We start from the raw sequence: 113,933 nt of genomic DNA, 5'->3' as shown, positions 1-113,933 counted from the left end.
GGCCCGCGGACTTCAGCACGACCTCGAACGGACGGCCGCGGCCCTCCCAGTCGACGAACGTGCCGGCCTTCTCAGGGACGGTCGCGACCGGCAGGATCACGTCGGCCCGGTCGGTGACGGCGCTCGGCCGCTGCTCCAGGCTGACGATGAACGGGGTCGCGTCGAGCGCCCGCAGTACGGCGCCCGGATCGGGCAGGTCGTAGGGGTCGACACCGCCGATGAGCAGCGCGCCGATCCGGTTCGCCTCGGCGGCCGCGAGGATGCCGGCCGTGTCGAGCCCAGGCGTCGCGGGGATCTCCGCGACGCCCCACGTCCGGGCGACGTCGGCCCGCGCCTGCGGGTCGGCGACCGGGCGGCCGATCGGCAGCAGGCCGGGCAGCGCCCCGGCCTCGATCGCGCCGCGCTCACCGGCCCGGCGCGGCACCCAGGCGAGCCGGGCGCCGGTGACCTGCGCGAGCCGGACGACCGCCGACAGCGCGCCGGGGCTGGTCGCGAGCCGCTCGCCCACCATGATCACGGCACCGGGGGACTCCAGCAGCGTCCGGACGTCCGCGCGCGCGGCGTCGCCGATCAGCGAGCCGAGCACCTCCGCCTCGGCGCCCGGCAGCGCCGGCAGCAGCGTCCCGCCGGTCTTCGCCAGCCCCCGCGTCGCGAACGGCGCGACCGAGTACACCTTCAGCCCGTTCTTGCGGAACGCCTTGCGGAGCCGCAGGAAGACGATCGGCGACTCCTCCTCCGGCTCGAACCCGGCGAGCAGCACCACCGGCGCGCTCTCCAGATCGGTGTAGGAGACCTCGATGGAGCGCCCGGCGACGGACGAGGCGAGGAACTCCGCCTCCTCCTGCGACAGGGGCCGGGCGCGGAAGTCGATGTCGTTGGTGGCGAGCGCCGTCCGCGCGAACTTCGCGTACGCGTAGGCGTCCTCCAGCGTGAGCCGCCCGCCGGGCAGCACGCCGACCGCGCCACGCACGGCGGCCAGCCCGGCCGCCGCGACGGTCAGCGCCTCCGGCCACGACGCCGGCTCCAGCTCGCCGTCCTCGCCGCGGATCAGCGGGTGCGTGAACCGCTCGGGCCGGGTGCCGTAGGTGAACGCCCACCGGCCCTTGTCGCAGTTCCACTCCTCGTTGACCTGCGGGTCGTCGCCGGCCAGCCGGCGGGTGATCTTGCCGCGCCGGTGGTCGGTGCGCAGCGCGCAGCCGGACGCGCAGTGCTCGCAGACGCTCGGCCGCGACACCAGGTCGAACGGCCGCGACCGGAACCGGTACGCCGAGCCGGTCAGCGCCCCCACCGGGCAGATCTGCACGGTGTTGCCGGAGAAGTAGGACTGGAACGGCCGGTCCTGCGCGGTGCCGATCGCCTCCTTGGCGCCCCGCTCGAACAGCTCGATGAACGGGTCGCCCGCGATCTGCTCGGAGAACCGGGTGCAGCGGGTGCACTGGATGCACCGCTCCCGGTCGAGCAGCACCTGGCTGGACAGCGGCAGCGGCTTCGGCCACGTCCGCTTCTTCTCCTGGAAGCGGGTCTCGCCGCGCCCGTTGGACATCGCCTGGTTCTGCAGCGGGCACTCGCCGCCCTTGTCGCAGATCGGGCAGTCCAGCGGGTGGTTGATGAGCAGGAACTCCATCACGCCGTGCTGGGCCTTGTCGGCCTGCGGCGAGGTGAGCTGCGTCTTCACGACCATGCCCGGCATCACCGTGGTGGTGCACGACGCCTGCGGCTTCGGCATGCCGCGGCCGTTGCCCGCGTCCGGGATCTCCACCAGGCACTGCCGGCACGCGCCGACCGGGTCGAGCAGCGGATGCTCGCAGAACCGCGGGATCTGGATGCCGATCAGCTCCGCGGCCCGGATGATCAGCGTGCCCTTCGGCACCTCGATCTCGAAGCCGTCGATGGTGCACGACACCATCTCGACCGACTTCTCGACCGCCGCCTCGTCGTCGGTGACGGTCACTTGGCACCTCCCCAGAGGGTCGACTTGGCGGGGTCGAACGGGCAGCGGCCCAGCTCGAAGTGCCGCAGGTACTCGTCCCGGAACAGCTTGATGGACGACACGACGGGGCTCGTGGCGCCGTCGCCGAGCGCGCAGAACGAACGGCCGAGGATGTTGTCGGAGATGTCCAGCAGGGTCTCGAGGTCCTCCTCGGTGCCCTGGCCGGCCTCCAGCCGCTTCATCATCTGCTTGTACCAGTAGGTGCCCTCGCGGCACGGCGTGCACTTGCCGCACGACTCGTGCGCGTAGAACTCCGACCAGCGCAGCACCGCACGGACGACGCAGGTCGTCTCGTCGAAGATCTGCAGGGCCCGGGTGCCGAGCATCGACCCGGCCGCGCCGACGGACTCGAAGTCCAGCGGGACGTCCAGGTGCTCGTCGGTGAAGATCGGCGTGGACGACCCGCCGGGCGTCCAGAACTTCAGCCGGTGCCCGGCGCGGACGCCGCCGGCCATGTCGAGCAGTTCCCGCAGCGTGATGCCGAGCGGGGCCTCGTACTGGCCGGGCTTCGTGACGTGCCCCGACAGCGAGAAGATCCCGTAGCCCTGGGACTTCTCCGTGCCCATCGAGGCGAACCAGTCGGCGCCGTGCTCCACGATCGAGGGAACCGACGAGATCGACTCGACGTTGTTGATGACGGTGGGCCCGCCGTACAGGCCCGCGACCGCCGGGAAGGGGGGCTTGAGCCTGGGCTGACCGCGGAACCCCTCGAGGGAGTCCAGCAGCGCCGTCTCCTCGCCGCAGATGTAGGCCCCGGCGCCGCTGTGCACGACCACGTCCAGGTCGTAGCCGGAGCCGAGGATGTCCTTGCCGAGGTAGCCCGCCTCGTACGCCTCCTCCACGGCCCGCTGGACGCGCCGGATGACGTGGAGCACCTCGCCCCGGATGTAGATGAACGCGTGGTTCGACCTGATCGCGTAGGAGCTGATGATGACGCCCTCCACGAGGACGTGCGGGTTCGCCAGCATCAGCGGGATGTCCTTGCAGGTCCCCGGCTCGGACTCGTCCGCGTTCACGACCAGGTAGCGCGGGTTCGGGCTGCTCGGAGGCAGGAACCCCCACTTCATGCCGGTCGGGAAGCCCGCGCCGCCGCGACCGCGCAGGCCCGAGTCCTTGACGGCCTGGACGATCTCGTCCGGCGCCATCGTGAACGCCTTGCGCAGCGCGCGGTACCCGCCCTCGCGCTCGTAGCCCGCGCGGGTGAAGGAGTCGGCCTGGTCCCAGTTCCTCGTGAGGACCGGTGTCAGTGTCGTCACTGGTTGCGCCCCTCCTGGCTGCCGGGCTTCACATCGCCGCCGATCGGCTCGCCCGGCTCGTTCGGCGGCGGATCGGTGATCTCCCCCGCCCCCACCGGCTCATGCGGCTGCTCGCGGTCCTCGTCGGGGGACGGGGCCGTCCAGCCGCGCTCCCTGGCGAGCTCCAGACCGCGCAGCGACTCCGGTCCGGCCGGGACGCCCTCGTGCGCCCGCCCGTCCGGGAACCCGGCCAGCACCCGCGCCGCCTGCTTCCACGAGCAGAGCGATCCGGCGCCGCGCGAGGGCGCGACGTCCTTGCCGGCGCGCAGGTCGTCGACCAGCCGCTTCGCCTTCTCGGGAGTCATGTTGTCGAAGAACTCCCAGTTGACCATCATCACCGGCGCGAAGTCGCAGGCCGCGTTGCACTCCAGCCGCTCCAGGCTGATCTTGCCGTCCGGCATCGCCTCGTCGTGGCCGACGCCGGTGTGCGCGGTCAGCTCGTCCCAGATCTGGTCGCCGCCCATGATCGCGCACAGCGTGTTCGTGCAGACGCCGACGTGGAACTCGCCCATCGGCGCGCGCTTGTACTGCGAGTAGAACGTCGACACGCCGGTGACCTGCGCCGGGGTGATGCCGAGCGTCTCGGCGCAGAACTCGATGCCGTCCTGCGTGATGTGCCCGTCCACCGACTGCACCAGGTGGAGCATCGGCAGCAGCGCCGACCGCGGCCGCGGATACCGTCCGATGATCTCCTTGGCGTCGCGTTCGAGCCGTTCGCGGACCTCGGGTTCGTACGTCATCGGTCCACTCCCCCCATGACCGGGTCGATGCTGGCGACCGCGGCGATCACGTCGGCGATCATGCCGCCCTCCGCCATCGCGGGCGCCGCCTGCAGGTTGACGAAGGACGGCTCCCGGAAGTGCACCCGGTACGGGCGCGTCCCGCCGTCGCTGACCACGTGCGCGCCGAGCTCGCCGCGCGGCGACTCGACCGGCGCGTACGCCTGCCCCGCCGGGACGCGGAAGCCCTCCGTCACCAGCTTGAAGTGATGGATCAGCGCCTCCATGGAGGTGCCCATGATGTGCGCGATGTGGCGGGGCGAGTTGCCCATGCCGTCCGCGCCGATCGCGAGCTGCGCCGGCCATCCGATCTTCTTGTCCTCGATCATCACGGGGCCCTTGACCGTCTGCAGCCGGTCCAGGCACTGCTCGACGATCTTCAGGGACTCCTCCATCTCGGCCATCCGGACGAGGTAGCGGCCGTACACGTCGCAGGTGTCCTGCGTCGGGACGTCGAAGTCGTAGGTCTCGTACCCGGAGTACGGCTGCGACTTGCGCAGGTCCCACGGCAGCCCGGTGGCGCGCAGGACGGGCCCGGTGACGCCGAGCGCCATGCAGCCGGTCAGGTCGAGGTAGGCGATGTTCTTCGTCCGCGCCAGGTAGACGGGGTTCTCGTCCATCAGCTTGCGGAGCGCCTGGATGCGCTTCGGCATGCGGTCGAGGTAGTCGCGGATCTTGGTGAGCGCGCCGCTCGGCAGGTCCTGCGCGACACCGCCCGGCCGGATGTAGGCGTGGTTCATCCGCAGGCCGGAGACCTCCTCGAACAGGTCGAGGGTGTACTCGCGCTCGATGAAGCCGTTCAGCATCACGGTCGTCGCGCCGAGCTCCAGCCCGAACGTGGCGATCGCGACCAGATGCGAGGAGATCCGGTTCAGCTCCATCATCATCACGCGGATGATCTGGGCGCGCTCCGGGATCTGGTCGGTGACGCCGAGGAGCTTCTCGACACCGAGGCAGTACGTCGCCTCGTTGAAGAACGGGGCGAGGTAGTCCATCCGGGTGCAGAACGTGGGGCCCTGCGCCCAGGTGCGGAACTCCATGTTCTTCTCGATGCCGGTGTGCAGGTAGCCGATGCCCACCCGGCACTCGTTCACCGTCTCGCCGTCGAGGGTGAGGATCAGTCGCAGCACCCCGTGCGTCGACGGGTGCTGCGGGCCCATGTTGACGACGAGTCGCTCGTCGCCGGACTCCTCGGCCCCGGCCACGACCTGGTCCCAGTCCTGGCCGCTGACGTCGTAGACGCGCCCCTCCGCGGCCTCTTCGGCGGCGTAGGCGTCGTACTCCGTGTACTTCGCGCTGGTCATACGTACGACCTCCGCTCGTCCGGCGGCGGGATCTCCGCTCCGCGGTACTCGACGGGGATGCCGCCGAGGGGGTAGTCCTTGCGCTGCGGGTGGCCGACCCAGTCGTCGGGCATCTCGATCCGCGTCAGCGCCGGATGGCCGTCGTAGACGATCCCGAAGAAGTCGTAGGTCTCCCGCTCGTGCCAGTCGGCCGTCGGGTAGACCGGGACGAGCGACGGCATGTGCGGGTCGGCGTCCGGGCACGACACCTCGAGCCGGACCCGCCGGTTGTGCGTGATCGACAACAGGTGGACGACCGAGTGCAGCTCGGCGCCCTCGTCCTTCGGGTAGTGGACGCCGGACACGCCGGAGCACATCTCGAAGCGCAGGGACGGCTCGTCCCGCATCTTCCTCGCGACGTCGAGCAGCCGCTCGCGCTTCACGTGGAAGGTCAGCTCGCCCCGGTGGACGACGACCCGCTCGACCGCGTCGCCGAAGTCGGGCAGGACGCGCTCCAGCTCGTCGGCGATGTCGTCGAACTCGCCGGCCTCGGCCGTCCCGCCGGGGCCGCCGTAGGGGCGCGGCGCCGACACCTTCGGGCTCTGCCGGACGACGAGCCCGCCGTAGCCGGAGGTGTCGCCGGTCGTCTTCGCGCCGAACATCCCCATCCGGGCGACGGGCTGCTCGCGCCGCTCCTCCTCGGTGTGCGCGGGCAGCCGGTCGGCGGCCTGCTCGGCCTGCTGCTCGGGGTTCTGCGAACTCACTGCTGCGCCCCCTGTCCGAGCAGCGGCAGCTGGCGGCGCTTCGCCTCTTCCAGCTCCTGGATCTGCTTCACGCGCTGCGCGCCGAGCTTGGTGTTCTGGATCTTGTCGTGCAGCTTGACGATCGCGTCGAGCAGCATCTCCGGCCGCGGCGGGCAGCCCGGCAGGTAGATGTCGACCGGGACGATGTGGTCCACGCCCTGCACGATCGCGTAGTTGTTGAACATGCCGCCGGACGACGCGCACACGCCCATCGCGATGACCCACTTCGGCTCGGTCATCTGGTCGTAGATCTGCCGCAGGACCGGCGCCATCTTCTGGCTCACCCGTCCGGCCACGATCATCAGGTCGGCCTGCCGCGGCGTCGCGGACGCGCGCTCCATCCCCCACCGGGAGAAGTCGTGCCGGGGGTCGCCCGACGCCATCATCTCGATCGCGCAGCAGGCGAGGCCGAACGTCGCCGGCCACACCGAGGCCTTCCGGCCCCAGCCCGCGAGCTGCTCGACCGTGGTCAGCAGGAACCCGCTGGGGAGTTTCTCCTCTAGACCCATGTCAGTCCCACTCCAGACCACCGCGCCGCCAGATGTAGGCGTACGCCACCAGCACGGTGAGGATGAAAAGGACCATCTCCACAAGACCGAAAATCCCCAGCCGGTCGAAGGCGACCGCCCAGGGATAAAGGAAGATGATCTCGATGTCGAAGACGATGAAGAGCATCGCCGTCAGGTAGTACTTGATGGGGAAACGCCCGCCGCCCACCGGCTGCGGCGTCGGCTCGATACCGCACTCGTAGGCCTCGAGCTTGGCCCTGTTCCACCGTTTCGGCCCGGTGACCGCGGCCATCGCCACCGATCCGGCGGCGAAGGCGAAGGCCAGCACGCCGAGAACGATGATCGGAACATAGAGATCCATGCCTCTACAGCCCCTCCTCGGTACGTACGACGTTGTACGGGGCGGGCCCTCCGTGGCCGGGGGCCGCGCTCGGCGCGCCACCCGGAGGACGCGCCACGGTGGCTTCACCTGTGCCACTCACGTGACATGCGCCACGGACACAGGTGACCACCCTAGCCAAGGTGACCAATAGCACTCCCCTCAGGGGGTCGTTTCATGGCCCCCCACCTCTGAATTCATGAGGCGCGCCGTACCCAGCTCATGCTGACGGAGCCACCTTCTGCATCGCGTTGATGATGCGGTCCATCGCGTCGCCGCCCTTGGGGTCGGTGAGGTTCGCGAGGAGCTTCAGGGTGAAGCGCATCAACGTCGGGTGGGGCAGGCCGTGCGAGGTGAGGAACTTCATCACCCGCGGGTCGCCGATGGCCTGGACGAACACGCGGGCCAGCGTGAAGTAGCCGCCGTGCTCGTCCTTGAGGATCCGGGGGTACTCGTACAGTGTCCGCTCGCGCTGCGCGGGGGTGCGGCGGCCGAGCGCCTGCACCATGATGTCGGCGGCCAGCCGGCCCGACTCCAACGCGTAGTCGATGCCCTCGCCGTTGAACGGGTTGATCATCCCGCCGGCGTCGCCGACGAGCAGCAGCCCGCGCGCGTAGTGCGGCTGCCGGTTGAATCCCATCGGGAGCGCCGCGCCGCCGACCTTGCCGGCCGCGTGCTCCTCGTCGAACCGCCATTCCGGCGGCATCTGCGCCGTCCAGCGCTTCAGCATGCCGCGGTAGTCGACGTTCTGGAACGACTTGCTGGTGTTGAGGAGGCCGAGCCCGACGTTGGACGTGCCGTCCCCGACGCCGAACACCCAGCCGTAGCCGGGCAGGAGGCGCTCGCCGTCCCAGAGCTCGAGCCACGCCTCCATGTAGTCGTCGTCGTGGCGGGGGCTCTCGTAGTAGCGGCGGACGGCGACGCCCATCGGCCGGTCCTCGCGCCGCCGCACGCCCATGGCCAGGGACAGCCGGGTGGAGTTGCCGTCGGCCGCGACGACGAGCGGCGCGCGGAACTCGACCTCCTCGCCCTCGTACCGGGCGGTGACGCCGATGATGCGGTCGGTCCGCTCGTCCAGGATCGGGCCGGTCACGTTGCAGCCCTGCAGCAGCTGCGCGCCGGCCTTCGCGGCGTGCTCGGCGAGCAGCTGGTCGAGGTCCGTCCGCTTGCGGACGAGACCGAAGTCGGGGAAGGACGCCAGCTCGGGCCAGGGCAGCTCGATCTTCACGCCGCCGCCGTAGATGCGCAGGCCCTTATTGCGTCCCCAGCCGGGGTCGTTGACGTCGACGCCCATGGAGATGAGGGCGCGGACGGCGCGGGGGGTGAGCCCGTCGCCGCAGATCTTGTCGCGGGGGAACGTCGCCTTCTCCAGCAGCAGCACATCGAGACCTGCCTGGGCGAGCCAGTAGGCGGTCGACGACCCTGCGGGGCCGGCCCCGACGACGATGACATCGGCGTGTCGGGTGGAGTCGGTCACGGTGTTCCTCGTTCGCTCGTGAGCTTGTGAAGTGCTTCACAAGCCGCCGGTGGGGAGTCTATTCCTATATCGCGGCCCGTGGGTACACCTCCCCCGCCCTGGGTTGGAGCGGTCCGTAGGCGACCAGGCGTCCGGATTACCCCGGATTGACCGCGTGATGCATCGCCGCGACCCCGAACGTGAGATCGCGCCAGCGCACCTTCGTCCAGCCCGCCTCCTGGATCAGCCGGGACAGCCCCGCCTGGTCGGGCCACGCGAGCGTCGACTCGGCGAGGTACCGGTAGGAGTCGGGATTCGAGCTGACCCGCGCCAGCAGCGGCAGGCCGTACTTCAGATGCGCCTTGTGGCCGAGCGCGAGGACGGGGTTGCGGGGGTGGCTCACCTCGCAGACCAGCAGCCGGCCGCCCGGCTTCGCGACGCGCCGCAGCTCGCTCAGCGCCCGCACGGTGTCGGCGACGTTGCGGAGCCCGAAGGAGATGGTGACGGCGTCGAACGAGGCGTCCGCGAAGGGCAGCCGCAGCGCGTCGCCGGCGACGAAGCTCAACCGGTGGACGCCCGCCTGCCGGCGCACCCCGACGCGCAGCATGCCGAGGGAGAAGTCGCAGGCCACGGTGTCGGCGCCGGCTTCGGCGAAGGGCACGGAGGACGTCCCGGTGCCGGCCGCGAGGTCGAGGATCCGCTCCCCGGGCCGCGCGTGCACCGCCCGGACCACCTCCCGCCGCCACCGCCGGTCCTGGCCGCCGGTCATCAGCGTGTTCAGCAGGTCGTACCGCTCGGCGGTGCCGTCGAACATCGCCGCGACGTCGGCGGGCTTCTTGTCGAGAGAGGCGCGGGTCATGGCACCCACCATAGGAGCAACCCGGCGCGGCACGGGGCACCGGGGCGGCGGCGGTCAGGCGCCTCGCGTCAGGCGTCTTCCTTGGTGCGCGCCTCCTGGAAGCGGCGGCGCCGCTCGCCGATGCCGCCGGCGACCGCCGCGGACATCCGGTCCCGCTGCCCCGACAGCAGGACGAAGCTCACCACGCCGCTGATCAGCAGGGACAGCAGCAGCAGCAGGTACCCGCGGGCGCCGAACAGCGCCAGCACGCCGGCGGTCGCGGCGAGGATGCCGAGCCGGGCGAGGGTGTAGAAGAGAACGGAACTCATGGCCCTCCGAGCGTACCGGCCCCTCCGCGCGGCGCTGCAGCGGCCTCAGCGGAGGACCTCCTGGAAGAGGGCCGGGTCGACGTTCCCGCCCGACAGGACGGCCACGTACGTCCGTCCAGGAGGGAGTTCCTTCTTACGGAAGAGATAGGCGGCCGTGGCCGTCGCGCCACCCGGCTCCGCGATCAGCCGCGCGTCCCGGGCGAGCCGGCGCATCGCCAGCCTGATCTCATCCTCGGTGACCGTGACGATGCCGTCCACGTGCGCCCGCATGTGCGCGAAGGGGAGGTCGCCGACCCGCTGGACGCGCAGCGCGTCCGCGATGGTCCTGCCGGTCTCCTCGGCCGGCCACGTCACCGGGTGCCCGAGCCGCAGCGACTCCCGGGCGTCCGCGGCGAGCTCCGGCTCCACACCGATGACCTTCGCCTCCGGGCGCAGCGCCTTCACCGCCGCCGCGACGCCGGCGATCAGCCCGCCGCCCGACACCGGGACCAGCACCACGTCCGCGTCCGGCCGGTCCCGGACGATCTCCAAGCCGACCGTGCCCTGCCCCGCGATCACATCGGGGTCGTCGAACGGCGGGATCAGCGCCAGCCCGTGCGCGGCGGCGAGCCGTTCGGCCGTCTCCAGCCGGGCCACCGGGTCCACGTAGACGATCTCGGCACCGAGCGCGATGCAGGCGTCCACCTTCACAGCGGGCGTGGTGTGCGGCATGACGAGCACCGCCGGGATCCCGAGCGCGCGCGCCGTCCACGCGACGGCCTGCGCGTGGTTGCCGCTGGAGTGCGTCACGACGCCGCGCTCGCGCTCGCGCCGGCCCAGCCGGGAGATGGCGTTGTACGCGCCGCGCAGCTTGAACGCGCCGACCGGCTGGAGCGACTCGGGCTTCACGAGCAGCCCGCCGTCCCCGGGGAACGGCACGAGGGGCGTCCGCACCGCGACACCCGCGAGCCGCTCGGCGGCACGTTCCACTTCCGGCAGGCCAACGAGATCGGGCATGTTTCGCAGACTATTGGTTGGCCGGGCGCCGCTGTTAACGAGCATGTGAACGCTGCGTACCGGGCGGTACACGACGCGTCCATCGTGATCAGGGTGACATGTGCGTCCAATGCCCTGTTCACATGCCGTCATACGAGCAGGTCACACAATTACGGACCGTGATCTTTTCCGAAAACAAGGGAGAAATCGGTCTTGACCCGCCACACTGTAAACCAGTCCACCCGCATCCAGAGCGGGACAAAGGGGGAGAGAGAACGTGGAGAGCACGAGCGAGCGCCTGCTCACACCAGGAGAGGTCGCCGCCCTCTTCCGGGTCGACCCGAAGACGGTGACCCGCTGGGCCGCGGCGGGCCGGATCAGCAGCATCCGCACTCCGGGGGGCCACCGCCGCTTCCGCGAGTCCGAGGTCCACGCGCTGCTGCGCGGCGAGGAGCCGATGGCGGAACCGGCCCGCTGACCGCTACGGCCGGTCCTGGTCCTTCCACTCCTCGAAGCGACGGAGCAGATCCGCGTCCTCGTCCCGCCAGCGACGCCGCCTCTCCGCCATCTCCTCCTCGGTCAGCGACTGGCCGAGGAGCCGGTCATAGTCGGGATCGCCGGGGGCGACCTCGACATACGCGTCCGCGATGAGCCGCCCCTCGTCCTCGCCGGACTCGGTGAGGACGCTGTGGGGCACCCGCAGGGTGCCGTCGGGGAGCCGGATCACGTACATCGTCGAACCACCCTCGTCAGATCCCGTATCTGCGGTTGAAGAACAGCATGACCTCCAGGGCCGCCCGGATGTTGCCCGCGAGCATATCCACGAGCGCGGGCCGCTGCCGGGACGAGATCGCGGCGAACGCGTCGGCGAAGAACTCCCGCCGCCCGAGCGCTTCGGGCTGTTTGTGGAAGTCGCTCGACAGATACGGCAGGCACTGCTCGTACAGTTCCCGGAAGGCCGCGCTGTCGGACGTCCACTGCCCGTCCCCGCCGTCGATGTCGTCGAGCGCGTGGCCCACCTCGTGCAGCATCACGTCCGGGGTGGGCGACGGGCGGTCCCCGACGACGATCTTCCGGTCGCCATAGGCTCCGGCGCAGATGTCCCAGGTGGCCCGTCCACTGGGCAGCGGACGGCCGCGCAGATGGCCCATGTCGTCGAGGTGGGGAACCCCGCCGGGCCCGACGTAGATGCCGTCCAGCCCGCCGGCGAGCTTCTCCTTCAAGGGCTCCGGCAGCCCCGCGAGGCTGTCGACCGCGCGGATCACCTCGGGTGTCGGCGGCCCCTGCCGCGCGTCCCACTGCCGGTAGAGGATGTCCTCGAGGACCCCGCAATTGCGCCGCCCGTCGGCGGCGTGCGGCGTTCCCGGCGGATAGGGCTCCACCCGCGGCGGCCCGTCGTCGAGTTCGAAGTCCCGCCAGGAATAGTCCGGCGCCCTGCGCGGCCGGGGCACCCCTTCGAGGGCGGCGACGCCGTCCACCAGGGCGAACGCGTCGTCCCGTCCGGCCTTGCGGAACCGCCCGAACCGGTCGCGCGGCTGACCGCCGCGCGGCCGCACGGCCTCGGGCGGCGACGACGCGTACTCGCCGCCCCGGACCTTCCGGGACTCCCGGGTCTTGCGGTGGACGCCCTTGAACCGCATCAGGCTCCTCAGTCGACGGACCCCCCGAACGCCGGGCCCCCGGAGGCAGGGTAAACCTCAACCCGACACGCCGTCATCCCCGCAAGTCACCCGACGGTCAGAGCCCGGGGCACGCGCTGGTCAGGCACCGGTCGTCGAGCCCGGACGGACGATCATGAGGACGGTCACCACGGCCCAGAGGACGTTGAAGGCGCCGGCCGCCATCGCGAGCCGTGCCGTGGCCGAGCGGTCCACGGCCTCGGCCGCCTCCAGGCGGGTGAGGACGGTGTACTGGCCGGGCAGGACGCGGAAGGCGAGTACGGCGGCCGCGGCGGCCGTCAGGAGGATCGAGACGATCAGCCACGTGTCCGTCAGGACGCCGAGGCTGCTCGCGGTCGCGAAGCCGAAGACGGGCACCGCGATGCCGATCAGCGCGTAGACGCGGCAGATGCGGTGCAGGAGCCGGACGGTGCCGACGTCGCCGCCAGGCTCCTGAGCGCCGCGCGCCGCCGGGGGGAACATGCTGGCCGCCACGGTCACCGGGCCGATCGCGATGATCGCCACGAGCACGTGGACGGCGAGGAGGAACTTGGTCACGGCGCCAGGCTAAGGATCACGCCGGGCGTGCCCCATGGCCTGGAGAGCCAAGCATCACTCGATTCCGGCCACCCGCACGACGAGGCCCCGCGCACGGCGAGGCCCCCCGCGCGATGCGGGGGGCCTTCCGTCGAGCCGCCTCAGGCGTACGAGTGCATGCCCTGGAAGATGTAGTTGACGCCGAAGAAGTTGAAGAGGAGGGCGGCGAAGGCGATCAGGCAGAGGATCGCGGCCTTCCGGCCCTTCCAGCCCGCCGTGGCGCGGGCGTGCAGGTACGCCGCGTAGATCACCCAGGTGATGAAGGACCAGATCTCCTTGGGGTCCCAGCCCCAGTAGCGGCCCCACGCCTCGTCGGCCCAGACGGCGCCCATGATGATGGCGGCCGTCCAGATCGGGAACGCGAACGTGGTGACGCGCATCGCGAGGGTGTCGAGGGCCTGCGCGGACGGCAGGTGCGCCAGGGCGCCCCCGCCCGCGGCGGCCCTCGCCTCGGTGCGGATCTTCACGAGGTAGAGGATCGTCGCGACGCCGGAGACGGTGAACGCGCCGGTCGCGACGATCGCGGCGGTGACGTGGAGGGCGATCCAGTACGAGTTCAGGGCCGCCGTGACGGGGCCGACGGAGTCGTACAGCCAGATGTTGGCGACGCCGAGCGCGATGACGGCGGCGAGCATGACGAACGCGCCCAGGAAGCGCGCGCCGAAGCGCCACATCACGATGACGAAGGCGGTGACGGCGGCGAACGCGATCGCCGTGAGGAACTCGTACATGTTGCCCCACGGCCAGCGGTCCGCCGCCAGGCCGCGGGTCACGATGACGCCGAGGTGCGCGGCCCAGCCGAGGACGCTCACCAGGACGGCCAGGCGCGCCCAGTCGACGCGGCGCGGCGCGTCGGCGGAGGGCTCGTGGTCCTCGGCGGCCTCCTCGACGTCGGGGCCGCCGGCGCCGGCGAGGACCTTCGACCGCTCCTGGACGGCGGCCCTGCGGCGGCCGAAGCCGAGGTCGGCCGCGTAGGCGTACAGGGCGACGATGTAGAGGACCACCGTCGTCAGCATGAGCTTGTCGCTCAGGTTCGCGAGGTCGGCGTTGCCCACGCTCGTCACTCCTTGTTCTGCGTTGCGGGGTGCTCGTCCCGGAGCGCGGTCACGATGTCGTCGAACTCCGTGGTCGGGTTGCCGAGCGTGAGACCGCCGACCTCCACTACGGTACGCCCGGCCTCTCCGGCGCCCGCACGGACCCACACCCTGCGGCGCCGCACCATGAAGGACGTGGCGACGCCGGCGACGGCGAGGATCGCCGCGATGAGCGCGGGGATGCGCCCGGGGTCGTCGTTGACGGACAGGCTCGTCCACTCCTTGAGGCCCTCGAAGGTGATCGATCCGGCGCCGTCGGGCAGCGTGAGGGTCTCGCCGGGTTCGAGCAGCTTGGAGCCGCCCTTGACGGGCTGGAGGGTCTTGCCGATGCCCTCCAGCTTGTAGACCGACTGGGGGGTGCCCGAGTCGAGGCCGATGTCGCCCTTGAACGAGGAGATGGTGACGACGGGACGGACCGGGGCGGGGAATCCGGAGACGATCTGCTTGCCGTCCTCGGACGCGACGGCGGTGGGCCACAGGATCCCGTAGAAGGCGAGCTGGTCGGGCCGCGCGTCGGGGGCCTTGATGACGCCCTCGGACGTGAGGTTGCGGTTCTCCATCGGCAGGAACGGCACCGCGTCCCGGTAGGCGATGTCGCCCTTGGCGTCCCGGACGGTGAAGACGGGCGCGTAGCCGTGGCCGAGCAGGTAGATCTTGGCGCCGCCGAGCTTCAGCGGATGGTTGATGCGCAGGTCGTGGCGCTTCTCGGCGGCGCCGGGCGTGGCCCGGTAGCGCACGTCGGCGCTGAAGTGGGTGGCCTGGCCGCGCTTGTCGCCCTTCAGCTCGTACGTCGCCTTGAAGTCGTCGAGCGTGATGGCGAAGGGGTCGAGGTCGTCGGCGCCGAACAGGCGTCCGGGCGTGAACTCGTCGTACTGGTTGAGGGAGTTCGCGAACGACCTGCCCTCGGTCAGGACGATGTTGCCCCGGTAGCCGAGCAGGTTGCCGACGCCGAGCGCGAACAGGAGCCCGAGCAGGGCGAGGTGGAACAGCAGGTTGCCGGTCTCGCCGAGGTAGCCCTTCTCGGACGCGGCGGAGCCGTCCGCGACGTCGACCCGGAAGCGGCGGCCCTTGAGCACGGCGCGCGCGGTGGCGAGCACCTCGTCGGGGGACGCGTCGGTCTCGAACGTCGCGGACTGCGGCAGCCGCGACAGGTTGCGGGGCGCGGCGGGCGGGCGCGCCCGCATCGACCGGTAGTGCACGCCCGCGCGCGGGATGACGCATCCGGCGAGGGACACGAAGAGGAGGAGGTAGATCGCGGCGAACCAGGGCGCGGCGAACACGTCGAACAGCGAGAGCCTGTCGAGGACGGGCGCGAGGTCCTCGTGCTCCTTGAAGTACAGGGCGACCTTTTCGGGCGCCTGCCCGCGCTGCGGCAGGATCGAGCCGGGCACGGAGCCGAGCGCGACGAGGAACAGCAGGATGAGCGCGGTGCGCATGGTGGTGAGCTGCCGCCACGCCCAGCGCAGCCAGCCGAGGGGCCCGAGGCCGGACGGGCGCGGCGCCTCCGGCGGGGGCCGCCGTTCGGCGACCGCCTCGCTGCCGGTGTCGGCGTCCGTTTCGAAGTCGGTGATGTCGCTCATATCAGATAACCGGTTCGAAGCCGCTGATCCACGACTTCAGCTCGATGGTCAGGTCGCCCCACAGCCCGCTCACGAGCAGGACGCCGAGGAGGACCAGCATGCCGCCGCCGATCCGCATGACGAGGGGGTAGTGCCGTTTCACGGCTCCGAACGCGCCGAGCGCCCGGCGGTAGGCGATCGCGGCGGCGACGAACGGCAGCCCGAGCCCCACACAGTACGCCAGGGACAGCAGCGCGCCCCGTCCGGCGCTCGCCTCGGTGACGGCGAGGGTCTGGACGGCGCCGAGCGTGGGGCCGATGCAGGGCGTCCAGCCGACGCCGAACAGGACGCCGAGGACGGGGGCGCCCGCGAGTCCGGCGGCGGGCAGCCGGTCGGCCTTCAGCGTGCGCTGCAGGCCGGGGATGAAGCCCATGAACGCGAGACCGAACACGATCGTCACGGCGCCGAGGACGCGGGTGATCGGGTCCTGGTACTCCAGCAGCCAGCGGCCGAGCCCGCCGAACAGCACGCCGTAGCTGACGAACACGACGGTGAAGCCGGCGACGAACAGCGACGCCCCGGCGAGCAGCCGGCCCCGCTTCTGCTCGGCGAGGTCGGCGCCCGTCATGCCCGTCACGTACGACAGGTAGCCGGGAACGAGCGGCAGGACGCACGGGGACGCGAACGAGACGAGCCCGGCGAGGGCCGCGAGCGGCGCCGCCGCCAGCAGCGACCCGCTGGTCACGGTCTCGCTGAGGCCGCTCACTTTTCCGCGCGGACCTTGGCGACGAGCGGGCCGAGCTTGGAGTACGTCGTCGCGCCGATGATGCGGGCGGCGACCCGGCCGTCCCGGTCCAGGACGAGGGTGCTCGGGATCGCGCTGGGCGGCACGGCCCGGAACGCGAGCGTGACGCGGCCGTCGGCGTCGAACAGGCTCGGGTACGTCACCTTGAAGCTGCGCTCGAACGCCTTCGCGTTGTCCTTGGAGTCCTTGAAGTTGACGCCGAGGAACTCGACGCCGTGCGCCTTGTTGTCCTGGTGGACCTGCTCCAGGGACGGGGCCTCGCCGCGGCAGGGCGCGCACCAGGACGCCCAGAAGTTCACGACGGTGACCTTGCCCCTGTAGTCGGCGAGCCTGATCCGCCCGCCGCCGAGGGCCTCGCCGGTGACGTCCTGGACGGACTTGCGGTCGCCCGGCCCGTACTCGGTGACGTTGCCGTCGCCCGCGATGAAGCGGTCGCCGTCGCCGTCCGGGCCGCCCGCGGCGTTCGTCCCGGCGCAGCCCGCCAGGAGGCCGCACAGCGCGGCGGCCGCCAGGACCGAGCGGGTACGGGTGATTCGGGGGCTCAACGGACCCTCCAACTACTACAGGACGTAGTACACAACGTAGCGCTCCGGTCAGGCGCCCGCGACACTGGGACCCTTGGCGATCCCGGCGGCGGGCTCGGCGTAGGCGACCTCGACGAGCCGGCTGCCCTCGAACGTCAGGCTGGTGACGCTCGCGAGGCCGCATTCGCGGCGGGCCGGATGGTGCCAGAGCCGGCGCCGCTCGGCGTGCAGCCGCAGGATCCAGATCGGCAGCTGGTGGCTGACGCACACCGCCTCGTGCCCGCGCGCCGTCTCCCGCGCCCGGATCACCGCGCGGCGCATCCGGGCCGCGAGCTCGTCGTACGGCTCGCCCCAGGACGGCTTGAACGGGTTGACGAGGTGCCGCCAGTGCTCGGGCCGGCGCAGCGACCCGGCGCCCACGCCGAACGTCAGGCCCTCGAACCGGTTCCCGGCCTCGATCAGCCGATCCTCCACCGTCACGGGCACGTCGAACGTGTCCGCGAGCGGCGCGGCCGTCTCCAGCGCCCGCTGCATCGGCGAGGAGAACAGCGCGGTGACGTCCCGTGTGGAGAACCATTTCGCGGCGGCCTTGGCCATGAGGACGCCGTCCTCGCTGAGCCGGTAGCCGGGCAGCCGCCCGTACAGGATGCCCTCGGGGTTGTGCACCTCACCGTGCCGCAGCAGGTGAACGATCGTCTTGTCACTCATGGCCTGGTCAGATTACCCGCGCCACCGGGCGTCCCCGTCCGCCGGGCGGGGGCTCAGGCCGTCCAGGAGTGGCGCTCCAGGAATCGGCGGTCGCCGGACGCGTACTCCTGGAAGGCCCGCCGCATCTCCTCCAGGTCGCCCAGGCGGGTGCGGTAGAGGCGGCCCTGGACGCGCGCGTGGCGCGAACCCGGCGCCGTCACGTCCGCACCGGGGCGGACGCGGCGGAGCTCCTCGGCGAAGGCGGCCACGCCCGGATGCGGCTCCACGGCCTCCACATCGGTCGCGGCGGCCCGCTCCACCGTGACGGGCGCGGGCTCGTACCAGACGACCAGCTCGAACATCATCCCCCCATGATCCCAGCCGATCAGGCCGGGACGGCGGCGCGGAGGGCGGTGACCGCGGCGCGGATGGCGGGGCGGCGGGCCGCCTCCTCGCGCCACACGACGAAGATGCGGCGGGTCAGCGGGGCCGACAGCGGGACGATCGCGACGCCGGGCGGGACGTCGCAGCGGCCGAGCCGGGGCAGGATCGCGTTGCCCGCTCCGGCGGCGACCAGCGCGAGCTGCGACGGGAACTCGTACGCCATGTGGTCGATGCTCGGCTCGGCCTCGACGGCGCGAAGCGTCTTCAGCAGCCAGTCGTGGCAGATGCTGCCGATCGAGGACGCGATCCACGGGTCGCCGGCGAGCTCCTTCAGCGCGACCGCGTCCCGCCCGGCGAGGGGATGCCCGGCGGGCAGCGCCGCGTCCGCGACGTCGTCGCAGACGAAGCCCCTGCACAGGCCCTCGGGGACGGGCATCGGGTCGTTGTTCCAGTCCTGGACGACGGCCACGTCCAGGTCGCCGCGCGCCACGAGGCCCATGCTCTGGGCGGGGTCCTCCTCGCGGACGACGACGCGCAGGTCGGGATGGTCGGCGCGGAGCCGGCGCAGCGCGCCCGGCATGAGGCCGCGCATCGCGGTCGCGAACGTGGCGACGGTGAGCTGCCCGACGACGGAGCCGCGGTGCGCCTCCAGGTCGGCCTGGGCCTGCTCGACGAGGGAGAGGATCCGGTCGGCGTGGGTGACCAGCAGCTCGGCGGCGTCGGTGAGCCGGACGCCCCGGCCGTTGCGTTCGAGGAGCTTCTGCCCGGTCTCGCGCTCCAGCTTGGCGAGCTGCTGGGACACCGCCGAGGTGGTCACGTGGAGCACGTCGGCGGCGGCGCTGACCGAGCCGTAGGTCGCGACGGAGTGCAGGGCGCGCAGCCGTTCCAGATCCAGCATGAAGCAACCCTAAATCGACTCATCAAGAAGTTCTACCTTGTTCTAAAACAAGGGGCGGGCCAGGATCCTCGCATGGACGGAATCCACGCATCGCTCGTCACACCGTTCACGCCCGCCGGCGAGGTCGACACGGCGTCGCTCGAACGGCTGGCGTCGCACGCGCTCCGGGGCGGCGCGTCCGGGCTCGTCGCGCTCGGCACGACCGGCGAGCCCGCCACCCTGGACCCGGAAGAGCGCCGGACCGTCCTGGAGGTGTGCCGCGCGGTGTCGGCCGAGCACGGCGCGCCGCTGATCGTCGGCGCCGGGACGGCGGGCACCGCCGCCTCGGTCCGGGACGCCCGCGAGGCCGCCGCGTACGCCGACGCGCTGCTGGTCGTCGTCCCGTACCACCTGCGCCCGTCGGACGACGGCGTCATCGACCACTTCGCCGCCATCGGCGCCGCCGTGGACGTGCCGCTCCTCCCGTACAACATCCCGTACCGGACGGGGAAGCACCTGTCCGGCGACGCCCTCGTCCGCCTGCTGGGGCTCGACCGCGTCGCGGGCCTGAAGCACTGCCCCGGCGCCATCGACGACGACACGCTGACGCTGCTGGCGGCCCGCACGGGCAAGGCCGTCCTGTGCGGGGACGACGCGTACCTGTACCCGATGCTGCGGCTCGGCGCGTCCGGCGGGATCACCGCGTCGGCCTGCCTCGCCCCGGAGACCTACGCGGCCCTGGACGAGGCGGCCCGGAGCGGGGACTCCAGCCGGGCCCTCGCCCTGCACGACGCCCTGCTGCCCCTCGTCCGCGCGCTGTTCGCCGAGCCGTCGCCGTCGGTGTTGAAGGCATGCCTGGCGGAGGCCGGACTGATCGACGACCCGTCCGTGCGGATGCCGATGAAGGCGCCCCGCGAGGAGTCCGTCGCGGCGGCCATGGCGGCGCTGCGGACGCTCTGAGCCGCCGCGACGTGTGCCCTACGCCGCCGCGGCGGCCCGAGCGGCGTGCGGCAGAGCGTCCAGGATCCGGTTCAGCGCCTCGTCGTCGTGGGCCGCCGACAGGAACCACACCTCGTACGCGGACGGCGGCAGGTACACGCCGCGCTCCAGTGCCGCGTGGAAGAACGCCGCGTACGCCCGCGAGTCCTGCACCTGCGCGGCCGCGAAGTCGTCGACCCGGCCCTCGGTGAAGAAGATCGAGAAAAGGTTGCCCGCGTTCTGCAGCCGGTGGGGGACGCCCTCCTTCGCGAGGGCGTCGGACGCGGCGCGCGCCACGATCCCGGCCGACCGGTCGATCGCCGCGTACACGTCGGGGGTGGCGTTGCGCAGCGTCGCCAGCCCGGCCGCGGTGGCGAGCGGGTTCCCCGACAGGGTTCCCGCCTGGTAGACGGGGCCGGCGGGGGCGAGCCGGTCCATGAGGTCGGCGCGGCCGCCGAACGCGGCGGCGGGCAGCCCGCCGCCCATCACCTTCCCGAACGTCGTCAGGTCGCCCGCGACGCCCTCGATCCCGTACCAGCCGGAGGCGGACGCCCGGAAGCCCGTCAGGACCTCGTCCAGGACGAGCAGGGCCCCGGCGCGCTCGCACAGGCGCTTCAGCAGCGCGTTGAAGCCCTCCAGCGGCGGGACGACCCCCATGTTGCACGGCACCGCCTCGCTGATCACGCAGGCGATGTCCTGGCCGTGCTCGTCGAACGCCTGCTCCACGGCGACGACGTCGTTGTACGGCAGGACGATCGTGTCCGCCGTGGTGGCGCCCGTGACGCCCGGCGTGTCCGGCAGCCCGAACGTGGCGACGCCCGAACCCGCCGCGGCCAGCAGGGAGTCGACGTGGCCGTGGTAGCAGCCCGCGAACTTCACGACCTTCGCCCGCCCGGTGCAGCCGCGCGCGAGCCGGATCGCCGACATCGTCGCCTCGGTGCCCGAGTTGACCAGCCGCACCTTCTCGACCGCGGTGCGCTCCACGATCTCCTCGGCGAGCTCCACCTCGCCCTGCGTCGGCGCCCCGTAGGACGTGCCGCGCCCGGCGGCGTCCCGCACCGCCTCGACGACGGCCGGGTGGGCGTGCCCGAGGATCATCGGGCCCCACGAGCAGACGAGGTCGACGTACTCGTTGCCGTCGGCGTCGGTCAGGTACGGGCCGCGCGCGGACGCCATGAAGCGGGGCGTCCCGCCGACGGCGCCGAAGGCCCGGACCGGTGAGTTCACGCCGCCCGGGACGACCCGGCCGGCACGGTCGAACAGCTGCTGGGAGCGATCGTGTCCAGTCACGAACGCAGTCTCTCAGTTGCAGTTCGGCGACTGTGCTTGACCTCGCCGGGTACGGGCCGATATCCACCAAGTACGACATCGGCCCGCCGGTCTGGCGGTGCCTCTTCACCCACACCGGCGTCAGCCGTATCGGAGGGATGGCTTTCACCGTGGTCGACGGCTGGACGGTCCCGGGCTTCACCCACGAACGGGAACTGGGCACGGGGGCCCTGGGCCGGGTGGTGCTGGCGGTCGACGACCAGACCAGCACCAAGGTCGCCATCAACTACCTGCACGCCGGCCCGGCGGCCGACGAGGCGTTCATGGCGGCGTACCGCGCGGCCGCGCGGTCCCTGTCCCACCTCGAGGACCCCAACGTGGTCGATCTCTTCGACTTCGTGGAGGGCGCCGACGGCGCCGCGATCATCATGGGGCGGGTCGACGGGGTCTCGCTGCGGCGCGTCCTCGGCGTGCAACGTTCCACCGGGCCGCTCGCCGCGCTGTCGATGTTCGGCGGGATGCTGCTCGGCCTCGCCGCCGCGCACGGCCACGGCATCGTGCACGGCTCGCTCCGCCCGTCCAGCGTCTTCGTGGACGGCCAGGGCAACTGCCTGCTGTCGGACTTCGCGACCGCCCCGGCGGGCACCGAGGCGCAGCACGGCCCGCAGTACGCGGCCCCGGAGCTGTGGGACGGCGCGCCCGCGACCGTCGCCACCGACCTGTACGCCGCGACCGCGCTGTTCTACGAGTGCCTCACCGGGCGGCCGCCCTACACGGGCCGGAACCTGGCGAAGCAGCACCGGGAGGGGCCGATCCCGGCGGAGGAGGTGCCGGGCCCGCTCCGCACCCTCGTCATCGAGGGGCTCGCGAAGGACCCGGCGGACCGCCCGAAGACGGCCGCCGATCTGCTCGGCGCGCTGGAGGACGCCGCGGTGGCGGCGTACGGGCCGTCCTGGGAGGCGCAGGGCCGCGGCCGGCTCGCCGAGCTGTCCGCGCAGGCGGCCGCGCTGCCGGAGCCGAAACCGGCGCGCAGCAGCGGCCGGCACCCGGTCGTCGGCGCCGCCCAGGGGACCGGCGGCGGCCGGACCCGCTGGATCGCCGCGGCCGTGGCCGCCGCCCTCCTCGCGGCGGGCGGCATCGCCGGCGGGATGACGCTGCTGAAGGACGATGACACGCCGCCGCCCCCGACGCCCGCGCAGAGCAGCACCCCGCAGCCGACGCTGCCGGAGGGCGGGGTGAACCCGGGTCCGCTGGTCGCGCGGCTCGCGGCGGCGACCGCCCGGACCCCGTCCGCGACGTTCTCCTACCGCCGGGCGGGTCTCGCGCCCGCCACCGCCAAGGGCACGTTCACGCTGGTCCAGGGCGGCGCGCCGGCCCACTCCATGACGATCACCGGCTCGGGCGACACCCGCAAGGCGGCCCGGACGGTCGTACTGCCCGACGGCGTGCACGTCCAGTCCGGCAAGAAGTGGCGGAAGGCGCCTCTGAACGGCCAGGGCTACCCGGCGCTGGCCGACCAGATCCGCTGGAGCGGTTCGATCGCCGCGATCACGTCGCTGCTGGAGTCGGCGACGTCGCTGCGGCGGTCGGGAACGGTCTACCGGGGCGAGGCGCCGCTGGGCGAGCTCACCGGCGGCGGCGGAACCGGGCCCGTGTTCGCCGAGATGGCGCGTCTCACCGGCGCGGAGAAGATCGGGTTCGCGGTGCGGTTCGACCGGTCGGACCGCCCGGTCCAGCTGTGGATGCGCGCGCTGGGCCCGGCGAAGAACCGGCAGCAGACGGTCAACGCCTGGTACTCCGGCTGGGGCACCAAGCCGCCCATCACCGCCCCGCGCTGAACGGGGGCGAACGCGGCTACGCCGCGGCGTCGCAGCTCTCGGCCAGGACGGTGAGCAGGCGCAGCGGGTCGGGCAGCGGGCCGCCGTCCGGCGGCCGCAGCCAGCCGACCTCACGCCCGTAGGGCAGGACGGACGGCGGCGCGACGACGTAGCTGTCGCGGCAGTGCCAGCGCATGCCGGGCGTCTCCGTGACGGTCTCCGGCGAGCAGTCGAGGTGGCAGGACCACCACTCGTCCTCGTCGGCGGGGGCGCCGCGCGTCGCGACGAAGAACAGGTACCGGTCGTCGCCGACGGACGCGACCGGCCCGACCGGCAGGCCGTCCCGCTCGATCCGCGCGAGGGCGATCGCGCCCGCTCCGGCGGGGATGTCGAACACGTCGAAGACGCGCCCGGTCGGCAGGATGACGTTGGCGTGCGGCCGCTCGGTCCACCACCGCCCGATGACCTCGGCGTCGGTGGTCGCCTGCGGCGCCCACGCCGCCGACACCGGGTGCGCGGCCGGGTCGGGACACCCGATGCGGTCGCACGAGCAGGCCCGGTCGCCGCCGGGATCGGGGGACGCCCCGGGATGGACCGGCCAGCCGAGGGCGGCGTAGTCGAGGGCCGCCGCGGCCATCCGGTCGCGTGCCGCCTTCTGCCGTCTGCTCCCCGAGACCGCCAGCATCCTCGCCCCCCATATCCCAAGGTCGCGCGTGGGTTCCCTGGTACCGATGATGCCGGGCGTCCCGGACCCGGCGTACGGCGACCCCGGGAATACGGCCCGAAGTGACTACCGGTCCCGGATCAGTGGGCGCCGCGCGCCAGCCGCCGGGCGGCCTCGGTCGCGTAGTAGGTCAGCACCAGGTTCGCGCCGGCCCGCCGGATCGACAGGAGCGACTCCATCATCGTGCGGTCGCGGTCCACCCAGCCGTTCCGGGCCGCGGCCTCGATCATGGCGTACTCGCCGCTGACCTGGTACGCGACGACCGGCACGTCCACCTCGTCCCGGACGCGGCGGACGATGTCGAGGTAGGCGCCCGCGGGCTTCACCATGACCATGTCGGCGCCCTCGGCCAGGTCGAGGAAGACCTCGCGGAGCGACTCGTCCGCGTTGGCGGGGTCCTGCTGGTGGGTGGCGCGGTCGCCGAACTGGGGCGCGCACTCGGCGGCCTCGCGGAACGGCCCGTAGTACGCGGAGGCGTACTTCGCCGAGTAGGACATGATCGCGATGTCCTGGTAGCCGGCCCCGTCCAGCGCGGAGCGGATCGCGGCGACCTGGCCGTCCATCATCCCGGACGGGCCGAGGACCGCCGAGCCGGCGGACGCCTGCGCGATCGCGATCGAGGCGTACCGCTCCAGCGTCGCGTCGTTGTCGATCTCGCCGGCGGCGGTCAGGACGCCGCAGTGCCCGTGGTCGGTGTACTCGTCCAGGCACAGATCCGTCATGATCACCGCGGCGTCGCCGAGGTCGGCGGTCAGGTCGCGCAGCGCGAGCTGGACGATCCCGGCCGGGTCGTCGGCGGCGGACCCGTCGCCGTCCTTCACCGCCGGGATCCCGAACAGGATGATGCCGCCGACCCCCGCCTCGACCGCCTCGTGCGCGGCCTTGCGGAGGCTGTCGCGGGTGTGCTGCACCACGCCCGGCATGGACGAGATCGGGTGCGGCTCGGTGATGCCCTCCTTGACGAACATCGGCAGCACCAGCTCGGCCGGGGCGAGGCGGGTCTCGGCGACCAGCCGGCGCAGCGCCGGGGTGCGCCGCAGCCGCCGCGGCCGCGCGACGGGGAACTGAGCAGACATGATCCTTCTTCCCTGGGCCGGGCGGCCCCGGTGGCATGGGCTACTTGCGGCGGCGGGCGCCCCGGCGCATCTGGCTCGGCTTGCGCAGCGGATCCCCGGCCTCGACCTGGGCCGCGCGCCGCCTCGCGCCGTACTCCGCGAGCGCCTCCGCCAGGGCGGGCGCCGACGGCGTCTCCGCCATGACGTCGACCCGCAGGCCGTATTCTTCCGCCGTCTTCGCCGTCTGCGGGCCGATACAGGCGATGACGGTGACGTTGTGCGGCTTTCCGGCGATCCCGATGAGGTTCTTCACCGTGGACGACGACGTGAACAGCACCGCGTCGAACCCGCCGCCCTTGATCGCCTCGCGGATCGGGGCGGGCGGCGGCGCGGCCCGGACCGTCCGGTAGGCGGTGACGTCCTCGCACTCCCAGCCGAGGTCGGTGAGCCGGGCGATGAGGGTGTCGGTGGCGATGTCGGCGCGCGGCAGCAGCACGCGGTTGATCGGGTCGAGGTCCTCGTCGTAGGGCGGCCAGACCTCCGCCAGCCCCTCGCTGGACTGCTGGCCGGAGGGGGTCAGGTCCGGGTGGATGCCGAACTCGACGAGCGCGGCGGCGGTCTGCTCGCCGACGGCGGCGACCTTCAGCCCGGCGAACGCGCGGGCGTCCAGGCCGTAGTCGACGAACTTCTCCCGGACGGCCTTCACCGCGTTCGTGGACGTGAACACGACCCACTCGTAGCGTCCGGTGACGAGGCCCTTGACGGCCCGGTCCATCTGCTGGGGGGTGCGGGGCGGCTCGACGGAGATCGTGGGGACCTCGTCCGGGACGGCGCCGTACTCGCGGAGCTGGTCCGACAGCGACGCCGCCTGCTCCTTCGTGCGCGGGACGAGCACCCGCCAGCCGAACAGCGGCTTCGTCTCGAACCAGGACAGCTGGTCGCGGCGGCGCACCACGTCGCCGACGATGATCAGCGCCGGGGCCTCCATGCCCTTGGTGTCGGCCGCCAGCCGGTTCAGCGTGGAGACGACGGTCTCCTGCTCGGTGGTGGTGCCGAGGCTGGTCATGGCGGCGGGGGTGGCGTCCGGCCGGCCGGACGCGATCAGGCCCTTGGCCGTCTCGGCGACCGCGCCCTCCACGCCCAGGATCACGAGGGTGGCGTCCGAGTCGGCGAACCGCTCCCAGTCGACCCCGCCCCCGGACGCGTCGATGACGCGCACCTCCCGGTGCCCGGCGTCCGTCAGGGGGATGCCCGCGTAGCCGGGCACACCCGTCACGGCCGACACCCCCGGGACGACCTCGAACGGGACGCCGGCCTTGGCGAGCGCACCGCCCTCGGCGGCGAACGCGCACGCAAGCCCGGGATCGCCCTGGAACAGCCGGGCGACCCGGCGGCCCGCCCGCGCGGCCTTCACGGCCAGCTTGGCCGCGTCGCCCGACGCCGAGTCGAGGATCTCCGCGTCCGGGCGGCAGTGCGCGAGGATCTCGGCGGGACACGCGGCACGGTCCACCACGACCGTGTCGGCACGGCCCAGCTCGCTCGCGGCGCGCAGCGTCAGCAGGCCCGGATCACCCGGGCCCATGCCGATCAGGACGACCGTTCCGGGGCCGGTCGCCGTGCCGTCACCAACGGGGCTCAATCGCGCTCCCCCATCAACTGGTCGGCCCCCTGGGCGAGCATCCGGTCCGCGAGTTCGCGCCCGATCCGCTCCGCCCGATCCGGGTGGCCGCTTGCGGACAGCCGTATCTGCCGGCTCCCATCGACCGACGCGGCGGTCGCCGTCAGATGCAGCTTCTCTTCTTCTACAACGGCAAAGGTGCCGAGCGGCGCCGAGCAGCCCGCCCCGAGGACGGCCAGCACGGTGCGCTCGGCCGTGACCGCCGCCCGGGTCACAGCATCGTCGACCGCGCCGAGCACGGCACGCAGGTCGTCCCGCTCAGCGGCACACTCGAGCGCGAGCGAGCCCTGGCCCGGCGCGGGCAGCATCTGGTCGGTCTCGAAGACCTCCGCGACCGCGTCCAGCCGCCCGATGCGGTTCAGCCCGGCGTACGCGAGCACGATCGCGTCCAGCTCGCCGTCGGTGACCTTCCGCAGCCGCGTGTCGGCGTTCCCGCGGATCGGCACGACGTCCAGGTCGGGGCGCAGCGCGAGGAGCTGCGCGATGCGGCGCGGCGAACCGGTGCCGACGCGGGCGCCGCGCGGCAGATCCGCGAGCTTGGACGGCCCGCACAGGGCGTCGCGGGCGTCGTCGCGGGCGGGCGTCGCGGCGAGCACGACACCCGGGGTCTCCGCGGTCGGCAGGTCCTTCAGCGAGTGGACGGCGAAGTCGACCTCGCCGCTCAGGATCTTGTCGCGGAGCGCGTTCACGAACACGCCCGTGCCGCCGATCTGGGCGAGCAGCGCCTTGGAGACGTCGCCCTCGGTCGTCACGCCGACGAGCTCGACCGCGCGACCGGTGCGCCGGGTCAGCTCGTCCGCGACCATCTGGGACTGGGTCGTCGCCATCAGGCTCTTGCGGGTGCCGAGCCGCAGCGGACCCGTACCTGAACTGCTCATCGCCTCGCTCCGCTCGGCTCGGTCGTCCGGTCCGTGTCGCCCGCCGTCTCGCGGGCGCTGACCGCCCGGACGTTCGCGGCGTGCGCGTTGACGGCGTCCACGTTCATGGTGTTCACCGCGGCCGGGTCGGCGGCGAGCCCCCCGTCGGTCGCGACGCAGTCGGCTTCCGCGCACTCGGCCGGCACGGCGTCCCGGACGGGTGAGGTATCCACCGTACGGGCAGCGCGCGAGGAACGCGCGGCTTCTCCCCACGGCGTGGCGGCGGCCGGGGGCCCGTCCGGCTCGATCTCGGGCCGCGTCACCGCCTCGGGCGCCTTCGGGTCCAGGTCGAACAGCTCCCGCAGCGCCTCGGCGTAGGTGTCGCCGCCCGGCGCCGCCGCGAGCTCCTTCACCCGGACGGTCGGCGCGTGCAGCAGCTTGTCGGCGACGCGGCGCACCGCCTGCTCGATCTCCTTGCGGGACCGGTCGTCGAGGTCGGGCAGCCGGCCGGTCAGCCGCTCAAGCTCGGACCGGACGACGTCCGCGGCCTTCGTCCGCAGCGCCACCACGGTCGGCGCGACGGCGGCGGCGCGGGCGGCGCTGACGAACGCGTCGACCTCCGCGCACACGATCCGGCGGACCGCCTCGACCGCCTTCGGCCCGATCGCCTCCGCCGCCTCCTGCGCGGCGCCGAGGTCGTCGAGCCCGGCGAGGGCGACGCCCGGCAGGCCGCGAACGGCGCGTTCCACATCGTGCGGCAGCGCGAGGTCGAGGAAGAACCGGCGGCGCCCGTCGGCGCCGACGCCCGCCGCGGCGAGCCGCTCCGCGGTGATCACGAGCCCGGCCGCGCCCGTACAGGACACGACGAGGTCGGCCTGGGCGATCGCCGTGTCCAGCAGGCCGAGCTCGATCGCGCGGGACGGGACGTCCAGCGAGGCGGCGAGCCGCACCGCGCGCTCGTGGGTGCGGTTCGCGACCACGACCTCGCGGGCCCCGGCGCGGCTCAGCGTGGCGGCCGCCAGCGAGCTCATCGACCCGGCGCCGACGACGAGGGCGCGCACGCCCTCCAGCGGCCCGAGATGCCGGACGGCGACCTCGAGGCCCACGCTGACCAGCGACGCGCCGGCCCGGTCGATACCGGTCTCGTGGTGGGCGCGCTTGCCGACCCGGAGCGCCTGCTGCAGGACCTCGTGCAGGTCGCGGCCCAGCGTCTCCTGCTCCTGCGCGAGCCGGAACGCCTGCCGGATCTGGCCGAGGATCTGCCCCTCACCGACGACCATGGACTCCAGCCCGCACGCCACCGCGAACGCGTGCTGGACGGCCCGCTCCTCGTAGTGGACGTACAGGTGCCGGGACAGCTCCTCCAGCGGGACGCCGGAGTGCACGGACAGCAGCTCCGAGACCGTGGAAACGCCGCCGTGGAACTTGTCGACGACCGCGTAGACCTCGACGCGGTTGCAGGTGGACAGGATCGCGGTCTCGGCCACGTACGGGGAGTCGTTGATGTCGTTCAGCATCTTGACCAGGGCGTCCCCGCCCACCGCGGTGCGCTCGAGCAGCGACACGGGGGCACTGCGGTGGCTCAGCCCGACGACCAGAACGCTCATGTCGCACTCTCCGTAAACTCCGCCGCTCGCGTCATACCGTTCCCGTTCCCGGGTCGCGCGTCTCTCCGCACCGTCTCCACGTAATGCCCGGCGTCCTGGCCCGGCCGCGGACCGTACTCGTCCGGCCCGCCGGCCTTGCGCTGCTCGTGGAACGCCAGGATCTGCAGCTCGATGGACAGGTCGACCTTCCGCACGTCCACCCCGTCCGGTACCTGGAGCACGACGGGCGCGAAGTTCAGGACGCTCGTGACGCCGGACGCCACGACCCGGTCGCACAGGCCCTGCGCCGCGGCCGCGGGCGTCGCGATCACGGCGATGGACACACCGTGATCGGCGATGACGTCCTCCAGCCGGTCGATGTGCCGCACGGTCATCCCGCCGATCTCCTCGCCGACGATCGACTCGTCCGCGTCGAGGAGGGCCGCCACCCGGAAGCCGCGGGACGCGAAGCCACCGTAGCCCGCGAGCGCCCGGCCCAGGTTACCGACACCGATGATGGCCACGACCCAGTCCTGGGTGAGGCCGAGTTCACGGGAGATCTGGTACACGAGGTACTCGACCTCGTAGCCGACGCCGCGCGTCCCGTAGGAGCCGAGATGCGACAGGTCCTTGCGGAGCTTCGCCGAGTTCACCCCGGCCGCCGCCGCGAGCTCCTCCGACGACACGGTCGCGACGCCCCGCTCCTGCAGACCGGTCAGGGCGCGCAGGTACACCGGCAGGCGCGCGACGGTCGCTTCGGGGATGCCGCGGTCCGACCGGTCGCGGCGGTTCTGGCGAGATGTCACGGCCTGCTCTTCGGGGCTCGACGCTGGGGGCGGGGTTGCGGCCCCTCGCCCCGGCCCCCGGCCGGGCCGCACGGCCGCGGCCCGGCATCCCAGGGCTGTCCTCCAGATTAACCCTTGTGAACACGTGCACAATGTCGCCCCCCGCTCACCGGCCGGAGCCCGCCTCCGGTCCGATCACCGGAAACCCGTTTCACCAGGGATTTTGCACCTCGACCCGGGGGCGGGGCGAGCCCCCCGCTGGCCGGATATGTGACTGATGAGACACGATCACCGGGAGCCCTGGGCCGCGTTCACCGCCGCACGCAGCCGGTTCTCGTCCACGCGCCAGAAGTCGTGCTGGACGCCGTTGACGAACGTGACCGGGATCTCCTCCCGGTAGCGCCGCTCGTCCTCCTCGGAGAGCGTGATGTCGCGCTCCTCCCACGGCACGCCCAGCTCGCCCGCGACCCGCTCGATCACGGCGCGCGCGTCGTCGCACAGATGGCAGCCCGGCCTGCCGAGCAGCGTGATGAGGACGTCGCCGCCCCGCCGCGCCTGCGTCACGGTCACCGCCTCGGGAACTCGGGCGCGGGCAGCGGCACCTTCGCCTGCCCGAGCTTCAGCTCGATCACGTTCGTGGACCGGACGTGCGGCCGCGACTCGGTCAGGAACCGCTGCAGATGCGGCTGCCGCCGGTGCGCCGAGAACGCCGCCTCGTCCCGGAAGAGCATGTAGAAGATCCGCTGCGCGGGCGCGCCCACCACCTCGTGGCAGGCGAAGATCAGCGTGTCCGGCTCGCCGGCCCTGGCCGCCTTGATCAGCTCGCCCGCCAGCCGGTCGAACGCGTCCACCCGCCCGTCCAGCAGCGTGTAGACGGTGATCTGGCCGCACCCGGCGGGCAGCTCGCCGCCCGGCGACGGGACGACCGGCGGCCGGATCGTGTCGACGGTCGTCGGCGGGGCCCCGGCGAGCCCGTCCGGCGCCGGCTCGGGGAACCGCAGCTCCCGGCGGCGGCGCCCCGGCTGGGGCTCGCGCACCGGCGGGGCCTGCCGCGCAGGCGGCTCGGCGACCTGGGGGCGGGCGTCGTAGCCGGTGGCGGGCTCGTCGTCGTAGTCGCCGGCGTAGTCCTCGTCGTCGTACACCGGGATCGTGCGCATCGCCCCGTACCAGACCAGTCCGGCGGCGGCGCCGAGCGCGATCACCACGAGCGGAGCGGGCAGGAACCCGCGGACGCCGCTGACCACCAGCACCCCGGCGAGCGCCACCAGCGCCACCGGGATCAGCAGCTCGGCGGCCTCCCGGTCGCGCTTGCTCGCCAGCCAGGCCGTCACGCCGGTGCACGCCGCCAGCGAGATCACCGCGACCACGTGGGCGCCGTCGAGCAGCAGCAGCGGGAGCGCGTCGTAGGTGTCGCCGGGCTTCGGCAGGCTCTTGCCCAGCGACCCCTTGAGCGGGTCGAGCACCAGGATGACGACCGCGACCACCGTGTACGACACGGTGAACAGCCAGGCCCCGAACCGCACCTGGACGTACCGCGCGATCAGTTCGATCATGCCGAGCGCCAGCCACAGCGGCGCGACCAGCGCGGCGCCGAGCTCCATCACCCGGAACATCGGCCCGGCGAACCCGGCCATCAGGCCGATGGTCATGCACAGCAGCGCGAGCGACAGCCCGACCTGCGTCGCGGACCACGCGATCAGGTAGAGCAGCCGGTCCTTGGAGGCGCGCGAGACCAGCAACCCGGTGACGCCCATGGCGCCGAGGGTCGCGAGGAGCGCGAGAAGAGCAGTGACCATCGCGCCCCCAATGGTGCCCGATGCGCGGCGGAGACGGGTAACCGGCCCGGAGACCCGGCAGCGCCCTGCCTACCGATCGGTATCCGGAGTGGCGGCAGCCGACGAGCGGGCGAACCCCCGCTGAGGTCCAGGTGACGACTCTCGTAAAAGCACCCGGCGCTCCGCCGTGCGCGGGGACGTTGATTAGGCTCGGAGCATGCGGCGATTCTGGCAGCGCGGGAAGTACCACGATCACGTGAAGGCCGGCGAGGCGGCCGCCGCGGCGGCGGCCGAACCCGAGCCGCTCCCGGACCCCGATCCGGCCGCGGCGGCCTTCTTCGACGTCGACAACACGATGATGCGCGGCGCGTCCATCTACTACTTCGCGCGGGGGCTCGCCGCCCGCAAGCTGTTCACGATGCGCGACCTGGCCGGGTTCGCCTGGGGGCAGGCCGCGTTCCGGCTGCGCGGCACCGAGAACGCCGAGCACATCGGCACCGCCAAGGAGGCCGCCCTCGCGTTCGTCGCGGGCCAGGAGGTGGACGGGATCGTCCGGCTCAGCGAGGAGATCTACGACGAGGTGATGGCCGACCGGATCTGGTCCGGCACCCGCACCCTCGCCCTCCAGCACCTGGACGCGGGCCAGCAGGTCTGGCTCGTCACCGCGACCCCCGTCGAGGTCGCCCGCACGATCGCGCACCGCCTCGGGCTGACCGGCGCCCTCGGCACGGTCGCCGAGACCCGCGACGGCGTCTACACCGGACGGCTCGTCGGCAACCTGCTGCACGGCCCGGCCAAGGCGGAGGCGGTCCGCGCCCTCGCCGCCCGCGAGGGCCTCGACCTGGCGCGCTGCTCCGCCTACAGCGACTCGATGAACGACCTGCCGATGCTGACCGCGGTCGGCCACCCGCACGCCGTGAACCCCGACGCCGGGCTCCGCGCCCACGCGAAGGAGAACGGCTGGCCCGTCCACGACTTCCGCACGGGCCGCAAGGTCACGATGGTGGCGCTGCCGGCCGCCGCGGGCGCGGGCGCCATCGCCGGCGGCGTGGCCGCGGGCATCGCCCTGCGCCGGCACTACTCCCGCGCCCACTGAGGGACCGAGCCCCTGTGGGAGGGCGGCCTCAGTGGAAGGCGGGTCAGAGGAAGGCGGGCCCGCGCCGCAGCAGGGTGTCGTAGAGCATCTGCTGGACGTTCTCGCGGACGTGGTCGGTGATGTTGAAGACCGTCATCGGGTCGTCCGCGGCGTCCGCGCCGTACTCGTCCAGGGTCATCGGCTCACCGAACTGGATCATCCACTTGGACGGCAGCGGGATCAGCCCCGCCGGGCCGAGCAGCGGGAACGTCGGGGTGATCGGGAAGTACGGCAGGCCGAGCAGCCGGGCCAGCGGGCGCAGGTCGGCGATCTTGGGGTAGATCTCCTCGGCGCCGACGATCGCGGCCGGGACGATCGGGACGTTCGCGCGCAGCGCCGTCTCGACGAACCCGCCGCGGCCGAAGCGCTGCAGCTTGTACCGGTCGGCGAACGGCTTGCCGACGCCCTTGAACCCCTCGGGGAACACGCCGACGAGCTCGCCCTTGCCGAGCAGGCGCGCGGCGTCGGCGTGGCAGGCGAGGGTGTGGCCCGCCTTGCGGGACAGGTGGCCGAGCACCGGCACCTGGTACACGAGGTCGGCGCCCAGCAGCCGGACGTGCCGTCCGGCGTGGTCGTTGAGGGCCACCGACAGCATGATGCCGTCGATGGGCAGGGTGCCCGAGTGGTTCGCGACGATGAGGGCGCCGCCGTCCTTCGGGACGTTGTCGACGCCGGCGAGCTCCACCCGGAACCAGTGCTCGTAGAGGGCGCGCGCGGCGGGCAGGAGGACGGCCTCGTTCAGCTCGGGGTCGAAGCCGAACTCGTCCACCTCGTAGTCGCCCGCGAGGCGGCGGCGCAGGAAGGCGAGCCCCTCGGCGATCCTGCGCTCGAGCGGACCGCGCTCGGGCTCGCGCCGCCGCGCGGAGTCGAGCGGGATGACCTGTGCGCCGTCCTCGGCGGCGTCGCGGTGGGCGTTGATCATCGCCGGTCTCCCTGGAACAGTCCGGTCAGGCGGTCGAGCACCTGGAGCGGCGCGCCGCGGCCGAGACCCTGGCCGGTGACGAAGTCGGCGAACGCCGACTCGGACGAGTGCTTGGGACGCCAGTCGAGCGCGCGCTCGAGGGCGGAGGTGTCGATGACGCGGCCGTGGGTCAGCCAGCGCAGCAGTTCGGGCGAGAAGCCGGACATGCCCGCGAAGCGGCGCCCGACGTCGCCCACCGTCGAGAAGGACGGGGCGGGGACGGGCACGGAGACCCGCCCGGCGCGCCGCAGCGCCTGGGACAGCAGCAGGACCCCGTCGCCCGCGACGTTGAAGAGGCCCGAGTGCTCCTCGAGCGTCATGCGCCGCAGCACCTCGACGCCGTCGTCCTCGTGGACGAACTGCAGGCGCGGGTCGAAGCCGAGCACCGTCGGGACGACCGGCATCCGGAGGTAGCGAGTGAACGGCGAGTCGACGGACGGGCCGAGGAAGTTCGCGAAGCGCAGCACGGCGACGCTCAGGTCGGAGCGGCGCCGCAGCAGCCCGCGCACATAGCCCTCGATCTCGACGGCGTCCTTGCCGTAGCCGCTCGCGGGGCTCTCGACGGGTTCATCCTGCTCGGTGAAGACGGCCGGGTCCTTCGCGGACGAGCCGTACACCGCGGCGGAGGAGCGCACGACGAGCCGCCGCATGTCGGGCGAGCGCTGGCACGCCGCGAGCAGCTGCATCGTCCCGATGACGTTGAGTTCCTTCGCCTTCGCGCGCGGTGCGGACGGCGACGTCACCAGGCTGAGATGCACCACGGTGTCCACCCGCGCGGACGCGATGACCTTCGCGATCCCGGGCGTGCGGATGTCGACCCGGACGAACTCCGTCCGGCCCAGCGGCGCGGTGGGCGGCACCGTGTCCACGCCGATGACCCGGTCGATGCCCGGGTCGGCTTGGAGGGTGTTCGCGACCCGCGCGCCCAGGAAACGGGAGACGCCCGTGACGAGGACGACACGGGCCGCGGCAGCGGGCATGGAGGACACTGTGCGCCCCACCCCTTACGGCTGAGTGGCCGGCGGGTTACTTCTTGTTACGGCGCTGGATGCGCGTCTTCTTCAGCAGCTTGCGGTGCTTCTTCTTGGCCATCCGCTTGCGGCGCTTCTTGATGACAGAGCCCACGAGACCTCGCTAGGCGTGTTGGGTATCGAGCAGGAGTCGGGCGTCCCGCGGGCGAGCGTCGTTCGTGACGCGCGCACGGTCCGCCGCCCAAGGGTACCGCTGTACCGGCCGAGGTCATGACGCGGCATGAACGGGTGGCGGGCTCGCCGTGTCCCGATCGGGGTGCCGCGCGGTGTTCCGGTGCGGTGTTCCGGTGCGGCGCGTCTCCGGTCCCGGTGCCCGGGACATCGCGGGCACGGCCCCCGATACCCCGGGCACCGGATCCGGCGGCCGACGGGCCGCCGGCCGGTCCTGGTCCATTTCCCCCAGCTTCGGGACATGGCGTCCCGATGCCCCCTGCACGGCCGGGTGAGGAGTTCGCGACGAGGTCCACGACCCCGCCACTACCCCGTTATCCGGCTTCGATGAACGCTTCGCGCAGGTAATCGTGAACGGCCTGCTCGGGGACCCTGAACGAGCGGCCCACGCGGATGGCGGGCAGCTCTCCAGAGTGGACGAGGCGGTAGACGGTCATCTTGGACACCCGCATCACCGCCGCCACTTCGGCCACCGTCAGGAACCTGACCTCGCTGAGAGGTCGCTCGCCTGAGCTCATCGGACGCCCTCTTCCACACGTGCCGCGCACCGGCCCTCCGGGTGACTTTGATCACGCACGTGTACTTCTCCAGCGTAAATCGCGCATCGGCAGTCGCAAGAGGGGAGTTCCACTCATTTCTGCATCCGAGGCTGGCCTCGCGGCCACAGTGGTAATTCCACACGGAGCGTGAATATGGCGGGACAACGCGTGGCGACGCCACCGGATGTTATTCGGAACAGCGCGTTGACCTGCGACTCCGGCATTCTCAGTCGCTTTTCGCGAGCTCAATGACCTCGTTAGGGCCGTTGCGTCACACGCCGTGACGCTGACCGGTGCCGGACAGCCCCGAGCGCGCGCTCAGGCGGGCAGCGGCAGCCCGGCCCGATCGAGCAGGAACGCCGTCAAAGGCGCGTAATGGTGCGCGGATATGCCGTCGTCGAGCGGCACGGCGACCTCGATCCGGCCTTCGGCGGCGCCCGCGAACAGCGCCGGGTCGTTACAGTCCGCGAATCCGACGGTGGGAATGCCGGCCTGGCCGGCCGCCCCGGCCCAGCCATGGTCGGCAATGGCCAGATCCGGCCAAAACCCGGATTCTTCTCCCGCCGTGTCCTCTGAAGCGCTATCTAGCGCGTCCAGCATCGCCTCCATCGGCGCGGCGTCGTGCGTATGGTGCGTGCGGCCGTCGTCGCCCTCCAGCATCGCCACGCCGCCGTCCGCGTAGACGATGCGGCGCGTCTCCGCGCCGCCGTAGCCGGTGTCGATCTCGTACGTCCAGCCCGCCGCGGGTGCCAGCACCCTGCACCCGGCCGCGGTGAGCGCCCGCGCGAGGCCCTGGTAGAGCGGCGTGAGGGTGGCGGGATGGCCCGTGGCGAGCACGACGTTCGCCCGCCGGCGCGCGGCCGCGCCGATCCGGTCGCCCATCGCCTCCAAGGCGGCGATGGTGATGTCGGGGTCGATGGTGTCGTCGCCGTACAGGTGGTACGGGTCGGGGTGGACGCCGCAGCGCTCGACCATCATTTCCAGGACGGTCCGCTCCGTCCACTCCCGCTTCAGCTCCAGGCCGAACTGGTAGTACGGGTGGCCCGCCGCCATCCGGCGGTAGTGCAGCAGGTTGTTCTGCCGCGGCGTGGCGACATCGCCCGCGATCATCGTGCGGACCAGGTGCGCGCGCAGCCCGTCCCGGGTCGGAACCGTCATCATGCCGCCATCACTCGTCCGTCAGGGGGTCGATGCCGTGCTCGGGGAAGACCGCGCGACGGGTCGCCAGCACGGCCTGGTCGACCGGGTTGCCCGGATCGTGGCCCTCGCCCCACGCGGCGACCTCGACCACGTCCGTACCGTCCGTCATCCGGCGCGGCGCGATCTCGCCGGTGCGCTCCCGGACGAACGCGCGCCAGCCGTCCGGTGTCGCGGTGTCGGGCGCGATGGGGCCGCCGGCCGCCTCGGCGAGCAGGTGCGCCCAGGCCCGCGGAACGACCTGGACCAGCTCGTAGCCGCCGCCGCCGGTCGCGATCCAGCGGCCGTCCGCCACCTCGTGCGCGAGGCGGTGCAGCGCCGCGTACGCGGTGCGCTGGCCGTCCACACTGAGGGTCAGGTGGGCGAGCGGGTCGAGCGCGTGGGCGTCGGCGCCGTGCTGGGTGAGCAGGACCTGCGGGCGGAACCGGCGCAGCAGCTGCGGGACGACGGCGTGGAACGCGCGCAGCCAGGCCGCGTCGCCGGTGCCGGGCGGGAGCGCCACGTTCACCGCGCTGCCCTCGGCGCCCTTGCCGCCGGTCTCGCTCGGGAAGCCCGTGCCCGGGAAGAGGGTGCGGGGCGTCTCGTGCAGGCTGATGGTCAGGACGCGGGGGTCGTCGTAGAAGGCGGCCTGGACGCCGTCGCCGTGGTGGACGTCGATGTCGACGTAGGCGACGCGTTCGGCGCCGTTCTCCAGGAGCCACGCGATCGCGATGGCGGGGTCGTTGTAGACGCAGAAGCCGCTGGCGGCGCCGCGCAGGGCGTGGTGGAGGCCGCCGGAGATGTTCGCGGCGTGCTCGGCGCGGCCGGTCCAGACGGCCTGGGCGGCGGCGACGGACGCGCCCGCCACCAGCGCGGCCGCGTCGTGCATGCCGAAGAAGACCGGGTTGTCGTCGCTGCCGAGGCCGTACCGCGCCTCCGCCAGGCCCGTCGCGCCGACGTACTTGACGGCCGCGATGTACGCCTCGTCGTGGACGAGCCGCAGCAGCTCGTCGTCGGCGATCTCGAACGGCGCCATGGTGACGTTCGGACGGTCGGCGACGCCGAGGTCGCGGGCGAGCGCCATCGTCAGCTCGACGCGGACCGGGTCGAGGGGGTGGCCCTGCCCGAAGTCGTAGGAGATGAGCCGGTCGTCCCAGAAGATCGTGAGCCCGCAGTCCTGCGGTCCGGCGGACGGGGAGGGGGTGGAACGGCTCATGACGTCACGGTATCGCGACGGATGAGTGGCCTGGATCACACCTGCGGCCGTCATCCGGGGCGGTCACCGCTACGAAGTTGTGACGTGAACAACACTCGGTCTTTGGGCATCTAAGTAATACGTCCGAAATAGCGACAAATGGGGTGCACATGGCATCACCCGACCCCTCTCGGCCCCCGGCGGAGGTCACCCCTCTGCCGGGCATCACCGAAGGCACCGACCACGGCGCGACGACGAACCCCGCACCCCCCGTACCGCGCCACGCCCTCCGCCCGAGCTTGCGCAGCCTCGCGCTGACCAGCGCGGTGCGGCTCGGCACCCGGGCTTTCATCCACCGCGTCCCCGGCCACGCCCGGGGCATCCGAACCGCCCGCTCCACCGTCGACGCCGCGTCCCTCCTGCTGCGGCCCGGCGGGCGCGCCCGCGTCCTGCCGCTGCACGACCCCCGCGTCGAGGCCGGGCCGGACGAGCTCCCGGTCCGAGGCGAGTGGGTCGTCCCCCGCAACGTCGACGGACCCGGCGCCGGAGAGGCGACCGGCGCCGTCCTCTACCTGCACGGCGGCGGCTACGTGGTCTGCTCGCCGCGCACCCACCGCCCGATCACCTCGCGCCTCGCCGTCGAGACGGGCCTGCCCGTGCTGGTCCCCCGCTACCGGCTCGCGCCCGAGCACCCGTTCCCGGCGCCGCTGGAGGACGCCGTCGCCGCCTACCGGTGGCTGCTCGACCGCGGCGTCCCCCCGTCCGGGATCGTCCTTGCCGGCGACTCCGCCGGTGGCCACCTCGCGGCCGCGCTGACCGGGGAGATCTGCCGGACGGGCCTGCCCGCCCCCGCCGGGACCGTACTGTTCTCCCCCTGGATCGACCTGTCCTGCGAACTCGCCGTCCAAGCGCAGCGCAGCGCACGCGACCCCTACATCAGCGCCTACTCGGCGCGGCGGGTCGCCCGCCTCGTGGTGGGGCCGGCCGGATTCGACGACCCGCGGCTGGCCCTGCTCACCTGCGCCTGGACGGACGGCACCCCGCGCGTCCTCATCCAGGTCGGCGGCGCCGAGGTGCTGCGCCCCGAAGCCGAGGCGTTCAGCGACGCGTTGAACCGGGCAGGGGTGGAGTGCGAACTCCAGGTATGGGAAGGCCAGATGCACGTCTTCCAGATCCTGAACCGGGTCCTGCCGGAGGCGAGCGCCGCGATGAGCGAGACCGCGCGGTTCATCCGCGAGGTCACGGCCGGCGCGGCGCGGAACGTCCCCGACGAGGCCGTCGCCTGACCTGAGGTGACCTCCGCACGGCCGCAGGCGCCGGAGGCCGCGGCCGTGCGGAGGTGCCTCGCCAGCCCGCAGCGCGCCATCACTCCGCGCGCAGCGCGCCATCACTCCGCGCGCAGCGCGATCACCGGGTCCAGCCGGCCCGCCCGGCGCGCGGGGACGACCCCGAAGAACACCCCGACCGCCGCCGACACCGCGAACGCGAGCGCCGGCGACCACCACGTCACCGCGGCCGGCACCGGCGACAGCTCCGCGATCGCGAGCGCCGCGCCGGTCCCGAGGGCGATCCCCGCCGTCCCGCCGAGCGTCGTGAGCAGCACCGCCTCCATCAGGAACTGGGCGAGGACGTCCCGCTGCCGCGCGCCGAGCGCCTTGCGCAGCCCGATCTCCCGCGTCCGCTCCCGCACGCCGACGAGCATGATGTTGGAGACGCCGACGCCGCCGACCAGCAGCGAGATCGCGGCGATCGCGGCCAGCACCCCGGTCAGCGCGCCGAGCACCGTGCCGATCGTGCCGAGCAGCTGCGTCTGCGTGATGGCGGAGAACCGCTCGCCCCGGTACTTGCGCTCCAGCGCGTCCACGACCTCGGCCTGAAGGCGCGGGACGGCGTCCTTGGTGGGGGCGCGGATCGCGAGGTAGTCCACGCGGTCGACGCCGAACATGCGCTGCGCCGTCGTGACCGGGACGTGGACCTCGCCGTCGCGGGTCTGCCCGAACGTCTGCCCCACCTCCGCCAGCACCCCCACGACGCGGAACCGGGTGCCGCCCGCCACGGAGATCTGCCGCCCGACGGGATCGGCGTCGCCGAACAGGCGCCGCGCGACGTCGGAGCCGAGCACCACGACCCGCCGCCGGGTCTCCACGTCCGCCTCGCTGAGGTACCGGCCGCGGCGCAGCGGCCGGTCGAAGACGTTCCGGAGGTTCTGGTTGGCCCCGACGATGCCCGCGAACGTCTCCGCGCGCCCGGCCCGGACGGTCTCCCCGGAGTTCAGCGCGACCGCGATCGCGTCCTCGTCCCCGGTGACGCGGCCGAGGTAGGTGACGTCGTCCAGGGTCATCCGGCTGATCGTGGGCGCCGAGCCGAGCGTGAACTCCCCCGGCGCCACGAAGACGATGTTGGATCCGAGCCCCTCGATCTCGCTGCGCACGAGATCCCGCGCCCCCGTCCCGATCGCCACCAGCACGACCACCGCCGCGACCCCGACCACCACCCCGAACATCGTCAGGACGCTGCGCAACCGGTTGACCCGCAGCGCGTCAAGCGCCACCCGGAACGACTCGGCGAACCTCATCGCTCGCCGCGCTCCGGGGGATCGTCGCGCTCGTCGCTTTCCATCCGGCCGTCCCGGAGATGGACGCGGCGCCGGGCGCGCTCGGCGATGTCGGGTTCATGGGTGACGAGGACGATCGCGACGCCGCGGTCGCGGTTGAGGCGTTCGAGGAGGTCCATGACGTCGTGGCCGGTGCGGGTGTCGAGGTTGCCGGTCGGCTCGTCCGCGAGGACGACGCCCGGGTCGCCGACGAGGGCTCGGGCGATCGCGACGCGCTGCTGCTCCCCGCCCGACAGCTGACCCGGCCGGTGCGCGAGGCGGTGCGCGAGCCCGACGGCGGCGAGGGCGTCGGCGGCGCGGCGGTGGCGCTCCTTCCGGGACGCGCCCCGGTAGACGAGCGGGAGCGCCACGTTGTCGCGCGCGCTCGTCCGGGCGAGGAGGTGGAACGACTGGAACACGAAGCCGACGCGGGCGTTGCGGAGTTCGGCGAGCGCCGCGTCCGACAGGCCGGCGACGTCCCGGCCGCCGATCCGCAGGACTCCGGTGGTGGGCCGGTCGAGGCAGCCGAGCAGGTGCATGAGCGTCGACTTCCCCGAGCCGGACGGGCCGAGGATCGCGACGAACTCGCCCTCGTCGATGCGCAGGCTGACGCCGTGCAGGGCGGTGACGTCGACGCCCTCCATCCGATAGGTGCGGGTGACGTCCACGGCCTCCAGCGCGGGCGTGCTCACGCGTCGATCTCCTGGCCCTGGCGGACGGCGTCGGCGCCGCGCACCACGACCGTCTCGCCCTCCCGCACACCCCGCGTGACCTGGACGGACTCGTCGCCCTGCGCACCCAGCCGGACGACCCGCCGCTGCGCCCGCCCACCGGCGACCACCCACACGACCGACTCGCGGCCGCTGCTGACGATCGCGGCGGACGGCACCGAAAGCACTCCCCGCACCTCCCGGACCCGCAGGTTCACGAGCGCGCTCATGCCGGGCTTCGGCCGGGGCGCGGCCCCGCCGCCCGCGTACGCCCCGCGCCCGAGCGCGAGGGTGACCCGGTAGGTGACGCCGCCGCCGGTGGACTCCTTCGGCGTCGCGCCGACCCCGGTGACCTCGGCGGGGTAGGACGCGCCGGGCACGGCGTCGAACTCGACGTCGGCCCGCACCCCCTCCTCGACCTGGAGGATGTCGGTCTCGTCCACCTCGGCGGCAAGGGACAGCTTCGAGACGTCGGTGACCGTGACGACCGCCTCGCCGTTGCCGATGGGGGCGCCGGACGCGATGGACGCGGGGTCCTTGGCGGTTCCGCCCGCCGGGAGGCCGCCCGCGAGCGCGCCCACCTGGGCTCCGGCCTGGGCGGGCAGGCGGCCCAGCAGATCGCCGATGCCCGCGCCGCCCGCCGGGCCGCCGAGCCCGGCGACCCCGTCGAACGGCGCCTTGATCGTCAGTGCCCGGACGGTCCGCTCCGCCGCGCGGACCGCCGCCCGGGTCTGCACCCGCTGCGCCGCCGTGATCGAGGCGAGTGTGTCCCCGACCCCGCCGAGCCCGGCGTCGAGCCTGGCCACGGCCGCGCGGGCGGCGGCGGACGCGGTCCGGTACTCGCCCTCCGCCCTGGTGATCCCGGCGAGGACGAGCGCCCGCCGCTTCGGGTCGGGGATCTCGTGGGCGGCCTTGCGGGCGGCGGCGAAGCCGTCGCGGGCCGTCCGGTCGGTTCTGCGCTGGAAGGCGCGCAGGTCGAGGCCGGCGGGCACGTTCGCGCCGCCGCCGGCCAGCGAGCCGTCCGCCTCCCTGGCCTGGGCGAGCCGTTCCTCCGCCGCCGGCGAGTCGATCGTGGCGAGGACCTCGCCCTCCTTGACGCGGTCGCCGTCCCCCACGTAGAGGCGCTCGATACTGCCCTCGGCGGGCGCGCGGAGCGTGGCCGTCGCCCGCGCCGACATGGTGGCGGGAGCCTCCACCACCTCGGACACATCGGCCCGGACGACCTTCCCGAGCCGGACGTCCGTGCCCTCGCCGCCACCCGTGCACGCGCTGACCTGCGCCGCGAGCAGCGCGACGGCCAGCGTCGCGGGAACGTACCGCCGGGAGGCCACGTCGGCATGCTAGGAGCGATCTACGTCGTACCCGGATGATCGGCCGGTTGAGGCCAATCTAGGCGGCGGGTTCGCGCGTCCGGTCCGGAACGCGGCGGGTGCCGGAGAGCGCGAATCCGGCGAGCGCCGCCAAGGCGGCGGCACCCTCACCGACCAGGCTGAGCGTCTTGTCGCCGTACCAGGCGGGGTCGTACATGTTCGGCAGCGGCCCGAGCGCCCCCACGTCCACGTAGTGGTAGAGCAGCAGCGCGCCGATCGCGTTGCCCGCGACGAGGAACGCGAGCGCGTACGTCCAGCGCCGCGCGTACGCGAGGGAGAGCAGCCCCACGGCGGCGGCCAGCACCGCCTGGGCGCGGAACAGCGCGTCCCCGCCGATGGAGCCGCCCTCCACGTAGGCCATGTCCGGTGCGAAGCGCCAGTGGACGACCGCGTCCACGGCGAGCCCGGCGGCGACGATCAGGCGAAGGAGGAGTCTCATGTCCCTAACACGAGCAGGAAGCCGGCTCCGGCTCAATGTTCAAGGTTGAACTTTCAGCCTTCTGCCAGCTCCGCGCCCCGGTCACGGGCCGCCTCGATCGCCTCCAGCACCGCCGCCCGGACGCCATGGCGCTCCAGCTCCCGGATCGCGGCGATCGTCGTCCCGCCCGGGGACGTCACGGCCTCGCGCAGCAGCACCGGGTGCTCGCCCGAGTCGCGCAGCATGACGGCGGCGCCGACGGCCGACTGGATCACCATCTCCAGCGCGGCGGCGCGCGGCATGCCGAGCAGGATGCCGGCGTCCACCATCGCCTCGACGAGGTAGTAGAAGTACGCGGGGCCGCTGCCCGACAGGGCGGTCGCGCCGTCCTGGAGCGCCTCCGGGATGCGGAGCACCTTCCCGACCGGCGACAGCAGCTCCTCGGCGAGCCTCAGGTGCTCCTCGCCCGCGTGCGACCCGGCGGAGATGACGCTCATCGCCTCGTCCACGTGCACCGGGGTGTTCGACATGACCCGGACGACCGGGACGCCCTCGGGGAGCCGCTGCTCGATGAACGCGGTGGTGATGCCCGCCGCCATCGAGATCACCAGCCGGCCGGGCGGGACCAGCGGGCCGACCTCGTCCAGCAGCGAGCCCATGTCCTGCGGCTTGACGGCGAGGACGAGCGTGGTCGCCTTGACGGCCGCGTCGTGGTTCGACACGACCTCGATGCCGTACCGCTCCCGCAGCAGCGCGCGGCGCTCCTCGCGGCGCGCGGTCGCCATCAGCTCGGACGGACGTCGGCCGGCCCGGAGCACGCCCGACAGCAGCGCCTCGCCCATCTTCCCGGCACCCAGAATCGCAATCACCGGCCCAGTTTATTGCCGGTGCCGTCACCTCCTCGTCGCGACCGCCCTGAGGAAGAACGCCAGATTGGCGGGCTTCTCGGCGAGGCGGCGCATGAAGTAGCCGTACCACTCGCCGCCGAACGCCACATAGACGCGGACCTGCCGCCCCTGGGCGGCCAGCCGCCGCTGCTCCTGCGGGCGGATGCCGTAGAGCATCTGGTACTCGAACGTCTTGGGATCGCGGTCGTGCAGGACGGCCAGTGCCGCCCCGATGTCGATGAGCCTGGGGTCGTGGGTGGCGAGCATCGGGTAGCCGTCGCCCGCCAGCAGGACCTTCATGCAGCGGACATAGGAGCGGTCTATGTCCGCACGCCTGGTGAAGGCGACCGCCTCCGGCGCGGCATAGGCGCCCTTGCACAGCCGGACGCGCGAACCCTCGTAGGCGAGGTCTTCGCAGTAGTCCTCGGCGTCCCGCAGGTAGGACTGGATGACGGCGCCCACGTCCGGGAAGTCGCGGCGGAGTTCGTGGACGATCCCCAGGGTGGAGCGGACGGTCGTGTGGTCCTCCATGTCGAGGGTGACCGTCGTCCCGGCGGCGCGCGCGGCGAGGCAGACGCGGCGTGCGTTCCGCAGCGCGATCTCCTCGCCGAGGGCCTGGCCCACGGCCGACAGCTTGAGCGACACCTCCACGCGGGTGCCGAGCCCGGCGGACCGGAGCCGTTCCAGGAGCGCCTCGTACCGCCGGACGGTCGCGTCCGCCTGCGCGGCGTCGTGGACGTCCTCGCCGAGGACGTCGAGCGAGACGAGCAGCCCGTCCCCGGTGAGCTCGCGGGTGACGCGCGCCGCGTCCTCGACCGTCTCCCCGGCGACGAACCGGCGGACGACGTCGCGGCCGACCGGCGCGGTCTCCACGAGCCGGCGCGCGCCGCTCCGGCGCGACGCGAACAGCAACGCCTGACGAAGCACGGTCGCAACCCCTTGTCCCGGGGGACGGCATCGGCCCCCCGCGACCGGGTTATGCCCGGCTCAGCGTCAGATCATGAGACCGTGCCGAGGTTCGTCCCGCCGCCGTACCGCTGCACGTACGCGGGCATCTCGGCCTGCTTGACCGCGTCGAACAGCGCCTGCGACCGGGCCTGGTCGAGGAACACGACGCTCTGCTTCGCGCGCATCCCGGTGCCCTTGTGCGGGGCGGTGATGAAGGACACGTCGGCGGGCCGCAGGCGCCGCAGCGACAGCGCGAGCGACCGCAGGTCGCCGCCGGACACCCCGTCGTCCACGCTGATCGACTTGGTGAACGCGGACAGGAACCGGTCGAGCTTCAGCGGGTTGCTCAGCGTGCCCTTGTCGGCGGCCTGCCTGGCGAGCGCGCTCATGAACTGCTGCTGCCGCTTGATCCGGTCGAAGTCGCCGTTCGGCAGGTTGTAGCGCTGCCGGACGAACAGCAGCGCCTTCTCGCCGTCCAGCTTCTGCCGCCCGGCGTTCCAGTGCTGCCTGCGCGCCGGGTCGTACACGCTCTGCTTGATGTTGACGGTGACGCCGCCGAGCGCGTCCGTCATGGACTTGAAGCCGTTGAAGTCGATCGCGCCGTAGTGGTCGACGCGGACGCCGGTCAGGTTCTCGACGGTCTGGACGAGCAGTTTCGGCCCGCCGAACGAGAACGCCGCGTTGATCTTCTGGTTGCCGTAGCCGGGGATCTCCACCCAGGAGTCGCGCGGGAACGAGATCATGTACGCCTTGCGGCGGTCCGCGGGCAGGTGCAGCAGCATGATCGTGTCGGTGCGCTGCCGGCCCGGCTTCCACACCTCGTTGCCGTCGCCGGTCGTCCCGTTGCCGGCGCGGCTGTCGGATCCGACGAGCAGCCAGTTCTCGGTGCCGCTCGCGTTGGCCTCCGGCCGGTTCGACTCGGGCAGCGCGTCCGGCACGCGCCCGACGTTGCCGTTGTAGGACGACTGCCGCTGCCAGGCCAGCCCGGCGAGGCCCGCCGTGATCAGCGCGACGAACACGCCGAGCGCGATGAGGACGCGAGGCCAGCGCCGCCTGCGGCGGCCCTCCGGGGGAGCGTCCGCGGGGGCGTCCGCGCCGAGGGTGCCGAGCCCGCCGAGACCACCGGACGGCGCGGGCGCCGCCGGGGCCTCGGGAGCCGCGCCGGGGCGCCGGGGCGCCGGGGCGCCGGGGTGGTCTCCGGGGGTCATGGCGCAGAAGCTACCAGGACGAACAGGGCGTTCAATCCATATTCCGTCAAGCCGTGCGGCGGCGGAGGGTAGCGGCGCCCAGCAGGAGCGCCACCGCCACGAATCCCGCGATCACCGCGACGTCGAGCAGCAGCCTGCCGGTGACGTCCGGGTTCGCCGCGATCTCCCGCATCCCGTCGACCGCGTACGTCAGCGGCAGGACGTCCGAGACCGCCTCCAGCCAGGACGCCATCCGCTCGCGCGGGATGATCAGCCCGCACAGCAGCAGCTGCGGCAGGACGAAGGCCGGCATGAACTGGACGGCCTGGAACTCCGTCCGGGCGAACGCGCTCGCGAGCAGGCCGAGCGCCATGCCGAGCAGGGCGTCCAGCACCGCCACGACGACCAGCGACGCGAGCGAGCCGCTCAGGTCGAGGTCGAGCCAGGTCAGCGCGATCACCAGGACGACCCCGACCTGGACGAGGGTGAGCAGCCCGAACGCCAGCGAGTAGCCGAGCAGCAGGTCCAGCCTGCCGGTCGGCATCGACATCAGCCGCTCGAGGGTGCCGCCCGTCCGCTCCCGGAGGGTCGCCACGCTCGTCACGACGAACATGATCAGGAAGGGGAACAGGCCGAGCAGCATCGGCCCGATCCGGTCGAACAGCACCGGCTCGTCGAACACGTACCGCAGCAGGATCATCAGCAGGCTCGGCACGCCGATCAGCATTCCGAGCGTCCGGTGGTCGTGCTTGAGCTGCGCCAGGATCCGGCGCGTCGTGGCCAGGATGATCGGGACGCTCATGGCGCGCTCTCCTCGTGTTCGGCGATGAGGCGGAGGAAGGCGTCCTCCAGGTCGTCGGCCCCGGTCCGGGCCCTGAGGTCGTCCGGCGTGCCGTCGGCGAGGAGGCGCCCCTCGCGCATCAGCAGCAGCCGGTCGGTGCGGCGCGCCTCGTCCATCACGTGGCTCGACACCACGAGCGTCACCCCGCGGTCGGCGAGCCGGCGGAACAGGTCCCAGAGCTCGTTGCGGAGCACCGGGTCGAGGCCCACGGTCGGCTCGTCCAGGACGAGCAGTTCCGGCGCGCCGAGCAGCGCGACGGCCAGGTTCGCGCGGCTGAGCTGCCCGCCCGACAGCGTCGAGACGATCTGGTCGCGGTGGTCGCCGAGCCCGACCTCGCCGATGACGCGCTCCACGTCGGAGCGCGGCGCGCGCAGCACCGACGCGAAGTAGGCGAGGTTCTCGGCGACGGTCAGGTCGGCGTAGACGGCGGGGTTCTGCGTCGCGTACCCGACGCGGCGCCGCACGCCTGGCGACCCGGCCTCCGCGTCGAGGACGGCCACGGTCCCGCCCTCGACGATCTGGACGCCGACGAGCGCGCGCATCAGCGTCGTCTTCCCGCAGCCGCTCGGCCCGAGCAGGCCGACGACGGCGCCGCGCGGCACGTCGAAGGTGAGCCCGTGCAGGACCGCGCGGCCGCCGCGCATGACGCGCAGGTCCCGCACGCTCACCGCCGGCTTATAACTCATCATGTGTTGAATTCAAGCCCGTGCGCGGGCACGGGTCAAGAGCCGGGGCGCAGAAGGTCGGAAAAGAAGCGGTCAGCCGAGGTAGCCCTGGAGGGCCGGCGCCAGGAGCCGCACGAGCTCGTCCTCGGACGCGGACGCCAGCGGCTCCACCGCGAGCACGTAGCGGAGGATCATCACGCCGATCATGTGGCCGACGGCGGCCTGCACCTTCAGCGGCGGCACCCCGGAGACCTCCCCGGCCCGCCCGAACAGGGCCGACGTCAGGAACTCCCGCGTCATCGCGGCGACCCGCTCGTTCGTCATCGCCGAGCGCAGCATCGCCAGCAGCCGGGCACGGCGCTCGGCGTCCCCCCAGACGAGGAGGAAGCTGCGCACCATCGTCTCGCCCAGCTCGTCGCGGGGCGCGGCCAGGATGCGCGGCAGGAGGACGGACGGCTCCACCGGGAACCGCATCGCCTCGACGAACACGCCCTCCTTGTTCCCGAAGAAGTGGTGGACGAGCGCGGGATCGACCCCGGCGGCGCGGGCGATGGCCCGCAGCGAGGCCCCGTCGTAGCCCTTCTCGGCGAACAGCTCCCGGGCCCTCGCGAGGATGGCCTCCCGCGTCTCGGTCGGCCCCGGACGCCGGCCGGGGCCGCGCGTGCCGCGCGCGGCCTCCGTCAAGGCATGCCCCGGCGCGAGACCTCGCCGGCCGGGGTGACCTCCCACGTGTGGTCGGCGGCCGCGAGGTGCAGGCGGGCGAACGCGAGGGCCTCCGCGAGGTCCTCCAGGCGGTCGGCGCGGCTCGCCGCGCGGCGGGTGTTGACCTCCAGGACGATGTGCCCCTGGAAGCCGTTCTCCGCGAGGTTCTCCAGCATCGGCCCGCAGGGCTGGGAGCCGCGGCCCGGCACGAGGTGCTCGTCCTTGTTCGTGATGCCGATGCCGTCGGCGAGGTGGACGTGCCGCAGCCGGTCGCCGAGCCGCTCGGCCATGTCGAGCGCGTCCGACCGCGAGACGGCGGTGTGGGACAGGTCGAGCGTGACGTACGGGTAGTCCTGGTCGACGGGGTTCCAGTCGGGGAGGTACATGCCCGCCTCGGCCCCGCGGGCCTTGAGCGGGAACATGTTCTCGACCGCGAACAGGACGTCCGTCTCCTCCTGCATGCGGTCGAGCCCCGTGACGAAGTCGCGCGCGTACTCCCGCTGCCACCGGAACGGCGGATGCACGACGACGACGTCCGCCCCGAGCTCCTCGGCGACCTCCTTGGAGCGGACGAGCTTGCCCCACGGGTCGCGGCCCCAGACCCGCTGGGTCAGCAGCAGGCAGGGCGCGTGGATCGACTTGATGGGCACCTGGTGGTAGTCCGACAGGCGGCGCAGCACGGTGAGGTCCTGGGAGGAGGCGTCCGTGGACACCATCACCTCGACGCCGTCGTATCCCAGCAGCGCGGCGATCTCGAAGGCGCTCGGCACCTTCTCCGGGTACACGGACGCGGTCGAGAGCGTGATGGGGGCGTCCGGGACGCGGAGGGCCGGAGAATGCGCGCCGTTGTGCCGCTGGGTCAAGGCTGTCCTCGCCAGGTGATCGCTCGGCATTGCTCGTACGGAAAGCCTATGTCCCGCGGAGGGCGATGAAACCCTCGCCCCGGGTGATCCGCGCCGCGCGGACTACGCTCTGTCCGTGGCCGAGATAGCGCCGGGCGCCGTGCCGAGCCCCAACATCTGGAACTCCCCCCACGTGTACGAGGTGGAGAACCGCGCGGTCGATCCGGACGGCGTGCTGGAGGCGGCCATGCGCGCGATCCGCCCGTGGGCGGGCGCGACGGTACTCGACCTCGGCTGCGGAACGGGCTACCACCTGCCCTTCTTCGCGGACGAGGCGGCGCGCGTCATCGGCGTCGAGCCGCACGCGGGGCTGGCCGCGGCCGCGCGGCGGCGCGTCCGGGACCGGCCGAACGTCACCGTCCGGACCGGCGCCGCGCAGGCCCTGCCGCTGCCGGACGCGTCCGTGGACGTGGTCCACGTCCGCTGGGCGTACTTCTTCGGCCCCGGCTGCGAGCCCGGCCTCGCGGAGCTCGACCGCGTCGTCCGGCGCGGCGGGGCGGTCTTCATCATCGACAACGACGCGACGCGGTCGACGTTCGGACGCTGGTTCCGGCGCGGCCTGCCCTCGTACGATCCGGCCGCCGTGGAGCGGTTCTGGACGCGGCGCGGCTACACCCGCGAGCCCCTGCTGATCCGGTGGGCGTTCGAGAGCCGGGACGATCTGGCCGCGGTCCTGCGCATCGAGTTCCCGGCCGCTCTCGCGGCGGAGTTCCTCCGTGAGCACGAGGGCCTCGAGGTGGACTACGCGGTCAATCTGTGGTGGCGTTGCACGTAGGTTACTGACTGGTCGGTCACACCTGGGCGTCCGGTGTGGCCACTACTGGATCCCCTGTACAACAATTGCCGGGACCGGCGACGCAAGCACACGTGGAGGAACCGGATCATGGGCCGTGCCGTCATCACCTCGGGCAAGGGAGTTCTCGCCGCCACCGCGCTCGGTGCCGCCGGGGCCGGCGCCGGACTGGCCGTCCAGCGCCGCGCCCTCCGCCGCCTCCAGCTGCGCCCCGACCCCTACGCGGGCGAGCCCTTCGGCGCCCTGCGCGGCCGCCCGGTCCCCGTCCGCGCCGACGACGGCACCCGCCTCTACGCCGAGATCGACGGCGAGGACCGCACCGACCTCGCCGTCGTGTTCTGCCACGGCTGGACCCTCACCCAGGACTCCTGGCACTTCCAGCGCAAGGCCCTGCGCGGCCTCGGCCGGCTCGTCTTCTGGGACCAGCGCGGCCACGGCCGCTCCGACGGCGGTGTCCGCGACGACTACTCGATCCCCCGCCTCGCCCACGACCTGCACGCCGTCATCGAGGCCACCGTCCCGGAGGGCACCCCGGTCATCCTCGTGGGGCACTCCATGGGCGGCATGACGATCATGCGGTTCGCAGACGAGTACCCCGAGCTCATGGGCGAGCGGATCGTCGCCACCGCGCTGCTCTGCACGTCCTCCGGCGGCCTCGGCGAGGTCACCCTCGGCATGCCCGCCCTCGTCGCGCGCGTGACCCAGCGCGTCCTGCCCCGCGCCCTGCGCGCGCTCGGCGCCGGATCCACCCTCATCGAGAAGGTCCGCCACCTGGGCCGGGACGGCTCCATCCTGATCGAGGACATGCTCGCCTTCGGCCCGGACGCGAGCCCCGCCGCCGTCGCGTTCGGCGAGGAGATGATGGCCGAGACCCGCATGGACGCCCTGCTCGACTTCTTCCACTCCATGATCACCCACGACGTGATCAGCGAGTGCGGGCACCTCGCCAAGGCCGACGCCCTCGTCATCGGCGCCGAGAACGACATGCTCACCCCGGTCGAGCACAGCCTCAAGATCGCCGGCTGCGTGGGCTCCGCGCGGCTCGAGGTCATCCCGACCGCCGGGCACATGGCGATGCTGGAGCGCCCGTCGATCGTGTCCGACCACCTCGGCGACCTGATCGAACGCGCCCGCGAGGCGACCGCCGCCGCCTGACTGTCAGGGGCGGCCCCTAGGCTGCCCGCATGGCGAAGGCGAAGACTGCCAAGGCCGCGTACCGATGCTCGGAATGCGGCTGGCAGACGTCCAAATGGGTCGGCCGCTGCGGTGAGTGCCAGACCTGGGGCACGGTGCTGGAGGCGGCGTCCGCCACCCCCGCGCGGGTGGTCACCGCGGGCCCGGTCAGCACGCCCGCGCGCCCCATCGGGAAGATCGACGTCCACTCGGCGCAGACCCGCCCGACCGGCCTGGACGAGCTCGACCGCGTCCTCGGCGGCGGCATCGTGCCCGGCGCGGTGCTGCTGCTCGCCGGCGAGCCCGGCATCGGCAAGTCGACACTGCTGCTGGAGGTCGCGGCGCTCGCGTCCACGGGCGGCGGGGCGGCCGGGGAGGTCCCGCGCCAGGGCGGCCCGGGGCGGCGCGTTCTGTACGTGACCGGCGAGGAGTCCGCCGAGCAGGTGCGGCTGCGCGCCGACCGCGTCGGCGCGATCACCGACGAGCTCTACCTCGCCGCCGAGACGGAGCTGTCGGCCGTTCTCGGCCACATCGACACCGTCGAGCCCGTCCTGGTCGTCGTCGACTCCATCCAGACGATCGGGACGTCCGAGGTCGACGGCGCACCGGGCGGCGTCACCCAGATCCGCGAGGTCGCCGCCAACCTCATCCGCGTCGCGAAGGAGCGCGGCGTCACCGTCGTCCTGGTCGGCCATGTGACGAAGGAGGGCGCGATCGCGGGGCCGCGCCTGCTGGAGCACCTGGTCGACGTCGTCCTGTACTTCGAGGGCGACCGGCACTCCCGGCTCCGGATGATCCGCGCGATCAAGAACCGCTACGGGCCCACGGACGAACTCGGCTGCTTCGACCTCTCCGAGGTCGGCATCGTCGGCCTGCCCGACCCGTCCGGCCTGTTCCTCACCCGCCGCGACGAACCGGTGCCGGGCACCTGCGTGACCGTCACCCTCGAAGGCCGGCGGCCGCTGGTGGCCGAGGTGCAGGCCCTCGTCGCGAAGTCGCACCTGCCCTCGCCCAGGCGCGCCACGTCCGGGCTCGACACCTCCCGGGTCGCGATGGTGCTCGCCGTCCTGGCCCAGCGCTGCAAGATCTCCATGCACGAGCAGGACGTGTACGTCTCCACCGTCGGCGGCGTCCGGCTCACCGAGACCTCGGTCGACCTCGCCCTCGCCCTGGCCGTCGCGGGCTCCACCGTCGAGCAGTCGCTGTCCGGCAGCCTCATCGCGCTCGGCGAGGTCGGCCTCGCCGGCGAGGTGCGGGTCGTCCCCGGCGTCCAGCGGCGACTCGCCGAGGCGGCCCGGCTCGGGTTCAAGCACGCCGTCGTGCCGCGCGGTTCCCTCGAACTCGCCGACGGGTCCCCGCTGAAACGGGCAGATCCGCAGTTGAGCAGCTTCGAGGGGATGAAGGTGATGGAGGTGGACAGCCTCCAACAGGCATTGCAGACGGCCTTTACGGCGCCCTAACGAGGATCGCACCAGAGTATTACGCCGGACGGTCAACGCTTCCGACCAGCGGGGGAACCGGGCCGCGGCCGTCCTCGGTAAACTGGCGCAGTCCAGCGACCTCCCGGGGGCCAGGTGCCAGCACACGACAAGGCTCATGACGAACGACGCCGCGCCACGCTCGCCGCGGTGGCACCGGGGACCCAGATCCGCGACGGTCTGGAGCGCATCCTCCGGGGCCACACCGGCGCGCTGATCGTGCTCGGGCTCGACGGCACCGTCGAGGAGCTCTGCACCGGCGGCTTCGAACTCGACGTCGAGTTCTCGGCCACCCGGCTGCGCGAGCTCGCCAAGATGGACGGCGCGATCGTCCTCGACAGCAACCGCAACCGGATCGTCCGGGCCGCCGTGCACCTCGTGCCCGACTCGTCCCTCCCGACGGAGGAGTCCGGCACCCGGCACCGCACCGCCGAGCGCGTCGCCCGGCAGACCGGCCGCCCGGTGATCTCCGTCAGCCAGTCGATGCACATCATCGCGCTGTACCTCGACGGCATCCGCTACGTCCTCGAGGACTCCGCGGCCATCCTGTCGAAGGCGAACCAGGCCCTCGCCACCCTCGAGCGGTACAAGCTGCGCCTGGACGAGGTGTCCGGCACGCTGTCCGCGCTGGAGATCGAGGACCTCGTCACCGTCCGCGACGTCTCCGCCGTCGTCCAGCGCCTGGAGATGGTCCGCCGCATCGCCGACGAGATCGAGGGCTACGTCGTCGAGCTCGGCACCGACGGCCGCCTGCTCTCCCTCCAGCTCGACGAGCTGGTCTCCGGCGTCGACGTCGACCGCGAACTGATCGTCCGCGACTACCCGTCCGCCGAGACCCGCACCCGCGGCGTCGGCGCCGTCCTCGCGTCCCTCGACGCCCTGTCCGCGAACGAGCTCCTCGACCTGCCGGCCGTCGCCGAGGTCATGGGGTTCGCCGGCCCGGACGCCCTCGACCTGCCCGTCAGCCCCAAGGGGTACCGCCTGCTCGCGAAGGTCCCCCGGCTGCCCAGCATCGTCGTCGACCGCCTGGTCGAGCACTTCGGCGGGCTGCAGAAACTCCTGGCCGCCAGCATCGACGACCTCCAGGGCGTGGGCGGCGTCGGCGAGTCGCGCGCCCGCAGCGTCCGCGAGGGCCTGTCCCGCCTCGCCGAGTCCTCGATTTTGGAGCGCTACGTCTGAGGCCGGTCCGCTGGCTCGTGACGATCCGTTGCACGCGCCTCAGCGGAGCCGGAACACCTGCTCCCCCGTCCCCGCCAGCGACGCGACGTACGTGCCCGGCCCCGCCTCGGCCCCACCGCAGGCGCGCCGCCGGTCCCACGTGATCGTGTCGCTGAACGGCGCACCGCTCCGCAGCAGGCGGGACGTCCCCTGCCCGCACCGCGCCGACGACCACACCCGATCGGACCCCGACGTGATCCGCACGTCCAGCGTGCCCTTGCCGAGCGCGCAGGGCTCCTCACCGGTGTTCACCACGCTGACCCTGAACCGCGGGCTCGTCCCCGCGTAGGCGTCCCGTGTCGCCCGCAGCGTGGCGGCGAGGTCGTCCGCCACGCACTCCCGGGCGATCTCACGCACGGTGACCGTCACGGTCGGCATGGCGGTCGGGGGCGGCGGCGGTGTCACGTCTCGGACGATCCGCCGCACCGGTTCGTCCTCGCCTCCGCCGCACGCCCACAGCAGCGACCCCGCGGCGGCGAGCACACCGCCCAGCACCACGATCCGCCGCCGCCAGTACTGGGGACGGTCCGCGTCCACACGCATGCGCCCAGTATCCAATTCATGATCACGTCCGGGCGGGGCGACCCGCCGTGCCAGAATGGCGATTCGCCATGCGGTACATCGACCCGATCCTCGGCTGGTACGACGCCAACGCCCGCGACCTCCCCTGGCGCGCCCCCGGCGCCACCCCGTGGGGCATCCTCGTCAGCGAGATCATGCTGCAGCAGACCCCGGTCGCCCGCGTCCTCCCCGTCTGGCACGCCTGGATGGCCCGCTGGCCCACCCCCGCCGCCCTGGCGGCCGAACCGGCCGGTGAGGCCGTCCGCGCCTGGGGCCGACTCGGGTACCCCCGCCGCGCCCTCCGCCTCCACGAGACCGCCCGCGCCATCACGGACGGGCACGGCGGCGAGGTTCCCACCTCCCACGCGGACCTCCTGGCCCTCCCCGGCATCGGCGCCTACACGGCCGCCGCCGTCGCCAGCTTCGCCTTCCGGCAGCGGCACGCCGTCCTCGACACCAACGTCCGCCGCGTCCTGGCCCGCCTGGTCACCGGCGTCGAGCACCCACCGAAGTCCCAGACGAGAGCCGAGATGGACCTGGCCGAGTCGCTCCTCCCCGCGGACCCCCCGACCGCCGCCCGGTGGGCCGTGGCCACCATGGAGCTGGGCGCCCTGGTCTGCACGGCCCGCTCGCCCCGCTGCACGGACTGCCCGGTCCTCGCCCACTGCACCTGGCACGGGAACGGCCGACCCGCCTACGACGGCCCGCCGCGCCGAGGCCAGACCTACGCCGGAACCGACCGCCAGTGCCGGGGCCGCCTCCTGGCCGTCCTCCGCGAAGCCGAAGGCCCCGTGGAGAAACCGGCGCTGGACATCGTCTGGCCGGACGCCGTCCAGAGGGAACGTGCCCTGGACGGCCTCGTGGCGGACGGCCTGGTGGACCCCCTGGAAGACGGCCGCTACGCCCTCCCCTCCTGACCGTCAAGAACTCCGGGGGCGGCGCCGAAAATGACTTGGTGAGGATTCGGGCTGCCCGTATCGTCCGGCTCGTGCGGGATCTGATCGCCTTGCCCAAGGCCCATCTGCATGTCCATCTGGAGAGCACCGTCCGGTGGGGGACGCTGCGGGAGATCGGCGTGGCCAACGGCGTCCCGGTGCCGGACGACGTCGGGGACTTCGGCGACTTCGCGTCGTTCTTCGCGCAGAACGACATGGTGCGATCCTGCCTGCGGCGGGCCGGTGACTTCCGCCGGATCGCCTACGAGTTCTGCGCGGACGAGGCGGCGCAGGGCACCCTGTACGCGGAGGTGTCGTTCAGCGCGGCGGCGCACGGCGAGCGGCTCGGCGACCTCGACATGCCGCTGACGGCCGTCCGCGAGGGCCTGGCGGCGGGGCGCGAGGCGTTCGGGATCGAGTGCCGGCTGATCCTCGACCATTCGCGGCGTCGCTCCGTCGAACGCGCGTGGCGCACCCTGGAACTGGCCCGGCGGCACGAGGACGTCGTCGCGGTCGGGCTGGCGGGCGATGAGGCGTTCCCCGGCGACCCGTTCGCGAAGGTGTTCGCGGCGGCCGGCGATGCCGGGCTGCACATCGTCCACCACGCGGGCGAGGGGGAGGGCCCGGCCGGCATCCGGCAGGCTCTCGGCCCTGGACGCACCGAGCGGCTCGGGCACGGGATCCGGGTCTTGGACGACCCTGACCTCGTCGCGGAGGTGCGGGAACGACGCATCCCCCTGGAGGTGTGCCCGTCGTCCAACGTCGCCCTCGGATTCGCCCCGACGCTCGCCGAGCATCCCCTGCCCAGGCTGCGCGACGCGGGTCTGATCGTGACCCTCAACACCGACATCCCCGCGCTGATCGGCACGCCGCTGGCCACCGAGTACGCCCGCGTCCGCGACGCGTTCGGCTACGACGACGGCGTCCTCGCCGAACTGGCACGCGCGGGCGTCGACGCCTCCTTCGCCCCGGACGCGACCAAGGCGCGCGTGAACCGCGAGATCGACGCCTGGCTCACCACCCCCTGACCCGGACGAGCCGTCCGGCACAGGCGGAGCCGCACGATCCCGGGCGCCCCCGGACTCCTCGGCGACGACCGCCGGTGCGAAACAGCGTGATCAGTGGCGCAGGTAGGTGGACAGGCCCGCGGCCAGGGCCTTGGCCGCGCGCTGGCGCCAGGCGGGGCTCCTCATCCGTGCGGCGTCGCCGGGATTGCGCATGTTGCCGGCTTCGATGAACACCTTGGGGACCTTCGACAGATTCAGCCCGCCGAGGTCCGTCCGCGTGTCCATGCCGTTCTTGCCGACGTAGGTCGCGTAAGGCTGGCCCGTACCGCTGCGAAAAGCGTTCCGGACGTCGTACCCGAGGCGCTGGGACGACTTCAGGATCGGCCCGGTGTAACCCTTCACGTAGCCCGGCACGATGACGTGGAAGCCCCGCCCGGACTCGGGCGCGCCATCGGCGTGGATGGAGATCACCGCGTCCGCGCGCGCCCGGTTGCCGATCGCGGCACGCTCGTTCAGGCACGGCCCCACACCCCGGTCGTTCGGACGGACGAGCAGTACCGTCGCCCCCTGCACCCGCAGCACCGCCGCGAGGCGCGCCGAGACGTCGAAGGCGAAGGCGTGCTCGGCATATCCGGAGTGGGTCTCCGTGCCGGTCGTGTCGCATGCCTTCCGGAACCCCCCGGCCGGCACCTTCCGGTTGATCACCGCGGGATGGTCGGCGTTCCGCCCGTTGTGCCCGGCGTCGATCACGACGACCCTGCCCGCGAGCGGACGCGTCCCCGCCGACGCCGAACGCTCGCCGAGCACGGCCCCGGCCGCTCCGGCCGCGCCGACCGCGACCGCGGCGACCACCGCCGCGGCCCTGCCACGCCACATCACCATGCCACTCCCTGCACGTCCGGAACCGCGGATCCTCATCGGGACCATCGGCAGCCGGAAGCCGCACACGAGGGACGGCGCGCAACGCGAAGGCCCGCACCGGCCGGAACCGGTACGGGCCATATCGCCGTTCAGATCAGCCTTCGGCCGACCTCGCGTCCTTGTTGAAGTTCACCGCGCCCTCCATCGGCGGGGCGTCCGGCACCGAGGACGGCTTCGGCACGCCCTTGAACGTGAACTTGGCCTCCTCGCCGGTGCCCTCGACGCCGACGATGACGATCTGGCCGGCCTTGAGCTCGCTGTAGAGGATCTTCTCGGACAGGTTGTCCTCGATCTCCCGCTGGATCGTCCGGCGCAGCGGACGGGCGCCGAGGACCGGGTCGTAGCCGCGCTCGGCGAGCAGGTCCTTGGCCTCCTGGCGCAGCTCCAGGCCCATGTCGCGGTCGCGGAGCCGCTCGTCCACCTTGGCGATCATCAGATCCACGATCTGGATGATCTCCTTCGGGGTGAGCTGGTGGAACACGACCGTGTCGTCGACGCGGTTGAGGAACTCGGGGCGGAAGTGCTGCTTGAGCTCCTCCGACACCTTCGCCTTCATCCGCTCGTAGGTGCCCTGGTCGTCGTTCTGGCGGGCGAAGCCCATCGAGACGCCCTTGGAGATGTCCTTGGACCCCAGGTTCGTCGTCATGATGATGACGGTGTTCTTGAAGTCCACGACACGGCCCTGGGCGTCGGTCAGGCGACCGTCCTCCAGGATCTGGAGCAGCGAGTTGAAGATGTCCGGGTGGGCCTTCTCGATCTCGTCGAACAGGACGACCGAGAACGGCTTGCGGCGGACCTTCTCCGTCAGCTGGCCGCCCTCCTCGTACCCGACGTAGCCGGGCGGGGAGCCGAACAGCCGCGAGACGGTGTGCTTCTCCATGAACTCGGACATGTCGAGCTGGATCAGCGCGTCCTCGTCGCCGAACAGGAACTCCGCGAGCGTCTTGGACAGCTCCGTCTTACCGACGCCGGAAGGACCGGCGAAGATGAACGAGCCGCCCGGACGCTTGGGGTCCTTCAGGCCGGCACGGGTACGGCGGATCGACTGGGACAGCGCCCTGATGGCGTCCTCCTGGCCGATGACCCGCTTGTGGAGCTCGTCCTCCATGCGCAGGAGGCGGCTGGACTCCTCCTCCGTCAGCTTGAAGACCGGGATGCCGGTGGCGGTGGCGAGGACCTCGGCGATGAGCTCGTCGGTGACCTCGGCCACGACGTCCATGTCGCCGGCTTTCCACTCCTTCTCCCGCTGGGCCTTCTGGCCGAGCAGCTGCTTCTCGGAGTCCCGCAGCGCCGCGGCCTTCTCGAAGTCCTGGGCGTCGATCGCCGATTCCTTCTCGCGCCGGACGTCCGCGATCTTCTCGTCGTACTCGCGCAGGTCCGGCGGCGCGGTCATGCGGCGGATCCGCATCCGCGAGCCGGCCTCGTCGATGAGGTCGATCGCCTTGTCCGGCAGGAACCGGTCGCTGATGTAGCGGTCGGCGAGCTGCGCGGCCGCCACCAGCGCGCTGTCGGTGATCGACACGCGGTGGTGCGCCTCGTAGCGGTCCCGCAGGCCCTTGAGGATCTCGATGGTGTGCGACAGCGACGGCTCCGCGACCTGGATCGGCTGGAAGCGGCGCTCCAGCGCGGCGTCCTTCTCCAGGTGCTTGCGGTACTCGTCCAGCGTCGTCGCGCCGATCGTCTGGAGCTCCCCGCGCGCCAGCATCGGCTTGAGGATCGAGGCGGCGTCGATCGCGCCCTCGGCGGCGCCCGCGCCGACGAGCGTGTGCAGCTCGTCGATGAACAGGATGATGTCGCCCCGGGTGCGGATCTCCTTCAGCACCTTCTTCAGGCGCTCCTCGAAGTCGCCGCGGTAGCGCGAACCGGCCACCAGGGCGCCGAGGTCCAGCGTGTAGAGGTGCTTGTCCTTGAGCGTCTCGGGCACCTCGCCCTTGACGATCTTCTGGGCCAGGCCCTCGACGACGGCGGTCTTGCCGACGCCGGGCTCGCCCACCAGCACCGGGTTGTTCTTGGTGCGGCGGGACAGCACCTGCATGACCCGCTCGATCTCCTTGTCCCGGCCGATGACCGGGTCGAGCTTGCCCTCCCGGGCGGCCTGCGTGAGGTTCCGGCCGAACTGGTCCAGGACGAGCGACGTGGAGGGCGCGGCCTCCGCGGGGCCGCCGGAGGCGGCCGGCTCCTTGCCCTGGTAACCGTGCAGAAGCTGGATCACCTGCTGGCGCACGCGGTTCAGATCCGCGCCGAGTTTCACCAGGACCTGGGCGGCGACGCCCTCGCCCTCGCGGATCAACCCCAGGAGGATGTGCTCGGTGCCGATGTAGTTGTGGCCCAGCTGGAGCGCCTCGCGCAGGGAAAGCTCGAGGACCTTCTTGGCACGGGGAGTGAACGGGATGTGGCCCGACGGCGCCTGCTGGCCCTGGCCGATGATCTCCTCGACCTGCTGGCGCACCGCCTCAAGACTGATCCCCAGGCTCTCCAATGCCTTGGCCGCGACACCCTCGCCCTCGTGGATCAGACCCAGGAGGATGTGCTCGGTGCCGATGTAGTTGTGGTTGAGCATCCTGGCCTCTTCCTGAGCCAGGACGACAACCCGCCGCGCGCGGTCGGTGAACCTTTCGAACATCTCGTCGCTCCTCACAGAGCGGTTGGGCAGAGTCCGGAACGTCCGGAACTGTCCTTCCGCATGCTAGCCCGCCCCGAGGAGGCCGCCCGGTGCACTCCCACCAGGAGACGTTCCCCAGCTAAGCGCTGTTCAGTCTCATCCAACTACCGCGGCGATGCGCCATGTTCCCGCTACGCCCCAAGCGAACGGGGGCTTTCCGCAGGTCGTCCGGGTCGCCATCCGGCGAGATCCGCTCCCGCCGCCTCCCGTTCCACCTTGCCGCGAGAATCGGGAACTCACCGCCGGGCCGGTAAAACGTCCGCCTGCTACGCCACAAGCGAACGGCCCGCCTCCCGAACGGAGACGGGCCGCCGGACGGCGGGCGGGTCAGTGGGCCGCCTCGAACTGCTCGATGACCGTGGCCGGGATCCTGCCGCGCTCATTGACCTTGATGCCATTGTTCTTGGCCCAGGCGCGGATCTCGGCACTGCGCTCGCGGCTGGACGCGCCGCGCTGGCGACGCCGCCGCACACCGGTGCCCGCCTTACGCGACTTCTCCACGAACGGCTGCAGAGAATCCCGCAGCTTCTTTGCGTTGGCGCCACTGAGGTCGATCTCGTAGGAGGCGCCGTCGATCGAGAACGCTACGGTCTCGTCCGCCTCGCCACCGTCGAGGTCGTCGACGAGAAGCACCTGAACCTTCTGTGCCATGGGGACAGACCTTTCGGCTGGAGCAAACTGCATTCGCTCGCCAAAGGTATACCCGGAAGTCGCCCGATGACAATTCAGCACCGCCGTGCCAGTTTCCTTCCCGGACGGTAACCCTTCGTAATCACCGCTCCTGGAAGGAAGCCCGCCGGAGAGCCGGCCCCCGTGGCGTCGCCGGGCGGCCCGGAATTGCGCGTCCGGACGGGCCGGGCCCGGGATTAGGGCGTGACCGGGCTCTCCGTCCGGCGCTCTGACCAGGGGAGTCGCAGCGCGGTTCGTGCGAGTGTGCGCTCCGGCCCGGTTTTCTCCTCGGGGACCGGCGAGCCTGAATAGGCGGCCCGCTGACCTTAACCGGGCCGGTGTCACCGCCGCCGGGTCGGTGATTTACCTCCCACCGTAACCGCACTAACCGGGAGGCTCCGGGAATGCGCAGGACTCCGGAAGCCCTGCGGGACAGGGGGTTGCGGCACCGCGCCCGGGACGGATGTCGAGGGATAACGACGCGCCCGCCCGGATGGAAATCTGTTGCCGGTGGCCGACTCCCCGCCCGCTATCCCAAAGCGGAGGGCGCATCCGGCGCGGACCCCATCCGTCCCGTTTCCCGACCGCGACCGGAACGAGACCGCATTCGTCCGGAGAACGACGGGTTCGAGGCGTCCGGCGCCTCTTTCGCGGCGAGGCGGCCCCGGCCGGACCGCCGGGCTCCGCCCGTCTCACCGGACACTTCGGTCACCCCGCAAAAGCCGCGATTCCCCCTTACGCGGGATTCCATGGCTTAGGGGGTTCGTTTTCCGGCAGGGGCGCATCGGGTGATGAGGGCAGGCGGCGCGCATAGAGCACACGACGGCGCGCGGGATGTACGGCGGCGCGGGACGCTGCCCGCGGGTCCCCAGAGGCTCTCAGGGCGCGGCTGAGGCGTCCGCCGGACGTCTCACCACCAGCGTGCGCGCCAGCCTGTCGTGGAGCGCCTGGCGCCGCTCGCCCTCGTACAGCAGGCCCGCGTCGGCCACCCAGAAGATCCCCGCCAGCAGCCCGAGCACCGGGACGGGGCGCGCCGCGATCGGCAGCGCGTAGACCGCGGCCCGAAGAAGGGCACGCGGAAGACGCAGGCGGTCGGCCGCCGCCGGGCCGTCCGGATCGGGGACGACCTCGATTCCGGCGAAGCGCTTGCCGAGCGTCCGGCCCCAGAGGGCGAGCTGGACCACCTCGTAGACGAAGAAGCATCCGGCGACGGCGGGAGGGGCCACCAGGTCGACCCGATGGCCCGTCACCAGCTCGCGCACCACGACGATGACCGGAATGCCGACGATGAGGGTGTCGACGATGCGCGCCAGGAGGCGCTGCCCCGGCTCCGCCAGGGGCAGACCTGTGAGGCCGGCGCCTTCGGACGGCTCCGCCTCCCCCGGCTCATCCGCACTGTGCGCCGGTCGCGATGCCGTCATCGCCGCCTTACTCCGCGTACTCGTCGTGCGGAACGCGCTCGTCGATGACGAGCGTCCCGGCGAAGCGGTCGTGCAGCGCCTGGTGGAGCGGCTGGTCCCAGATCGCCCACAGGTACGCCATCAGGGCGCCCGCCCAGACCAGGAGCATCCCGTAGGCGGCGTAGTCCCACACCATGACCGCGAGGACGAGGAAGAAGAAGACGCCCAGCTGGTATCCGACGTGCGTGATGCCCGCGCGCCACACGCCCTGCGTCGTGGTCAGCGCCTCGCCCGCGGGACGCGCCTGGACGACGCCGAGGCCGAGGAGGCGCTTGCCCAGCGTCCGGCCCCACATGGACAGTTGCACGGCCTCGTAGATGAACGGCAGGACCGACAGCACGCAGAAGAGCGTGAAGATGATCGGCCAGTTCCAGATGCCGCCCTCGTCCTCGGTCTTGGTACCGGGCTTGCCCAGCCCCATCACGCCGATCGTGACCGGCAGGATCAGCGCGAAGCCGAAGACGGCCACCAGGATGTTGTCGATGAGGCGCGCGCCCGCGCGCCGCAGGATGGGGGCGAGGGGCAGGCCGGCGGCGTCGCCGTCGTCGTAGTGCCCTCCATGGTGTTCGTGCGAGGGCTCCTGCCACTGCTGCTGCGGCGCCTGCTGCCAGCGGTCCGCCTGAGGCTGCGGCTGCCATTGGGGGCCCTGGTAGGGGGGCGGCGGGCCATAGGATCCCTGGCCCTGGGACGGCTGGTAGGGCCGGCCGCGGTGGGAATCGCTCATCGGGTCAATCCTCCAGGCGAAGCAGCATCCGGGTGTTGCCCAACGTATTCGGCTTGACCCGGTCCAGGTCCAGGAACTCTGCCACGCCTTCGTCGTAGGAGCGCAGGAGCTCCTCGTACACCTCGGGCGCCACAGGCGTGCCGAGGATCGGCGTGAAGCCGTGGCGCGAGAAGAAGTCCACCTCGAAGGTAAGGCAGAACACCCGCCGGACGCCGAGTTCCCGCGCGGTCTCCAGGAGCCGCGAGACGATGCGGTGCCCTATGCCGCGTCCGCCGTAGCCCTTCTCGACGGCGACCGAGCGGACTTCGGCGAGGTCCTCCCACATCACGTGGAGCGCACCGCAGGCGATGACCGGCCCCGGACTCCCGTCCTGGAGGTCCTCGGCCACCCAGAACTCCTGCACGTCCTCGTACAGCGTCACCGCGCTCTTCTTGAGCAGGCGTCGTCCCGATCCGGCGTACAGATCGACCAGCCTGCGGATCTCCTGAACGTCGGCGGTACGAGCACGCCTGATCACGACCTCCACAATCAGGCGAGATTATCGAACAACGGCCGTTTACCAACAGTCGGCGCCCACGCACCCATGGTGACCGTGCCTTGTGTCGAATAGTGACCCGACGTGCACCGTCGGTATGTGAAGACCCGCCGTCCGCGTGATTCAACTTGCGTTTTCGCACGTTCTGGTTGGCATCCAATGACGGTTCCGTTAGTGTCCTGCGCTGACGTCTACCGTCCGAAGTACGGAGGCCGAACCGCCGAACCCCCGGGCCGCGACCAGCGCCCGGGAGCCGGATCCGCGCTCGGGCCCTGAAGGCTCTCGACGGGGCCACCCGCCGCGTGCGAGGGCGACCTCGCACGCCCTCGGACGGGCTGTTTCGGCCCGAGCCCCCCAGCGGCCCGGCAGGCGGAAAGGAGAGGAGAGTTCGTGGAGCCGTCCCGGCCTGCATCCCTTTCGCGTCCTGCGCGCACCCGGCGTCTCCGTGCGCGGGCGATCGGCCTGACCGGCGCGCTGGCCCTCTCGCTCGCCTCGGCGGCCGGAACGGCGCACGCCGAGCCCGAGCCGTCCACGGAGGAACTCCGCTCTCAGGCCACCAAGCTCGCCGACCAGCTCGAGCAGCTCACCGAGCAGTACAACGGGCTGCGGGTGAAGTTCCAGCAGTCGCAGCGGGCCGCGAAGGTCGCCGCCGCCAACGCCGAGCGCCAGGAGAAGACCCTCGAGGTCATCCGGCAGAAGGTCGGCACCGTGGCGGCCACCACCTACATGCAGGGCGGTTCCGACCCCGCCATCACGTTCGTCGCCTCCAAGGACCCGCAGGCGGTCCTCGACCAGGCCGCCACCCTCCACTACTTCGCGACCCGCGACAGCAGCCAGGTCCAGAGCCTGATGCGGGCCATGCAGGCCGCCCAGCGCGCGCGGAAGTCCGCCGAAGAACGCGCGCGGCAGGTGGAGAAGCTGCGCACGGACCTGGACGCGCAGCGCAAGAAGGTCACGCAGCTCTACGAGAAGGTGCGCGGGCGCCTCGTCAAGAAGGACCCCTCGCAGCTGGCCAAGCTCCCCGTCGTCGGCACGGGGAAGGCCGCCCAGGCGCTCCGCTTCGCCATGACGAAGCTGGGCCGCCCCTACGTCTGGGGCGCGGAGGGCCCGTCCACGTTCGACTGCTCGGGCCTCACGATGTGGGCCTACAAGCAGGTCGGCATCAGCCTTCCGCACTACACCGGCAGCCAGTGGAACGCCGGAACCCACATCTCCCGAGGTCAGCTCCAGCCCGGCGACCTGGTCTTCTTCTACTCCGACCTCCACCACATGGGCATGTACGTGGGAGACGGCAAGATGATCCACGCCCCCCAGACGGGGGATGTGGTGAAGATCGCCCCCATCGGGGGCCGCCCCTACGCGGGAGCCGTCCGCGTCGCCTGACCCACCGCGAACCTCGTCCGCGGCGGCGCCGCCTGCAGGGACCTACCTGTCAGGGCGCCGGCGCCGCCGCTGCGGGGTCGGACGGAGTTCGCGTGAGTTCGCCGCCTGCTTTTCCGGTGACGCCCGCCTCCCCGGACGGGTCGTCGATCACTCTCAGATGAGCTGCCTCCGGGCCGCCCACACCACGGCCTCGATAGGGGTGTTGACCTCCAGCCGGTCGCAGATGTTCCGCAGCCGGCGCCGCAAGGTCCTGGCGCTCAACTCGAGCTTGCGTGCCGCCACATCGGCGGTGACACCGCTCGCGATCTGAGCGAGAAGGCGGATCTCCTCCTCGTTCAGCCCATAATCGTCGGTGCCACGACGTGCGAGTGTGGCCTGTTCCACTCCGTCCTCCCTCGTCCATGATGATGACCGCGGGGATGCAGCCGCCCGCTGCACAGGCACGGGGCTCGATCTGTACGCGTCGGGTTGCCGGGTCCGGAGCCTTCCGGACTAGATCATCGGATTCCTTTTCCGTCTCACGCGCTTGGCCGGAGGTGGCCGAAGGGCCGAATGCGGGGGCTTGCGGTGGAACTCCGGGTGACGATTCACTCGTTTGCCGACCGTATGCCGACGCGCCATCGGCCACGGGTCTCCCCACGAGGACGTGGGACGCGCCCGCTGAACGGTGGTGCGCCGCGTCCGGGACGGGTCGAGATCGCCAGCCATCCAACCCACCCTTTCTCGTCGGCCCCACCGGATCACGCTGCGGACAAGATCGTGAATCGTTTCAAGCTACGCTTCGGCTCGGAACGCTAGGCGGCCGGATCCGGCCCGTCAAGCGCCGGTCAAGGACCATTCGCGCATGTTTGATCACACACTGTGACCGACAATTCGGCGGGTCGATCGGAGAAACTCAACTACCTGCGAGAACAGATACGGGGCGGACGAGGAGCGAGTTGGCACAAACGAGTATTCGTGAGGTTGCGAGGCGTGCCGGCGTCTCAGTTGGGACCGTTTCGAATGTCCTAAACCGGCCAGACCTCGTGGCCGAAGCCACCCGTGCCCGCGTTCAGGCCGCGATCGACGAGCTCGGATTCGTCCGCAACGAGTCCGCCCGGCGGCTCCGGCAGGGCCCCGATCCCCGTGCCGGACGGCCCGACGACCCGGCCCGGCGGGCGTTCGGCGTCATCGTCGAGGACCTCACGAACCCGTACGCGTCGGACGTCGCGCGCGGGGCCGAGCTCGCCCTGAACGCGTCGGGCCACGACGCCCTGTGGCTCTCCAGCGACAATTCCGCGGCCAAGGAGCAGCGGTCCCTGGAACTGCTGGAGGAGCAGCGCGCGGCAGGCGTACTGATCATCCCCATCGCCCTCGATCCGCCCGGGATCGCGCGGCTGCGGGCGACCGGGATGAGCGTCGTCCTGATCGACAGGGACGCCCCGGACGCCTGCTCCGCCCGGGTCGACCATGTCGCCGGCGGGGAGATCGCCGCCGCGCACCTGCTCGGCCTCGGCCGCGAGGACGCCCTGTTCGTGACCGGGCGGCCGGAGCCGCGGCCGTGCGTAGAGCGCCGCGAGGGCGCCGCCCGGACCTTCGTCGAGGCGGGCGCCGGAAAACCGCCCACACTGGTCATGGACGCGCTGAGCCCCACGGAGGGCAGGGCCGCGGCGCAGCGGATCGCCGCGCTGCCGGCCCTGCCGTCCGGGATCTTCTGCGCCAACGACCTGCTCGCGATCGGCCTGATCAACGAGCTGAGCCGGCTCGGCGTCCGGGTGCCGGACGAGGTCGCCGTGATCGGCTACGACGACATCGAGCTCGCCGCGAGCGCGGCCGTACCGTTGACCACGATCGGCCAGCCGCGCCGCGAGCTCGGCTGGGAGGCGGCGGAGCTCGTCCTCGCCGAGGTGGCCGAGGGCCGGTCGCACCAGCACCGTCAGGTCGTCCTCACCCCGGAGCTCAAGATCCGCGAGTCGGCCTGATCCGCCGCGCTCCCGCGAACCCGCGCTACTCCGGCTTCACCAGGGGGAACAGGATCGTGTCCCGGATCCCCTTGCCGGTGAACGCCATGATCATCCGGTCGATGCCGACGCCCACCCCGCCCGTCGGCGGCATCGCGTACTCGAGCGCGCGCAGGAAGTCCTCGTCCAGCTGCATGGCCTCGGGGTCCCCGCCCGCCGCGAGCAGCGACTGCTCGGTGAGCCGGCGGCGCTGCTCGATCGGGTCGACGAGCTCGGAGTAGGCGGTGCCGAGTTCCGTCCCGAACCCGATGAGGTCCCACTTCTCGGTGAGCAGCGGCTCCTCGCGGTGCTGCCGGGTGAGCGGCGACGTCTCGACGGGGTAGTCCATGACGAACGTGGGCTGGACGAGCGTGTGCTCCACCAGCTCCTCGAAGATCTCCTGGACGAGCTTGCCCTGCCCCCACTTGGGGTCCCAGCCGACCTCGCGCGCGTCGGCGAGCTTGCGCACGGCGTCGATCGGCGTGTGCGGCGTGATCTCCTCGCCCAGCGCCCCGGAGACCGCCCCGTACAGGGTGACGCGCGGCCATTCCGGCAGGCCGAGGTCGATCTCGGTGCCGTCGTGGACGACCACGGACGTGCCGAGCGCGGCGATGACCGCCTTCTGGTACATCCGCTGCGTCAGGTCGGCCATGTCGTTGTAGTCGAGGTACGTCCCGTACGCCTCGAGCATCGTGAACTCGGGGTTGTGGGTGGAGTCGGCACCCTCGTTCCGGAAGTTCCGGTTGATCTCGAAGACCTTCTCCATGCCGCCGACGACGAGCCGCTTCAGGTACAGCTCGATGGCGATGCGCAGGTAGAGGTCCATGCCGTAGGCGTTGATGTGCGTCTGGAACGGACGCGCCGCCGCGCCGCCGTGGATCGGCTGCAGCATCGGGGTCTCGACCTCGAGGTACCCCTCCTCGTGCCAGAAGTCCCGGACGGCCCGGACCGTCGCGCTGCGCAGCCGCGCCATTGCCCGCGCCTCGTCGTTGACGATGAGGTCGACGTAGCGCAGCCGGACCCGCGCCTCCGGGTCGGTGAGGCCGGCGTGCTTGTCCGGGAGCGGCCGCAGGCACTTGGAGGTGATGGCGAAGTCGTCCGCCATCACGGAGAGCTCACCGCGCCGGGACGTGATGACCTCGCCCTCGACGCCGATGTGGTCGCCGAGGTCGACCTCGCGCTTCCAGAAGTCGAGCCGCTCCTGCCCCACCTTGGCCAGGGACAGCATGATCTGGATCTCGCCGTCGGCGTCCCGGATCGTGGCGAAGCACAGCTTCCCCGTGTTCCGGACGAGCATGACGCGACCCGTGACGCCGACTTTCTCGCCCGTCTCCGTGCCCGGCTCCAGGTCCGGGTGTTTCTCCCGGATTTCGGCGATGGTCGCCGTCCGGGGGAACGTCACCGGGTACGGGTCGACTCCGCTCTCGCGGAGGCGGTCGAGCTTCTCCCGCCGGACGCGCATCTGCTCCGGAAGGTCGTCGTAGGTCTCGTCGCTCACACGCCCCAGGCTATCGAGCCCGCCCGATGCGCCGCGAACGAGTTCGCCCCGGCTACGGCGTGTTGCGCTGGTAGATGAGGCGCAGCCCGATGAGGGTGAGCCAGGGCTCGAACACGTCGATGCTCCGCGACTCCTCCAGCACCAGGGGCGCGAGCCCGCCCGTCGCGATGACGGTGACCTCTTGCGGGTCCTCCGCGAGCTCCTCGGACATGCGCTCCACGATGCCGTCGACCTGGCCCGCGAACCCGAAGATGATGCCTGACTGGAGCGCCTCGACGGTGTTCTTCGCGATGACGTTCCGGGGCCGCACCAGCTCGATCTTGTGGAGCTGCGCCCCCCGCGACGACAGCGCGTCGATCGAGATCTCGATGCCGGGGGCGATCGCGCCGCCGACGTACTCGCCCTTGGCGGACACCGCGTCGAACGTCGTGGCCGTCCCGAAGTCGACCACGATGGCGGGCCCGCCGTGCGTGTGGACGGCGGCGAGCGCGTTCACGATGCGGTCGGCGCCGACCTCCTTGGGGTTGTCCATCCGGACGGGCACCCCGGTCTTCACGCCGGGCTCCACGATCACGGCGGACACGTCCCCGTAGTACCGGCGGCACATCTCGCGCATCTCGTGCAGGACGGACGGGACCGTCGAGCACAGGGCGATACCACTGATGTCGGTCTCCGCCAGCAGGGGGCTCTGCTGGACGAGGCCCTGCAGGACCACGGCGATCTCGTCGGCGGTCCGCCGCGGATCGGTGTTGATCCTCCAGTGCTCGATCACCTCCTCGCCCTCGAACAGGCCGAGGACGGTATTGGTGTTACCGACGTCGATGGTGAGCAGCATCAGGTCCCCGCTGGTCAGGAGAAGTCAAGGCCGATGTCGAACACGCGGGCCGAGTGCGTCAGCGCGCCCACCGCAAGGTAGTCCACGCCGGTCACGGCGACGTCTCGGGCCCTGTCCAGGGTAAGGCCCCCGGACGCCTCCAGCCTTGCCCGGCCCGCCACGGTCCGCACCGCCTCCGCCATCTGGGCGTCGGTCATGTTGTCCAGCAGGATGGACGTCGCACCCACTTCGAGGGCCTCCTCGACCTGCTCAAGGGTGTCGCACTCCACCTGGATGTGCAGGGACGGGTACATGGACCGGATCGCCTCGAACGCCTTGGTGACGCTCCCGGCCGCCGCCACATGGTTGTCCTTGATGAGCGCGGAGTCGTGCAGCCCCATGCGGTGGTTGACCCCGCCACCGCATTTCACGGCGTACTTCTGCAGCGCCCTAAGGCCCGGCAGCGTCTTCCTGGAGTCGCGGACCTCGGCCTTGGTGCCCTCCAGAGCGTCCACCCACTGACGGGTGGCGGTGGCGACTCCCGACAGGTGCGTGAGGAGGTTCAGGGCCGTCCGCTCCGCCCTGAGGACGGCCCGCGTGCGCCCGTGGACCGAGATGAGGACCTGCCCCGGGACGACCCGGTCACCGTCCCGGACCTTGGCCTCGTACCGGACGCCCATCACCTCGAACACGACCGCGGCCACGGGCACCCCGGCCACGACCCCGCTCTCGCGCGCGGTGAAGTCCCCCGTCGATTCGTCCTCGGGCGCGAAGATCGGCTCGCTGGTGACATCGACCTCGCCGTCCTCGGCGAGCGCGGTGCGGACGAGGTTTTCCACATGTTCGGGATCGAGCCCGGCGTCCCGCAGCGCGCCCGTAAGTTCCGGAGTCATGCGAACCGTCCTTCTTCGTATGCGGTCACGAGGCCGTTCCCCGCCCGCCGCGTGACGAGATGACCGCGCCACCGGGCGTCGGCCCGCTCGGGGAAGTCCTCGCGCCAGTGGCTCCCCCGCGTCTCCTCCCGCAGCCGCGCGGCGGCGACGATCGCCGTGGCGACCGCGTGCAGGTTGGTGGCCTCCCACGCCCTGACCCCGGGTTCCACGTCGCCCCCGCGCGCCGCGAGCGCCTCCAGCTCGCGCGCCGCGCGGGACAGCCCTTCGGCCCCCCGCAGCACCCCCGCACAGGACGTCATGATGCGCTGTATCTCCCCCCGGCATTCCGGGTCGACCAACCCGCCGCCCTCGGACGGACCAAGCCAATCACCCGCCCCGTCCCGGGCGCCCTCCGCCCCCGGATCAACGCCGCCCATCTCGGCCGCGCCGGCGTCCCCGGACGCGCTCGCCGAAGCCTCGGCGGGCCCGTCTGGACCGATGGCGGCCTGCTCCGCCGAGATGGCATCGGCGATCCGCTTCGCGAAGACGAGGCCCTCCAGGAGGGAGTTCGACGCGAGGCGGTTGGCGCCGTGCACGCCCGTGCAGGCGACCTCGCCGCACGCGTACAGGCCGGGAACGGAGGCGCGTCCGTGCAGATCGGTCCGCACGCCTCCGCTGGCGTAGTGCGCCGCCGGCACCACCGGGATCGGCTCGGTGACCGGATCGATGCCGTGGTGGCGGCACGCGGCGAGGATCGTCGGGAAGCGGTCCTCCCACATCGCGGCGCCGAGATGCCGCCCGTCCAGCAGCATGTGGGAGGCGCCCGTCTCCCGCATCCGGTTCATGATCCCCTTGGCGACGACGTCGCGCGGGGCGAGCTCGGCGAGCTCGTGCCGTCCGACCATGAACCGCGTGCCCGCCTGATCGATGAGGTGCGCGCCCTCGCCTCGCACCGCCTCGGAGATCAACGGCTGCTGCCCGCGCGCGCCCTCGCCGAGCCACAGCACCGTGGGGTGGAACTGGACGAACTCCAGATCGGTGACGTCCGCCCCCGCCCGCAGGGCGAGCGCGACCCCGTCGCCGGTGGACACCTCGGGATTGGTGGTGGCGGAGTACACCTGCCCGAGCCCGCCCGTAGCGAGCACGACGGCCCGTGCGCGGACGGCGCCGACGCCCCAGGGCTGCCCCTCCCCCATGACGTGCAGGGTGACCCCGGTGGCGCGGCCGGCGGCGTCCCGGAGCAGATCGAGGACCAGCGCGTGCTCGACGACCTCGACGCCCGAGTCCTTGAGCGCGGCGAGGAGCGCGCGGCTGATCTCGGCGCCGGTGGCGTCGCCCCCGGCATGGGCGATGCGGCGGCGGTGGTGGCCGCCCTCCCGGGTCAGCGCGATCTCCCCGTCCTCGGCGCGGTCGAACGCGGTGCCCAGGTCGATGAGCCGCCGGACGGCATCCGGCCCCTCGGTCACGAGGGCGCGGACGGCGTCCACGTCGCAGAGCCCGACACCGGCGGTGAGCGTGTCCGCCAGGTGGTCCTCGGGGCTGTCGTCGGGGGCGAGAGCGGCGGCGATCCCGCCCTGCGCCCAGCGGGTCGATCCCGCGTCCAGCAGCGCCTTGGTCACGAGCAGCACCCGCCCGTGCGGGCGGCAGCGCAGGGCCGTGACCAGCCCGGCGATGCCGGACCCGATCACGACGGTGTCGGTATCGGCGGTCCAGCCGGGACGGGGCGCGGCGAGGCTGGAAGGGATCATGGGCCCTCCTCCGAGGTCGGTTCTCGTCATTTTGACACTAACCGTGCGGGATTCGTTCCCCCGCCCCCGCCACAACCCGCCCGGCACCCGCCGCGGGGAGCGCGTTCACGCTCACCGCCGCACGTCAGAGCACCCGTTCACCGGTTCGCGGCGCCGGGCGGGTCCGATGAGTCGGGCTTCAGACGGGGTGGACGAGGTCCCCGCGGAGGCCGTCGCCGCCGGGGACGGGCTCGGCCGGGTCGCCGCCCAAGGAGATGATCTTGTTGGAGCGGTCGACATGGACGACCGCCGGCTGGAACTCGCGGGCCTCGGCGTCGGTGAGCTGGGCGTAGCTGATGATGATCACGAGGTCGCCGGGCTGGACGAGGCGGGCGGCGGCGCCGTTGATGCCGATCACGCCGGAGCCGCGCTCGCCCGCGATCAGGTAGGTCTCGAGGCGGGCGCCGTTGTCGATGTCGACGATGTGGACCTGCTCCCCCGGCAGGAGGTCGGCCGCGTCCATCAGGTCCTGGTCGATCGTCAGCGATCCCACGTAGTGCAGGTCGGCCTGGGTCACCGTGGCGCGGTGGATCTTCGACTTGAACATCGTCCGGAACATCAGTGCTCCTTCGGGAACTCGAGGGGAGTGTTGTCGATCAGGTGGGTGGTGCCGACCCGCGCGGCGACGGCGAGGACGGCGGGACCGGTGTGGGCGTCCGAGACCTCGAGGAAGGTCGCGGGGTCGACGAGGACGATGTAGTCGAGGTGGAGGGCGGGTCCGGCCCCGTCCAGGACGGCCCGTGCCGCCTTGACGACGGCGGACGGTCCGTCCGGCACGGCGTCCGCGCCGGCGCGGAGCGCCCGGGACAGGGCGAGGGCGGTACTGCGATCGGTCTCGGTCAGGTAGCGGTTCCGGCTCGACAGGGCGAGGCCGTCCGGCTCCCGGACGGTCGGCGCCCCGACGACCTCGACCGGGACGTTCAGGTCGGCCACCATCCGGCGGATCATCGCGAGCTGCTGCGCGTCCTTCTCCCCGAAGACGGCCACGTCCGGTCTCACCAGGTTCAACAACTTCAGGACGACCGTGAGCATTCCGTCGAAATGCCCCGGCCGGGTCACACCCTCGACCCGGGCGCCCATCGGCCCCGACTTCAACGTGACCTGTGGTTCCGCCGGATACATCACGTCCACGGAGGGCGCGAACACGATGGACACCCCCTCGGCGGCGCAGGCTTCCACGTCGTCGGCGAACGTGCGCGGATAACGGTCGAAGTCCTCATTCGGCCCGAACTGCAGCGGGTTGACGAAAACGCTGACCGCGACCGTCCCGGCGATCTCCCGGGCCCTCCGGATCAGCGACCGGTGGCCTTCGTGCAGCGCGCCCATGGTCGGGACGAGCGCGAGCGTCCCCTCGACGCCGGTGCGGGCGGCGGCCAGCTCCGCGCGGGTCCTCACGATGACGGGTGTCATGGGCTCCTGCCTCGATCAGTCGGCCAGCGCTTCGAGGAGCCGTTCGGCGTCCTCGGGTTTGAGCATTCCGGCGCCGAGCGCCCGGTCGGCGGTGAGCCGGGCCAGCGCGACGTACGCGCGGCGGCTCTCCGGCGACACCCGGGCGAGCTCGGCGACATGGTCCGCGACGGTCCCGGCGTCGCCGCGGGCGACGGGGCCGGTGAGGCCGTCGATCCCGAGCCGCAGCGCGTTGTCGAGCGCGGCGCCGAGCAGCGGCCCCAGCATGCGGCCCGGCTCGGCGACGCCCGCCGCGCCCAGCAGGTCCATCGCCTCGACCACCAGGGTGACCAGGTGGTTCGCGCCGCCCGCCAGAGCCGCGTGATAGAGCGGCCGGCGCTCCTCGGTGATCCAGACCGGCTCGCCGCCCATCTCCAGGACCAGCGCCTCCGCGACCGGACGCAGCGGATCCGGCGAGGTGACACCGAACGAGATCCCGCTCAGCCGGTCCACGTCGTCGGGGCGTCCGGTGAAGGTCATGACCGGGTGCAGGGCCAGCGGCAGCGCCCCGGACCGGGTGAGCGGGTCGAGGACGGCGGTGCCGTACCGCCCGCTGGGGTGCGCGATCAGCTTGCCGTCCACCGGGACACCGGCCCCCACCAGCCCGGCGGCGAGGCCCGGCAGCGCGTCGTCCGGCACGGTCAGCAGGACGAGATCGGCGGCCCCCACGACCTCGTCCGGCGTCGCGACCGCGGCACCGGGCAGCCGGTCCGCCACCCGCTCGCGAGACCTCTCCGACACCGCGGCGGCGGCCACGACGCGATGACCCACCCGTCCGAGCGCCGCACCGAGCGCGGTGCCGACCCGGCCCGCCCCCACGACACCGACCGCGAGCCGGGCGGGCCGGCCGGCCGCGTCCGGCCCGTTTCCAGGCACGCCGGAAAAGGGCGTCAGCTCTGCATCCATCGAATATCCGTTCCAGTCCTCATAACGTAGGTACCGGACGTGCGGACGGAGTCTACCGTGTTGTTCTGCAGTGCCCTTGGCGTCAGGCGCTTGAGCGCCTTCCTTCGGCGGGCACTGCGGTGCGATCGCTGCATCGCTTCGACTCGCCCGGGGGCTCGCTGCGCGATCAGGTTCTTGCTTCGCTCGAACCTGGCTTCGCTCGCGATCGCGACGGTACAGGTCGGTTGACGGCTGGGGCAGGGGTTGGTGCTCGTGCGCCCCTGTGGTCCGTTTCGTCCGGCGGTCGAGACAGATTGATCAGCCACTCTCGGTGATTATCCAGACACTCTAGCCAGGCCGCGGTCAGTCGTGGGTCAGCGACTCCACGATCGACGTCTTCGCAGCTCGGCGGGCGGGGAGGACGGCCGCCAGGGTCCCGGCGGCCGCCGCCAGGGCCACATAAGTGATCACCTGAAGGTAGGGGACGGCGAAGACCGAGTCGTTCGCCATCGCGTTCGTCGCGGCCCAGCCGAAACCGATCCCGAGGACGACGCCGGTGCCGGCGCCGATGACGGCCATGACCATCGCCTCGATCGAGAGCATCCGGCGGAGCTGGCGGCGGGTCAGGCCGAGGGCGCGCAGAAGGGCGGACTCGCGGGTGCGTTCCACGACCGACAGCGTGAGGGTGTTCGCGATGCCGAACAGGGCGATCACGATCGCGAGGCCGAGCAGCCCGGCGAAGATCATCAAGATCATGTCGATGGCGTTGCCGAGCGACTCCTTGAGCTCGATGGCCGAGCTGATCCGCGCGATCGGATAGGGGTCGGCGGCGGTCTCGACCGCCTTGCGGGCGGTCGCGCCGGGGATCCCCTCGCGCGCCTTGACGAAGATGGTCGACGGGTCCCGGACGGTGAAGTACCGGTCGAAATCGGTCTCCGGCACCATGAGCCCGGTGAACGGCATGCCCTCCCCGTAGACCGCCGCCAGCCGGACGGGGACGGTGCCGCGCGCGGTGGCGATCTCGACGGTGTCGCCGAGCCGCAGTCCTTCGTCCTTCGCGGTGCCCTGGTCGACCATCGCGGTGCCCGGCCGGAGGTCGGACAGCGAGCCCTCCGCCATCGCCGGTTTGATGATCGTGCCGAGCGCCGACATGGTCACGGCGGTGACCGTCCGCCCGGATCCGTGCCGGGCGTCGCGCACCTCGATCACCGCGGCCAGTTCGGGACGGGCGCGGAGGGAGGCGGCGAGGGCGCGAGGAAGCCGCGCCGGCTCGTCCGTGAGCTGGGCCCTGATCTGGAAGTCGACCGGGAACTGCTCGTCCACCTTCGCGGCGGCGGTCGCCTTGCCGCTCGCCGCGACCACCGCGAACAGGCTCATCAGCCCGACGCCGACGGTCAGCGCGATCGTCGTGGTGGCGGTGCGGCGGGGGGCGCGCTGGGCGTTCGCGACCGCGAGCCGCCCGGGGACGCCGCCGAAGCGCGCCGGGACGGCCCCGGCGACCCGGCCGAACGGCCGGATCAGCGCGGGCATCGCCGCCATCACACCGAGGAAGAAGACTCCGCCGGAGACCGCGACGAGGTACATGGCGGCCTGGCCCTTCTCCATCACGACGGACCCGAGCACACCGAAGCCGAGCCCGGTCAGGACCAGGACGGACGCGAACAGGGTCCGCAGGCGGCCGAGCCGGAACCGTCCGGTGCCCGGTTCGAGCTCGGTGCGGAGGGCCGCCACCGGCGCGATGCGAGTGGCGGAGCGTGCCGGGAGGACGGCGGACGCGAGCGTCACGGCGATGCCGACGCCGAGTCCGATCGCGACGGCGCGTCCGGTGAGAGTGAGTCCTTCGACGGGCATGTCCGCGAACCGGCCGACCACGGCGAGCGCCGCCGCGCCGAGCCCGAGGCCCGCGGCGAGGCCCAGCAGCGAACCGGCCAGCCCGACGGCCGCGGAATCGGCGAGCACCCCGGCGAACACCTGGCGCCGGGTCGCGCCGACGCAGCGCAGCAGCGCCATCTCCCGCATCCGCTGCGCGATCAGGATGGCGAAGGTGTTGTAGATGACGAGCGCGGAGACGAGCATCGCGACCAGGGCGAACAGCAGCAGGCCCGCCCGGATGACCTTCGTGTCGGCGCCGGCCTCGCGGGCGAGCTTCGCGGCGAGCTCCTGGCCGGTGCGGACCTCGTACCGGTCGCCGACGGCGGCGGCGACCGCGGCCTTGTCCCCGCCCGCGAGGTCGATCTCCCGGTAGGTCCTCTCGCCGGTCATCAGCGTCGCGGTGGGAACGTCGAAGCCGACGGCGCCCCGGTAGCCGATCTCCTGGTCGATCCCGAAGTCGACGATGCCGACGAGGGTGAAGCGGTGCGGGCGGGCGCGGCGGTCGAGGACGGTGATGGTGTCGCCGACCTCGAACCCCTCACGCTCGGCGACCTTCGCGTCCAGGACCGCCTCGGCCGCGCCGGACGGGACGCGTCCCTCGTCGACGTCGTAGCGCAGGAGCCTGCCGGACGGGACCGAGACGCCGAGCGTGGGCATCTCGCCCACGGCCTTGCCGTCCTTGCCGAGGAGGGCCGCCTCCCCCTCGACCTTCGGCTGGGCCTCGACGACCCCCGGCAGGGCGCGGACCTCGTCGAGGACGCTCGCCGGGATGCCGCCGTCCTCGGGCAGGATCGCGACCGTGACCTTGCCCGCGGAGCGGGCGAAGGTCTTCCCGACGCCCCTGTCCATGGAGTCGGTGAGCACGAACGTCCCGGAGATGAACCCGACGCCGAGCGTGATGGCCATCGCCGTGAGGAGGAGGCGGAGCCTGTGCGCCCGCAGGCCGGCCAGGGTGGTCTTCAGCATCGCTCAGGCCCCCAGGCTCTTCAGGCGGTCGAGGACCGTGTCGGGGGTCGGCCGGACGATCTCCGAGACGATCGCCCCGTCGCGCAGGAACACGACCCGGTCGGCGTACGACGCGGCGACCGGATCGTGGGTGACCATGACGACCGTCCGGCCCATCTCCCGCACCGACGCGCGCAGGAACGCGAGGACCTCGGCGCCGGACCGCGAGTCGAGGTTGCCGGTGGGCTCGTCCGCGAAGACGACGTCGGGCCGGGCGACGATCGCCCGCGCGCACGCGACCCGCTGCTGCTGGCCGCCGGACAGTTCGCTCGGCCGGTGGTGGAGCCGTTCGCGCAGCCCCACCACGTCCACGACATGGTCGAACCAGGCGCGATCGGGCCTGCGGCCCGCCAGTTCCATCGGCAGCAGGATGTTCTGCTCGGCGGTGAGCGTCGGCAGGAGGTTGAACGCCTGGAAGACGAACCCGACGCGGTCGCGGCGGAGCAGTGTCAGCCGCCGGTCGCCCAGCCGGGTGATGTCGGCGTCGCCCAGCATGATCCGCCCGGTGGTGACCGTGTCGAGCCCGGCGAGGCAGTGCATGAGCGTCGACTTGCCGGATCCGGACGGACCCATGATCGCGGTGAAGGCGCCCCGGTCGAAGGCGGCGTCGACCCCTCGCAGCGCGTGCACGGCCGCGTCACCGGTCCCGTACACCTTCGACACGTCGGCGGCCGCGACGGCGTGCGCGGTCGCCGCGGCGGGCGGGCTGGCTGGGGTGCTGGTCAAGACGGCTCCTTCGGTGCGCGGACGATCGATATCCACGCTAGGAACCGCAGGTGCCGCGGTCGTCGGCCTCGCGTCCACGATCCGTGTCAGCGTTCGGGCGGGTCGCGCCCACTCTGTACGACCCGAGTCGTACGGGTGCGTCCCCCTTCGCTCCGATGTGCGCCGGCGCACCGGCGGCCCCCCGAGGGCCTCCGGTGCGCCGGTCAGCGTGGATCGATGGCGATCCCGGCTCAGTAGCCGCCCTTGCCGTGGCCGCCGTGACCGCCGTGACCCCCGTGACCCCCGTGACCCCCGTGGCCCCCGTGACCGCTGTGGCCGCCGTGGCCGCTGTCGCCGCCGGTGTGCGCGTCGCCCTTGCACCCGGCGCCCGCGACGCCGATGACCGCGACGGCGTTGCCGCAGACGTTGACCGGGATCGAGATCGGGACGAAGACCTGGTTGCCGGACAGCACGCCGCCGGCGCCGCTGGTGATGCCGCCGGTGTCCGCGCCGGCCGGGGCGGCCGTCAGGACGGAGCCCGCGAGGGCGAAGCCGAGGATGCCGGTCGTGGCGAGCTTCTTGATCATGCTGAATCCTCCCGTAGGGGGCCGGGAGCCGGCCCCTGATCCGATGGACGCGACGCCGTCCGCGAGGACGAGGTCACAGTCGGTAGCTATTCAGCTACCGCTCGGTAAGGCCAACGGGATTCCAAGGCCGAAGGCAGACGGTAATCAGAGAGTAATCAATTCGTTACAGATTGCTATCTTTTTGACCGCTTTTGACCAGGCCCGTCTCATAGGCGAAGACGACCGCCTGAACGCGATCTCGCAGCCCCAATTTCATGAGAATGCGCCCCATATGGGTTTTGACGGTGGCTTCCGACACGAAGAGCCGCCCGGCGATCTCCGCGTTCGACAGGCCGCGCGCCACCAGACCGAGCACCTCGCCCTCCCGGTCCGTCAGGGTCTCGAGGGCCCCGACGGCCTTCTCCTCGGCGTCCGGCAGATGCACCGCGAATCGGTCGAGCAGCCGTTTCGTCGTGCTCGGCGCGACCACCGCGTCTCCGGAACGCACCGATCTGATGGCCTCGATCAGCTGCGGGGGGCCGGCGTCCTTGAGCAGGAATCCGCCCGCCCCCGCCTTGATCGCCGCGAAGGCGTACTCGTCCAGGTCGAACGTCGTCAGGATGATCACCTTGGGGCCGCCGCCCGCGACGATCCGCCGGGTCGCCTCGATCCCGTCCATGCGCGGCATCCGGACGTCCATCAGCACGACGTCAGCCCTCGTCGTGCGCAGCAGGTCGAGGGCCTGGACGCCGTCCGCCGCCTCGCCCACCACCTCGATGTCGGGCTGCGCGTCCAACACCATCGTGAATCCCGCGCGTACGAGCTCCTGGTCGTCGACCAGGACGACCCGGATCGCCGTGTCACTCATCCGTTCTCCCTTCCGCGCCGCCTCAGGCGGCCTCACCTGTCGGGATCCGGGCGACCACCTCGAAACCGCCCCCGGCGCGGGGCTCCGCGCGGACGCGGCCCCCGTACACGCCGACGCGCTCGCGCATGCCGACGAGCCCGTGGCCGCGGCCGTCGTCGGACGCCGCCGCGCCGCGGCCGTCGTCCACGATCGTGATCTCGACGGCGTCCTCCGTGTAGCGGAGGCGGACGGCCGCGGTGACGTTGCGGCCACCGTGCTTGAGCGTATTGGTCAGGGCTTCCTGGACGATCCTGAAGACCGTCAGCTGGCGCCCCTCGGACATGGCAGCGGGCGGGCCGTCCACCTCGAACGTCACGGGCAGGCCAGAGGCGCGGACCTGCTCCACCAGGTCGTCCAGCTGCCCGACTCCGGGCTGCGGCGCGTACACGCCCGCGTCGTCGTTCTCGCGGAGGACGCCCAGCAGTCGGCGCATCTCGGCCAGCGCCTGGCGTCCTGTGGAGGAGATCGCCTCCAGCGCCTGCCGGGCCCGCGCCACGTCGCTGTCGATCGCGTAGGACGCGCCGTCCGCCTGCACCACGATCACGCTGACGTTGTGCGCCACGACGTCGTGCAGTTCGCGCGCGATGCGCGCGCGTTCGGCGGCCATGGCCATCGCGACCTCGTTGTCGCGTTCCCGCTCCAGCCGTTCGGCGCGTTCCTCCAGCGACCTCAGGTAGGCGCGCCGCGTCCGCATGTGCAGCCCGAGGATCCAGACCCCGGCCACGACGGCGGTCAGCATCGCGAAGGTGTACTTCTGGGCGTCGGCTCCGACCGGGTACCGGATCGTCGCCAGGACGGCCCCGAATTCCGTCACCAGGGCGGCGGCCAGGCCCCACCGGAACGAGGGGCCCGCCGTCACCGTGTAGAGGCCCATGAGGACGGCCATGTTCGACGGAACGGGTTCGATGCCGCCGAGCCACTGGAGGAACGAGATGAGCGCCACCAGGGCGAAGACGGTCAGCGGAAAGGTCCTGCGGAGGACGAGCGGGGCTAGCAGGGCTCCGTTGACCAGGAGGTACAGGCCGGTCCCGATCCCGTAGCCGGAGGAACCGAGCCCTGGCAGCGCGATGACCAGCAGCGGCGAGATGAAGAACGCGTCGACCAGCCACTTCTTGCCGCGCCACCACTCCCACACCTTGCCGACCATGCACACAGGGTAGGAAGGCGCAGGTCAGCCGGGTATCCACCCAAGGTCGGACCCGGGTCCACCCTGAGGATGGCCGTGGAGGACAGAGGTCCGTGGGATGAGCGTCCCGGACCCCCGCGCAGGGCGTCCCACGGTACCGTCACAGTGTGGCGGCGTTGGTTTCCGAGTGGCTGACATGGCGCACCGCGATGGAGCGGGCCCTGTACGGGGAGGGCGGCTTCTACCGGCGCGGAGAGCGTCCGGCGGAGCACTTCCGGACGTCGGTGCACGCCTCGTCGCGGTTCGCGGCGGCCATGGCCCGGATCCTGGTCGACGTCGACGCCGCGCTGGGCCGTCCCGACCGGCTCGACATCGTCGATATGGGCGCGGGCTCCGGCCGGCTGCTGGTCAGCGTCCTCGACGCGGTGCCGGCCGACCTCGGCGCGCGGCTGGCGCCGACCGCCGTGGAGATCGCTCCGCGCCCGGCCGACGTCTCCGAGCGCGTCGTCTGGCGGCCGGACCTGCCGGACCGCATCACGGGTCTCGTCATCGCGAACGAATGGCTCGACAACGTTCCGCTGGACGTGGTCGAGCGCACCCCGGACGGGATCCGCACGATGCTGGTCGACCCGTCCAGCGGAGCGGAGATCCCGGGCCCGGCCCCCTCCCCTGAGGACCGCGACTGGCTGGAGCGGTGGTGGCCGGTCCAGGAGCCCGGATACCGCGCGGAGGTGGGGCACCCCCGGTGCCGCGCATGGGCGGCCGTGGTGCGGCGGCTGGAGAGCGGCCTCGCCCTCGCCGTGGACTACTGGCACTCCCGGACGTCACGTCCCGCGTACGGCACTCTGGCGGGTTATCGGGACGGCGCCACCGTGCCCGCCGTCCCCGACGGGTCCTGCGATGTCACCGCCCACGTGGCGCTGGACGCCTGCACCACGGCGGGCGAGCGCGCGGGCGCGACCTCGACCCTGCTGACCACGCAGCGGGAGGCTCTGCGCGCGCTGGGGCTCTCCGGGACGCGTCCCCCGATCGATCTGGCGCATCGCGATCCGCGCGCCTACCTCGCGGCCCTGTGCAGGGCGGGTGAGGACGCCGAACTGACCGACCCGTCCGGGCTGGGTGGATTCGGATGGCTCGCCCAAGCCGTCGGCATCCCCCTCCCGTCCTCGTTGTCCACAGCCGTGGCCGCGCACCCCTGACGAGGGTGGCCCATCACCGTTCGACGAGGAGCGACTCCAGTCCGCGGAGCACGTACCCCGGCTTCCACCGCGGTTCACCGGCCAGACGCAGATCGGGCGCCGCGCGGAGCAGGGCCCCGTAGGACTCGGCCAGTTCGATCCGGGCGAGCGGGGCGCCGAGGCAGTAGTGGATGCCGAGGCCGAACGTGATGTGGGGGTTCGGGTCCCGGCCGATGTCGAGACGGTCCGGGTCGGAGAACACCGCGGGGTCCCGGTTGGCGGACGCGAACTGGAGCGCGATCTCCGCGCCGCGCGGGATGTCCACTCCCGCGACGGCGATGTCCTCCAGGACCCACCGCTCGAACATGGGGGCGGGCGTGTCGTACCGCATCAGCTCTTCGACGGCGGTGGGGATGAGCGAGTGGTCCGCCCGGAGCCGCTCCAGCTCACCGGGGTTGCGGAACAGGGACCACCAGCCGTTGCCCGTCGCGTTGACGGTCGCCTCGTGGCCCGCGTTGAGCAGCAGGACGCACGTGCCGATCAGCTCGTCCTCGGTGAGGCGGTCGCCCTCGTCGACGACCCCGGCGAGGGCGCTGATCAGGTCGTCGCGCGGCTCGGCGCGCCGCGCCCGCGCCAGGCCGCGCAGGTAGTCGGAGAACTCCACCGCGGCCCGGACGGCGGTCCGCTGGGCCTCCTGCGAGGGGTTCAGCTCGTACATGCCGCAGATGTCGGCGGACCACGGCCGCAGGAGGCTCCGGTCGGTTTCGGGGACGCCGAGCATCTCGGCGATGACGTTCACCGGCAGCGGCTCGGCGACCTCGGCGAGCAGATCGCCGCCGCCCCGGTCGGCCAGACCGGAGGCGAGCTCGGTGGCGAGCCTGCGGATCGTCGGCCGGAGTCCCTCGACCCTCCGGGCGGTGAACGCCTTCGACACCAGGCGCCGCAACCGGGTGTGGGCGGGCGGCTCCACGTCGAGCATCCCGGCGCGGACGAGGTCCCAGAAGGGCTTGAGGAACTCGGCCTCGGGTTCGCGTCCGAACTCCTCGTGGCTCGCGATGTGCAGGTACGAGCGTCCCAGCCGGCGGTCGCGCAGGAGGGCGTCCACGTCCGCGTACCGGCTGACGACCCACTGGCCGGTGGGCTCGTGGAAGAACACCGGACGCTCGGCGCGGATCCGCTCGAACGCGGGGTACGGGTTCGCCACGAACGCGGGCGACCAGGGGTCATAGGCGATGTCGCTCATGGCCAGCACGATATGCGGCCCGGCCGAATCCTCCGAAAGGGCGGCCCGGCCTCAGCGCGCGGCCCAGTGGGCCGGGTCCCCGCCCGACCGGCGGGCCGCCAGGGCGCGCCGCGCCGTGGAGTCGACGATCGCGCGGGCCTCGCCGAGCTCGCGGTCGGCGGCGGCCACCTGGACCGGGCCGGGCGGCGCGTCCACATGGACGGTCGCCAGGCCGAGGAGGCGCTGGAACGGGTTGACCGTGAGCCGGACGCTCTGCGCGCGCGCGTGCGCGATCACGTCGGTGCGGCGGCAGGGCCAGCCGTGGCGGGTCACGAAGACCACGTCGTCGGTCCCGGCGCCGTCGGCGCGGTCGATGGCCACGCCCTTGGAGGACGCGGGGACGAGCGGCACGGCATCGACCGTCGTCCCCGGGAACACCTGCGCGACCAGCTGCATGGCGACATGGCGGGGCGCCACGGGCAGGAGGGTGGACGACAGGGCCTGGCGCTCGCCCGCGTAACCGGCGATCGTCACATCGACCCGGGCCCAGCCCATGGTGCGCCAGAACGCGGGCTCCACGATGCTGACCGCCTGGACGCGGCCGGGGGGCAGCGTCTGCATGCGCGTCTCCAGCAGCCCGTAGCGGAGGCGTATGCCGTCCGGGGACATGGCGACCGAGAAGTTGCCGTACATCACCATGGGGGCGATCACGGCGCGGATGAGGGCGAGCAGGACCGGGATGGACACGGCGAGCATGCCGCCCTCGGCGTACATCAGCAGGAACAGGAGCGAGGCGAGGAACAGCAGGACCGTGGCGAGGACCGGCAGCCGCACGATCAGCGACGCCAGGAGGACCCCGAAGGGGACGCGCCACAGCGGCCGCTCCGGCGCCTCGGGCGTGTGACCGGGAAGGCCGGCGGCACGGGCCAGCAGTTCCGCGCGCAGCTGCTGCGCCGAGCGGTGGCCGAGGTACCGCAGCGCGATCCCGTTCTGCTCCCCTCCGGCAAGTTCCACCCGGACCTCCGCCAGGGCGAACATCCGCGTGACGAGGGGCCGGACGACGTCGATGGCCTGCACGCGGGACAGCGGGATGCGGCGCTTGCGCTTGCGCAGCAGGCCGGTCTCCACCACGAGATCGTCGCCGTCGACGCGGAACCGCAGGGCGAGCCACGCCCAGAGCCCGGCGCCGACCGCGACGACCGTCATGACCGCGGACACGGCGAGGAACCTGCCCACGACCCGCGGGGTGAGCGCCAGCGTGATGCCGTCCTCGGTCTGGGTCAGCAGGAGCGGGAAACCCAGCAGGACGAAGTAGGCGATGAGGAAGACGGAGGCGCGCAGGGGCGCGGTCGCCCAGTGCAGCCTGTGGACTCCCTCGGAGAAGCGGATCGGCGGTGGGGGCGGGTGGCCGTACGGAGGCCCGTACCCCGGCGGCGGATGCGGGACGGGCGGGCCGTACGGAGGCCGCGGAGGCCCCTGAAACGGTCCCTGGATCGGCCGGGGAGCACCGTACGGGGGCATCGGACGCCCCTGCGGACCGTACGGCCCGGGCGGCGGGTAGGGGTTTCCCGCCGGCCCGTGGCCGGGCGGCCCGGGAGGGTTGTGGGGGCCGTAAGGGCCGCTCATAGGCCCATGCTCCGTTCGTCGCCCTTCTGCGCGAGACGGTCGCGCAGTGACGCGGCCTCGGCGGAGGGCAGGCCCGGGATCGTCGCGTCCGTGGCCGCGGCCGCGGTGTGCATGCGGACGGTGGCGATCCCCATCCACCGCTCGAGCAGCCCGGCGGTGACGTCCACGAACTGCATCCGCCCGTAGGGCACGACGATGAGCCGCTTGACGAACACGCCGTGCGTGACGATGAGGTCGTTCGCGCGTTCCGCGTACCCGAAGGAGCGCCGGTCGAGTTCGGCCACGGCCCCCATGAGGACGACCGTGAGGACCACGGCGACACCCCACAGGACGGTGGCGACGGGCGTGCCGTTCGTCCAGACGAGGAATCCGCCCACACCGCCCACCGGCACCGCCCAGAGCGCTGCGGACAGCAGCCGGTGCAGGCTGTGGCGCTTGGAGAGGGGGGACCAGGGGAGGTCGTCGCCCGGCGCGAACGCCTGGTCGGCGCGGTAGACGGGCGCCGGCACCCCCACCGGCGGCGGCCCGCCCCGCCCCGGGCCGGACGGCGTGGAGGGGTACGCCGCGCCCTGCTGTGCCGGGGGGTGCGCGGCGGGCTCGAACGGCGGTGTGCCGTGGCTCGCGTTCATTGCCCCCTAGTCAACCGGATCCGCGGTCCGCTCGCCATGGGACGATGTGCCGGTGATCGGAGCGGCGGAGACGCGACCATGACCACCGAACGGATCGTCGGCATCGGTGCGGGGGCCAAGGAACTCGCGACCGAGGACATGACGCTGAACATCGGGCCTCAGCACCCCTCGACGCACGGGGTGCTGAGGCTCCGGCTGACGCTGGACGGCGAGCGCATCTCGGCCGCCGAGCCCATCGTCGGCTACATGCACCGGGGCGCGGAGAAGCTGTTCGAGGTCCGCGACTTCCGGCAGATCATCGTGCTCGCCAACCGGCACGACTGGCTGTCGGCCTTCTCCAACGAGCTGGGCGTGGTGCTCGCCGTCGAGCGCATGCTGGGCATGGAGGTGCCGCCCAGGGCGGTGTGGACGCGGACGCTCCTCGCGGAGCTGAACAGGATCCTGAACCACCTGATGTTCCTGGGCTCGTACCCGCTGGAAGTGGGCGCGATCACACCGATCTTCTACGCTTTCCGCGAGCGGGAGTCGCTGCAGAGGGTCCTGGAGGAGATCTCCGGCGGCCGGATCCACTACATGTTCAACCGGGTGGGCGGCCTCAAGGAGGAGCCCCCCGCGGGCTGGACGGGCCGCACCCGCGCCGCGGTCGCCGAGGTCCGATCCCGCATGGGCGACATCGCCGACCTGATCATGGGCAACGAGATCTTCCGCGCTCGCACGCGGGGCGTGGGCGTCCTGACCCGGGAGCAGATCCTGCAGTACGGGGTGTCCGGGCCGATCGCGCGGGCGTCCGGCCTCGACTTCGACCTGCGCCGCGACGAGCCCTACCTCGCCTACGGCGACCTGGACGTGCGGGTCGTCACGCGGGAGGAGGGCGACTGCCTCGCCCGCTTCGAGTGCCTCCTTGACCAGGTGTACGCGTCCCTGGACCTCGCCGACGCCTGCCTCGACCGCCTCGCCGAACTGCCGCCGGGGCCGATCAACCAGCGGCTCCCCAAGGTCCTGAAGGTGCCGGAGGGGCACACCTACGCCTGGACGGAGAACCCCCTCGGCCTCAACGGCTACTACCTGGTGTCGCGCGGCGAGAAGACCCCCTGGCGCCTGAAGCTGCGCTCCGCGTCCTACAACAACGTCCAGGTGCTGGCCGAGCTCCTGCCGGGCAATCTCGTCGCCGACATGATCGCGATCCTCGGCTCGATGTTCTTCGTCGTCGGCGACGTCGACAAGTAGCCCGAACCGGACGCGGGGCCACTCACGCCCGGGAGACGCCCGGGTCGTCGATCCGGTCGTCCGGGTCCTTCGGGACCCGGCAGGCGTACTCGAGGAAGAACGCCGCGCCGGCGAGCACCACCGCCGACAGGAACGTCCCGCCGCTTACGAAGAAGTCGTGCCGGGGCGTGGCCTTGTCAAGCGCGTCGGCGAGGCTCGCGGCGAACCCGGCGAAGACGCCCGCGATGACCGCCGCGGCGTGCGCGCTCGCCTTGCCCAGCGCGGCCGTGCGGGCGACGGCGAGCGGCTCCACCGGCCGCGTGCCCGGCCTGCGGCGGATGCGGCGCAGCAGGTTCACGGCCGTGAAACCCTCGCCCAGCGCCAGGAGCAGCAGGGTCGGGACGGCCGTCCACGGCAGTGGCGGCAGCGACAGGTACGCCGTCTGGAGCACCGCCCAGGTGATGAGGCCGAGTACCACCACCAGGGCCGCGAGGAACAGCGGTCGGGTCGGCCTCATGCAGGCTGCTGGAGGCTCAGGTCGGACCTGCGGCGGCAGACGGACGGTCCCCCTTCCGCCTGCCTGGCCTTGGCGAGGTCGCCGACCCTGCCATGGCCCTGCAGCAGCACGTCCGGTTCGATGTCGGCCCACGGGACGAGGACGAACGCCCGCTCGTGCGCGCGCGGGTGGGGCAGCGTCAAGACGGGGTCGTCGGACGTGACGTCCCCGAACACCACGATGTCGATGTCCAGGGTGCGGGGGCCCCAGCGGACCTCCCGGACGCGGCGCATCGAGTTCTCGATGTTGAGGACCCGTTCGAGGAGGTTCTCCGGGGCGAGCCGGGTGTCGGCCACCAGGACCGCGTTGAGGTAGTCGCCCTGTTCCGGGATCGTCTCCCCGGGCGGGGCGAACGGAGCGGTCTCGTAGACGGGGGAGAGCGCCACGAAGTCCATCCCCGGCGCGTCGAACAACGCGTCCACGGCCTCCTGGAGGTTGTCCAGACGGTCGCCGAGGTTGCTGCCGAGTGAGAGGACGACACGGTGCCGGACCAGCATGTGGCCCCCGGTCGCGGTGCGGTCGGACGCTGTCATGGACGACTCCTCCTGATCTTCACGGCCACGTCCGTGAAGGGGTGCGGCACCGGGGCGCTCGGCTTGTGCACGGTGACCTCCGCCTCCACGACCGCCGCGTCTTCCAGGCAGATCGTCGCTAGGCGGTCGGCGAGCGTCTCGATGAGGTTGACGGGCTCCCCCTCCACGACGGCGACCAGACGGCTCGCGAGCGTTCCGTAGTCGACGGTACGCGACAGATCATCTCCGGCCGCCGCCGGGCGGGTGTCGAGACCGAGCGCGACGTCCACGACGAACTCCTGTCCGAGCTCCCGCTCGGCCGGCAGGCAGCCGTGGCGTCCCCTGGCCCGCAGGCCGCGCAGTTCGATGCGGTCGAGACTCATTCTTCCTCTGCCTCAGCGACGTTGAGCACCGGGGACCCGTGGTGGAGCAGAAGGCGCCACTCCCCCTCGGCCCTGACGAACAGGTTCGTGGCCACGATGCTCCCGCCCGCGAGGAACCCCGCCTCGGTGTCATCGTCGGCCGTCAGGACGTTCTCCTTGCACGTCACCACCGCGTGATCACCGTAAACGTCCGTCTCGACGTCGGTCAGGACGAACTGGATGTACGCCGTGTTCGCCATGATCAGCGCCCAGGAGCGCAGCACCTCGTCGCGGCCCCGCAGCATCGTCCAGCCCGGGTGCACGCACGAGACCCCCGCCGCGTACGGGCCGTCCGCCCACACGGCGGCCATGCGGTCGAGATCGCCCGCCTCGAACGCCGCGTAGAACTCCGTGTGCGCCTCTTCCAGCTCGGCACGGTTCACGGCACGGCTCATCCGTCGTCGCTCCCTGTTTCGGTCCGTGGGACTCCTGCTTCGGTACGCGGAGCGTCGGCATCGACGCCGGCCGGGCCGCCCGGCTCCGGACGGGCCGCGCGCACGGCGGCCGCGACGCGCACCGCGTCGACGTTGGGGCGGACGCGGTGCACCCGGACGCACCACGCGCCCGCGGCCGCGGCGAGGGACGTGACCGCCACGGTCGCGTCATCGCAGTCCGTGAACGGCCGGGGGACGCCCTCGGCGTCCGCGAGGAGCCGCGTCAGGAAGCTCTTGCGGGAGGCGCCGACGAGGACCGGGTGCCCGGTGCCGGTGAAAGCGTCCAGGTGGGCGAGGAGCGTCCAGTTGTGGCCCGCCGTCGGGCTCTTGGAGAACCCCAGCCCGGGATCGAGGACGATCAGCGACGGATCGACCCCCTCCTCCAGCACGGCGTCCACCCGCTTCAGCAGCTCGTCGCGGACCTCGCGCACCACATCGGCGTACACGGCGCGGGTCTGCATGTCATGGCTGTGCCCCCGCCAGTGCATCACGACGTAGGGAACCCCCGCGGCCGCCACCACCCGGGCCATCCCCGGATCGGCCAGGCCGCCGCTGACGTCGTTCACCAGGCGCGCGCCCGCCGCGACCGCCGCCTCCGCCACCTCGGCGCGCATCGTGTCGACGCTGACCGGGACGTCCTCGGCCGTGAGCGCCTCGATGACCGGCACGACGCGGCGCAGCTCCTCCTCCCGGGAGACCCGCTGCGCGCCCGGACGGGTGGACTCGCCGCCGACGTCGACGATGTCGGCGCCCTCCGCGACCAGGTCGAGGCCGTGCCCGATCGCCTTCTCGGGGTCGAACCAGGAACCGCCGTCGGAGAACGAGTCGGGGGTGACGTTCACCACGCCCATGACGAGGCAGCGCCCTGGTGCGGGAAGACCCGGGACGACGGCACTGGTCATGCCGTCAACCCTATGCCTTCGCCGCACCCCCCGGATGCCCCCCTCGATCACCGCCGAAAGGCGCCCGCAACGCCTGAACGGCCCCCAGCTCGCCGCTGAGGGCCGTTCAGGCGTTCGTACCGTTCCAAGGCGACTCGGGCGCTACGGGCGGCCCAGGATCAGGCTCATCGCCTCGGCGCGCGTCTCGGCGTGATCGCGGAAGTCGCCACGGACCGCCGAGGTCACCGTCTTCGCGCCCGGCTTGCGCACGCCCCGCATCGTCATGCAGAGGTGCTCCGCCTCGATCACCACGATCGCGCCGCGCGGCTCCAGCACCCGCATCAACGCGTCCGCGACCTGGCTCGTCAGCCGCTCCTGCACCTGCGGCCGGCGCGCGTACACGTCGACCAGCCGCGCGAGCTTGGACAGGCCCGTGATCTGGCCCTTCTTGTTCGGCGTGTACCCGACGTGGGCGACACCGTGGAAGGGCACCAGGTGGTGCTCGCAGACGCTGTACACCTCGATGTCCTTCACGAGGACCATCTCCTCGTGCATGGCGTCGAAAACGGTGGTCAGCGCCTCCTCCGGCGTCTGCCGGAGACCCGCGAACTGCTCGGCGTACGCGCGGGCCACACGCGCCGGGGTATCGCGGAGCCCGTCGCGATCGGGGTCCTCCCCGATCGCGAACAGGATCTCGCGCACCGCCTTCTCGATGCGGGCGTGGTCGAACCCCGGCGGGTCCTCCCGCATCGGCGCGTCGTCGTCGATGGACATGGCCAAGGCGTCAGCTCTCGCCCTGAGCGGGATCGGCGGCCTCGGAGCCGACGGCGCCCTGCCCGTTGTTCTTGGTCAGCTCCGCCACGTCCTGCGGGCCGAGCAGGGCCAGCTCCTTGGAGGTCAGGACCGGCGGGCGGTCCGACGGGAGGCGCTTGCCGTACCCCGTGTAGGAGTTCTGGTGGGGGCGCTTGGTGATGGGAGAGAAGATCTCCAGCACCTGGTCCTTGGAGAGGGTCTCCTTCTCCATCAGGTTGACCACCAGGTCGTCCAGGACGTCCCGGTACTCGACCAGGATCTCCCACGCGGTGTCGTGCGCGGCCTCGATGTAGCGGCGGACCTCGTCGTCGATCGCGGACGCGATGTCCTCGGAGTAGTCGCGCTCGTGGCCCATGTCCCGTCCGAGGAACACCTCGCCGGCGCCGGTCCCGAACTTGCGGGCGCCGAGGCGCTCGCTCATGCCGTACTCCGTCACCATGTTGCGCGCGATGGAGGTGGCCTTCTCGATGTCGTTGGCCGCGCCGGTGGTGGGCTCGTGGAACACGAGCTCCTCAGCGGTGCGCCCGCCCAGCAGCATGGCCAGCTGGTCGTTCATCTCCGAGCGCGTGGTGAGGAACTTGTCCTCCATCGGGAGGGTCATCGTGTAGCCGAGGGCCCGGCCGCGCGGCAGGATCGTCACCTTGTGCACGGGGTCGGCGTTCGGCAGCGCGTGCGCCACCAGCGCGTGACCGCCCTCGTGGTAGGCGATGATCTTCTTTTCCTTCTCCGACATCACGCGGGTCTTGCGCTCCGGCCCGGCCATGACGCGGTCGATGGACTCCTCGAGGGTGTCCATGTCGATCAGCTTGCGGTCGAAGCGGGCAGTGAGGAGCGCCGCCTCGTTGATGACGTTCGCGAGGTCAGCGCCGGTGAATCCGGGCGTGCGCCGGGCGATGACGTCGAGGTCGACGTCCGGCGCGAACGGCTTGCCGCGCCCGTGCACCCGGAGGATGCCCTTGCGGCCCTCCAGGTCGGGCCGGTCGACGGTGACCTGCCGGTCGAAACGGCCGGGGCGCAGCAGCGCCGGGTCGAGGATGTCGGGCCGGTTGGTCGCCGCGATGAGGATCACGCCGCCCTTGACGTCGAACCCGTCCATCTCGACCAGGAGCTGGTTCAGGGTCTGCTCGCGCTCGTCGTGGCCGCCGCCGAGCCCGGCACCGCGGTGCCGGCCGACGGCGTCGATCTCGTCGATGAAGATGATGGACGGCGCGTTCGCCTTCGCCTGCTCGAACAGGTCCCGCACGCGGGAGGCGCCGACACCGACGAACATCTCGACGAAGTCCGAACCGGAGATCGAGTAGAAGGGGACCCCCGCCTCGCCGGCCACGGCGCGCGCGAGGAGCGTCTTGCCGGTGCCGGGCGGGCCGTACAGCAGCACGCCCTTCGGGATCTTCGCCCCGATCGCCTGGAACTTCGCCGGGTTCTGCAGGAAGTCCTTGATCTCCTCGAGTTCCTCGAGGGCCTCCTCGGCGCCGGCGACGTCCGCGAAGGTCGTCTTCGGGGTGTCCTTGGTGATGAGCTTCGCCTTGGACTTGCCGAAGTTCATCACCCGCGATCCGCCGCCCTGCATCTGGTTCATGATGAACAGGAAGATGAGGACGATGACCACGATGGGCAGCAGGCTGAACAGCAGGCTCATGAAGAGGTTCTGCTTCGGCACCTCGACGTTGTAGCCGCCGGGGAGCTTGCCCGCGTTGGCCTGCGCCTGGAGTTGCCTCTGGAGCTCGAGGCCCTGGCCGTCGACCCAGGAGGCCTGCTGCCGGGTGTCGTCGGTCAGCGTGATCTCGATCCGCTGGTCCTTGTCAATGATCTTGGCGGACTTGACCTTGCCCGCCGCGATCTCCTGGACCACCTTGGAGGTGTCGGTCTTCTCGTATGAACGGCTCGGATTGAGGCCCCACATGACAAGGGCGACCAAGAGGCCGAACAGCAGGATCCACAGCAGCGGCCCGCGAAAATAGCGCTTCACGTCCATTTATCCGGTTACCCCTCCGGGGCCCGTCCCTCCTGACCAACGTCTGTGTGCGATCCCCGCCCGTCCCGGGGGACGAGCGTCAGTGCGACCATCGAAAGACCCGCTCACGAACGGTCCGGCGCCGGGGGCTCCGGATCCGTCGAGCGGTCTCCCTCACATGGCACCCGGGCTTGGGGAGCCTGGGACCACCGACGGTACACCGCAGAACACGGGAGACGCAGCCAGCGCCGATCTCCCGGTCCTTTCCGTATACCCGTCAACGACCCTTGCAACGAACCGTCACGGCCGGTTGTTCCCTGCCGCCGGGCTCTATGCGTCCCGCGGGCACCGGCGGCGGCGGCGCTTCACCGGCGCCGTCCGCGCCGGGTGCCGTCAGGCCTCACCACCGTAGACATGGGGGGCGAGGGTGCCGACGAACGGAAGGTTCCGGTACTTCTCCGCGTAGTCGAGCCCGTATCCGATGACGAACTCGTTGGGGATTTCGAAGCCGATGTATCTCACGTCCACCTCGGTCTTGACGGCGTCGGGCTTGCGGAGGAGGGCGCAGATCTCCAGGGACGCGAGCCCGCGCGAACGCAGGTTGCTCACCAGCCACGACAGCGTGAGCCCCGAGTCGACGATGTCCTCCACGATCAGGACGTGCCGGTCGGTGATGTCGGTGTCGAGGTCCTTGAGGATGCGGACGACGCCCGACGACTTGGTCCCCGACCCGTAGGACGACACCGCCATCCAGTCCATCGAGGCGGGCGTGTGCAGTGCGCGCGCCAGGTCCGCCATGATCATGACGGCGCCCTTCAGGACCCCCACCAGGAGCAGGTCCTTGCCCGCGTAGTCGGCGTCGATCTGCTCGGCCAGCTCCCGCACCTTGGCCTGGAGCCGGTCTTCGGGGATCAGTACCTTCGCCAGGTCGCTGCCCAGGTCCTTCTCGTCCACAGCCCACCCTCATCGTCGAGACCCGTCCGCCCGGTGGCGGACGCCGCCGTGCGGAGCTCCCGCACCGCGCGATGTCAAGCCGGGCCGAACAGCAGCCTCCCATACCGCCGGAACACCCGAAGGCGCCCGGGCAGGTCCACGTGCCGCTGGCCGTGCCAGGCGATGACCAGCCGATCCATTGCATCGACATGGACGGCCGCGAGCGTACCCGGTGGACTGCCGGCCTTCACCGCGGCCACCCTCAGCACGCGGGTCCTGACCGCTCTGGGCAGGTCCTCCAGCCCCTCCAGGCGCAGCGCCACCGGACAGCCCTCCTCGGAGGTCGCCAGGTCCGCGAAGGCCCGCTCCGCAAGGCCGTCGAGGGCGTCCGCGTCATCGCGGAGCATCCGCGCCGTCCTGGCGAGCGCGTCCGCGATGCCCGGCCCCAGCGCCTTCTCCAGGGCGGGCAGTGCTTCGTGCCTCACACGGGCGCGCGTGTACGCCGGGTCGTCATTGTGGGGGTCGTCCCAGGGGTCCAGTCCCATCGCGACGCACGCCCTGCGCGCGGTGGCCCGATCGATCTCCAAGAGGGGACGGCGGTACAGAACGCCGGGGTCGCCGCTGTGCGCGCGCCGGCGGAACGTCGGCGGCATGCCCGCGAGCGACCGCGCACCCGACCCGCGCGCGAGCCCCAGCAGCACCGTCTCCGCCTGGTCGTCCCGGGTGTGCCCGAGGAGGACCGCCGCCGCGCCCAGCCGGGTCGCGGCATCGTCCAGGGCCGCGTACCGCGCGTCACGTGCCGCGTTCTCCGGGCCGCCGGACCCCGAGACGGTGACCGCTATGGAGCCGGCGGGATCCAGCCCGAGGCCGGCGAGGACCCCGACCAGGGCGTCGGCGCGTCCGGCCGACCCGTCCTGCAGGCCGTGGTCGATCGTGACGGCGCCGGCCGGACGCCCCGATCTGGGCGCCTCGAAGGCCAGCGCCCCCGCGAGGGCCAGGGAGTCGGCTCCCCCGCTGCACGCGGCCAGCACCATCGCGCCGGGGGGCAGGCCGGCGAGGACGCGCCGCACCGCGACGCGGACCGTCGCCACCGCCGGATCTGGACCCATGGGACATCACTACCACCCGCACGGGCCCGGCGGCCCGATCACGCCTCGTTGGCCTCCGGCGGCGCCTCGTCGAGGGCCCGCGGCACCACGACCCGGGCGATCCAGAGCGAGGGCTCCTTGATCTCGTCGTGGGTGGGCAGCGTCTCCGGCGACTCCCAGACCCTGTTGAAACCGCTCATGCCCACCTGGGCGACGACCCGCCGCACGAACCGCGACCCCTCCGCGTACTGCTTCATCTTCAGGTCGATGCCGAGCAGCCTGCGGATCGTCTTGTCCAGTCGGGAACCGCCGTCGCGGCGTCCCTGGAAACTCGCCCGGATCTGCTGGACGGACGGCACGACCTCCGGGCCGACCGCGTCCATCACATAGTCGCCGTGACCCTCCACCAGCGTCATCACGGCGGTGAGCCGGTCGAGGATCTCGCGCTGCTCCGGGCTCTGGATCGCGTCGATGAGGTTGGAGTCGCCGCCGCGGACGGCGTCCGCGACGGCCTCCGCCGCGTCCCGGATCCGCTCCAGCATCGCGCCCGGGTCGAGGTCGGAGGCCAGCAGGAAGCGCGTCATCTGGTCCTGCACGTACTGGCGCAGCCAGGGGACCCCGGTGAACTGCGCTCGGTGCGTCTCCTCGTGCAGGCACACCCAGAGCCGGAAGTCGCGCGAGTGCACGCCGAGCTCCTGCTCGACGTGCACGATGTTGGGCGCCACCAGGGTCAGCCGGCCGGTCGGCGCGATGCCGGACGGGTCCGGCGGCAGGAACAGCTCGTACTGCCCGAGGACGCGGCTCGCCATGTACGCGAGGATCGCCCCGACCTGCATCCCGGTGACACGGGACCCGACGGCCTGCACGATCGCGTCCCCGGTGCTGCCCAGCGGCCCCGGACCTCGGCGCGCGGACATCTGCTCCATGAGCGGTTCCAGGACCACTCGGAAACCGTCCACGTTCGCCTGGATCCACCCGGGGCGGTCCACCACCGTGGCGGGCGCGGGATCGATCTCCGAGGCCATACCGGTGAAGTCCCGCACATGGCCGTGCGCGATCCGGGACAGTTCCCGCAGCTCCGCCACGACGTCGCGGGCCTCGGCCGGACTCACCTGCGGCCCCGGCCGGACGAGACGGGATCCGGCCTGCACGGCGACATTCCAGTCGATCATCGAGGCGCTCATCACTCCACCGTCCGTTCGACACGGCGCCGGAGCGCCCCTGCACGGTTTGTTCAACGAACAACCGTTCTGGTTATCTCCCGTACGGTCTCCCCCACACCAGGATCAGCCGCACCCGCAGGCGGCGACCGCCGCCGCGAGCCGGTCGAGCCGCCCCGGGTCCACCACCGATTTCCCGTCCCCGGCCATGAAGGCGAACGCGAGCAGCCGTCCGTCCGCGTCGTGGGCGACGCCCGCGAGCGTGCTGACACCGGACAGCGTGCCCGTCTTCGCCCGGACGACCCCGGCCCCCGCGCGGCTCGACGGAACCGTGTAACGGGGCGGGCCGAGCGTCCCGGAGAAGCCCGCGACCGGCAGGCCGGTGATCGCCGCACGCAGCTCGGGGTGTTCCGGGCTCGCCGCCAGGGACACGATCCGCGCCAGTGCGATCGGCGAGATCCGATTGTGCGGGGACAGGCCGCTGCCGTCATGGACGAGGACGCCCTCCGCGACGCCCAGCTCCGACAGGACCTGGAGCACGGCCTGCGCGGAGGAGGCGAACGACGCGGGGAGCCCCCTCTTGACGGCGACCTGCCTGGCCATCGCCTCCGCGACGTCGTTGTCGCTGTCGGTCATCAGATGCTCGACCAGTGCCGAGACGGGAGGCGACCGCACCGCGCCGAGGGTCTGCGCGTCCTTCGGCGCGACGGTCCCGCGGCCGCTCTTCGCCGCCACCCCGTTGCGGGACAGCAGGCGCGCGAACGAGGCCGCGGCGACGGCGGGCGGATCGGTGACCCGTTCGGGACGCGTCGGGTCGACGCGCCCCTCGTCCACGGTGAGAGCGCTCACCGGGGCGACCTCACCGTCGGGCAGGTAGTTGGGCTTCCAGGTCGCGGCCGCGCGCGGCCCCTGGTAGGCGGACGCGTCGTAGTCGACCCGCACCTGCGTCACCCCGGACGCCTTGAGGGCGGTGGCCGTCTGCCGCGCCAGATCGGCGAGAGAGGCATAGGGCGGATGTCCCGCTTCCGGACTCGGAGGCAGGGCGGTCAGGGTGGGATCCCCGCCGCCGACCAGTACGATGCCGCCATCGCCCCCGCGCACGACGCGGGTGGTGATCCGGTGCCCAGGGCCCGCCGCGGCCAGGACGGCCACCGCCGTCACCAGCTTCGTCGTGGAAGCGGGCGTCGCGGGGCGGTCCGCGCGCAGGTCGAACAGCGTCCGGCGGGTCACCGCGTCGATCACCACCGCGTTGATCGGCGCCCCCCGGCCTCCCGCCAGGGGCGCAAGCCTCGCGGCGACGGCGGCGGCGTTCGCCGGCCGGGCCGCGACCAGATCGACCGCCGGCACGGACACCGAGGTCCGCAGCGGGTCCCGCGCGGCCACGCTCGGCGGCTGCGGGGACAGGTGGCGGTCCGGTGTGAGTTTCGCCACTGCAACCCCGGCGAGAGCAGTGAAAACGTTGAGGAGGGATAGTGACAGTACGGCGAGGGCTCGACCCCGTCCTCCCACGTGACCGCCCCTCTCCCACTCAGCACTCGCCAACGTGCGACATCCTTATATAAGGGAACACCCACCCCGTGGCGTCGGCATGCCGTCCCACGGACCCCCGAAAGACTATTCACTGCGACCGCGCAGGGAGCGGAGGACATCTTGGATTTCGACGTCACCATTGAGATCCCGAAGGGCCAGCGGAACAAGTACGAGGTCGACCACGAGTCGGGGCGCATCCGCCTCGACCGCATGCTCTTCACCTCGACCCAGTACCCGGCCGACTACGGGTTCATCGAGCACACCCTGGGCGAGGACGGCGACCCCCTGGACGCGCTGGTCCTGCTGCAGGAGCCGACGTTCCCCGGCTGCCTGATCCGCTGCCGCGCGGTCGGCATGTTCCGCATGACCGACGAGGCCGGTGGTGACGACAAGGTCCTGTGCGTCCCCGCGACGGACCCCCGGATGGAGCACCTGCGCGACATTCACCACGTCGCCGAGTTCGACCGCCTGGAGATCCAGCACTTCTTCGAGGTCTACAAGGACCTCGAGCCCGGAAAGTCCGTCGAGGGCGCCAGCTGGGTCGGCCGCGTCGAGGCGGAGATCGAGATCGAGCGTTCCCTGAAGCGCGCGGCGGAGCAGGGCGGTCACTGAGCCCGGTCATCGGGGCCGGCTCGGTCCGGCCCTTGATGCGGGAGCCGTGAGACGGCGCCGGTCCGCTCCCCGCCGTCCTGCACGAGCAGCTCGCAGAGAACCCTTCCGTACGGACACCGTACGGAAGGGTTCTCGCCTTCCCGGGGGTGGATCGTCTTGCTTTGGCTAGCCCGAGGTCTCCGGGGCGGGGCTGTCACCGGACGGAGTGGAAGAGGCGGCGCTGTCCGATGGTGGAGCGGAGTTCCCGGCGGACGGTGTCGATGATGACGGCGGAGCCGAGGACGGGGGCTCCGGAGGCTCGGACGGGGAGGGCGTACCGGACGCCGGCGGTTTCGAGGGCTCACCGGACGGCGGCGGACCCGAGGACGAGGGCGGGTCCGTGGCGGGTCCCGGGGATGGGGAGGTCGAACCCGTGGGTGTGGGCGAAGGGCCGGGATCGGGGACGTCCGGACGCCAGGTGACGCACACCGGCGTCCCTCCGGGAGAGAACAGGATGGCCCCCTCGCCCTGCGAGCGGGTGTCGCGGACGGCCTGTACGCCGAGGGTCACGGCCTCGCCGTCACCGAGCCGTCCGGACGTCCTGCTCACCCGCAGAGGTCCCCGGGTCGTGGCCCGCCACTCCACGGGCCCGCCCTCCGCCCGCAGTTCCACCGAACCGGCCGAGCCTCCTGCAAGGTCGAGGTAGAGCGGGGACACCACCAGCGAGCCGGTGACCCGGCCGCCGAACAGGGGTCGGGACCGCAAGGGCCGTCCGGCGGGCGGCGTGGGAAGGGCCTCCGGCGGCGCGGACGAGGTGCGCGCCCCCAAGGGGAACGTCGCCGAGACGGGCATCGGCTCCGATCCCTCGCCCGCGTTCCGGCGCGTGACGGAGTGCTCTCCCGCCGCGGTCGGCGACGTGGATGAGGCGCTGCCCGGACCGGGCTTCACGACCCTCCCGGCGGAACCCGCCCCCTGCCCGGCCGCACCGAACACCGCGTACATCGCGGTGAGGCCGCCACCGAGGAGCCCGACGGCCAGTCCGAGGACGAGCGCCAGGCGGACCGCCCGTGACCGGCTCCCGGCGTACTCCGGCACACACCCCGAACGCGTCGCCGGGCGCGTACGGCGTGCGCCCCGCAACGATGCGCGGAGCCGGCCCATCAGCGGCCCCGGCGCGACCGGGAACCCGTCGGGTGTGAACGCGGTGACCCGGGTGGCGGCGAAACGCCGGTAGCCGGCGAGCTCCGGGTCCAGGAAGCAGCTCATGACCCGCACCCGGAGCTCCTCCGGCGGCACCGGGTCGGGCAGGAGGCCGAACACCTTCGCCGCCGAGACCGTACGCGGGCGCAGCGCCCGGCACACCGGGCACTCCTCGGCGTGCGCCGCCAGCCGCCCGGCCGGTTCGGGCGAGAGCGGCCCGTTGCGCTCCCGCAGGAGGCGCGCGCGCTCCGGGCAGCCGTACGGCCCCCTGTGGGCGAGGATCTCGGCCACGAGCGCCCGTTCGAGCCGTCCGTGCGCGCGGTCGAGCATGGCCTGCGCGTCCCGCACCGGTACGCCCATGACGGCCGCCACCTCGATGACGGGCAGGTGATGACGCATGCGGAGTGCGAGGACCTCCCGCGCCGACGGCGGCAGGGCCATGACGGCGTGCCAGGCCATGATGCGCTGGTCGACGTCCTCCTGCCGATGGTCCGCGATGGGCACGTCCGGCGGATCGTCGTGGGCGGGCGCGCGGCGTCCGCATTCCAGGCGCGCGATCGCGTACAGCCATGGCTCGAGCCGGTGCGGGTCCCGCAGCTCGTCGATGTGCGCTTCGGCCACGATGAACGTGTCGCGCAAGGCGACCTGCGCGGCGTCGCGTTCCCTGAGCCGGAACCAGCAGTACGCGTAGATCCGGTCGGCGTAGGCGCCGTACAGGCCGGCCACCGCGTCCGCTTCGCGCGCGCGCAGCGCCTCGACCAGGCGTGGGTCGTTCATGACTGAAAATGTAAACGTTCCCGGGAACTTTTACTCGCAATTTCAAGAGACCGGACATCGCACACCAACGCCATTTCTGCTTTTTCTGGGGACAGTTTATGAATTGTGACTATTGGCAAGTTTGCGCGAGTTGCCCCACCCCGCGGTCCATGTTGACAGTGTCACCATGACAGTGTCATCATCACTGCCATGGACGATGCCTGGACGATCAGCGAGCTGGCCGAGCGCGCCGCGGCGGCGCTCACCTCCGGCGCGTCCGTGCGGGTCAACGGCCGGGTGCGCGATCTGCCCAACGAGCGGCTGATCCGCTGGTACACGACGATCGGCCTGCTCGACCCGCCACTCGGACGCCGCGGCCGCGCCGCCCTGTACGGCCGCCGCCATCTCCTCCAGCTCGTCGCCGTGAAGCGCCGCCAGTCCGCCGGCCACTCCATCGCCGAGATCCAGCTGGAGCTCGCCGCCGCGACCGACCAGACCCTCGAGCGGATCGCCCTCCCGTCACCCGGACGACAGGCCCCGGAGCCCGCCCCGGGGCCGTCCCCAAAGAGCGATCACCACGCGGACGCGACCGACCTGTCCGCAGAACCGCACGGCCCCACGAGAGGCCGCTTCTGGAGCACGCGTCCCGACATCTCGTTCCGCGGCATCACCGCCACCGATGACCTGGTCCTGCCGCCGGCCGTCGTCCAGGGCGTCAAGCTGGCACCCGACGTCACCCTCCTGCTGGAGGCCGCCGCCCTCACCGGCGACGACGTGGCCGCCCTCCGGCACGCCGCCCGCCCCCTGCTCCGCGAACTGCACCGCCGCGGCCTGCTCACGTCCTCCGGTCACGCACCGGCCGAACCCGACGCCCTCTCCGCGACCTCCGACGCCACCGCAACCTCCGACCCCACCGTGACATCCGCCGATCCGCCCGGGAGGCCCCAGTGAACGTGCGCATCCTGCCGCTACCCGAGACCACAGCGCCCCCGGCCCCCGGCTCCGGCCTCGGCGCGCTCAGCACCGGCAAGGGGAACCTGCCGCTCGACACCGTCGAGGTGCGCGCCTCGGTGACCGGCCTGACCGCCGGGATCGAGGTCGTCCAGGGGTTCCGCAACCCCTTCGACGTGCCGCTCGAGGCGACCTACGTCTTCCCCCTGCCCGACCGGGCCGCCGTGACCGCACTGCGGATGGAGGCCGCCGACCGGGTGATCGAGGGAACGCTGAAGGAGCGTGGCCGCGCCCGGGAGGAGTACGACGCCGCGATCGCCGCCGGACGGCGCGCCGCGATCGCCGAGGAGGACCGCCCCGACGTCTTCACCATGCGCGTGGGCAACATCCTCCCGGGCGAGCGGGTCACGATCCGCCTCGCGCTCGACCAGCCGCTGCCCTACGAGACGGGCACGGGCGCCACGTTCCGCTTCCCGCTCGTCGTGGCCCCCCGCTACATCCCGGGCGCACCGCTCGGCGACGCCCAGGCCGGTCCCGGGATCGCGGAGGACACCGACGCCGTCCCCGACGCGTCCAGGATCAGTCCCCCGGTCCTGCTGCCGGGCTTCCCCGACCCGGTGCGGCTCTCGATCGCCGTGGACATCGACCCCGCGGGGCTGCCCCTCACCGAGATCCACTCCGCCCTCCACGTCGTCACGGACTACTCCGACGGCGAGCGGGTGAAGGTGCGGCTGCGGCCGGGCGAGCGACTCGACCGCGACTTCATCCTGCGGCTCGGCTACGGCGGCCACGAGTGCGCCGCCCTGTCCCTCGCCCCGGACGAGTCCGGTGAAGAGGGGACGTTCAGCCTGACGGTCCTCCCGGACGGCGACGCCCGCCCCAGGCCACGGGACGTCGTGCTCGTCCTCGACCGTTCCGGCAGCATGCAGGGCTGGAAGATGGTCGCCGCCCGCCGCGCCGCCGCCCGGATCGTCGACACGCTCCGAACCGAGGACCGGTTCGCCGTCCTGTCCTTCGACACCGTCATCGAACGGCCCCGCGACCTCGGGCCGGGGCTCGCCGACGGAACCGACCGCAACCGCTTCCGCGCGGTCGAGCATCTCGCGACCCTGGAAGCCCGGGGCGGCACCGAGATGCTCGCCCCGCTCGACGAGGCGTGCACCCTGCTCGCCGAGCCCGGTCGCGACCGGGTGCTCGTCCTCATCACCGACGGCCAGATCGGCAACGAGGACCAGATCCTCGCCCATCTGGAGCCCCGGCTGCACGGCGTCCGGGTCCACACCGTCGGGATCGACCGGGCGGTGAACGCGGGGTTCCTGAACCGCCTCGCCGCGGTCGGCGGCGGCCTCTGCGAACTGGTCGAATCCGAGGACCGCCTGGACACGGCGATGGAGCACATCCACCACCGGATCGGCGCGCCCCTCGCGACCGGCCTCTCCCTGCACCCCGACGGCCTGGACGTCGTGCCCGGTTCGGTGGCGCCCGCCCGCCTCGGCGCCCTGTTCCCCGGAGTCCCGCTGACGGTCACCGGGCGCTACCGCGGACCGGCCGGCGGCTCACTGACCGTCCAGGGCGCCGCGTCCGACGGCACCCCGTGGGAACAGCGCGCGGATGCGCGGGTCTCCAATGGCACGGCGGCCACCTCGATCTGGGCCCGCGCGCACCTGCGCGACCTGGAGGACCGCTACGCCGTCACGGGCTCCGACGACCTCGAACGGCGCATCGTCGACACATCCCTGCGCTTCGGCGTCCTGTGCCGCTTCACGGCGTTCGTCGCCGTCGACGCCCGCGTCGTGACGGACGGCGACGCCCCTCACCCGGTCGTGCAACCGGTCGAGATGCCGGACGGCTGGGCGGCGCCCGCCGCTCCGATGTCCTTCCAGCCGATGTCCCTGGCCGCCCCGATGCCGACCGCCGGTGCGCCGCCCATGCCCGCGCCCGCAGCGCCGCCCATGGCGTCCGCCGGTGGGCCACCGCCGCCCAGAGGCGGTGCGGGCTTCCCCGCGGGCCCGCCCCGCGGCTCCTCCCACATGGCCGGAGAGTCCGCCGGTGCCCCGTCCCCGAAGCCCGCCTTGCGCCGTGGCGGCAACGCAGCCAGGCGACGGTCCCCGGACATCACGAATGACCTGGCGACCGCACTCGAGCGCCTGCACGCTGTCCCGGACACGCACCGCGACCGCCTCGACCACCTGCTGACCCTGCTCCTCCCCGACCTGGAGCGACTCGTCCAGCGCATGGAGGCACAGGGCATGGACGCCGCGCCGCTGTCCACGCTCCGCGACGAACTGCGCCTTCTCACTCCCACCGCGCCCGAAGCCCATGTCACCGACCTCTGGACGCGCACCCTCCAAACCCTCTCCGGCCTCGCCGCCCCCACGCCCCGCCCCCGCCCCTTCTGGAAACGCCCCTCATGAAGTGCCGGACACGAGCAGGGACGCCCTTGGTGGGCGTCCCTGCTGTGAGGGTGTGCGTCAGGCGGGGACGCGGGCGTGCTTGGGAGTGCGGCGCGAGAAGAGGGGGATCAGGTTGAGGGCGAGGCCGACCACGGCGACGCCCGTGACGAGGTTCACGCCCGGGTGGAACTCGGTGAAGCCCCCGCCGTCGCCGGCGGTGCCGACGCCGGCGACCAGTGCGGTGACCAGCGCCAGCACGAGGGCGGCGCCGACCTGACCCGATGTCTGGACCAGGCCGGAGGCCAGGCCCTGCTCGGAGTCGTCGATGCCGTGCGTGGCCTGGGCCATGATCGAGCTGAAGCCGAACGCGAACCCGCCGCCCAGCAGGAGCATCGTCGGCAGGATCGTGAACGCGTAGTTCGGCGTGCTCCCCGCCGTGGCGATGAACCACACGTAGCCGAGGCTGAGCGAGGCCATGGAGCTGATGATCAGCCGGGGAGTCCCGTACCGGTCGATCAGGCGGCCGACGAACGGCGAGCCGAAGGCGACGAGGAGCCCGGCCGGCAGCAGCGCCATGGCCATCTTGAGCGGCGACCAGTGCAGGACGTCCTGCAGGTAGAGGGTCATCATGAACTGGAAGCTGAGGTACGAGCCGAACAGGGCGATGATGCTGAGGTTCGCGCGGACGATCGAGCCGATCCGCAGGATGCCGAGCCGGATGAGCGGGTGCCGCACCCGGTTCTCGGTGACGACGAAACCGATCAGCAGGGCCGCCGCGAGTGCGACCGAACCGAGGGTGAGCGGGTCGAGCCATCCGCGGTCCGGCGCGGACACGACGGTGTAGACGGCGAGCAGCATGCCACTGGTCAGCGTGACGGCGCCGATGATGTCGTGGCCCCCCTCAGCCGCGGACCGGTCCTTGGGGATCAGCAGCCAGCCCGCGACGAGGGCCAGCACGGCCAGCGGGACCGGGGTCAGGAACGTCCAGCGCCAGCCGAAGCCGGTGAGCAGGCCGCCCAGGATCAGCCCGGACGAGTAGCCGCTGGCACCGAAGACCGAGAAGACCGACAGCGCCCGGTTGCGGGCCGGGCCCTCGTGGAAGGTGGTGGTCAGGATCGACATCGCGGTCGGCGCGGTGAACGCGGCCGCGAGGCCCTTGATGAATCGGGTGGCGATGAGCAGCGGCCCGCTGTCGACGAGGCCGCCGACCAGGGACGCGACGGCGAACACGGCGAGCGCGACGAGGAAGACCCGCCGCCGGCCGAGGAGGTCGGCGGTGCGCCCGCCGAGCAGGAGGAGCCCGCCGTAGCCGAGCACGTAGCCGTTCACGATCCACTGCAGGGACGTGGTGGACAGGCCGAGTTCGGTGCCGATGGACGGCAGTGCCACGCCGACCATCGAGACGTCGAGGGCGTCGAGGAAGAGGACGCCGCACAGGACGGCGAGGATGCCCCACAGCCGGGGGGTCCAGGTCTGCTCGGCGGGGGCGCTGACCGTCGCTGGTGCTGGTGAGGTGTCAGTGAGAGTCACGCCCGAGGACATTACATGCACACGCATTGATTGTCTACGCATAAGATTCGAGTGAATTTAATGCGAGTGCATCTGATGCGCGCGCATGCTAGGATCCGCGGCATGGAGTCGGAGGCCGCCCTGGTGGGCCGGTGGCGCAAGCTGCTCACCTGCTACAACACCATCGCCTGCGATCTCGATCGCGCTCTGCAGGACGCCCACGGCCTGACCATGAGCGAGTTCGAAACGCTCGACCGGCTCGCCGAGGCGGCGAACTGTGACAAGCGCCGCATGCAGGACCTCGCGTCCGGCATGTACCTGAGCCAGAGCGCCCTGTCGCGCACGGTCGCCCGCCTGGAGAAGGCCGGCCTCGTCCACCGCGCCCTCTGCGAGTCCGACCGCCGCGGCGTCTTCGTGAAGATCACCGAAGCGGGCCGCCGACGCCACACCGAAGCCCGCGAGACGCACATGGCGATCCTCGCGACGCACCTCGCCGAAGCGGACGCCTCACCCGCCTGACCGGCCCAGCCGCGCATCTCGCCAAGCCGAACGCCTCACCCGCCTGAGCCGGCGCCGGCCGCATCTCCCCCTCGCGGCGGACCGTTGCGCCAAGGCACCGCCGTGAGCGCCTGCGGGACCAGGATGCTCCGGCGCCGCCTGCGGCATGACCCGCGCAGGACGGTCCGTGTTCGCTCTTGTCCATCGATCGGTGGACAAGAGGTTCAACCGGTCGAGGCTGTCCCGGGGAAGGGGGCCGCGACCAGCCTTGAGGGCATGACGAATCCTTCTGTACGCCTGGCGCGCTGGAGCGCCCACCACCCCTGGCGGGCGATCGCGGGCTGGTTCCTGTTCGTGGCGGTCTGCCTCGGCGCCGGCATCGCGATCGGCGGCAACGCCGCCACATCGGCGGACTTCCGGGTGGGTGAGGCCGGACGCGCCGAGGCGATGGCCGAGCAGGGCGGCCTTCAGCCGCGGCCGCTGGAGCGGGTGCTGATAGCGGCGAAGGGGTCCGCGCGACTGGACGCGGGCCGGGCCGACGCGGTGGCCCGGGATGTGGCGACGCGCATGAAGCGGCTGCCCGAGGTCGAGTCGGTGGGAGCGCCGGTCCGCTCGGCGGACGGGAGGGCCGTCCGGCTCGATGTGGTCCTGAAGGGGCCGGAGCTGCAGGGCAAGAAGCACGTCGGCCCGCTCCTCGCGCAGACCGCCGAGGTGCGGAAGGCGAACCCGGACCTGTGGGTGGAGGAGTCGGGCGGCCCGTCCATCAGCAAGGACGTGCAGGGGCAGCGGAGCGACGACCTGTCCAGGACCGAGATGATCGCACTGCCGATCACGCTGATGGTCCTGCTGCTGGTGTTCCGCTCCGTGGCGATGGCGGTGGTGCCGCTGCTGCTCGCGGTGTCCTCCATCGTCGCGGGCGTCGGCCTGTCGATGCTCGCCTCGCACGTGTTCCCCGACGCGGGGGTCGGCGCGAACGTGATCCTGCTGATCGGGATGGCGGTCGGCGTCGACTACACGCTCTTCTACCTCAAGCGCGAGCGGGAGGAACGGGCGCGGGCCGGCGGGCGGCTGCCCGCGGCGGCGGTGGTGGAGCTGGCGGCGGCGACCTCGGGACGCGCCGTGGTGGTGTCCGGCCTCGCGGTCGCGGCGTCGAGCGCGACGCTGTACCTCGCGGGGGACGTCATCTTCTCCTCGCTGGCGACCGGCGCGATCGTGGTCAGCATCGCGGCGGTGGTGAGCTCGCTGACCGTCCTGCCCGCGCTGCTGGTGAAGCTCGGCCGGAGGGCGGAGCGGCGCGGGACGCGCACGCACGGGGACTCGGCCGGACGGTTCACCTCGGCCGTGCTGCGGTCGGTCGCGTCGCGTCCCGCGATCACGCTGGGTGCCGCCGGACTCGCCCTGCTGGCCATGGCGGCGCCGGTGGCGGGCCTCAAGCTGACGGACGTCGGGCGCGAGACCTACTCCCGCGAGCTTCCCGCGATGCAGGCGTACGACCGGGTGAACGCGGCGTTTCCGGAGCTGAAGGCCATGAACCAGGTCGTCGTGCGGGCCGATCCGGCACGCCGGGACGAGGTGGCCAGGGCGCTGGACGGCCTGGCCGGACGCGCGAAGAGCGATCCGCTTTTCGCCGGGACGTCGCGGTACCGCCTCTCGGCTGACGGACGGACGAGCATGCTGGAGCTTCCCGTCCCGGCCCATCCGAGCGAGGAACGGGCACAAGCCTCGCTGGAGCGCCTCCGGGCGCACCACATCCCCGCGACCGTCGGACGGACGGCCGGCGCGGAGGTGGCGGTGACGGGGGACGTCGCCCGCTACGCCGACTATCCCGAGCACCAGCGGACGAGGCTGCCGCTGATCCTCGGCGCGCTGCTGCTGGTCACCTTCGCCATCACCGCGTGGGCGTTCCGTTCGGTGGTCCTCGGCCTGGTCGGCGTGGTGCTGAACCTGCTGTCGTCGGTGGCGTCGCTCGGCGTGCTGACGGCGGTGTTCCAGCACAGGTGGGCGGAGGGGCTGCTCGGCTTCACCTCGATGGGGTCGATCGGTTCGCGGGTGCCGCTCTTCCTGTTCGTGATCCTGTTCGGGCTGTCGATGGACTACCAGGTGTTCGTGCTGAGCCGGGTGAAGGAGGCGGTGGACCGGGGCGTGCCCGCCCGGGACGCCGTGCTGGAGGGCATCGGCCGGTCGGCCGGGGTCGTGACGAGCGCCGCCGTCGTGATGGTGACGGTCTTCGCGAGCTTCGTCCCGCTGCATCTGATCGAGATGAAGCAGATCGGTTTCGTCCTGGCGGTGGCCGTGCTGCTGGACGCGTTCGTCATCAGGCTGGTCGTCCTGCCGGCGCTGATGCTGCTGCTCGGCGAGGCCGCCTGGTGGCCGCGGCGGCGGCGGACGGCTCCCGGCGTCCCGGCCGGGCGTGCCGTGGAGAACGTACGCTGATCATCGTGCCGACCCCCGACGACCGGTCCCGGATCCACCGCTGGAACGCCGCCCTGTGGGTGCTGGTGGGCCTCGTGCCCATGCTCATCGCGGGACTGGGCGACCACGGCGCGATGCGGTACTGGTCGTCGGGGGTCCCGGTCGTCCTCGGCGTCGCGTACGCGATCGCGCTCAGGTTCCCCGGTGAGCGGACGCGGTTCCTCTGGCTCCTCGTCGCCGGCATGGGGGTGCTCTCCTACCTGCGCGGCGGCGCCGCGTCGCTGTTCGTCACCTCGCTTCCGCTCTTCTGGTTCTCCACGAGGACGGTCGGAGGCGCCGTCACGGTGAGCGGCGCGGCGGCGGCGGCCACCGTGGCGGGCGGGATCCTCCGGACGGGGGACCCGCTCGCCGGGAACCAGGTCATCACCGTGGCCGCCTGCGCCTCCGGAGCGGTGATCGGGGCGCTGGTGCACCGCCTGCTCCAGCGTGCGGAGGAGCGCTCCCGCCGTCTGAGCGCGGAGTTGGAGCGGGCGCGGCTGGAGCTGGCCGAGTCGCACCGCCGGCAGGGCGTGGCGGAGGAGCGCGAGCGGCTCGCCCGCGAGATCCACGACACGCTCGCCCAGGGCTTCGCCTCCATCGTCGCGCTGGCGGAGGCGGCCCGCACCGGCATGGCGGCCGATCCGGCCACGGCCGCCCGGCAACTGCTGTCCATCGAGCGCACCGCGCGGGAGAACCTCGTCGAGGCGCGGGCCCTGGTGGGCTCCGCTCCGCAGAACGGGACGGCGCCCGCCTCGATCGCCCGCACGCTGCGCCGCACCCTGGACCGCTTCGCCGAGGACACCGGCCTCGCCGTCGCCGCCGATCTGGCCGAGGTCGACTGCGACCAGGCGACCCGGATCGCGATCCTGCGCTGCGTCCAGGAGTCCCTGGCCAACGTCCGCAGGCACGCCGCCGCCTCCACCGTCGGTGTCGTCCTCACGCGGCGTCCGGACGGCGTCGAGCTGGAGGTCACCGACGACGGCCGCGGGTTCACGCCGGGGGACGCCCGGGGCTTCGGCCTCGCGGGCATGCGGCGGCGCGTCACCGAACTCGGCGGCGCGTTCACGGTCACCGCCTCTCCCGGTGACGGCACGCGCGTCTTCGCCCTCCTGCCCATCGACGCCCAGCCTCACGAGGGGTGACATGACATGCCCGAGACCGAACTGCGCGTCGTCGTGGCCGACGACCATCCGGCGATGCGGGCGGGGGTCGTCGCCCTGCTCACCGCCGACCCGGCCATCATCGTCGTCGCCGAGGCGGACGACGGCGGGGAGGCGGTCCGGCTCGTGGCCCGGCACGCTCCGGACGTGGCGCTCCTCGATCTGCGCATGCCCGTCATGGACGGGGTCGCCGCCACCGCCGAGATCGTCTCCGGCGGCACGGGGACGAAGGTCTTGATCCTCACCACCTACGACACCGACGCCGACATCGAGCGGGCGGTCGAGGCGGGAGCCGTCGGCTACCTCCTGAAGGACGCGACGCGCGCTCGGCTCATCGACGCCGTCCGGTCCGCGGCCCGGGGCGAGACGGTCCTGGCGCCGCGGATCGCTGAGCGGCTCGTGGTGCGGATGCGGCGGCCCGCCCCGGTGACGCTGACCGCCCGCGAGGCGGAGGTGCTGAACGCGGTGGCCGACGGCCTCTCCAACGCCGAGATCGGCAGGCGGCTGGTCATCGCGGAGGCGACGGTGAAGACGCACCTGCTGCGGATCTTCGCCAAGCTCGACGTCGCGGACCGGACCCGCGCGGTGGTCCTCGCCCTCGAGCGGGGCCTGCTGGACCGCCCCCGCGACGAATGAGACTGCCGTCTCGACTGGACTTTAGACAAGGGTCTCGACTGGCGGGTGAACCGTCTTCTACTATCTGATCACCCATTGGCCGCCGGGCGATCGTCCTCCGGAACCGGAGGACGGCGAATCCCGCGCGGCGTCGATCGGGCCAGGCGCGGGCCCCTCGTGAGTGGTCGTCCGGCCTTGGCGCGGCCGGGGGGACGCTGAGAGGAACCACATGGACCAGACCGCTGATTACGTCGTCGTGGGAGCGGGGAGCGCGGGGTGCGTGCTCGCCAGGCGGCTGGCCGATTCGGGGGCGAGCGTCATCCTGGTCGAGGCCGGCGGCTCGGACCGGACGCGGCTCGTCCGGAAGCCGGGGCTGATCGCGGTCTTCCACAACATCCCGCAGCTGAAGAAGAAGCTGGACTGGGGCTTCTACACCACCGAGCAGGAGAACGCGCTCGGCCGGAGGATCCCGCAGACGCGCGGCAAGGTGCTCGGCGGGTCGGGCTCGATCAACGGGATGCTGTTCGTCCGGGGCAACCGGAAGAACTTCGACGACTGGGCGGCGGACGGCTGCACCGGCTGGGGCTACGAGGACGTCCTGCGCGGCTACAAGCGGATGGAGAACTGGGAGGACGGCGCCAGCGACCTGCGCGGCGCGGGCGGCCCGATCCAGGTGACGCGGCAGCGCGACCTCACGCCCGCGTCGGAGGCGTTCATCGAGGCGCTCGCCGCGACGGCGGGCGTCAAGAGGATCGACGACTACAACGGGGAGTCGCAGGAGGGCGCGGCGATCTTCCAGCAGAGCGTGGCGGACGGGCTGCGGTACAGCTCGTCGGTCGGCTACCTGGACGACCACGGCCTCGCGAACCTCACGATCCTGACCGGGGCGACGGTCACGCGGGTCGTGGTCGAGGGCAAGCGCGCCACCGGCATCGAGGTCGTCACGCAGGAGGGCCGCCGGACGATCGGGGCTTCCAGCGAGGTGATCCTGTCGGCGGGGGCGTACCAGTCGCCGCAGCTGCTGATGCTGTCGGGCATCGGCCCGGCGGCGCACCTGCGCGACGTCGGCATCGACGTCCACGCCGACCTGCCCGTCGGCGACAACCTGCACGACCACATGTTCGTGCCGATGACGTACCTGATGAAGACGGCCGTGCACCGCGGCACCGCGCCGTACTTCGCGTCCGGGGTGGCGCGGGAGACGCTGCGCGGCGGGACCTGGGTCGGACGCAGCGTGTTCGAGGCGGTCGGGTTCGTCCGCAGCCCGCAGGCGAGCGACATCCCGGACCTGCAGATCCACGCGCTGCCGTGGTCGTACCCGTTCCCGAACCAGGACGCGCCGGTGCGCCACAAGGTCGACAAGCGGCCCGCCCTGACGATCATGCCGACGCTGATCTACCCGAAGAGCCGCGGCACGGTCCGGCTGGCGTCCGCGGACCCGCTGGCCCCGCCGCTGCTCGACCCGGGCTACCTGGCGGACCCCGACGACGCGCGGCTGCTGCTGGACGGCATCGAACTCGTCCGCGACATCATGGCGAACCCCGCCATCGCCGGCGACGTCACCGGCGAGCTCAACCCCGGCCCCGGCTTCCCGGACCGCGCCGCGCTCGCCAAGGAGCTGCCGAACCGGGCGACGACCGTCTACCACCCGGTGGGGTCCTGCCGGATGGGCTCCGACGAGCGGGCCGTGGTGGACCCGGAGCTGCGGGTCCGCGGCATCGAGGGCCTCCGCGTCGCGGACGCCTCGATCATGCCGACCATCATCGGCGGCAACACGAACGCGCCCGCCATGATGATCGGTGAGCGCTGCGCCGAACTCGTCCTCGGCAACTGAGGACGGCACGGCCCCGGCGCGCCTCCCGCCGGGGCCGTGACCGTTCCCGGCCTTGCAACGCCTCCTCCTGGGTATCCGTGCCGACATGAAGTTCGGATACACGCTGCTCAGTGAGCAGACACCGGCCAGGCAGCTCGTCACCGACCTCGTCGCGGCGGAGGAGGCGGGCTTCGACTACTCGGTCATCTCCGACCACTACTTCCCGTGGCTGGAGGAGCAGGGCCACTCGGCGTACGCCTGGTCCGTGCTCGGCGCGCTCGCCCAGGCCACCGACCGGATCCCGCTGATGACGTTCGTGACGTGCCCCATCATGCGGTACCACCCGGCCGTGGTGGCGCAGAAGGCCGCGACGATGGGGGTGCTGTCGGACGGCCGGTTCACGCTCGGCCTCGGCGCCGGCGAGAACCTGAACGAGCACGTCGTGGGACGCGGCTGGCCGTCGGTGGACGTCCGGCACGCCATGTTCGCCGAGGCCGTCGAGATCATCAAGGAGCTGCTGGCGGGCGGCTACGTCACCTACCAGGGCGAGCACTTCCGTGTCGATTCGGCGAAGCTGTACGACCTGCCCGACGAGCCGGTCCCGGTCGGGATCGCGGCGTCCGGGGGCAGGAGCGGCCGCATCGCCGCGCGGTACGCCGACGCGCTGATCTCCGATCAGCCGGTGGCGGAGGTCGTCCAGCGGTTCCGCGCCGAGGCCGGGGGCAAGCCCGCCTACGGGCAGATCCCCGTCGCCTACGGACGCGACCCGGACGAGGCGAAAAAGCGCGCCCACGCGACCTGGAAGTTCTCGGCGCCCGGCTGGAAGGTGATGGCGGAACTGCCGGGCCCCGTCAACTTCGAGGCCGCGACGGGAACCGTCCGTCCGGAGGACGTGGTGGAGAACGTCCCGTACGGCGCCGACATCGACGACTACCTCGAGGCCGTCGGGAAGTGGGCGGACGCGGGCTTCACCCACATCTCCTTCTGCCAGAGCGGAGCCGGCCACCAGGAGGAGTTCCGAACATGGGCGCGGGCGGAGCTCCTGCCCGCCCTCCGTGAACGCTTCGGCTGACCTCGCGCGGACCCGCCGCCGTCAGCCGGACCGGCCCGCGGGCTCGGCGGCGGGCTCCACCTGGAAGTCCAGGCCGCCGTCCCCGGCGGTCACCGTGACGTGCCCCCCGTCCGCCAGCCGCCCCGACAGCAGCAGGTCCGAGAGGCGGTCGTCCACCTCGCGCTGGATGGTGCGGCGCAGCGGCCGGGCGCCGAACTCCGGCTGGTAGCCCCGGTGGGCGAGCCAGTCGACGGCCTCGGCGGTGAAGTCGACCGTGACGCCCTTGGCGCCGAGGCGGCGGCGCGTCTCGTCCAGCAGCAGGTCGGTGATCCGGTTGATCTGCTGCTCCTCCAGCCGGCGGAACACGATGATCTCGTCGATCCGGTTGAGGAACTCGGGCCGGAACGAGTCGCGCAGCCGCCGCATGATGCGGTCGCGCAGGCCCGCGCCCTCGCCGCCCGCGGAGCCGAAGCCCATCTCCGTCTGGCCGGTGATCAGCTCGGACCCGAGGTTGCTCGTCATGATGACGACGGTGTTGCGGAAGTCGACGGTGCGGCCCTGCGCGTCGGTGAGCCGTCCGTCGTCGAGGAGCTGCAGCAGGACGTTGAAGACGTCCTGGTGCGCCTTCTCGATCTCGTCCAGCAGGACGACCGAATACGGCTGGCGCCGCACCGTCTCGGTGAGCTGCCCCGCCTCCTCGTAGCCGACGTATCCGGGCGGCGCGCCCATGAGGCGGCTGACGGTGTGGCGCTCCTGGAACTCGCTCATGTCGAACCGGATCATCCGGTCGCGGCTGCCGAACAGCGCCTCCGCGAGGGCCTTCGCCAGCTCGGTCTTCCCCACGCCGGTCGGGCCGAGGAACAGGAACCCGCCGATCGGGCGGTCCGGGTCGCCCATGCCCGCGCGCGACCGCCGGACCGCCCGCGCGACCGCCGCCACCGCGTCCTCCTGCCCGACGATCTGCTGGTGCAGATGCTCTTCGAGACGGGTGAGGCGCTCCCGCTCGGCCTCGGTGAGCTGGGTGACGGGAACGCCGGAGAGGCGGGAGACGACCTCGGCGATGTCCTCGGTGGTGACCTCCGGAACGCGGTGGATGCCGCCGTCGCCGCGGAGCGCGGACAGGTCCTTCTCCAGCCGGGCGATCTCGTCGCGCAGCTCGGACGCCTTCTCGTAGTCCTCGTCCGCGACGGCCTGGTCCTTCTCGCGGCGCCGCCGGTCGAGCCGGTCCTGGAGCTCGCGGCGGCCGCCGTCGCGGGTGCCGATGCGCAGCCGGACGCGGGCGCCGGCCTGGTCGATGAGGTCGATCGCCTTGTCCGGCAGGAACCGGTCGGTGATGTAGCGGCCGGCGAGGTCGACGGCCGCGACGAGCGCCTCGTCGGTGAACCGGACCTTGTGGTGCGCCTCGTAGCGGTCGCGGAGGCCCCGCAGGATGTCGACGCTGTCCTCGATGCCCGGTTCCGGGACGAGGATCGGCTGGAACCGGCGCTCCAGCGCGGCGTCCTTCTCGATGTCGCGGTACTCGTCGATGGTGGTGGCGCCGACGACGTGGAGCTCACCGCGCGACAGCGCGGGCTTCAGCAGGTTCCCGGCGGTCATCGCGCCCTCGGCGCCGCCCGCCCCGACCAGCATGTGGATCTCGTCGATGAAGATGATGAGCTCATCGGCGTGCGAGCGGACCTCCTCCATCAGCTTCTTCAGCCGCTCCTCGAAGTCGCCGCGGTAGCGGGTGCCCGCGACGAGACCGCCGAGGTCGAGCTGGACGATCCGCTTGCCGCGCAGCGTGTCCGGGATCTCGTCGGCGACGATCCGCTGGGCGAGGCCCTCGGCGATCGCGGTCTTGCCGACGCCGGGGTCGCCGATCAGCACGGGGTTGTTCTTGGTGCGCCGGGACAGGATCTCGACGGTCTGCTCGATCTCCTCATCGCGGCCGATCACGGGGTCGACGCGTCCCTCGCGGGCCAGCTCGGTGAGGTCGCGGCCGAACTCGTCCAGGGTCGGGGTCGCGGACTGCTGCCCTGCCGGGTGGTGGTGCCCCTGCGCGGCGTTCGCGGGCTGCTGCGCGCCGCTGGACGCGGCGGACTGGAGCGTGTCGGGGGTGACGTGCGCCTCGTCCAGGATGCGTCCCGCGCTGGAGCCCCGGTCGAGCGCGAGCGCGAACAGGACGTGTTCGGGGCCGATGTAGGACGAGCCGAGCGCGCCGGACACCTGGTGCGAGTCGAGCAGGGCGCGTTTCGCCGCGGGGGTCAGCTCGGGCGGCGCGTCGCGGGGCTCGCCGCGCCGGGCGTCGGCCTCGATCTCGCCGCGGATGCCGTCGGGATCGGCGCCCGCGCGCACCAGCCACTGCCGGGTGCCGGGCTGGCGGGTCGCGGCCCACAGCAGATGGTCGGTGTCGAGGTCGGTGCTGCCCCACTGCGCGGCCTGCGCCGCGGCGTCCCGGACGAGGGCGCGCGCGGGCTCGCTCATCAGACGTGCGATGCTGACCCGCTCCGGCGGCCGGCGGCGCGCCCGGCCCCCGAAGAACCGGGCGAGCATCTCCTCGAACGGATCCATCCCCCCGGCCCCGTGTCCCGCGTTCATCTCACCACCCCGTTCGCAGACCGTCTCGCAACGGTCAGTGACGTGCCCATCCGATCGAACCGGAAACCCAGGTCAAAGGCGGGAGGACGCGCCGCGCGGGGCTCAGTCGGGGCGGTCTCCGGGGCCCTTCGGATGCAGGCGGAGGCGGTCCAGTTCGCGGCGGTCGCGCTTGGTGGGACGGCCGGCGCCGCGGTCGCGCCGGCCGACGGGGATCAGCATCTCGCGGGGCGGCGGGGGCGGGCTCTTGTCGATCAGGCACTCCGCGGCGGCGGGGGCGCCGACCCGCTTGCGGACGATCCTCTGGACGACCACGATCCGCTCGCGGCCCTCGTGCCGGAGCCGGACCTCGTCCCCGATCCTCACGGCGGCGGACGGCTTGGCCCGCTCGTCGTTCAACCGGACGTGCCCGGCCTTGCAGGCGGCCGTCGCCGCCGAGCGGGTCTTCAGCAACCGGACGGACCAGATCC

The 113,933-nt window shown here is 72.3% G+C and carries 109 protein-coding genes (2 of these 109 cut by a window edge); 24 read left to right on the top strand and 85 right to left on the bottom strand.

The genetic code is table 11. The annotated features are described in order from the left end of the window. The 11 genes from IE99_RS0104165 to IE99_RS0104115 all read right to left on the bottom strand — a co-directional run. Positions 1-1,951, bottom strand: the 5' portion of a protein-coding gene (locus IE99_RS0104165) for an NADH-quinone oxidoreductase subunit G (protein ID WP_084219265.1). The gene continues 524 nt to the left of window position 1, outside the view; only the first 1,951 of its 2,475 coding nucleotides appear in the window; its start codon is at positions 1,949-1,951; its stop codon lies off the left edge, out of view. Then, the gene (gene nuoF / locus IE99_RS0104160) at positions 1,948-3,246 is read right to left on the bottom strand and encodes an NADH-quinone oxidoreductase subunit NuoF (RefSeq protein ID WP_030163834.1); all 1,299 of its coding nucleotides are present in this window, start codon (positions 3,244-3,246) and stop codon (positions 1,948-1,950) included. The genes IE99_RS0104165 and nuoF overlap by 4 nt, the downstream gene beginning before the upstream one ends. Further along, the gene (nuoE, locus tag IE99_RS28805; protein WP_051711941.1) at positions 3,243-4,025 is read right to left on the bottom strand and encodes an NADH-quinone oxidoreductase subunit NuoE; all 783 of its coding nucleotides are present in this window, start codon (positions 4,023-4,025) and stop codon (positions 3,243-3,245) included. The genes nuoF and nuoE overlap by 4 nt, the downstream gene beginning before the upstream one ends. Continuing rightward, the gene (locus tag IE99_RS0104150; RefSeq protein ID WP_030163829.1) at positions 4,022-5,368 is read right to left on the bottom strand and encodes an NADH-quinone oxidoreductase subunit D; all 1,347 of its coding nucleotides are present in this window, start codon (positions 5,366-5,368) and stop codon (positions 4,022-4,024) included. Before IE99_RS0104150 ends, nuoE begins: the two co-directional genes overlap by 4 nt. Beyond that, positions 5,365-6,111 carry an NADH-quinone oxidoreductase subunit C gene (locus tag IE99_RS0104145; protein WP_030163828.1) on the bottom strand — a complete coding sequence of 249 codons (747 nt, stop codon included), beginning with the start codon at positions 6,109-6,111 and terminating at the stop codon, positions 5,365-5,367. The genes IE99_RS0104150 and IE99_RS0104145 overlap by 4 nt, the downstream gene beginning before the upstream one ends. Next, positions 6,108-6,659: a NuoB/complex I 20 kDa subunit family protein gene (locus IE99_RS0104140; protein WP_030163826.1), complete on the bottom strand. Its 552-nt coding sequence runs from the start codon at positions 6,657-6,659 to the stop codon at positions 6,108-6,110. The genes IE99_RS0104145 and IE99_RS0104140 overlap by 4 nt, the downstream gene beginning before the upstream one ends. A gap of 1 nt (position 6,660) precedes the next feature. After that, positions 6,661-7,020: an NADH-quinone oxidoreductase subunit A gene (locus IE99_RS0104135; RefSeq protein ID WP_030163824.1), complete on the bottom strand. Its 360-nt coding sequence runs from the start codon at positions 7,018-7,020 to the stop codon at positions 6,661-6,663. A gap of 238 nt (positions 7,021-7,258) precedes the next feature. Next, complete coding sequence (locus tag IE99_RS0104130; RefSeq protein ID WP_030163822.1) at positions 7,259-8,515, bottom strand: geranylgeranyl reductase family protein; 1,257 nt, start codon at positions 8,513-8,515, stop codon at positions 7,259-7,261. 136 nt (positions 8,516-8,651) lie between these two features. Continuing rightward, positions 8,652-9,353 (bottom strand): demethylmenaquinone methyltransferase, encoded by a 702-nt coding sequence (locus IE99_RS0104125; RefSeq protein WP_030163820.1) that lies wholly within the window; start codon positions 9,351-9,353, stop codon positions 8,652-8,654. A 68-nt stretch (positions 9,354-9,421) separates the two neighbouring features. Further along, positions 9,422-9,661, bottom strand: coding sequence for a DUF4229 domain-containing protein (locus tag IE99_RS0104120; RefSeq protein WP_030163818.1), 240 nt, complete (start codon positions 9,659-9,661; stop codon positions 9,422-9,424). 45 nt (positions 9,662-9,706) lie between these two features. Further along, positions 9,707-10,657 (bottom strand): threonine ammonia-lyase, encoded by a 951-nt coding sequence (locus IE99_RS0104115; RefSeq protein WP_030163816.1) that lies wholly within the window; start codon positions 10,655-10,657, stop codon positions 9,707-9,709. A gap of 256 nt (positions 10,658-10,913) precedes the next feature. Between IE99_RS0104115 and IE99_RS0104110 the strand changes: the two genes are divergently transcribed. Continuing rightward, positions 10,914-11,114, top strand: a complete 201-nt coding sequence (locus IE99_RS0104110; RefSeq protein ID WP_030163814.1) for a BldC family transcriptional regulator — start codon at positions 10,914-10,916, stop codon at positions 11,112-11,114. A gap of 3 nt (positions 11,115-11,117) precedes the next feature. On the opposite strand, the gene IE99_RS0104105 is transcribed toward IE99_RS0104110, so the two are convergent. From IE99_RS0104105 to IE99_RS0104060, 10 genes are all read right to left on the bottom strand, one after another. Then, the gene (locus IE99_RS0104105; protein WP_030163812.1) at positions 11,118-11,369 is read right to left on the bottom strand and encodes a hypothetical protein; all 252 of its coding nucleotides are present in this window, start codon (positions 11,367-11,369) and stop codon (positions 11,118-11,120) included. A 16-nt stretch (positions 11,370-11,385) separates the two neighbouring features. Then, entirely contained in the window at positions 11,386-12,276 is an 891-nt protein-coding gene (locus IE99_RS0104100; RefSeq protein WP_030163810.1) for a hypothetical protein, read from the bottom strand. A 120-nt stretch (positions 12,277-12,396) separates the two neighbouring features. Next, positions 12,397-12,852, bottom strand: coding sequence for a membrane protein (locus tag IE99_RS0104095; RefSeq protein ID WP_030163808.1), 456 nt, complete (start codon positions 12,850-12,852; stop codon positions 12,397-12,399). A gap of 140 nt (positions 12,853-12,992) precedes the next feature. Further along, entirely contained in the window at positions 12,993-13,946 is a 954-nt protein-coding gene (gene ccsB, locus IE99_RS0104090) for a c-type cytochrome biogenesis protein CcsB (RefSeq protein ID WP_030163807.1), read from the bottom strand. Between the two features lie 5 nt (positions 13,947-13,951). Further along, the gene (resB, locus tag IE99_RS0104085; RefSeq protein ID WP_245623048.1) at positions 13,952-15,565 is read right to left on the bottom strand and encodes a cytochrome c biogenesis protein ResB; all 1,614 of its coding nucleotides are present in this window, start codon (positions 15,563-15,565) and stop codon (positions 13,952-13,954) included. A gap of 1 nt (position 15,566) precedes the next feature. Beyond that, the gene (locus tag IE99_RS0104080) at positions 15,567-16,310 is read right to left on the bottom strand and encodes a cytochrome c biogenesis CcdA family protein (RefSeq protein ID WP_030163803.1); all 744 of its coding nucleotides are present in this window, start codon (positions 16,308-16,310) and stop codon (positions 15,567-15,569) included. Next, on the bottom strand, positions 16,307-16,894 hold the full coding sequence (locus tag IE99_RS0104075) for a TlpA family protein disulfide reductase (RefSeq protein ID WP_051711939.1): 588 nt from the start codon (positions 16,892-16,894) through the stop codon (positions 16,307-16,309). Before IE99_RS0104075 ends, IE99_RS0104080 begins: the two co-directional genes overlap by 4 nt. A gap of 48 nt (positions 16,895-16,942) precedes the next feature. Beyond that, positions 16,943-17,581, bottom strand: coding sequence for a histidine phosphatase family protein (locus IE99_RS0104070; RefSeq protein WP_030163799.1), 639 nt, complete (start codon positions 17,579-17,581; stop codon positions 16,943-16,945). Positions 17,582-17,634: 53 nt separating this feature from the next. Then, the gene (locus tag IE99_RS0104065; RefSeq protein ID WP_030163797.1) at positions 17,635-17,925 is read right to left on the bottom strand and encodes a hypothetical protein; all 291 of its coding nucleotides are present in this window, start codon (positions 17,923-17,925) and stop codon (positions 17,635-17,637) included. Positions 17,926-17,945: 20 nt separating this feature from the next. Then, complete coding sequence (locus IE99_RS0104060) at positions 17,946-18,842, bottom strand: LysR family transcriptional regulator (RefSeq protein ID WP_030163795.1); 897 nt, start codon at positions 18,840-18,842, stop codon at positions 17,946-17,948. Positions 18,843-18,914: 72 nt separating this feature from the next. On the opposite strand from IE99_RS0104060, the gene IE99_RS0104055 reads away from it, so the two are divergent. Then, a complete protein-coding gene (locus IE99_RS0104055; protein WP_030163793.1) occupies positions 18,915-19,781 on the top strand; it encodes a dihydrodipicolinate synthase family protein in 867 nt (288 codons plus the stop codon). Between the two features lie 18 nt (positions 19,782-19,799). On the opposite strand, the gene hemL is transcribed toward IE99_RS0104055, so the two are convergent. Beyond that, positions 19,800-21,089: a glutamate-1-semialdehyde 2,1-aminomutase gene (gene hemL / locus IE99_RS0104050; protein ID WP_030163791.1), complete on the bottom strand. Its 1,290-nt coding sequence runs from the start codon at positions 21,087-21,089 to the stop codon at positions 19,800-19,802. A gap of 137 nt (positions 21,090-21,226) precedes the next feature. On the opposite strand from hemL, the gene IE99_RS30010 reads away from it, so the two are divergent. Beyond that, the gene (locus IE99_RS30010; RefSeq protein ID WP_157610031.1) at positions 21,227-22,906 is read left to right on the top strand and encodes a serine/threonine-protein kinase; all 1,680 of its coding nucleotides are present in this window, start codon (positions 21,227-21,229) and stop codon (positions 22,904-22,906) included. 16 nt (positions 22,907-22,922) lie between these two features. Here IE99_RS30010 and IE99_RS0104040 read toward each other — a convergent pair whose 3' ends face one another. The 8 genes from IE99_RS0104040 to IE99_RS0104005 form a co-directional block, all read right to left on the bottom strand. Next, positions 22,923-23,570 carry a bifunctional DNA primase/polymerase gene (locus IE99_RS0104040; protein ID WP_030163787.1) on the bottom strand — a complete coding sequence of 216 codons (648 nt, stop codon included), beginning with the start codon at positions 23,568-23,570 and terminating at the stop codon, positions 22,923-22,925. A 119-nt stretch (positions 23,571-23,689) separates the two neighbouring features. Then, entirely contained in the window at positions 23,690-24,685 is a 996-nt protein-coding gene (gene hemB, locus IE99_RS0104035) for a porphobilinogen synthase (protein WP_030163786.1), read from the bottom strand. A 40-nt stretch (positions 24,686-24,725) separates the two neighbouring features. Next, positions 24,726-26,303 carry a bifunctional uroporphyrinogen-III C-methyltransferase/uroporphyrinogen-III synthase gene (locus tag IE99_RS0104030; protein ID WP_051711934.1) on the bottom strand — a complete coding sequence of 526 codons (1,578 nt, stop codon included), beginning with the start codon at positions 26,301-26,303 and terminating at the stop codon, positions 24,726-24,728. Beyond that, complete coding sequence (gene hemC / locus IE99_RS0104025; protein ID WP_030163784.1) at positions 26,300-27,220, bottom strand: hydroxymethylbilane synthase; 921 nt, start codon at positions 27,218-27,220, stop codon at positions 26,300-26,302. Before hemC ends, IE99_RS0104030 begins: the two co-directional genes overlap by 4 nt. After that, positions 27,217-28,806 (bottom strand): glutamyl-tRNA reductase, encoded by a 1,590-nt coding sequence (locus IE99_RS0104020; RefSeq protein WP_084219264.1) that lies wholly within the window; start codon positions 28,804-28,806, stop codon positions 27,217-27,219. Before IE99_RS0104020 ends, hemC begins: the two co-directional genes overlap by 4 nt. Beyond that, complete coding sequence (locus IE99_RS0104015; protein WP_051711932.1) at positions 28,803-29,591, bottom strand: redox-sensing transcriptional repressor Rex; 789 nt, start codon at positions 29,589-29,591, stop codon at positions 28,803-28,805. The genes IE99_RS0104020 and IE99_RS0104015 overlap by 4 nt, the downstream gene beginning before the upstream one ends. 267 nt (positions 29,592-29,858) lie before the next feature. Continuing rightward, positions 29,859-30,134 carry a glutaredoxin family protein gene (locus IE99_RS0104010; protein ID WP_030163781.1) on the bottom strand — a complete coding sequence of 92 codons (276 nt, stop codon included), beginning with the start codon at positions 30,132-30,134 and terminating at the stop codon, positions 29,859-29,861. 2 nt (positions 30,135-30,136) lie between these two features. Continuing rightward, a complete protein-coding gene (locus IE99_RS0104005) occupies positions 30,137-31,366 on the bottom strand; it encodes a putative quinol monooxygenase (protein WP_030163780.1) in 1,230 nt (409 codons plus the stop codon). Between the two features lie 196 nt (positions 31,367-31,562). On the opposite strand from IE99_RS0104005, the gene IE99_RS0104000 reads away from it, so the two are divergent. Next, entirely contained in the window at positions 31,563-32,441 is an 879-nt protein-coding gene (locus tag IE99_RS0104000) for an HAD family hydrolase (RefSeq protein WP_030163779.1), read from the top strand. A 43-nt stretch (positions 32,442-32,484) separates the two neighbouring features. Here IE99_RS0104000 and IE99_RS0103995 read toward each other — a convergent pair whose 3' ends face one another. The 6 genes from IE99_RS0103995 to IE99_RS0103970 form a co-directional block, all read right to left on the bottom strand. Next, entirely contained in the window at positions 32,485-33,402 is a 918-nt protein-coding gene (locus IE99_RS0103995) for a lysophospholipid acyltransferase family protein (RefSeq protein WP_030163778.1), read from the bottom strand. Further along, positions 33,399-34,421 (bottom strand): NAD-dependent epimerase/dehydratase family protein, encoded by a 1,023-nt coding sequence (locus IE99_RS0103990; RefSeq protein WP_037558623.1) that lies wholly within the window; start codon positions 34,419-34,421, stop codon positions 33,399-33,401. Before IE99_RS0103990 ends, IE99_RS0103995 begins: the two co-directional genes overlap by 4 nt. Before the next feature lie 46 nt (positions 34,422-34,467). Next, positions 34,468-34,566, bottom strand: a complete 99-nt coding sequence (locus IE99_RS30950; protein WP_018654693.1) for a 30S ribosomal protein bS22 — start codon at positions 34,564-34,566, stop codon at positions 34,468-34,470. Between the two features lie 391 nt (positions 34,567-34,957). Beyond that, the gene (locus IE99_RS0103980) at positions 34,958-35,161 is read right to left on the bottom strand and encodes a helix-turn-helix domain-containing protein (RefSeq protein WP_030163775.1); all 204 of its coding nucleotides are present in this window, start codon (positions 35,159-35,161) and stop codon (positions 34,958-34,960) included. A gap of 339 nt (positions 35,162-35,500) precedes the next feature. Continuing rightward, positions 35,501-36,340, bottom strand: a complete 840-nt coding sequence (locus IE99_RS0103975; RefSeq protein ID WP_030163774.1) for a phosphatase — start codon at positions 36,338-36,340, stop codon at positions 35,501-35,503. Positions 36,341-36,350: 10 nt separating this feature from the next. Next, on the bottom strand, positions 36,351-37,574 hold the full coding sequence (locus IE99_RS0103970; protein WP_051711930.1) for an acetoin utilization protein AcuC: 1,224 nt from the start codon (positions 37,572-37,574) through the stop codon (positions 36,351-36,353). A gap of 149 nt (positions 37,575-37,723) precedes the next feature. Here IE99_RS0103970 and IE99_RS0103965 point away from each other — a divergent pair, with 149 nt between their 5' ends. Beyond that, positions 37,724-38,839, top strand: a complete 1,116-nt coding sequence (locus tag IE99_RS0103965) for an alpha/beta hydrolase (protein ID WP_030163772.1) — start codon at positions 37,724-37,726, stop codon at positions 38,837-38,839. Positions 38,840-38,940: 101 nt separating this feature from the next. Here the strand turns inward: IE99_RS0103965 and IE99_RS0103960 are convergent, their stop codons facing one another. From IE99_RS0103960 to IE99_RS0103910, 11 genes are all read right to left on the bottom strand, one after another. Further along, entirely contained in the window at positions 38,941-40,128 is a 1,188-nt protein-coding gene (locus IE99_RS0103960; RefSeq protein WP_030163771.1) for an ABC transporter permease, read from the bottom strand. Beyond that, complete coding sequence (locus IE99_RS0103955; RefSeq protein WP_051711929.1) at positions 40,125-40,838, bottom strand: ABC transporter ATP-binding protein; 714 nt, start codon at positions 40,836-40,838, stop codon at positions 40,125-40,127. Before IE99_RS0103955 ends, IE99_RS0103960 begins: the two co-directional genes overlap by 4 nt. After that, the gene (locus IE99_RS0103950) at positions 40,835-42,187 is read right to left on the bottom strand and encodes an efflux RND transporter periplasmic adaptor subunit (RefSeq protein WP_051711928.1); all 1,353 of its coding nucleotides are present in this window, start codon (positions 42,185-42,187) and stop codon (positions 40,835-40,837) included. The genes IE99_RS0103955 and IE99_RS0103950 overlap by 4 nt, the downstream gene beginning before the upstream one ends. Positions 42,188-42,245: 58 nt before the next feature. Beyond that, positions 42,246-42,665 carry a hypothetical protein gene (locus tag IE99_RS0103945; RefSeq protein ID WP_051711927.1) on the bottom strand — a complete coding sequence of 140 codons (420 nt, stop codon included), beginning with the start codon at positions 42,663-42,665 and terminating at the stop codon, positions 42,246-42,248. Between the two features lie 53 nt (positions 42,666-42,718). Further along, positions 42,719-43,513, bottom strand: a complete 795-nt coding sequence (gene proC / locus IE99_RS0103940; RefSeq protein ID WP_030163767.1) for a pyrroline-5-carboxylate reductase — start codon at positions 43,511-43,513, stop codon at positions 42,719-42,721. Between the two features lie 24 nt (positions 43,514-43,537). Continuing rightward, positions 43,538-44,458 (bottom strand): proline dehydrogenase family protein, encoded by a 921-nt coding sequence (locus IE99_RS0103935; protein WP_030163765.1) that lies wholly within the window; start codon positions 44,456-44,458, stop codon positions 43,538-43,540. Positions 44,459-44,529: 71 nt separating this feature from the next. Continuing rightward, a complete protein-coding gene (locus IE99_RS0103930; RefSeq protein ID WP_051711925.1) occupies positions 44,530-45,687 on the bottom strand; it encodes an LCP family protein in 1,158 nt (385 codons plus the stop codon). Positions 45,688-45,733: 46 nt separating this feature from the next. Beyond that, complete coding sequence (locus tag IE99_RS0103925; RefSeq protein ID WP_030163761.1) at positions 45,734-46,468, bottom strand: ABC transporter permease; 735 nt, start codon at positions 46,466-46,468, stop codon at positions 45,734-45,736. Then, entirely contained in the window at positions 46,465-47,175 is a 711-nt protein-coding gene (locus IE99_RS0103920) for an ABC transporter ATP-binding protein (RefSeq protein WP_245623047.1), read from the bottom strand. The genes IE99_RS0103925 and IE99_RS0103920 overlap by 4 nt, the downstream gene beginning before the upstream one ends. A 90-nt stretch (positions 47,176-47,265) precedes the next feature. After that, on the bottom strand, positions 47,266-47,856 hold the full coding sequence (locus IE99_RS0103915) for a TetR/AcrR family transcriptional regulator (RefSeq protein WP_030163756.1): 591 nt from the start codon (positions 47,854-47,856) through the stop codon (positions 47,266-47,268). Then, complete coding sequence (locus tag IE99_RS0103910) at positions 47,853-48,737, bottom strand: sugar phosphate isomerase/epimerase family protein (RefSeq protein ID WP_030163753.1); 885 nt, start codon at positions 48,735-48,737, stop codon at positions 47,853-47,855. Before IE99_RS0103910 ends, IE99_RS0103915 begins: the two co-directional genes overlap by 4 nt. 115 nt (positions 48,738-48,852) lie before the next feature. Between IE99_RS0103910 and IE99_RS0103905 the strand changes: the two genes are divergently transcribed. From IE99_RS0103905 to disA, 4 genes are all read left to right on the top strand, one after another. Next, a complete protein-coding gene (locus IE99_RS0103905) occupies positions 48,853-49,551 on the top strand; it encodes a class I SAM-dependent methyltransferase (RefSeq protein WP_030163751.1) in 699 nt (232 codons plus the stop codon). 108 nt (positions 49,552-49,659) lie between these two features. Next, positions 49,660-50,724, top strand: a complete 1,065-nt coding sequence (locus IE99_RS0103900) for an alpha/beta fold hydrolase (RefSeq protein ID WP_030163748.1) — start codon at positions 49,660-49,662, stop codon at positions 50,722-50,724. Positions 50,725-50,753: 29 nt separating this feature from the next. Beyond that, a complete protein-coding gene (radA, locus tag IE99_RS0103895) occupies positions 50,754-52,202 on the top strand; it encodes a DNA repair protein RadA (RefSeq protein ID WP_030163746.1) in 1,449 nt (482 codons plus the stop codon). 114 nt (positions 52,203-52,316) lie between these two features. Further along, positions 52,317-53,399 (top strand): DNA integrity scanning diadenylate cyclase DisA, encoded by a 1,083-nt coding sequence (gene disA / locus IE99_RS0103890; RefSeq protein WP_030163744.1) that lies wholly within the window; start codon positions 52,317-52,319, stop codon positions 53,397-53,399. A 39-nt stretch (positions 53,400-53,438) separates the two neighbouring features. On the opposite strand, the gene IE99_RS0103885 is transcribed toward disA, so the two are convergent. Then, positions 53,439-53,981, bottom strand: a complete 543-nt coding sequence (locus tag IE99_RS0103885; protein WP_051711924.1) for a hypothetical protein — start codon at positions 53,979-53,981, stop codon at positions 53,439-53,441. A gap of 68 nt (positions 53,982-54,049) precedes the next feature. Between IE99_RS0103885 and IE99_RS0103880 the strand changes: the two genes are divergently transcribed. Together IE99_RS0103880 and add are read left to right on the top strand one after the other, a co-directional pair. Continuing rightward, positions 54,050-54,916: an HhH-GPD family protein gene (locus IE99_RS0103880; protein ID WP_030163740.1), complete on the top strand. Its 867-nt coding sequence runs from the start codon at positions 54,050-54,052 to the stop codon at positions 54,914-54,916. A 71-nt stretch (positions 54,917-54,987) separates the two neighbouring features. Next, a complete protein-coding gene (gene add, locus IE99_RS0103875) occupies positions 54,988-55,962 on the top strand; it encodes an adenosine deaminase (protein WP_030163738.1) in 975 nt (324 codons plus the stop codon). Positions 55,963-56,052: 90 nt separating this feature from the next. Here add and IE99_RS0103870 read toward each other — a convergent pair whose 3' ends face one another. From IE99_RS0103870 to IE99_RS0103840, 6 genes are all read right to left on the bottom strand, one after another. Further along, complete coding sequence (locus IE99_RS0103870; RefSeq protein ID WP_157610029.1) at positions 56,053-56,823, bottom strand: N-acetylmuramoyl-L-alanine amidase; 771 nt, start codon at positions 56,821-56,823, stop codon at positions 56,053-56,055. Positions 56,824-56,956: 133 nt separating this feature from the next. Continuing rightward, the gene (locus IE99_RS0103865) at positions 56,957-59,485 is read right to left on the bottom strand and encodes an ATP-dependent Clp protease ATP-binding subunit (RefSeq protein ID WP_030163734.1); all 2,529 of its coding nucleotides are present in this window, start codon (positions 59,483-59,485) and stop codon (positions 56,957-56,959) included. Positions 59,486-59,851: 366 nt separating this feature from the next. Then, positions 59,852-60,175 carry a histone-like nucleoid-structuring protein Lsr2 gene (locus tag IE99_RS0103860; RefSeq protein ID WP_030163731.1) on the bottom strand — a complete coding sequence of 108 codons (324 nt, stop codon included), beginning with the start codon at positions 60,173-60,175 and terminating at the stop codon, positions 59,852-59,854. Between the two features lie 896 nt (positions 60,176-61,071). Beyond that, a complete protein-coding gene (locus IE99_RS0103850; protein WP_030163726.1) occupies positions 61,072-61,614 on the bottom strand; it encodes an RDD family protein in 543 nt (180 codons plus the stop codon). A gap of 7 nt (positions 61,615-61,621) precedes the next feature. Continuing rightward, entirely contained in the window at positions 61,622-62,377 is a 756-nt protein-coding gene (locus tag IE99_RS0103845) for an RDD family protein (RefSeq protein WP_030163725.1), read from the bottom strand. Between the two features lie 4 nt (positions 62,378-62,381). After that, a complete protein-coding gene (locus tag IE99_RS0103840) occupies positions 62,382-62,903 on the bottom strand; it encodes an amino-acid N-acetyltransferase (RefSeq protein WP_211258715.1) in 522 nt (173 codons plus the stop codon). Positions 62,904-63,302: 399 nt separating this feature from the next. Here IE99_RS0103840 and IE99_RS0103835 point away from each other — a divergent pair, with 399 nt between their 5' ends. Further along, a complete protein-coding gene (locus IE99_RS0103835; RefSeq protein ID WP_030163719.1) occupies positions 63,303-64,295 on the top strand; it encodes a C40 family peptidase in 993 nt (330 codons plus the stop codon). A 153-nt stretch (positions 64,296-64,448) separates the two neighbouring features. On the opposite strand, the gene IE99_RS0103830 is transcribed toward IE99_RS0103835, so the two are convergent. Beyond that, positions 64,449-64,679, bottom strand: a complete 231-nt coding sequence (locus tag IE99_RS0103830) for a transcriptional regulator (protein ID WP_030163717.1) — start codon at positions 64,677-64,679, stop codon at positions 64,449-64,451. A 17-nt stretch (positions 64,680-64,696) separates the two neighbouring features. On the opposite strand from IE99_RS0103830, the gene IE99_RS30945 reads away from it, so the two are divergent. Next, a complete protein-coding gene (locus IE99_RS30945) occupies positions 64,697-66,256 on the top strand; it encodes a LacI family DNA-binding transcriptional regulator (protein WP_342666178.1) in 1,560 nt (519 codons plus the stop codon). A 25-nt stretch (positions 66,257-66,281) separates the two neighbouring features. Here IE99_RS30945 and lysX read toward each other — a convergent pair whose 3' ends face one another. The 12 genes from lysX to IE99_RS0103765 form a co-directional block, all read right to left on the bottom strand. After that, on the bottom strand, positions 66,282-67,772 hold the full coding sequence (gene lysX, locus IE99_RS0103820) for a bifunctional lysylphosphatidylglycerol synthetase/lysine--tRNA ligase LysX (protein ID WP_030163714.1): 1,491 nt from the start codon (positions 67,770-67,772) through the stop codon (positions 66,282-66,284). Positions 67,773-67,824: 52 nt separating this feature from the next. After that, positions 67,825-68,607 (bottom strand): type III pantothenate kinase, encoded by a 783-nt coding sequence (locus tag IE99_RS0103815; protein ID WP_030163713.1) that lies wholly within the window; start codon positions 68,605-68,607, stop codon positions 67,825-67,827. Between the two features lie 14 nt (positions 68,608-68,621). Continuing rightward, entirely contained in the window at positions 68,622-69,479 is an 858-nt protein-coding gene (nadC, locus tag IE99_RS33545) for a carboxylating nicotinate-nucleotide diphosphorylase (RefSeq protein WP_030163712.1), read from the bottom strand. Continuing rightward, positions 69,476-71,206, bottom strand: coding sequence for an L-aspartate oxidase (locus tag IE99_RS0103805; RefSeq protein WP_030163711.1), 1,731 nt, complete (start codon positions 71,204-71,206; stop codon positions 69,476-69,478). Before IE99_RS0103805 ends, nadC begins: the two co-directional genes overlap by 4 nt. 178 nt (positions 71,207-71,384) lie before the next feature. Beyond that, positions 71,385-71,804 (bottom strand): aspartate 1-decarboxylase, encoded by a 420-nt coding sequence (gene panD / locus IE99_RS0103800; protein ID WP_030163710.1) that lies wholly within the window; start codon positions 71,802-71,804, stop codon positions 71,385-71,387. Next, positions 71,804-72,655 carry a pantoate--beta-alanine ligase gene (gene panC / locus IE99_RS0103795; protein ID WP_030163709.1) on the bottom strand — a complete coding sequence of 284 codons (852 nt, stop codon included), beginning with the start codon at positions 72,653-72,655 and terminating at the stop codon, positions 71,804-71,806. The genes panD and panC overlap by 1 nt, the downstream gene beginning before the upstream one ends. Positions 72,656-72,670: 15 nt before the next feature. Further along, positions 72,671-73,597 carry a Rossmann-like and DUF2520 domain-containing protein gene (locus IE99_RS0103790; RefSeq protein WP_051711919.1) on the bottom strand — a complete coding sequence of 309 codons (927 nt, stop codon included), beginning with the start codon at positions 73,595-73,597 and terminating at the stop codon, positions 72,671-72,673. Positions 73,598-73,939: 342 nt separating this feature from the next. After that, a complete protein-coding gene (locus tag IE99_RS0103785) occupies positions 73,940-76,414 on the bottom strand; it encodes an ABC transporter permease (RefSeq protein ID WP_030163705.1) in 2,475 nt (824 codons plus the stop codon). 3 nt (positions 76,415-76,417) lie between these two features. Next, entirely contained in the window at positions 76,418-77,179 is a 762-nt protein-coding gene (locus tag IE99_RS0103780; RefSeq protein WP_030163703.1) for an ABC transporter ATP-binding protein, read from the bottom strand. 230 nt (positions 77,180-77,409) lie between these two features. Beyond that, the gene (locus tag IE99_RS0103775; RefSeq protein ID WP_051711917.1) at positions 77,410-77,745 is read right to left on the bottom strand and encodes a chaplin; all 336 of its coding nucleotides are present in this window, start codon (positions 77,743-77,745) and stop codon (positions 77,410-77,412) included. A gap of 163 nt (positions 77,746-77,908) precedes the next feature. Continuing rightward, positions 77,909-78,592, bottom strand: coding sequence for a response regulator transcription factor (locus IE99_RS0103770; protein WP_030163691.1), 684 nt, complete (start codon positions 78,590-78,592; stop codon positions 77,909-77,911). A 22-nt stretch (positions 78,593-78,614) separates the two neighbouring features. After that, positions 78,615-79,778: a sensor histidine kinase gene (locus IE99_RS0103765; RefSeq protein ID WP_030163690.1), complete on the bottom strand. Its 1,164-nt coding sequence runs from the start codon at positions 79,776-79,778 to the stop codon at positions 78,615-78,617. 146 nt (positions 79,779-79,924) lie between these two features. Between IE99_RS0103765 and IE99_RS0103760 the strand changes: the two genes are divergently transcribed. Further along, complete coding sequence (locus tag IE99_RS0103760) at positions 79,925-80,956, top strand: SAM-dependent methyltransferase (protein ID WP_342666177.1); 1,032 nt, start codon at positions 79,925-79,927, stop codon at positions 80,954-80,956. 13 nt (positions 80,957-80,969) lie between these two features. Here the strand turns inward: IE99_RS0103760 and IE99_RS0103755 are convergent, their stop codons facing one another. The 3 genes from IE99_RS0103755 to IE99_RS0103745 form a co-directional block, all read right to left on the bottom strand. Next, the gene (locus tag IE99_RS0103755) at positions 80,970-82,178 is read right to left on the bottom strand and encodes a cytochrome P450 (protein WP_030163685.1); all 1,209 of its coding nucleotides are present in this window, start codon (positions 82,176-82,178) and stop codon (positions 80,970-80,972) included. 51 nt (positions 82,179-82,229) lie between these two features. Further along, positions 82,230-83,678: a PH domain-containing protein gene (locus IE99_RS0103750; protein WP_084219261.1), complete on the bottom strand. Its 1,449-nt coding sequence runs from the start codon at positions 83,676-83,678 to the stop codon at positions 82,230-82,232. Positions 83,679-83,779: 101 nt separating this feature from the next. Further along, positions 83,780-84,412, bottom strand: coding sequence for a PH domain-containing protein (locus IE99_RS0103745; protein WP_084219260.1), 633 nt, complete (start codon positions 84,410-84,412; stop codon positions 83,780-83,782). A 78-nt stretch (positions 84,413-84,490) separates the two neighbouring features. Here IE99_RS0103745 and IE99_RS0103740 point away from each other — a divergent pair, with 78 nt between their 5' ends. Beyond that, a complete protein-coding gene (locus tag IE99_RS0103740; protein WP_030163682.1) occupies positions 84,491-85,639 on the top strand; it encodes an NADH-quinone oxidoreductase subunit D in 1,149 nt (382 codons plus the stop codon). Between the two features lie 22 nt (positions 85,640-85,661). Here the strand turns inward: IE99_RS0103740 and IE99_RS0103735 are convergent, their stop codons facing one another. From IE99_RS0103735 to dacB, 11 genes are all read right to left on the bottom strand, one after another. Then, a complete protein-coding gene (locus IE99_RS0103735) occupies positions 85,662-86,135 on the bottom strand; it encodes a DUF3180 domain-containing protein (protein ID WP_030163680.1) in 474 nt (157 codons plus the stop codon). Further along, positions 86,132-86,707 carry a 2-amino-4-hydroxy-6-hydroxymethyldihydropteridine diphosphokinase gene (folK, locus tag IE99_RS0103730; protein WP_030163678.1) on the bottom strand — a complete coding sequence of 192 codons (576 nt, stop codon included), beginning with the start codon at positions 86,705-86,707 and terminating at the stop codon, positions 86,132-86,134. The genes IE99_RS0103735 and folK overlap by 4 nt, the downstream gene beginning before the upstream one ends. Further along, positions 86,704-87,069, bottom strand: a complete 366-nt coding sequence (gene folB / locus IE99_RS0103725) for a dihydroneopterin aldolase (protein ID WP_030163676.1) — start codon at positions 87,067-87,069, stop codon at positions 86,704-86,706. The genes folK and folB overlap by 4 nt, the downstream gene beginning before the upstream one ends. Then, positions 87,066-87,503: a nuclear transport factor 2 family protein gene (locus tag IE99_RS0103720; protein WP_030163674.1), complete on the bottom strand. Its 438-nt coding sequence runs from the start codon at positions 87,501-87,503 to the stop codon at positions 87,066-87,068. The genes folB and IE99_RS0103720 overlap by 4 nt, the downstream gene beginning before the upstream one ends. Beyond that, positions 87,500-88,444, bottom strand: a complete 945-nt coding sequence (gene folP, locus IE99_RS0103715) for a dihydropteroate synthase (RefSeq protein ID WP_051711915.1) — start codon at positions 88,442-88,444, stop codon at positions 87,500-87,502. Before folP ends, IE99_RS0103720 begins: the two co-directional genes overlap by 4 nt. 141 nt (positions 88,445-88,585) lie before the next feature. Then, a complete protein-coding gene (folE, locus tag IE99_RS0103710; RefSeq protein WP_030163670.1) occupies positions 88,586-89,197 on the bottom strand; it encodes a GTP cyclohydrolase I FolE in 612 nt (203 codons plus the stop codon). A gap of 10 nt (positions 89,198-89,207) precedes the next feature. After that, positions 89,208-91,211 (bottom strand): ATP-dependent zinc metalloprotease FtsH, encoded by a 2,004-nt coding sequence (gene ftsH / locus IE99_RS0103705; RefSeq protein WP_030163668.1) that lies wholly within the window; start codon positions 91,209-91,211, stop codon positions 89,208-89,210. Positions 91,212-91,583: 372 nt separating this feature from the next. After that, positions 91,584-92,144 (bottom strand): hypoxanthine phosphoribosyltransferase, encoded by a 561-nt coding sequence (hpt, locus tag IE99_RS0103700; RefSeq protein WP_030163666.1) that lies wholly within the window; start codon positions 92,142-92,144, stop codon positions 91,584-91,586. 74 nt (positions 92,145-92,218) lie between these two features. Further along, positions 92,219-93,232, bottom strand: a complete 1,014-nt coding sequence (gene tilS / locus IE99_RS0103695) for a tRNA lysidine(34) synthetase TilS (RefSeq protein ID WP_030163665.1) — start codon at positions 93,230-93,232, stop codon at positions 92,219-92,221. Between the two features lie 38 nt (positions 93,233-93,270). After that, on the bottom strand, positions 93,271-94,383 hold the full coding sequence (locus IE99_RS0103690; protein ID WP_030163663.1) for a zinc-dependent metalloprotease: 1,113 nt from the start codon (positions 94,381-94,383) through the stop codon (positions 93,271-93,273). A 114-nt stretch (positions 94,384-94,497) separates the two neighbouring features. Continuing rightward, positions 94,498-95,802 carry a D-alanyl-D-alanine carboxypeptidase/D-alanyl-D-alanine endopeptidase gene (gene dacB / locus IE99_RS0103685; RefSeq protein ID WP_084219259.1) on the bottom strand — a complete coding sequence of 435 codons (1,305 nt, stop codon included), beginning with the start codon at positions 95,800-95,802 and terminating at the stop codon, positions 94,498-94,500. 219 nt (positions 95,803-96,021) lie between these two features. Between dacB and IE99_RS0103680 the strand changes: the two genes are divergently transcribed. Further along, a complete protein-coding gene (locus IE99_RS0103680) occupies positions 96,022-96,513 on the top strand; it encodes an inorganic diphosphatase (RefSeq protein ID WP_030163658.1) in 492 nt (163 codons plus the stop codon). A 165-nt stretch (positions 96,514-96,678) separates the two neighbouring features. Here the strand turns inward: IE99_RS0103680 and IE99_RS0103675 are convergent, their stop codons facing one another. Beyond that, the gene (locus IE99_RS0103675) at positions 96,679-98,469 is read right to left on the bottom strand and encodes a sigma-70 family RNA polymerase sigma factor (protein WP_030163657.1); all 1,791 of its coding nucleotides are present in this window, start codon (positions 98,467-98,469) and stop codon (positions 96,679-96,681) included. A 189-nt stretch (positions 98,470-98,658) separates the two neighbouring features. Between IE99_RS0103675 and IE99_RS0103670 the strand changes: the two genes are divergently transcribed. Both IE99_RS0103670 and IE99_RS0103665 read left to right on the top strand, forming a co-directional pair. After that, a complete protein-coding gene (locus IE99_RS0103670; RefSeq protein ID WP_084219258.1) occupies positions 98,659-99,399 on the top strand; it encodes a helix-turn-helix domain-containing protein in 741 nt (246 codons plus the stop codon). Further along, the gene (locus IE99_RS0103665) at positions 99,396-101,813 is read left to right on the top strand and encodes a VIT domain-containing protein (protein ID WP_051711913.1); all 2,418 of its coding nucleotides are present in this window, start codon (positions 99,396-99,398) and stop codon (positions 101,811-101,813) included. The genes IE99_RS0103670 and IE99_RS0103665 overlap by 4 nt, the downstream gene beginning before the upstream one ends. Before the next feature lie 57 nt (positions 101,814-101,870). Here IE99_RS0103665 and IE99_RS0103660 read toward each other — a convergent pair whose 3' ends face one another. Continuing rightward, positions 101,871-103,322, bottom strand: coding sequence for an MFS transporter (locus IE99_RS0103660; RefSeq protein ID WP_030163652.1), 1,452 nt, complete (start codon positions 103,320-103,322; stop codon positions 101,871-101,873). Positions 103,323-103,424: 102 nt separating this feature from the next. On the opposite strand from IE99_RS0103660, the gene IE99_RS0103655 reads away from it, so the two are divergent. From IE99_RS0103655 to IE99_RS0103630, 6 genes are all read left to right on the top strand, one after another. After that, a complete protein-coding gene (locus IE99_RS0103655; protein ID WP_030163650.1) occupies positions 103,425-103,820 on the top strand; it encodes a MarR family winged helix-turn-helix transcriptional regulator in 396 nt (131 codons plus the stop codon). Positions 103,821-104,075: 255 nt separating this feature from the next. Continuing rightward, positions 104,076-106,232, top strand: coding sequence for an MMPL family transporter (locus tag IE99_RS0103650; RefSeq protein WP_030163648.1), 2,157 nt, complete (start codon positions 104,076-104,078; stop codon positions 106,230-106,232). 5 nt (positions 106,233-106,237) lie between these two features. Beyond that, complete coding sequence (locus IE99_RS0103645; RefSeq protein WP_211258712.1) at positions 106,238-107,392, top strand: sensor histidine kinase; 1,155 nt, start codon at positions 106,238-106,240, stop codon at positions 107,390-107,392. A gap of 6 nt (positions 107,393-107,398) precedes the next feature. Continuing rightward, on the top strand, positions 107,399-108,046 hold the full coding sequence (locus IE99_RS0103640) for a response regulator (protein WP_030163644.1): 648 nt from the start codon (positions 107,399-107,401) through the stop codon (positions 108,044-108,046). Positions 108,047-108,254: 208 nt separating this feature from the next. Beyond that, positions 108,255-109,859 carry a GMC family oxidoreductase gene (locus IE99_RS0103635; protein ID WP_030163642.1) on the top strand — a complete coding sequence of 535 codons (1,605 nt, stop codon included), beginning with the start codon at positions 108,255-108,257 and terminating at the stop codon, positions 109,857-109,859. An 85-nt stretch (positions 109,860-109,944) separates the two neighbouring features. Beyond that, entirely contained in the window at positions 109,945-110,910 is a 966-nt protein-coding gene (locus tag IE99_RS0103630; RefSeq protein WP_030163640.1) for a TIGR03557 family F420-dependent LLM class oxidoreductase, read from the top strand. A 21-nt stretch (positions 110,911-110,931) separates the two neighbouring features. On the opposite strand, the gene IE99_RS0103625 is transcribed toward IE99_RS0103630, so the two are convergent. Together IE99_RS0103625 and IE99_RS0103620 are read right to left on the bottom strand one after the other, a co-directional pair. After that, the gene (locus IE99_RS0103625) at positions 110,932-113,466 is read right to left on the bottom strand and encodes an ATP-dependent Clp protease ATP-binding subunit (protein ID WP_037558617.1); all 2,535 of its coding nucleotides are present in this window, start codon (positions 113,464-113,466) and stop codon (positions 110,932-110,934) included. Positions 113,467-113,568: 102 nt separating this feature from the next. After that, positions 113,569-113,933, bottom strand: the 3' portion of a protein-coding gene (locus tag IE99_RS0103620; protein ID WP_030163636.1) for an RNA-binding S4 domain-containing protein. Its footprint extends 31 nt past the window's final position; only the last 365 of its 396 coding nucleotides appear in the window; the start codon falls outside the window, past its right edge; its stop codon occupies positions 113,569-113,571.

Origin of the sequence: Spirillospora albida, assembly GCF_000718255.1 — a bacterium.
GTDB lineage: Bacteria > Actinomycetota > Actinomycetes > Streptosporangiales > Streptosporangiaceae > Spirillospora > Spirillospora albida.
Note: the sequence above shows the minus strand (reverse complement) of the source record. Positions and strands in the feature narration are given on the sequence as shown.

Excerpts from the sequence above, each read along its gene's own strand:
- nuoE (WP_051711941.1), bottom strand. The coding sequence starts at position 4,025 with ATGACGTACGAACCCGAGGTCCGCGAACGGCTCGAACGCGACGCCAAG.
- IE99_RS0104150 (WP_030163829.1), bottom strand. The coding sequence starts at position 5,368 with ATGACCAGCGCGAAGTACACGGAGTACGACGCCTACGCCGCCGAAGAG.
- IE99_RS0104140 (WP_030163826.1), bottom strand. The coding sequence starts at position 6,659 with ATGGGTCTAGAGGAGAAACTCCCCAGCGGGTTCCTGCTGACCACGGTC.
- IE99_RS0104135 (WP_030163824.1), bottom strand. The coding sequence starts at position 7,020 with ATGGATCTCTATGTTCCGATCATCGTTCTCGGCGTGCTGGCCTTCGCC.
- IE99_RS0104125 (WP_030163820.1), bottom strand. The coding sequence starts at position 9,353 with ATGACCCGCGCCTCTCTCGACAAGAAGCCCGCCGACGTCGCGGCGATG.
- IE99_RS0104120 (WP_030163818.1), bottom strand. The coding sequence starts at position 9,661 with ATGAGTTCCGTTCTCTTCTACACCCTCGCCCGGCTCGGCATCCTCGCC.
- IE99_RS0104115 (WP_030163816.1), bottom strand. The coding sequence starts at position 10,657 with ATGCCCGATCTCGTTGGCCTGCCGGAAGTGGAACGTGCCGCCGAGCGG.
- IE99_RS0104105 (WP_030163812.1), bottom strand. The coding sequence starts at position 11,369 with ATGTACGTGATCCGGCTCCCCGACGGCACCCTGCGGGTGCCCCACAGC.
- IE99_RS0104100 (WP_030163810.1), bottom strand. The coding sequence starts at position 12,276 with ATGCGGTTCAAGGGCGTCCACCGCAAGACCCGGGAGTCCCGGAAGGTC.
- resB (WP_245623048.1), bottom strand. The coding sequence starts at position 15,565 with ATGAGCGACATCACCGACTTCGAAACGGACGCCGACACCGGCAGCGAG.
- IE99_RS0104070 (WP_030163799.1), bottom strand. The coding sequence starts at position 17,581 with ATGAGTGACAAGACGATCGTTCACCTGCTGCGGCACGGTGAGGTGCAC.
- IE99_RS0104065 (WP_030163797.1), bottom strand. The coding sequence starts at position 17,925 with ATGATGTTCGAGCTGGTCGTCTGGTACGAGCCCGCGCCCGTCACGGTG.
- IE99_RS0104060 (WP_030163795.1), bottom strand. The coding sequence starts at position 18,842 with ATGCTGGATCTGGAACGGCTGCGCGCCCTGCACTCCGTCGCGACCTAC.
- IE99_RS0104055 (WP_030163793.1), top strand. The coding sequence starts at position 18,915 with ATGGACGGAATCCACGCATCGCTCGTCACACCGTTCACGCCCGCCGGC.
- IE99_RS30010 (WP_157610031.1), top strand. The coding sequence starts at position 21,227 with ATGGCTTTCACCGTGGTCGACGGCTGGACGGTCCCGGGCTTCACCCAC.
- IE99_RS0104040 (WP_030163787.1), bottom strand. The coding sequence starts at position 23,570 with ATGCTGGCGGTCTCGGGGAGCAGACGGCAGAAGGCGGCACGCGACCGG.
- hemB (WP_030163786.1), bottom strand. The coding sequence starts at position 24,685 with ATGTCTGCTCAGTTCCCCGTCGCGCGGCCGCGGCGGCTGCGGCGCACC.
- hemC (WP_030163784.1), bottom strand. The coding sequence starts at position 27,220 with ATGAGCAGTTCAGGTACGGGTCCGCTGCGGCTCGGCACCCGCAAGAGC.
- IE99_RS0104020 (WP_084219264.1), bottom strand. The coding sequence starts at position 28,806 with ATGAGCGTTCTGGTCGTCGGGCTGAGCCACCGCAGTGCCCCCGTGTCG.
- IE99_RS0104005 (WP_030163780.1), bottom strand. The coding sequence starts at position 31,366 with ATGGTCACTGCTCTTCTCGCGCTCCTCGCGACCCTCGGCGCCATGGGC.
- IE99_RS0104000 (WP_030163779.1), top strand. The coding sequence starts at position 31,563 with ATGCGGCGATTCTGGCAGCGCGGGAAGTACCACGATCACGTGAAGGCC.
- IE99_RS0103995 (WP_030163778.1), bottom strand. The coding sequence starts at position 33,402 with ATGATCAACGCCCACCGCGACGCCGCCGAGGACGGCGCACAGGTCATC.
- IE99_RS0103990 (WP_037558623.1), bottom strand. The coding sequence starts at position 34,421 with ATGCCCGCTGCCGCGGCCCGTGTCGTCCTCGTCACGGGCGTCTCCCGT.
- IE99_RS0103980 (WP_030163775.1), bottom strand. The coding sequence starts at position 35,161 with ATGAGCTCAGGCGAGCGACCTCTCAGCGAGGTCAGGTTCCTGACGGTG.
- IE99_RS0103975 (WP_030163774.1), bottom strand. The coding sequence starts at position 36,340 with ATGACGGTTCCGACCCGGGACGGGCTGCGCGCGCACCTGGTCCGCACG.
- IE99_RS0103970 (WP_051711930.1), bottom strand. The coding sequence starts at position 37,574 with ATGAGCCGTTCCACCCCCTCCCCGTCCGCCGGACCGCAGGACTGCGGG.
- IE99_RS0103965 (WP_030163772.1), top strand. The coding sequence starts at position 37,724 with ATGGCATCACCCGACCCCTCTCGGCCCCCGGCGGAGGTCACCCCTCTG.
- IE99_RS0103960 (WP_030163771.1), bottom strand. The coding sequence starts at position 40,128 with ATGAGGTTCGCCGAGTCGTTCCGGGTGGCGCTTGACGCGCTGCGGGTC.
- IE99_RS0103945 (WP_051711927.1), bottom strand. The coding sequence starts at position 42,665 with ATGAGACTCCTCCTTCGCCTGATCGTCGCCGCCGGGCTCGCCGTGGAC.
- IE99_RS0103930 (WP_051711925.1), bottom strand. The coding sequence starts at position 45,687 with ATGACCCCCGGAGACCACCCCGGCGCCCCGGCGCCCCGGCGCCCCGGC.
- IE99_RS0103925 (WP_030163761.1), bottom strand. The coding sequence starts at position 46,468 with ATGAGCGTCCCGATCATCCTGGCCACGACGCGCCGGATCCTGGCGCAG.
- IE99_RS0103900 (WP_030163748.1), top strand. The coding sequence starts at position 49,660 with ATGGGCCGTGCCGTCATCACCTCGGGCAAGGGAGTTCTCGCCGCCACC.
- radA (WP_030163746.1), top strand. The coding sequence starts at position 50,754 with ATGGCGAAGGCGAAGACTGCCAAGGCCGCGTACCGATGCTCGGAATGC.
- IE99_RS0103885 (WP_051711924.1), bottom strand. The coding sequence starts at position 53,981 with ATGCGTGTGGACGCGGACCGTCCCCAGTACTGGCGGCGGCGGATCGTG.
- IE99_RS0103880 (WP_030163740.1), top strand. The coding sequence starts at position 54,050 with ATGCGGTACATCGACCCGATCCTCGGCTGGTACGACGCCAACGCCCGC.
- IE99_RS0103870 (WP_157610029.1), bottom strand. The coding sequence starts at position 56,823 with ATGGTGATGTGGCGTGGCAGGGCCGCGGCGGTGGTCGCCGCGGTCGCG.
- IE99_RS0103865 (WP_030163734.1), bottom strand. The coding sequence starts at position 59,485 with ATGTTCGAAAGGTTCACCGACCGCGCGCGGCGGGTTGTCGTCCTGGCT.
- IE99_RS0103860 (WP_030163731.1), bottom strand. The coding sequence starts at position 60,175 with ATGGCACAGAAGGTTCAGGTGCTTCTCGTCGACGACCTCGACGGTGGC.
- IE99_RS0103850 (WP_030163726.1), bottom strand. The coding sequence starts at position 61,614 with ATGACGGCATCGCGACCGGCGCACAGTGCGGATGAGCCGGGGGAGGCG.
- IE99_RS0103845 (WP_030163725.1), bottom strand. The coding sequence starts at position 62,377 with ATGAGCGATTCCCACCGCGGCCGGCCCTACCAGCCGTCCCAGGGCCAG.
- IE99_RS30945 (WP_342666178.1), top strand. The coding sequence starts at position 64,697 with ATGATGATGACCGCGGGGATGCAGCCGCCCGCTGCACAGGCACGGGGC.
- IE99_RS0103815 (WP_030163713.1), bottom strand. The coding sequence starts at position 68,607 with ATGCTGCTCACCATCGACGTCGGTAACACCAATACCGTCCTCGGCCTG.
- nadC (WP_030163712.1), bottom strand. The coding sequence starts at position 69,479 with ATGACTCCGGAACTTACGGGCGCGCTGCGGGACGCCGGGCTCGATCCC.
- IE99_RS0103805 (WP_030163711.1), bottom strand. The coding sequence starts at position 71,206 with ATGATCCCTTCCAGCCTCGCCGCGCCCCGTCCCGGCTGGACCGCCGAT.
- panD (WP_030163710.1), bottom strand. The coding sequence starts at position 71,804 with ATGTTCCGGACGATGTTCAAGTCGAAGATCCACCGCGCCACGGTGACC.
- panC (WP_030163709.1), bottom strand. The coding sequence starts at position 72,655 with ATGACACCCGTCATCGTGAGGACCCGCGCGGAGCTGGCCGCCGCCCGC.
- IE99_RS0103790 (WP_051711919.1), bottom strand. The coding sequence starts at position 73,597 with ATGGATGCAGAGCTGACGCCCTTTTCCGGCGTGCCTGGAAACGGGCCG.
- IE99_RS0103785 (WP_030163705.1), bottom strand. The coding sequence starts at position 76,414 with ATGCTGAAGACCACCCTGGCCGGCCTGCGGGCGCACAGGCTCCGCCTC.
- IE99_RS0103775 (WP_051711917.1), bottom strand. The coding sequence starts at position 77,745 with ATGATCAAGAAGCTCGCCACGACCGGCATCCTCGGCTTCGCCCTCGCG.
- IE99_RS0103770 (WP_030163691.1), bottom strand. The coding sequence starts at position 78,592 with ATGAGTGACACGGCGATCCGGGTCGTCCTGGTCGACGACCAGGAGCTC.
- IE99_RS0103765 (WP_030163690.1), bottom strand. The coding sequence starts at position 79,778 with ATGGTCGGCAAGGTGTGGGAGTGGTGGCGCGGCAAGAAGTGGCTGGTC.
- IE99_RS0103755 (WP_030163685.1), bottom strand. The coding sequence starts at position 82,178 with ATGAGCGACATCGCCTATGACCCCTGGTCGCCCGCGTTCGTGGCGAAC.
- IE99_RS0103750 (WP_084219261.1), bottom strand. The coding sequence starts at position 83,678 with ATGCCCCCGTACGGTGCTCCCCGGCCGATCCAGGGACCGTTTCAGGGG.
- IE99_RS0103745 (WP_084219260.1), bottom strand. The coding sequence starts at position 84,412 with ATGAACGCGAGCCACGGCACACCGCCGTTCGAGCCCGCCGCGCACCCC.
- IE99_RS0103740 (WP_030163682.1), top strand. The coding sequence starts at position 84,491 with ATGACCACCGAACGGATCGTCGGCATCGGTGCGGGGGCCAAGGAACTC.
- IE99_RS0103735 (WP_030163680.1), bottom strand. The coding sequence starts at position 86,135 with ATGAGGCCGACCCGACCGCTGTTCCTCGCGGCCCTGGTGGTGGTACTC.
- folK (WP_030163678.1), bottom strand. The coding sequence starts at position 86,707 with ATGACAGCGTCCGACCGCACCGCGACCGGGGGCCACATGCTGGTCCGG.
- folB (WP_030163676.1), bottom strand. The coding sequence starts at position 87,069 with ATGAGTCTCGACCGCATCGAACTGCGCGGCCTGCGGGCCAGGGGACGC.
- IE99_RS0103720 (WP_030163674.1), bottom strand. The coding sequence starts at position 87,503 with ATGAGCCGTGCCGTGAACCGTGCCGAGCTGGAAGAGGCGCACACGGAG.
- folP (WP_051711915.1), bottom strand. The coding sequence starts at position 88,444 with ATGACCAGTGCCGTCGTCCCGGGTCTTCCCGCACCAGGGCGCTGCCTC.
- folE (WP_030163670.1), bottom strand. The coding sequence starts at position 89,197 with ATGTCCATCGACGACGACGCGCCGATGCGGGAGGACCCGCCGGGGTTC.
- ftsH (WP_030163668.1), bottom strand. The coding sequence starts at position 91,211 with ATGGACGTGAAGCGCTATTTTCGCGGGCCGCTGCTGTGGATCCTGCTG.
- tilS (WP_030163665.1), bottom strand. The coding sequence starts at position 93,232 with ATGGGTCCAGATCCGGCGGTGGCGACGGTCCGCGTCGCGGTGCGGCGC.
- IE99_RS0103690 (WP_030163663.1), bottom strand. The coding sequence starts at position 94,383 with ATGATCGACTGGAATGTCGCCGTGCAGGCCGGATCCCGTCTCGTCCGG.
- IE99_RS0103675 (WP_030163657.1), bottom strand. The coding sequence starts at position 98,469 with ATGAACGACCCACGCCTGGTCGAGGCGCTGCGCGCGCGCGAAGCGGAC.
- IE99_RS0103670 (WP_084219258.1), top strand. The coding sequence starts at position 98,659 with ATGGACGATGCCTGGACGATCAGCGAGCTGGCCGAGCGCGCCGCGGCG.
- IE99_RS0103655 (WP_030163650.1), top strand. The coding sequence starts at position 103,425 with ATGGAGTCGGAGGCCGCCCTGGTGGGCCGGTGGCGCAAGCTGCTCACC.
- IE99_RS0103650 (WP_030163648.1), top strand. The coding sequence starts at position 104,076 with ATGACGAATCCTTCTGTACGCCTGGCGCGCTGGAGCGCCCACCACCCC.
- IE99_RS0103640 (WP_030163644.1), top strand. The coding sequence starts at position 107,399 with ATGCCCGAGACCGAACTGCGCGTCGTCGTGGCCGACGACCATCCGGCG.
- IE99_RS0103635 (WP_030163642.1), top strand. The coding sequence starts at position 108,255 with ATGGACCAGACCGCTGATTACGTCGTCGTGGGAGCGGGGAGCGCGGGG.
- IE99_RS0103630 (WP_030163640.1), top strand. The coding sequence starts at position 109,945 with ATGAAGTTCGGATACACGCTGCTCAGTGAGCAGACACCGGCCAGGCAG.
- IE99_RS0103625 (WP_037558617.1), bottom strand. The coding sequence starts at position 113,466 with ATGAACGCGGGACACGGGGCCGGGGGGATGGATCCGTTCGAGGAGATG.